The organism is Methylobacterium sp. Gmos1 (genome assembly GCF_053764715.1).
Genome location: NZ_JBSNCC010000002.1, coordinates 498856 through 609210 on the forward strand (window position 1 = coordinate 498856; position 110355 = coordinate 609210).

Genomic DNA, 110355 nt, shown 5'->3' on the forward strand with positions numbered 1-110355 from the left:
ATGATGCGGGAGGAGCTGGAGGGCTGATTCTCCCGACTCAACCTGAGAGTGATCCAGGTTGTGGCCGCGGGGCGCTCCTCCGGTCCATGAGACGACAGAGTGGCGCGCGAGATCTCCAATTCTCGCACGCAGGGCGCCCGGATTTAGCTGACCCGCGTAAGCTTTCGTGGCGTCCGTGCAACATTGCGGCCGAAACCCGGTGACTTGGCCGTCCCGGACGCTGATCCCGGTTGATCGCTGTTAGCGCCTCGCACATGGTGCCTCTGCACCGGGGACAACCCCGGCGCGGCCCGGATGACATCCCCACAGGGGAGCGCCGGGCGCAAGGGGATAAGAGTGGCGTGGTTCGGCTCCCGTAGGATCGTCGAGACACAGTCGTTCACCCCCAGGGTCTCGAAACTTTGGAGGTCTCGATGAAGCTCGTGAAGAGCCTTCTGCTGGGTTCGGCTGCCGGCCTGACCGTCGTTGCGGGAGCGCAGGCTGCCGATCTGCCGATCAAGAAGGCGGCGCCTGTCGAATACGTTCGTGTCTGCTCGGCCTACGGTGCCGGCTTCTTCTTCATTCCCGGTACCGACACCTGCCTGCGCGTCTCCGGCCGCGCCCGCTTCGAAGCCGGCTACTCGCAGGGCTACCAGCGCGGCAACAACAACGGCGATCTGATGGGCTACCGCGGCCTCGGCCGCCTCAACCTCGACGCCCGCACCCAGACCGCCTACGGCACGCTCCGCGCCTTCGTGCGCTTCGAGCTCGCCTCGCGGACCGGCGCCTACCTGAACTCGGGCACGCAGCAGCGCATCGCCAACGCCTTCCCGGCGCTCGGCGTCGACACGTTCGGCCGCGCCCAGCAATACGTGAACGTCGACAAGGCCTTCATCCAGTTCGCCGGCCTCACCGCCGGTCGCGCGGCCTCGTTCTACGACTTCTACGCCCACGACTTCGAGATCATCGGCACCTCGCTGGGCTCGGACGTCTCCTCCACCAACCTGCTCGCCTACACGGCGACCTTCGGTGACGGCTTCTCGGCGACGATCTCGGTCGAAGACCCGATCTTCCGCAAGAACCCGCTGTTCGGCATCGGAAGCCAGGTCGGCGCCACCGCGAGCCAGTTCGCGGTCTTCACCGCCGCGGCCGCCAACCTGAGCCCGGTCGTCGCCACCACCGCCGGCGGCGTTCCGGTCGGCCTGGCGTACTACGACCTGCGCCAGACCTCGCGCATGCCCGACTTCGTCGGCGCGCTGCGCTACGACGCCGCCTGGGGCTCCGCCCAGCTCTCGGCCGCCGTGCACGAGCTGAACGCCCAGAACGCGACGCAGGTCCTGACCTTCGGCGGTGCCACGATCCCGTCCGGCTCGGTCGTGACCCCGCGCGTCCAGACCGAGTACGGCTGGGCCGTTCAGGGTGGTCTGAAGTTCAACCTGCCGTTCATTGCCGCCGGCGACGCCCTGTACCTCCAGGGTTCGTACGGCGAGGGCGCCCAGCTCTACACCGGCTACTCCCAGTACATCGGCACCTACACCGCCAGCGCCGGCAACACCCAGGGTGCGCCGTTCGCGACCTACTTCACCGACGCCGCCGTCAACCCCCTCACGGGCAAGATGGAGCTGTCGACCAGCTGGACGGTCGTCGGGTCGTACCTGCACTACTGGGCGCCCGAGTGGCGGTCGGCGATCATCGGCAGCTACGGCGAGATGTCGTTCGGCAAGACCAGCCGCAACCTGCTCGGCGGCCTGAACTTCAACGGCCTCGGCAACCCGGTCAACAGCCCCGGCAACTTCCTGTTCAGTGCCGCGCTGCGCGACACCAGCCAGATCGTCGCCGGCGCGAGCCTGATCTGGTCGCCGGTGAAGGACCTCGATATCGGCGTCGAGGGTCTCTACAACCGCGTCGACATCAAGAACGGCCGGGTCATCGACCAGAACAAGGCCCCGGGTGGCGTCGCCGCCGGTGTGAACGCCGCCGGCCTGCCGGTGGCCGCCAACGGCGCGATCCTGCCGACCACCAACTACGCGGACACGTTCCAGGTCCGCATGCGCGTCCAGCGCGACTTCTAAGCCTCGGGAACCGGTCCCCTCGGGGACCGTCTCCACCTCTCCCAGGGTCCCGGCTCCGTGCCGGGGCCCTTTTTCGATTCCGCCCCACGCCCTGTCGCGCCTTGCTGATGCCGGAAACCGCCGCCAGGGTGGCGGCTCGCGCGGACCTCGGCCTCCGCGCCGTTCCTATCCGTGACGAGGTCCCGAGTGGCGATGCGTTCGATCGGCTGGCTCGCCGGCCTCCCCCTGCTGGCCGGCGCGTGGGTCGCGGCCACCGCCTTCGCCGAACCGCGACTCGAAGCCGCTCTCGAGGCCCCCGCGGGCGTGGTCGCGTCCGGCACCGGCCGCAACGGCGCCGAGCCCTGGCTGCGGGTCGAGGCGCGGGGCCGCGACCTCGTGGCGAGCGGCGAGGCGCCGATGCAGGCCGCCCTCGACGAAGCTCGTGCCGCCCTGTCCGCCGTTCCGGGCCACCGCCGCCTCCTCGACCGCCTCGGCCTCGTCGCCGAGGTCTCGCCCTTCACCTGGGCGGTCGTCCACCGTACGCCGGACCGCCTCGACCTCATCGGCCACCGCCCGGCGGAGATCGGCCGCGCGGCGCTCGCCGAGACCTTGAGCGCCGGCCTGCCCGCCGGGCTCTCCCTGCGCGACGCCGCGCGGGCCGCCCGCGGCGCGCCCGAGACCTTTCCCGAGGGCGCCCGCTTCCTCCTCGCGCAGGTGCAGCACCTGAAGCCCGGCGCCACCGCGGCGATGCGCGACCGCGTGCTCTCGGTCCACGGCGAGGCGGCGAGCGTCGAGGCCTATGCCGGCCTCAAGGCCGACCTCGCCCGCCCGCCGGCCGGGTTCACCATCGGCGAGGTCGGGGTCGAGCCGGCCCTGGTCTCGCCCTTCACCTGGACGGCGAGCCGCGGTCCCGACGGCATCCGGCTCGACGGCTACACCGTGTCGGAGGCCGACCGCGCGGCGATTCTTGCCGCCGCGCGCCTCCTCGCCGACGGGGCGCCCGTGGCCGACGCGATGCGCACCGCCCGCGGGCTGCCCGCGGGGATCGACGCGCGGGCGCTGATCGACCGCGCCTTCGCGGCCCTGGCGCTGGTGCGGGAGGGCAGCGTCTCCCTCGATGGGGCCGCCCTGTCGATCCGGGGCGCCGCCATCGACGGCCAGGCCGTGCGCGAGGCCGAGGCCCTCGCCGGCTCCCTGCCGGCCGGCGTCTCCCGCGGCACGCTCGCCCTCACGGCGAGCCGGGTCTCGCCCTACCTCGTCACGGTCCGGCGCGGGCCGGACGCCTTCACCCTCACCGGCCACCTGCCCGACGCCGAGGCGCGGGCGGCGATCCGGACGGCCCTGCGCTCCTCCCTCTACGGCGAGCGGATCGTCGACCGCACCCGCCTCGCCGACGGCGCGCCGCCCGGGCTCCTCGACGGCCTGACCGCCGGGATCGGCATCCTCGGCCAGATCGCCGAGGGCGAGGTCACGGTGCGCGACCAGAGCCTGCGCATCGCCGGCGAGGGGCTCTACCCCGAGAGCGCGCGCCGCATCGCCGCGGAGGCCGCCCGGATCGCGCCGCCCGGCTGGCGCATCGATGTCGCGGTCGAGGCCCGCGGCGCCGCCCCGGTCCGGGAGCCTGCCGCCTGCCGCGAGACCTTCGCGGCGCTCGCAGCCGGGCAGACCCTGCGCTTCGATCCCGGCAGCGCCGACCTGAAGGCCGCCTTCTACCCCGTCCTCGACGAGGTCGCGGGCCTCGCCCGCGCCTGCCCGCAGGCCCGGATCGAGGTCGCCGGCCACGACGACCCGCCCGGCACCGCGCCGCCCGCCCCGAAGGAGGCCCCGCCCAAGGCGAGGCCCGCGGCGAAACCCGGCAAGCCGGCGGAGAAGCCCGGGGACAAGGCTCCCGAGACATCCGCGATGCCCGATCCCGGCCTGCCGCAGCGGCGCGCCGCCGCGATCGTCGACTACCTGCTCAAGGCCGGCATCCCGGCCGACCGGATCGCCGCCGCGCCGGCCGAGGCCGCCGCCGACCGCCGGGCGGTCGCCTTCGCCCTGCGCTCGTGAGGCCCGCCGTGCTGATTCTCGCCACCGTCGCCTGGCCCGGCCTCCTCGCCGCGCTCCTGATCGGGGCCGGCACCGGCCGCCTTGCCGGCCTGCCCGCCGGTCGGGGCCCGCGCCTCGCCGCCGGCCTCGTCGTGCTCCTCGCCCTCGCCGCGGGCGCGGCGGCGCTCGCCGGCCTGGCACCTGCGGGGCGGCTCGCGGTACCGGGGCGGGAAGGTTTCTGGCTCGAGACCGCCGCGCTGATGCTGGTGGTCTACCTCGCCGGCTGCATCCTCGGCGCCGCCCTGCCGCGGCGGGCGTGAGGGATCCTCGAAGAAAATCGACGGACCGGTCGCTGACCGGTGCCGGAAGGCATGCCGCTCGGGATCCCTCTCGCGGGCGGGACCGGGCTCGCCCGGGATCGCTGCATGTGCGGCAGAGCGGTGCGGCCCGAGTTCATCGGCTTGGCCGTTCGAAGGACTGCCGAGGACGGGACGTGGGCCGCGACGCCGAGTTCGTGAGCGGACGTTCCGCCTTCGGCTCCGACCAGACACAGCGGTTCGACGTCTGGCGAACTGGGAGCGGACCCGCCCTCACGGCCTCGTCTTGATGCTGTCATGCTGGTGGTTGGCCGCCTCGATCGCTGCGCCGTGATCGAGCGCCCATGTGCAGAGCGCTTCGAACGGCTGACGCAGCGAATGACCCAGCGGGGTGATCGCGTACTCGACGCCGATGGGCGAGGTCGGCAACACCGTCCGGGTCACCAGACCGTTGCGCTCCAGCCGTTTCAGCGCGTCCGCCAGCGCCTTGTGCGTGATGCCGTCGAGCCGCCGCTTGATCGCGTTGAACCGCGACGGCCGCGGGCACAGCACCGTGAGGATCAGGATCGTCCACTTGTCGGCGATCTTGTCCAGCACCGGGCGGACCCGCGCCATGTTGGCGAGCGCGCACTCGGACGCCACGTCGAGGTCGGTATCATCGGCCATATCTAGGCTAACCTAAGTGCGTTCTTGATAGCAGATATATGATCTGTATCTCCTGCGCCATCGCAGATGAAGGGATGCCGCGATGGCTCGCATGGTGGACAAGGTCGCTCTCGTGGTCGGCGGGGCGAAGGGCATCGGCCTCGCGGTCGCCGAACGGCTGGCGATCGAGGGTGCGTCGGTCGTCTTCACCGGGCGGCGTGCCGACGAGGTCGAGGGCGCCGCCGCACGGATCGGACGTGGGGCACGGGGTCTCGTCGCGGACGCGGCCCTGCGGGAGGATCTGCACCGCGTCGTGGCGACGGTGCGGGAGATCCATGGCCGGATCGACGCGCTGGTCCTCAACGCGGGCCTCTCGGAGCCGGCGACCCTGCGCGAGGGGACACCCGAACATTTCGACCGGCACTTCGCCGTCAACGTCCGTGGGGCCGTCTTCGGATTGCAGGCGGCCCTGGGAGCGATGGGGCGGGGCGGGTCCGTCGTGCTGATGGGGTCGATCGCCGACGCCATGGGGGTGACGCCCTACGGCACCTACGCCGCGACGAAGGCGGCGCTTCGGTCCTACGCGCGGACATGGACGGCCGAACTGGCTCCGCAGGGCATCCGCGTGAACGTGGTGGCCCCCGGCCCGACCGATACCGCCATGATGGCGAGCGTGCCGGAGGAGGGGCGGGCCGCGCTGATCGCGCCGATCCCGCTCGGCCGCATGGCGCGTCCCGAGGAGGTGGCGGCAGCCACGCTGTTCCTGCTGAGCGACGAGGCGAGCTTCGTCGCGGGAGCCGAATTGTGCGTCGATGGCGGGATGCGACAAGTCTAGCGTTTCGACAACGGTGTCAGCGTGTCCGCTTCGACCGGCTCGCAACCCCGAAGCGGGCCGCTGCGAAACCGCTCCGCGCCGTCGTCCGGCACCGTCTCGTCACCTGCCTGGAAGCCGGCCATCCGAGCGGCCGCAGGCAGCCCCTCGCATCACCAGGCCGCTCGACCAGGCCGCTCGACCAGGCCGCTTGGGTCCGGGCCGTACCCCTCGCCCACGCCGTGCAGCGATCCCGGGATCGCCGGGAGCGGGGAGCCGGCGCGCTTCGGGCCGGCTCCGGGCGGATCGAGCGGGACGTGATGGTCCCGCCGCCCGCCTTCAGCGGCGCTCGTAGAGCAGCCGCGCCCGGATGGTGCCGTCGATGGAGCGCAGCTCCTCCAGCAGCGCCTCCGGGTCGACGTCGGTCGCGTCGGTCTCGACCACGACGTAACCGACCTCGCCGTCGGTCTGGTAGAACTGCGCCGCGATGTTGATGTGCTTGCGGGCGAAGGTCTCGTTGAGGCGCCCGAGCATGCCCGGCAGGTTGCGCTGCACGTGGATGAAGCGCAGGCCGGTCGGCCGGGCCGGCAGCTGCACCTGCGGGAAGTTCACCGCGCCGACCGTCGAGCCGATGTCGGAATAGTCGACGAGCTTCCTCGCCACCTCGGCGCCGATGCGCTCCTGTGCCTCCTCGGTCGAGCCGCCGACATGCGGGGTGAGGATGACGTTCTCGAGCCCCTGGAGCGGCGAGACGAAGCGCTCGCTGTTCGACTTCGGCTCGACCGGGAAGACGTCGACGGCCGCACCCCGCAGGTGGCCGTCCTTCAGGGCCGAGGCCAGGGCGTCGAGATCGACGACCGTGCCGCGGGAATTGTTGATGAGGTACGAACCCGGCTTCATCGCCCGGATCTCGGCCTCGCCGATCATGTTGTGGGTCGAGGCCGTCTCGGGCACGTGCAGCGAGACCACGTCGCTCTGGGCGAGCAGCGTGTCGAGGCTGTCCACCGGCTCGGTGTTGCCGTGGCGCAGGCGGTCGGTGAGGTCGTGGAAGATCACCCGCATGCCCATCGCCTCGGCGAGGTTCGAGAGCTGCGAGCCGATATTGCCGTAGCCGACGATGCCGAGGGTCTTGCCGCGGACCTCGAACGAGCCGTTCGCCGACTTGTCCCAGCCGCCGACATGGGCCGAGACCGAGCGCGGCACGATGCGGCGCAGCAGCATCACGATCTCGCCGATGACGAGTTCGGCCACCGAGCGGGTGTTGGAGAACGGCGCGTTGAAGACCGGGATGCCGCGCCGGCGCGCCGCGTCGAGGTCGACCTGGTTGGTGCCGACCGAGAAGCAGCCGACGGCCATCAGCCGGTCGGCGGCCTCGAAGGCGGCCTCGTCGAGCTGGGTGCGCGAGCGGATGCCCAGGATGTGCACGCCCTTGAGCGCCTGGTGCAGGTCGGCTGGGTCCAGGGCCTTCGCCAGCCGCGTGACGGTGACGTAGCCGGACGCCTCCAGCAGCGACACCGCGCTGTCGTTGATGCCTTCGAGCAGAAGGATGCGGATCTTGTCCTTGGGCAGTGAGAGCTTGTCGGCCATGGCGGGTCTTCTTGGCAGGTATTTTTGGGAATCGGAGGCCGCGGAGAGGCGCGGAACCGGTTGGCGCGAGCGATAGGAGAGCGGGCGACGCAACGCAACATGGGGTCCGGTTACCTCGGGTCTGCCCAGGCGCAGGGCAGCTTTGCGCCCATCGCGCGGGCAATCGGCCTCCGGGGCAGCCCCGTGCCCGGTTCTCCCCAGTGTGACCCCGTGCCTAGTTCTCCCCGGGGTGACCCCGTGCCCCCTTGCGGCCGCGGGCCGGGGGTGCTCCACCGGCGCCGTCCGCCCCGGCCAGCCAGGAAGAGACCGCCGATGCCCCTCACGCCCCGGATGCGCCGCGCCGCGATCCCGCTCCTCGTCTTCGCCCTCGGCCTCGCGGTGCTCGGCCTCACCGCGAGCCTGATGCTCGGCCGCCCGGCCACCGGCACCAGCGCGGTCGGCGGGCCGTTCACCCTGGTCGACCAGGACGGCCGCACCGTCACCGACCGGACCTTCGCCGGCAAGCCGCACCTGGTGTTCTTCGGCTTCACCCACTGCCCGGACATCTGCCCGACCACCCTGCAGCAGATCTCCGACGTGCTGGCGGCGCTCGGGCCGCAGGGCCGCGACGTGAAGGCGCTGTTCGTCACCGTCGATCCCGAGCGCGACGACCCGAAGGCGCTCAAGGAGTACCTGTCGAGCTTCGATCCCCGCATCGTCGGGCTGACCGGCTCGCCCGAGGCGGTGGCCGCCACCGTGAAGGCCTACCGCGCCTACAGCCGCAAGGTGCCGCTCAAGGACGGCGACTACACGATGGAGCACACGGCGCTCGTCTACATCATGGACGGGCGCGGCAACTTCGTCGGCGCGCTCAACCTGATGCGCCCGGCCAAGGACGCCGCCGCCGAGGTGGCGCGCCAGCTCTGACGATCCCGCCTCTCCGCATCGCCCCGGTGCGGGAGGTGGCGGAGAGCCCATGCTCGGTCTTGTTCCAGCGGTAGGGCGCGAGCAGCCATTCGAGGAGGCCGAGCCAGGCCGCCACGCTGACGAGGCCGTAATAGACCGGCAGCACCAGCACCCAGGGGGCGAGGCGCCACCAGCCCCGCCGCAGGCAGCCGGCGAGCGCCGGCAGCCCCATCGCCCCGAGACCGGCGACGAAGACGGTGGCGCCGGTCGCCGTCACCAGGTTGGCGACGAAGTCCGGACCCGCCGGCAGCGGATCGGCCGCAAGATGCCACACCGCCAGCGCGATCCCGAACGGATAGGCGAGGGCCGAGACGACCGTGCCGGGCACCATGGCGACCGCACAGAGCACGCCGAGGGGGCCGAGGCGCCGGAAGGCCCGGACGGGGTGACGGCTGTGGGTGATCGTGGTCTGGAGAAAGCCTTTCAGCCAGCGGGTGCGCTGGCGCAGCCAGGGCCGGACCGCGGCGGGCGCCTCCTCCAGGGTCGAGAGCGGCAGGTCGCCGACCCGGTAGCCGGCGAGCGACAGGCGCAGGCCGAGATCGGCATCCTCGGTGACGTTCCAGGCGTCCCAGCCGTGCAGTTCGCGCAGCACCCCGGTGCGGAAGTGGGTGGTCGTGCCGCCGAGCGGCACCGGCAGGTGGGCCGAGGCCAGCAGCGGCAGCAGCACGTCGAAGAGCGCCGCGTATTCGAGGGTGAAGCAGCGGGTGAGCCAGGAATCGTCGGTGTTGTCGATCACCAGCCGCCCTTGCAGGCAGGCGAGCCGGTCCGAGCCGGCGCGAAACAGGGCGGCGGCGGCCCTGAGCTGGCCGGGATCCGGCACGTCCTCGGCGTCGTAGACCACCAGGTGCTCGCCGCGGGCGAGCGGCAGGGCGACGTTGAGGGCCCGCGGCTTGGTGCGGGGCAGGCCGGCGGGCGCCGTCACCACCTCGAAGCGGGCCGGCAGCGGCAGGGCGGCGAGCGCCGCCGCGGTGGCGGTGTCGTCGGCCTCGATCACGAACTTGAGGTCGAGCTTCGAGGCCGGGTAGTCGAGCCGGGCGAGCGCGCCGACGAGGCGCGGCACCACCTTCGTCTCGCGGTAGAGCGCGACCAGCACGGTGTAGACCGGCAGTTCCGCATCCGGCAGGGCGGGCAGCTGGGGGAGGGGATCGGGCCGCAGCAGCGGAGCGGCGAGGCGGAAGACGATCACCGCCAGGACCGTGAAATTGAGAAGCGCCAGGGCGGCGAGCTGGAGCCAGGGCGCGGCGTCGAGGAGGAGCACGGCCGCCGCGAGGCCGAGCAGGAGGACGAGGATCTGCCCCGGATGCAAGCCCGGGCGGTAGGCCCAGTCGGGTGCCCGCACCTCCAGCGCCTCGGCGGCCTGGGCCGCGGCGCGGGGGCCGGCGGTCGCCAGCACCGCGGCCGCGAGCGCCGCGGGCGTCGTGAAGATGGCGCCGGGCGGCGCGCCGGCGGCAAGAAGCGCCGCCACCGCCCCGGGCGGCGGAGCGAGGACGACCTCGCCCAGCATTCCCACGGCGGCGCCGAGGCGGATGTCGTCGGGAAACCGCGCCTCGGCGTGCAGGACGAGGCCGGCGCCTCGGAACGGCCGGCCCAGCGCCCGGGCGAGGGCGGAATAGTAATCGGCCTCGCTCATCAGCCCGGCGCGCAGCAGCGCCGCGACCGGCTCCGTGCCCTCCCGGCGCGCGAGGAAGGCGGCCTCGCGCACGAGGCCGAGATCGACGCCCTGGCCGAGCAGGAAGGCGAGCTCGCCGGGCAGGACGACCGCGGCGCCCTGGGGTGACCGGACCTCGACGAACATCTCGGGCCCTCGACGATGCCGGCTCCCCCCGGCGGAGGTTCGTGGTAGGAGAGCCTATGGCTCTCCCCGTCCCCGCGACAGCGTCGCGCCTCTCGTCCCGCGGATTCTTCGCAACCGTGGCGCGGATGCCGCAGCGTCAGATGCGCGGCCTGCTGGCGGCCGTGCTGGCGCTCGCGACACTGCCGGCGGCGGCCGCCGAGCCGGTGACGATCCCGAACTTCTGGAACCCCCGCGCCCGGCTGGAGCGGCCCGAGCCGCCGCAGGCGACCCGGCCGGTGCGCTTCCTCACCGACGACGAGTACCCGCCGCTGCACTTCGCCGGGCCGGACGGCAACCCGACGGGCTTCTCCGTCGAGCTCGCCCGGGCGGCGTGCGAGAAGCTCGGCCTGACCTGCACCGTGCAGGTGCGCCGCTTCGACACCCTGCTCGACGCGCTCCAGGCCAACCAGGGCGACGTGGTGGCCGCCGCCCTCCCGCTCACCCCCGCCTTGCGGGCCAACCACCGGGCGACCCGGCCGTATTTCCGCTGGCCGGGCCGCTTCGCGGTGCGCGGCGACAAGAACCTGCCGGCGCCCGACGCGAAGGTGATCGCCGAGCACCCCACCGGCGTGGTCTCGGGCACGGCGCACGAGGCGTACCTGCGCACCTTCTTCCACGCGACCCCGAAGACCTATCCCGATCTCGGCACCGCCGAGGCCGCCCTGCGCCGCGGCGAGATCGAGTACCTGTTCGGCGACGGGCTCGCCCTGGCCTTGTGGATCGGCGGCACGGAGGCTTCCGGGTGCTGCGCCTTCTCGGGCGGCGATTACCTGGAGAACCGCTACTTCGGCGAGGGCACCGCCTTCGTCACCCGCAAGGAGGACGAGGCCCTGGCCCGCGCCCTCGACGACGCGCTCCAGCGCCTGTGGGACGAGGGGAAGTACGCGGAGCTGTACCTGCGGTTCTTTCCGGTCAGCCCGTTCTGAGCGCAGGCCGTCAGGCCTTCCGTGGCACGAACGGATGCGTGCTCGACAGCCCGCCATCGACCGCGAGCGCCTGGCCGTTGACGTACGAGGCCTCCTCGCTCGCCAGGAACACGGCAGCCGCCGCGATCTCCTCCGGGGCGCCCGCCCGGCGCGCGGGGTTGAGCTGGCCGATGCGGTCGGCCTTGCCCTTCGCGCGGGCCGCGGCGAACAGGCCCGCCGTCATGCCGGTCTCGATCAGGCCCGGGCAGACGGCGTTGATGCGCAGGCCCGATCCCGCGAAGGCGTCGGCGGCGGTCTGGACCAGGCTGATCACCCCGGCCTTGCTCGCGCTGTAGGCCGCGCCGGCGGCGTTCGCCCTGAGACCCGCGACCGAGGCGGTGCAGACGATCGCCCCGCCGCCGTGGCGCAGGATGAGCGGCCCGCCATGCTTGATCGCCAGGAACGCGCCGATCAGGTTGACGCGCAGGACCTCCTCCCAGAGATCCACGCTCTGCTCGGTGAACGGCACGGTGCCGCCGCCGATGCCCGCATTGGCGTGGATCGCGTCGAGCCGGCCGAATTCCCGCTCGGTCGCCGAGAGGAACGCGGTCACGTCGGCCTCGCGCCCGGCATCCGCCGTGAGCGCCAGGGCCCGGCCGCCGTCTGCTGCGATCAGCGCGGCGGTCTCCTCGACGCTCAGCCCGTCGCGGTCGACCACCGCGACGGCGGCGCCCTCGCGGGAGAAGAGCCGGGCCGAGGCGCGGCCGATGCCGCTGCCGGCGCCGGTGACGAGGACGGCCTTGTCGGTGAAGCGTGCCATCGCGTTCTCCTCCTGACGCCCTGATCGTCTCACGCGACCGTGTAGCCGCCGTCGATCACCAGCACCTGGCCGGTGTGGTAGGCCGAGGCCCCGCTCATCAGGTAGACGGCGATGCCGCCAAAATCCTCCGGCCGGCCGAAGCGGCGGGCGGGGATGCGCGGCAGGTTGAGCGTGACGAACTTCTCGTTCGCCATCAGGCCGGCGGTCATGTCGCTCTCGATCCAGCCCGGCAGGATCGCGTTCGCCGTCACGCCGTAGCGGGCGAGCTCCACGGCGAGCGCCCGCACCATCGCGTTGAGCGCCCCCTTGGTGGCACCGTAATGCTCGTTGCGGGCCGCCCCCAGCAGCGAGGCGACGCTGGAAGTGGCCACCAACCGCCCGAAGGCGTCGCCTTGGCCGGCGCGCTCGGCCATGTGCCGGGCCGCGACCTGGAAGCTCGCCACCACCCCGTCGAGGTTGACCGCGAAGGTGCGCCGCCATTCCTCCGGCTCGCGCTCCAGGAACGAGCGCCGCCCGCCGCCGGCGACGCCCGCATTGGCGAACATGCCGTCGACCCGGCCGAAGCGCGCGAGCGTCGCGTCGAAGGCGCGCTGCACGGCCTCCGGGTCGGCGACGTCGCAGGTCTCGGCCGCGACCGGGCTGCCCGTGGCGGCGAGGCGCTCCAGTGCGCGGCGGTTCTTCTCCTCGTCGCGCCCCCAGATCGAGACAGCGCAGCCGGCCCCGGCCAGGGCCTCGGCCATCCCGAGCCCGATGCCGCCATTGCCGCCGGTGACCACCGCCACCCGGCCGGTGAGATCGAACACGCCCGCCGCAGGTCTGTCGGTCATGGGTCCTCCCGTGCACCGGCCTCCCTTGGGATCCACGAACGCGACGGTCGCGGATGGGGCGATGCTCACGCCGACCCTTCCCGAAAGAGGCCGGCGGGGCAAGCCGGCTCGTGCCGCATCGCCCTTGTCCGGTCGCCTGGCCCTCCCTATCATCGCATCGCAAGCGAAGGTGCCAGTCGATGCGATCGACCGTGAAAACGGGCCATACGGCGCTCCTCGACGATGCGCGCAGCGCCGGCCTGCTCGGTGCTCCCACCGAGCAGCTGAGCTTCGAGGCGCCTGCGGCCCTCGTAGAGGCGGCCATGCGCGCGACGGGGGTCTCCTCCGTCCAGGAGCTCGGTCTTGTGGCACTATCGGCTCTGGCATGCCCGGACCCGGTGGCCGATATTCTCAAGCGGCTGCGTGGAAACCTCGGCGAAGACCACTCGCTTGACTTCTGACCTCCGCACGCATCTCCGGCGTCGGAAGCCGGAGAAGCGACGGACTCGGCTTGCTCAGCGTCCTCGCGAGATGCTGGAGTCGATCGCGGATGTCAGTGCCCGTTCGCAGCTGCCTCTCCTCCTTGATACAAACATCTACATCTTGGACGCCAGCGGCAAGCTTCCCGATACGGTCGCTACATTCATCGAACGGTCGCGGCTGTTTCACTGCACGATCTGCCTTTCCGAAATCGCAACCGGGATCGCCAACGCCGCTCCGGCACGCGGCTGGAGCGCTATCCGCGATCATTATGCGGCCGTGTTCGAGGCCATTCCGGCACACCGCCTCCTGGTGCCCGCGGCAGAGGTCTGGATCGATGCCGGCCTCATCGTTGGGACGCTTGCTCGCGTGCAGGATTTCCAACGCGCTCAACTGAAGGAATGCCTGAACGATGCGTTGATCTTCCTGACTGCCGCGCGCGCCGGCATTCCTGTCCTGACCCCAGACCGCGGCGACTACGACCTGATCCAGCAACTTGCGCCGGAAGGTCGGTTCATCTCGTTCGATCTCTGACGGCCTCCTGCCAGCGTGACCATACCGCCCCGGTCACCCCCGACGCTTCGCTCGTGGCACACGCATAGGTCACCCGCACAACCCCGCCTTGCGCTCGGCCTCGCCCAGCCAAATCTTCGACGCCAGCAGGGGACACGCACTCACTTCCGGGATCCGCCGATGCCGCCATTCTCGATCCTCGACCTCGCGCCGATCCCGCAAGGGTCCACGGCGGGCGACGCCTTGCGCAACACACTCGACCTCGCGCAGGCCGCCGACCGCTGGGGCTTCACCCGCTACTGGGTGGCCGAGCACCACAACATGACCGGGATCGCCAGCGCCGCGACCTCGGTGGTGGTGGGCTACATCGCCGGGGGCACGCACCGGATCCGGGTCGGGGCCGGCGGCATCATGCTGCCGAACCACTCGCCGATGGTGATCGCCGAGCAGTTCGGCACGCTCGCCGAGCTCTATCCGGGCCGCATCGATCTCGGCCTCGGCCGCGCGCCCGGCACCGACCAGCGCACGCTTCGGGCCCTACGCCGCGATCCGGCCGCCTCCGACCACTTCCCCCAGGACGTGCTGGAGCTCCAGACCCTGCTCGGGCCGCTCGATGCCGGGCGGGTGATCCAGGCGGTGCCGGGCACGGGCACCAACGTGCCGCTGTGGATCCTCGGCTCGAGCCTGTTCGGGGCGCAGCTCGCGGCGATGCTCGGCCTGCCTTACGCCTTCGCGTCGCATTTCGCGCCCGACGCCCTGATGCAGGCGCTGGAGGTCTACCGCGCGCGCTTCGAGCCCTCGGGCCAATTGGCGAAGCCCCACGCGATGGTCGGCGTCAACGTGATCGCGGCGGAGACCGACGCCGAGGCGCGCCGCCTGTTCACCTCGGCGCAGCAGGCCTTCACCAATATCTTCCGCGGCACACGCGGCCAGCTGCCGCCGCCGATCGACGACATCGAGACCTACTGGTCGGGTCACGAGAAGCTCCAGGCCTCCGGCATGCTGGCCTGCTCGGTGGTCGGTTCGCCCGAGACGGTGCGCAAGGGCTTGGATGCTATCGCGGCCCGCACCGGTGCCGACGAGTTCATGGTCGCCGCCGCGATCTACGACCACCGGGCGCGGCTGCGCTCCTACGAGATCCTGGCCGACATCATGGCCGATCAGCGGTCGGCCGAGGCGCCGGCGCGCGAGCCCGCCCACGCGTGACGTCGTCCGGGCTCCCGGCAGCGATGCCGGGGGTTACGGAATCGGCGCGCGTTGACCCTCGGGAGCGCGGCCCATAGGGTGCCGGGCTCCCGTCCACCCTCAACCGGAAGGCCGCGTCGCGCGCGGCCTCGATGGCCATGTCCGCATTCAGCATCGATCCCGCTCTGGCGGAGGCCGCCGCCTCCGCGTCCGCCTGGCCCTTCGAGGAGGCGCGCAAGCTCGTCGCCCGGCTGGAGCGGACGGGCAAAGGCGAGGTGCTGTTCGAGACCGGCTACGGCCCCTCGGGCCTGCCGCATATCGGCACCTTCGGCGAGGTCGCCCGCACCTCGATGGTGCGACACGCCTTCCGGATGCTGACGAACGATGCCGTGCCGAGCCGCCTCGTCGCGTTCTCGGACGACATGGACGGGTTGCGCAAGGTGCCGGAGAACGTGCCGAACAAGGCGCTGCTCGCCGACAACCTCAACAAGCCGCTGACCGCGGTGCCCGATCCGTTCGGCACCCACGACAGCTTCGGCGCCCATAACAACGCCGAGCTGCGCCGCTTCCTCGACTCGTTCGGCTTCGACTACGAGTTCCTGTCGGCGACCGAGTGCTACCGCTCGGGCCGGTTCGACGCCACGCTGCTGCGGGTGCTGGAGCGCTACGACGCCGTGATGGCGGTGATGCTGCCCTCGCTGCGCGCCGAGCGCTCGGCCTCGTACTCGCCGTTCCTGCCGCTCCACCCGGTCACCGGCCACGTGATGCAGGTGCCGATCGACGAGGTGAAGGTGGCCTCGGGCACCATCGTGTGGCGCGATCCGCAGACGGGCGAATCGTACGAGACCCCGGTCACCGGCGGCCACGCCAAGCTGCAGTGGAAGCCCGACTGGGCGATGCGCTGGGTCGCGCTCGGCGTCGATTACGAGATGGCCGGCAAGGACCTGATCGACTCGGTCAAGCTCTCCGGGCAGATCGCCCGCGCGCTCGGCGCCGAGCCGCCCGAGGGCTTCAACTACGAGCTGTTCCTCGACGAGCGCGGCCAGAAGATCTCGAAGTCGAAGGGCAACGGGCTCACCATCGACGAGTGGCTGGCCTACGGCACGCCCGAGAGCCTGGCCTTGTTCATGTACAACAAGCCGCGCGAGGCCAAGCGCCTGCACTTCGACGTCATCCCGCGCCACGTCGACGACTACCTGTCGTTCCTGGAGAAGTTTCCGGGGCAGGACCCGAAGCTGAAGCTCGGCAACCCGGTCTGGCACCTGCATGCCGGCGAGCCGCCCCTGCCGGAGCGGGTGGGGAACAGCGGGGCGATCCCGTTCGCGATGCTGCTCAACCTCGTGGCGGTGGCCAATACCGAGGACCCGGCGGTGCTGTGGGGCTTCATCCGCCGCTACGCGCCCGAGGCTTCGCCCGAGACGCATCCGCGCCTCGACCGGCTGGTCCACCACGCCGTGCGCTACTTCCGCGATTTCGTGCGGCCGGCCAAGACCTACCGGGCGCCGAGCGAGGAGGAGGCCGCCGCCCTGCGCGACCTCTCGGACACGCTGGCGACGCATACCGGCTCCACCGATCCGGAAGCGTTGCAGGCGGCGGTCTACGAGGTCGGACGGCGCCACTTCCCCGACCTGTCGGGCAAGTCGAAGAGCCCGGACGGCCGGCCGGGCGTGGCGCAGACGTGGTTCACCACGCTCTACGGCATCCTGCTCGGCGAGGCCCGCGGGCCCCGCTTCGGCTCCTTCGTGGCGCTCTACGGCGTCGAGGAGACCCGCGCGCTGATCGCCCGCGCCCTGTCGGGGGCGCTCGCCGAGGAGCACGCCGCGTTCCTCGACAGCCGCAAGGCGCCGGAAGCGGCCTGATTCCATTCGGCCCCCGCCTCGCCGCGGGGGCCGTCCCACATTGTCCCCACCCGTCCACCCGTTTACCTTGGCAGCAGGGAATCAGAGGTGGTATGGAACAGAGCAGGAACAAACGCCCCGGGACCTCGCCATGCGCGCCGTGATGCCGTTGCTGCTCGTTGCCCTCGCGGGACCGTCGCACGCGATCGAGGTGGCGCGCCCGGCCCGTGAGGCGGCGGCGATCGCACGGCTGAGAGGCTGCCTGGCGCGGGAATCCGCCGCGGCGCGGATTCGCCGCGAGACGCCGGAGCATTTCGCCGTGCGGGCGCAGCACATCTGCCTGCAGGCCAAGCGCGACGCCGCGCGGGCGAAGGCGGTGGCCCTGGTCGCCGCCGGCTTCACGGAGGCGCCGGACCTCGTCGGCGCCGTCGAGCAGCTGCTCTCCGACCACGAGCGCGAGACCGCGGAGGCCTATGCCCGCAGCCTCGACCGCCGCCGCGTCGCGGGCACGCCCTGAAGGCCCTCTGCAAGGGGGCCGCACGATCCCGGACTTGATCAACCGGCGCTAACCCTCTAAGCGGGCCGCGCCTTCCGCCCGGCTGCACGTCGTGGGCGGGCTTGCCGCAGGTGATGGATATGGCCAAGGAAAAGTTTTCGCGGACGAAGCCGCACTGCAACATCGGCACCATCGGTCACGTTGACCATGGCAAGACCTCTCTGACCGCGGCGATCACGAAGGTCCTGGCCGAGTCGGGTGGCGCGACGTTCACCGCCTACGACCAGATCGACAAGGCGCCGGAGGAGAAGGCGCGCGGCATCACGATCTCGACGGCGCACGTCGAGTACGAGACCCCGAACCGTCACTACGCGCACGTCGACTGCCCCGGGCACGCCGACTACGTGAAGAACATGATCACGGGCGCCGCGCAGATGGACGGCGCGATCCTGGTCGTGTCGGCGGCTGACGGCCCGATGCCGCAGACCCGCGAGCACATCCTGCTCGCGCGCCAGGTCGGCGTGCCGGCGCTGGTGGTGTTCATGAACAAGGTCGACATGGTCGACGATCCGGAGCTGCTGGAGCTGGTCGAGCTCGAGGTGCGCGAGCTTCTCTCGAAGTACGACTTCCCGGGCGACGACATCCCGATCACCAAGGGCTCGGCTTTGTGCGCGCTCGAGAACCGCGAGCCGAAGATCGGCCACGAGGCGATCCTCGAGCTGATGAAGACGGTGGACGCCTACATCCCGCAGCCGGAGCGTCCGATCGACCTGCCGTTCCTGATGCCGATCGAGGACGTGTTCTCGATCTCGGGCCGCGGCACGGTGGTGACGGGCCGCGTCGAGCGCGGGATCGTGAAGGTCGGCGAGTCGGTGGAGATCGTGGGCATCCGCGCCACGACGACGACGACGGTGACCGGCGTCGAGATGTTCCGCAAGCTGCTGGACCAGGGCCAGGCTGGCGACAACGTCGGCGTTCTTCTGCGCGGCACGAAGCGCGAGGACGTGGAGCGTGGGCAGGTTGTGTGCAAGCCGGGTTCGGTGAAGCCGCACACGAAGTTCAAGGCCGAGGCGTACATCCTGACGAAGGAGGAGGGCGGTCGGCACACGCCGTTCTTCACGAACTACCGTCCGCAGTTCTACTTCCGGACGACGGACGTGACGGGCGTGTGCCAGCTGCCTGAGGGCACCGAGATGGTGATGCCGGGCGACAACGTGACGATGGACGTGACGCTGATCGTTCCGATCGCGATGGAGGAGAAGCTGCGCTTCGCCATCCGCGAGGGCGGCCGCACCGTCGGCGCCGGCGTCGTCGCCTCCATCACCGAGTAAATCGGACGATCGTCGGTCCGGGGCCGGAGACGGCTCCGGACGCATAAGGGGTGGGTGCCGCGCGGCGCCCGCCCCTTATGCATTCTGCAGGTTCCCCTGGGCGTTCTCTCATGGGCTCGCCCCCACTCCCATCCACGCCCTCATCCTGAGGCGCGGGTGAAACGAGCCTCGAAGGAGGCCTCCAGAAGCCTTTGCGAGGCCTGGAGCCCTCCTTCGAGGCACGCTCCGCGTGCACCTCAGGATGAGGTCGCGGGTGGAAGGAGCTTGCCGTGCGCCGGGCGCGGAGGCCTGCCCGCCCTCACGCCGCCCGCACACCCTCCAGGAAGCACCCGACCTCCGCGTCGAGATGGTGCGAATGCCGCGACAGCTCCGAGGCGGCGGCGAGCAGGTGATGCGCCGCATTCCCGGTCTCCTCCGCCGCGCCGGCGACCCCGGCGATATTGTGCGTCACCTCGCCGGCCCCGATCGCCGCCTGCGACACGCTGCGGACGATCTCCTGCGTCGTCGCGTCCTGCTGGCCGACCGCCGCCGCGAGCGCGCCGGCAACGTCGCTGATCTCCTGGATCCGCGCCACGATCCCGCCGATCGCCGACACCGCCTGGCCGGTCGCGGCCTGGATCTCGCCGATCTGGCCCGAGATCTCGCCGGTCGCCCGCGCGGTCTGGCCGGCGAGTTCCTTGACCTCGGCCGCCACCACCGCGAAGCCGCGTCCCGCCGCGCCCGCACGCGCCGCCTCGATGGTGGCGTTGAGCGCCAGCAGGTTGGTCTGGTCGGCGATCGACGAGATCAGGCCGAGCACGTCGCCGATCCTCGCCGCGCCCCGGGTCAGGTTCTGCACCAGCGCCGCGGTCTCGCCGGCTTCCGTGACTGCGGCCCGGGCGAGGCCGGCGGTGCCGGCGACCTGGCGGCCGATCTCCTGCACGCTCGCTCCCATCTCCTCGGCGGCGGCCGCCACCGCGCCGACATTCGCCGCCGCCTCCTCGGCGGCGGCCGCGACCGCGGTCGACTGGCTGGCGGTCTCGGTCGCGGTGGCGGTCATCGCCTGGGCGGTGGCCTGGAGCTCGGCCGCCGCGGAGGTCACCGAGACGACGATGCCGCCGACCACGCCCTCGAACCCGTCGGCCATCTCGCGCATCAGCGCCCGGCGCTGCACCTCGCCGTCGGCCCGCAGCCGCGCCTGTTCGGCCTCGAGCGCGGTGGCCCGGATCATGCTCTCCCGGAACACCTGCACCGCCCGGCCCATCGCGCCGATCTCGTCCCGGCGCTCGGTCGAGGGCACGGCTGCCGCGGTATCGCCCGCGGCGAGGCGGTGCATCGCGGCCGTCATGCGCCCGAGGGGGCGGCTCACCGAGAGAATCAGCATCAGGGCGGCGCCGGCGGCGAGGAGCGCCGCGACGCCGAGGAACAGCACCATCTGCCCTTGCGTGCGCGCATAGGCGGCCTCGGCGGCGCGGCCGCTCTCGGCGGCGGCGGCCTCCGTGCGGTCGACGAGCTTCACCAGCGTGGCGATCACCTCGCGGATCGCATCCGACATGGTGGTGTTGTAGAGTTCGAGCGCCGCCGTCGGGTCGCCTCCCTCGGCGCGCCGCAGGGCGTCGGCCTGGAGATTCAGGTAGGTCTGCCATTGCCGGCCGAAGGCGGCGTAGATGGCCTGCATCTCGGGGGAGGACGGGATCCGGCCGTAGGCCTCGCGCTCCCTGGCCAGCTCCTCGACGCGCTGGCGCATCGACGCCGCCGCGTCCTCCCGCTGCCGGTCGGTGCGGGCCGAGATCAGGCGGCTGCCGTTGACCCGGACCCGCAGCGTCAGGGCCTGGATCCGCCCCAGGGTCTGGGTCGCCGGCAGCACCACGCCGCGCAGCTCCGCCACCGCCTCCTGCTGGATCTGCGCCTGACGGAAGGCCAGACCCGCCAGCCCGGCCATCAGCACGAGCATCACCGAGAAGCAGCCGATCAGCTTAGTGCGGATCGAGAGCCTGTTCAGCATGATGTTACAGCCTTGTATAATCGGAATGAACTAAAATTCTGAAGTGTCCATGGTCGTACAATACTGGTTAAAAAATGCTGCTGTCGTCGCCTGTGGTCCCCGTCGCGGCGTGCCGGACCGATCGCTGCCGGCGTCCTGCGCGCCGGTCGTCCGGGCCGCGCGACATTCCGCTTGCATCGGGGCGGGCGATCCGGCTACAGAGCGGTCGCGCCGCGGCGCTGCAGGAGTGTAGCTCAACTGGTCAGAGCACCGGTCTCCAAAACCGGGGGTTGGGGGTTCGAGTCCCTCCACTCCTGCCAGGGACCGCGAGCCGACCGGAGCCTCCAGCGAAAGCCGGCGGACCTCCGCAACAATCCGTCCGGGCCAGTCGACAAGCGCACGCAACTGCGCTAGACGCTGCGCCCATCCCAGATCGAACAGGCGGCGATGCGGGCCGGGGGTGATCCTTCAGCCTGCCTGCCGCCGTTGGTTTCGAGCGCATCGGTTGTCCGAGCCATGGCATCGAACGAAGCGACGAAGAAGATGGACCTCGGGCGCAACGCCTCCCGCAGCACCCCGCCGACCCGCGGCGGTTCTGCCTCGCCGACGCCGCCCGCGCGCCCGGCGCAGAAGCGCGTCGGCCCGTTCGAGTTCCTGCAGCAGGTGCGCGACGAGGGCCGGAAGGTCACCTGGCCGACCCGCAAGGAGACCCTGGTCACCACCCTGATGGTGTTCGTCATGGTGGTGGTGGCGAGCGTGTTCTTCACCGTCGTCGACCAGGTCCTGCGCTACGCCGTGACGCTGGTGCTGGGCATCGGGGCCTGATCGGGCCGTCAAGACCCGGCAAAGCCGGACCGCAAGACCCCGGCAGGGCCGGCCCGAAAGTCGGGGCCGCCGCCGGACTGGAGTGAACGCCGTGTCGAAGCGCTGGTACATCGTCCACGCCTATTCGAACTTCGAGAACAAGGTCGCGCAGTCGATCAAGGACCAGGCGGCGCAGCGCGGCCTGACGGAGAAGTTCGACGAGGTCATGGTTCCGACCGAGAAGGTCGTGGAGGTGCGCCGCGGCCGCAAGGTCGATGCCGAGCGCAAGTTCTTCCCCGGCTACGTGCTGGTGAAGTGCGACCTCACCGACGAGGTCTACCACCTCATCAAGAACACCCCGAAGGTCACCGGCTTCCTCGGCGCCGACAAGTCGAAACCGGTACCGATTCCGGACGCCGAGGCCGAGCGCATCAAGGGCCAGGTCCAGGAAGGCACCGAGCGCCCGAAGGCCTCGATCGCCTACGAGGTCGGCGAGCAGGTCCGCGTCGCGGACGGCCCCTTCGCCTCGTTCAACGGCGTTGTCGAGGAAGTCGACGAGAGCCGGTCCCGCCTCAAGGTGGCGGTCTCCATCTTCGGCCGGGCGACCCCGGTCGAGCTCGAATACGGTCAGGTCGAGAAGCTCTGATCGTAACCGGCGGATCCTTTTGAGAATGCCATGGGGCGCGGCAGCGCGCCTCGTTCGTCGTTCCCGTAGGACCGCCCCTCACCCGCGGAAGGCCCGCCCGGTACCGCCACCAGGAGCCCGGGCCGCACCGCGACCTGCAACCGCCCTCAGTCGATAGGGCTATTCTGGGAGCAGTCCCATGGCGAAGAAGATCACGGGCTACGTGAAGCTTCAGGTCCCGGCCGGCGCCGCCAATCCGTCGCCGCCGATCGGTCCCGCGCTCGGTCAGCGCGGCCTCAACATCATGGAATTCTGCAAGGCCTTCAACGCGAAGACCTCGCAGATCGAGAAGGGCACCCCGATCCCGGTGATCATCACCGCGTATCAGGACCGCTCCTTCACCTTCGAGATGAAGCAGCCCCCGGTCTCGTTCTTCCTCAAGAAGGCGGCCGGCCTGAAGATCGGCAAGAAGCCGGCCTCCGGCTCGAAGACCCCCGGCAAGGGCGCGCCCGCCGGCAAGATCTCCGAGGCGCAGATCCGCGAGATCGCCGAGAAGAAGATGCCCGACCTGAACTGCGATTCGGTCGATTCCGCCGTTGCCATGATCCGCGGTTCCGCCCGCGCCATGGGCCTCGAGATCACCGCGTAAGGGGAGGGCGACATGGCACAGACAGGCAAGCGCATCCGCTCCGCCCGCGAGGGCATCGAGGCCACCAAGCTCTATCCGCTCGCCGACGCGGTGAAGCTGATCAAGGAGCGGGCCAAGGCCAAGTTCGACGAGACCTTCGAGGTCTCGATGAATCTCGGCGTCGACCCCCGCCACGCCGACCAGATGGTCCGCGGCGTCTGCAACCTGCCGAACGGCTCCGGCCGGACCGTGCGGGTGGCGGTGTTCGCCCGTGGGCCGAAGGCCGACGAGGCCCGGGCCGCCGGCGCCGACATCGTCGGGGCCGAGGACCTGCTCGAGACGATCCAGGGCGGCACGATCGACTTCGATCGCTGCATCGCCACCCCGGACATGATGCCGCTGGTCGGCCGCCTCGGTAAGGTGCTGGGCCCGCGCGGCCTGATGCCGAACCCGAAGGTCGGCACCGTCACCATGGACGTGAAGGGCGCCGTCGCCGGCGCCAAGGGCGGCTCGGTCGAGTTCCGCGTCGAGAAGGCGGGCATCGTCCACGCCGGTATCGGCAAGGTCTCGTTCGACGAGCAGAAGATCGTCGAGAACATCCGCGCCTTCGCGGATGCCGTGGCCAAGGCGAAGCCCGCCGGCGCCAAGGGCACCTACATCCAGCGCATCGCCGTCTCCTCGACGATGGGCCCGGGCGTGAAGGTCGATCCCTCGAGCGTGCTGGTCGCCGCCGGCGCCTGACGCCGACGCGACTGTCGCGATGACGACGTGAAGTGCCCGGTCCGGCAACGGACCGGGCACTTCGCGTTTGGGGGCTCGCGACTCTCGCCTGGGTCAGGTGTCTGACGCTGCGGCATCACGATCTCCGGCGCGGATCCCGCAACGCGGCGAAAACCCGCCGCGGCGGGGCAGCCAACCGGCGACGCTGTGCTACATACGGTGCCATGCGCAGCACCGTCCCGGTCTCCTCCTCGCGACGCATCCTCTGCGTCTTCCCCGCCTACACGCCGTCCTTCGGCACCTTCTCGCACGCCTATCCGCTGATGGGCGGCGTGAAGGCCTTCATGCCGCCGCAGGGGCTCCTGGTGATCGCCGCCTACATGCCGGAGGCATGGGAGGTCCGGTTCATCGACGAGAACATCGCTCGGGCCAGCCCCGAGGATTTCGCCTGGGCCGACGCGGTGTTCGTGTCGGGCATGCACATCCAGGAGGGCCAGATCCACGAGATCGGCCGCCGGGCGCATGCCGCCGGCAAGGTCGCGGTCCTGGGCGGTCCTTCCGTCTCCGGCGCGCCGGAGAAGTACCCGGACTTCGACTACCTCCATATCGGCGAGATCGGCGACGCCACCGACAGGCTGATCCGGCGCCTCGACGAGACCGTGGCGGTGCCGGCCGAGCCGGAGCGCTTCGAGACCGCCGACCGGCTCGCCCTGTCCGACTTTCCGGCTCCGGCCTACGAGCGGGTGCCGCTCAAGCGCTACCTGATCGGCTCGCTGCAATTCTCGTCGGGCTGCCCGTATCGCTGCGAGTTCTGCGACATCCCGCAGCTCTACGGCCGCCAGCCGCGGCTCAAGACCCCCGAGCAGCTCTGCGCCGAGCTCGACGCCATCGTGGCGCAGCCCGCGCACCCGGCGGTGGTGTACTTCGTCGACGACAACTTCATCGGCAACCGCAAGGCGACGCGCGAGATGCTGCCCCACCTGGTGGAGTGGCAGAAGCGGAACAACTACCCCCTCCAGTTCGCCTGCGAGGCGACGCTGAACATGGCCAAGCAGCCCGAGATCCTCGAGCTGATGCGCCAGGCGAACTTCATGACGGTGTTCGTCGGCATCGAGACCCCGGAGGCCGACGCGCTCAAGGGCATCGACAAGACCCACAACGCCGCCGTGCCGATGTACGAGGCGATCGAGACCTTGAACTCCTACGGGCTCGAGGTCACCTCCGGCATCATCCTCGGGCTCGACAGCGACACCGACAAGTCCGAGCAGAACCTGATCGACTTCATCGACCGGTCGGCGATTCCCGTGCTGACCATCAACCTGCTCCAGGCGCTGCCCAAGACCCCGCTCTGGGACCGGCTGGAGCGGGAGGGCCGGCTCGTCCACGATGCCAGCCTCGAATCGAACGTGCTGTTCAAGCGCCCGCACGACGACGTGGTGAAGTCCTGGCGCCGCGCCATCGCCCACGCCTACTCGCCCGAGCAGCTGTTCGAGCGCTTCAAGCGCCAGTGCGACGTCACCTATCCGCACCGGATCACCACCCCGACCTCGGGCAAGCTGACGCTGACCAACCTGCGCCGCGGGCTGATCCTGGGCTTCAACATCGTCACCCGGGTCGGCCTGTTCTCCGACTATCGCAAGCCGTTCTGGCGCGCGGCGGCCTACGCGCTGAAGCGGGGGCAGATCGAGGCGGTGTTCAACATGGGCTTCGTCGCCCATCACCTGATCCGCTTCACCCGCGAGGCCCTGCGCGGCGAGCACAACGCCTCGTTCTACGCCGCGCAGGACAAGGCGAAGGCGGAGGCCGCCGCGAGGGGAGGGGCCCGGCAGGCGGCGTGATCGCGCGGCCCTGACGGGAATTCGGCCCCTGCGACCGAATTTCCCCTCCCCGGGCACTTGGCAGGCCGCTTGCACGCCGCTATAGACCCGGCTCCACGTTTCCGAGATCGAAAGGATTCGGCCACCCGGCCGATCCTGGAGAGAGGTCCCCGGGCGACCGGGCGACCAAAGTGGCCGGAAGGGCTCAGGGGGCAACCCCTCGCGCCCCGTCCGGCCATGTCCTGTCCGAGACTGCAGGCGCCGGCATCCGCCGGCTTAATCCGCAAAGCCTGCACAGACGGGGAAGACCGAGTTTCACCGCCCCCATGGCCTGCCTCAGGCCGGCGGGGCGTCGGTTTGAACCATCTCGCCCGAGGCGAGGGACGTCATCGTCCTTGGCATCGGGGGCAGGGCCGTGAAAGCGTCGTTCAGGACGTCGCGGTCTTTCTCGTGAAGGCCCCGGCTCATCCTGGGCGGCAACTGCAACCGGCGGGGCCCATCCGGGTTCCGCCAACCGGAGAGAGCCAAGGTGGACAGAGCAGCAAAAGCTGATCTCGTCTCGACGCTCAACGGGGTGTTCACCAGCACCTCCGTCGTCGTCGTGGCCCACTACAAGGGCCTCACGGTCGCCGACATGCAGAAGCTGCGCTCGCAGATGAAGCAGGCCGGCGCCACCGTGAAGGTCGCGAAGAACCGCCTCGCCAACATCGCTCTCGAAGGCACGGACGTCGCCTCCATTCAGCCCCTCCTGAAGGGTCCGACCCTGCTCGCCTATTCGAGCGATCCGGTCGCGGCCGCCAAGGTGGCGGTGGACTTCGCCAAGGCCAACGAGAAGCTGGTCATCCTCGGCGGAGCCATGGGGACGACCGCCCTGAACCCGGACGGCGTGAAGGCCCTGGCCTCGCTGCCGTCCCTGGACGAACTGCGCGCCAAGATCGTGGGCCTGGTCCAGGCTCCCGCGACCAAGATCGCCCAGGTCGTCAACGCGCCGGCCGCCAAGCTCGCGCGCGTGTTCGGGGCCTATGCCAAGACCGGCGACGCCCAGACCGACGAAGCGGCCTAACGGGCTGTTCGAGACCAAACCGTTCAAACCGACAACATCAGGAAGTGAAAAATGGCTGATCTTGCCAAGCTCGTCGACGACCTGTCCTCGCTGACCGTTCTCGAGGCCGCCGAGCTCGCGAAGATGCTCGAGGAGAAGTGGGGCGTTTCGGCCGCTGCCGCCGTCGCCGTCGCCGCCGGCCCGGCCGGTGGCGCCGCTGCCCCGGCCGCCGAGGAGCAGACCGAGTTCACCGTTGTCCTGGCCTCGGCCGGCGACAAGAAGATCGAGGTCATCAAGGAGGTCCGCGCGATCACCGGTCTCGGCCTCAAGGAGGCCAAGGACCTGGTCGAGGGCGCTCCGAAGCCGGTCAAGGAGGGCGTGTCCAAGGACGACGCCGCCAAGCTCAAGGCTCAGCTCGAGAAGGCCGGCGCCAAGGTCGAGCTCAAGTAAGTCGATGGCGGGCCGTCCGGCCCGCCACGCGTCCCGGACCGGCCACGGGCCGGTCCGGGGCCACCAGCCCGCGGGCCTCGCGCTCGCGGGCTATGGTCGCTTTAGGCGCACCCCCTCGGGATCCGGGGTACGGATCACCATATAGGTTTTGCAAGGGTTGCGGGCGGCCGGTGCACGGGCGGTCCGCGCGGTTCCAGGCAGGTTTGATGCAGGCTCGATTCGGCCGGCGTCCCACCGGGGCCGTATAAGCGGTGGATGAGGAGCGAGGTCAACCCATGGCCAACACGCTGGTCGGTCGCAAGCGCATTCGCAAGTTCTTCGGCAAGATTCGGGAAGTCGCCGAGATGCCGAACCTCATCGAGGTCCAGAAGGCGTCATACGACCAGTTCCTGATGGTGGACGAGCCCGAGGGCGGGCGCGCCGACGAGGGCCTGCAGTCGGTCTTCAAGTCCGTCTTCCCGATTTCCGACTTCTCCTCGACCGCGCTCCTCGAGTTCGTCAAGTACACGTTCGAGCAGCCGAAATACGATGTCGACGAGTGCCGCCAGCGCGGCATCACCTTCGCGGCCCCGCTCAAGGTCACGCTGCGGCTGATCGTGTTCGATGTCGATCCCGATACCGGCGCCAAGTCGGTCAAGGACATCAAGGAGCAGGACGTCTACATGGGCGACATGCCCCTGATGACGGAGAACGGCACCTTCATCGTCAACGGCACCGAGCGCGTCATCGTCTCGCAGATGCACCGCTCGCCGGGCGTGTTCTTCGACCACGACAAGGGCAAGACCCACTCCTCGGGCAAGCTGCTGTTTGCCGCGCGCATCATCCCGTATCGCGGCTCCTGGCTCGACGTCGAGTTCGACGCCAAGGACATCGTGCACGCGCGCATCGACCGCAAGCGCAAGATCCCCGTCACCTCGCTGCTCTTCGCGCTCGGCCTCGACGGCGAGGAGATCCTGTCGACCTTCTACAACCGCGTCACGTATAGCCGTGACGGGCACGACTGGCGCGTGCCCTACGACGCCGAGCGGCTGAAGGGCTTCAAGGCCTCGACCGACCTGATCGACGCCGATTCGGGCGAGGTGGTGCTCGAGGCCGGCAAGAAGCTGACCGCCCGCGCCGCCCGCCAGATCGCCGAGAAGGGCGTGAAGGCTCTGCGTGCCACCGACGACGACCTGATCGGCCAGTACATCGCCGAGGACATGGTCAACTACAAGACCGGCGAGATCTACGCCGAAGCCGGCGACGAGATCAGCGAGAAGGTGCTCAAGGGCCTCTCCGACGTCGGCATCGAGGAGATCCCGGTCCTCGACATCGACCACGTCAACATCGGTCCCTACATCCGCAACACGCTCGCCGTCGACAAGAACTCGGCCCGCGAGGGCGCGCTGTTCGACATCTACCGGGTGATGCGTCCGGGCGAGCCGCCGACCCTCGACACCGCCGAGGCGATGTTCCACTCGCTGTTCTTCGACGCGGAGCGCTACGACCTCTCGGCCGTCGGCCGGGTGAAGATGAACATGCGCCTCGACCTCGACGCGGCCGACACCGTGCGGACGCTGCGGCGCGAGGACATGCTGGCGGTCGTCAAGGCGCTGGTCGACCTGCGCGACGGCAAGGGCGAGATCGACGACATCGACCACCTCGGCAACCGCCGGGTGCGCTCGGTCGGCGAGCTGATGGAGAACCAGTACCGTCTGGGCCTCCTGCGCATGGAGCGCGCCATCAAGGAGCGGATGTCATCGGTCGACATCGACACCGTGATGCCGCAGGACCTCATCAACGCGAAGCCCGCGGCGGCGGCGGTGCGCGAGTTCTTCGGCTCGTCGCAGCTGTCGCAGTTCATGGACCAGACCAACCCGCTCTCCGAGGTGACGCACAAGCGCCGTCTCTCGGCGCTCGGCCCGGGCGGTCTGACCCGCGAGCGCGCCGGCTTCGAGGTGCGCGACGTGCACCCGACCCATTACGGCCGGATCTGCCCGATCGAGACGCCGGAAGGCCCGAACATCGGCCTCATCAACTCGCTCGCGACCTTCGCGCGCGTCAACAAGTACGGCTTCATCGAGACCCCGTTCCGCCGCGTGCGCGACGGCGTGGTCACCGACGAGGTCGCCTACCTGTCGGCGATGGAGGAGGCGAAGTACCACGTCGCCCAGGCCAACGCGCAGATGGACGAGAACCGCAAGCTCACGGAGGACCTGGTGGTCTGCCGGCGGGCGGGCGAGGTGATCGTCGTCGGCCCCGAGCGGGTCGACCTGATGGACGTGTCGCCGAAGCAGCTCGTGTCGGTCGCCGCGGCGCTGATCCCGTTCCTCGAGAACGACGACGCCAACCGCGCGCTGATGGGCTCGAACATGCAGCGCCAGGCGGTGCCGCTGGTTCGCGCCGACGCGCCCTTCGTCGGCACCGGCATGGAGGCGGTGGTCGCGCGCGATTCGGGTGCCGCCATCGGCGCCCGGCGCGCGGGCATCATCGATCAGGTCGACGCGACCCGCATCGTCATCCGCGCCACCGACGAGGCCGACGCCTCGAAGCCCGGCGTCGACATCTACCGGCTGCAGAAGTTCCAGCGCTCGAACCAGTCGACCTGCATCACCCAGAAGCCGCTCGTGCGCGTCGGCGACGTGGTGAAGAAGGGCGACATCATCGCCGACGGTCCCTCGACCGAGTTCGGCGAGCTGGCGCTCGGCCGCAACGTGCTCGTCGCGTTCATGCCGTGGAACGGCTACAACTTCGAGGACTCGATCCTGCTCTCCGAGCGGATCGTGAAGGATGACGTGTTCACCTCGATTCATATCGAGGAATTCGAGGTGATGGCCCGCGACACCAAGCTGGGTCCGGAGGAGATCACCCGCGACATCCCGAACGTCTCGGAGGAGGCGCTCAAGAACCTCGACGAGGCCGGCATCGTCTATATCGGCGCCGAGGTCCACGCGGGCGACATCCTGGTCGGCAAGATCACCCCGAAGGGCGAGAGCCCGATGACGCCGGAGGAGAAGCTGCTCCGCGCCATCTTCGGCGAGAAGGCCTCGGACGTGCGCGACACCTCGTTGCGGGTGCCGCCGGGCGTCACCGGCACGATCGTCGAGGTCCGGGTGTTCAACCGCCACGGCGTCGACAAGGACGAGCGCGCGCAGGCCATCGAGCGCGAGGAGATCGAGCGCCTCGCCAAGGACCGCGACGACGAGCAGGCGATCCTCGACCGCAACACCTACGCGCGCCTGGGCGACCTTCTGGTCGGCCAGTCGCCGGTCGCCGGCCCGAAGGGCTTCAAGAAGGACACCACGCTGACCCGCGAGCTGCTGGCGGATTATCCCCGCTCGCAGTGGTGGCAGTTCGCGGTCGTCGAAGACCGTCTCATGACCGAGATGGAGGCGATGCAGAAGCAGTACGACGAGTCGAAGAAGCGCCTCGAGCAGCGCTTCCTCGACAAGGTCGAGAAGCTGCAGCGCGGCGACGAGTTGCCCCCGGGCGTCATGAAGATGGTCAAGGTCTTCGTGGCGGTGAAGCGCAAGATCCAGCCCGGCGACAAGATGGCGGGCCGCCACGGCAACAAGGGCGTCGTGTCGCGCATCGTTCCGATCGAGGACATGCCGTTCCTGGAGGACGGTACGCACGCCGACATCGTGCTCAACCCGCTCGGCGTGCCGAGCCGGATGAACGTCGGCCAGATCCTCGAGACGCATCTGGGCTGGGCCGCCGCGGGCCTGGGCCGCCAGGTCTCGCAGGCCGTGGACGCGTACCTGCGCACCCACGACATCGAGCCCCTGCGCGAGCGCATGAAGGCGATCTACAGCGAGACCGAACTGGCCGGCCTGACCGACCAGGATCTCGCCGAGGTCGGCAACAACCTGCGCCGCGGCGTCCCGATGGCCACCCCGGTGTTCAACGGCGCCAAGGAAGCCGACATCGAGACGATGCTGGAGATGGCGGGTCTCGACCGCTCGGGCCAGTCGACGCTCTACGACGGTCGCACCGGCGAGCCCTTCGACCGCAAGGTCACGGTCGGCTACATCTACATGCTGAAGCTGCACCACCTGGTGGACGACAAGATCCACGCGCGCTCGATCGGCCCGTACTCGCTCGTCACCCAGCAGCCGCTGGGCGGCAAGGCGCAGTTCGGCGGCCAGCGCTTCGGCGAGATGGAGGTGTGGGCCCTCGAGGCCTACGGCGCCGCCTACACGCTGCAGGAGATGCTGACGGTGAAGTCCGACGACGTTGCCGGCCGCACCAAGGTCTACGAGGCCATCGTGCGCGGCGACGACACCTTCGAGGCGGGCATCCCGGAGAGCTTCAACGTGCTGGTGAAGGAGATGCGGTCGCTCGGCCTCAACGTCGAGCTCCTGTCCTCCAAGCGTGCCGCCAACGATCAGCTCGAAGCGCCTCCCGAGGCGGCCGAGTAAGCGCGACCCGACCTCATCCTGACGACGGCGGCGGGGCCCTCATCCACGAGGGCCCCGCCGCCGAAACCCGTTTCATCAGACGGCGGCCCCGGCTCGGCCCTTCGCGGCGCCCCGTCAGCCAAGGAGCAGATCATGAACCAAGAGGTCATGAATCTTTTCAACCAGCAGGCTCAGCCTCAGAGCTTCGACCAGATCAAGATCTCGATCTCGTCGCCTGAGAAGATCCTGTCCTGGTCCTACGGCGAGATCAAGAAGCCCGAGACCATCAACTATCGCACGTTCAAGCCCGAGCGTGACGGCCTGTTCTGCGCCCGGATCTTCGGGCCGATCAAGGATTACGAGTGCTTGTGCGGCAAGTACAAGCGCATGAAGTACAAGGGCGTGATCTGCGAGAAGTGCGGCGTCGAGGTGACTCTCGCGCGCGTCCGTCGCGACCGCATGGGTCACATCGAGCTCGCCGCGCCCGTCGCCCACATCTGGTTCCTGAAGTCGCTGCCGAGCCGCATCGGCCTGCTTCTCGACATGGCGCTCAAGGACCTCGAGCGCATCCTGTACTTCGAGTCTTACGTCACCATAGAGCCGGGCCTCACCCCGCTGAAGGAGCGTCAGCTCCTCAGCGAAGAGGAGTACCTGCGCGCGCAGGAGGAGTACGGCGAGGACAGCTTCACCGCCATGATCGGCGCGGAGGCGATCCGGCGCATCCTCCAGGAACTCGACCTCGACAAGATCGCGGCCGACCTGCGCGAGGAGATCGCCACCACCACCTCCGAGCTGAAGCCCAAGAAGCTCCTGAAGCGCCTCAAGATCATCGAGGCGTTCCAGATGTCGGGCAACCGGCCCGAGTGGATGATCCTGACCGTCGTGCCGGTGATCCCGCCGGACCTGCGCCCGCTCGTTCCCCTCGACGGCGGCCGCTTCGCGACCTCGGACCTCAACGACCTCTACCGCCGCGTCATCAACCGCAACAACCGCCTCAAGCGGCTGATCGAGCTGCGCGCGCCGGACATCATCATCCGCAACGAGAAGCGGATGCTGCAGGAGGCGGTCGACGCGCTGTTCGACAACGGCCGGCGCGGCCGCGTCATCACGGGCGCCAACAAGCGCCCGCTGAAGTCGCTCGCCGACATGCTGAAGGGCAAGCAGGGCCGGTTCCGCCAGAACCTGCTCGGCAAGCGCGTCGACTATTCCGGCCGCTCGGTCATCGTCGTCGGCCCGGAGCTGAAGCTGCACCAGTGCGGGCTGCCGAAGAAGATGGCGCTCGAGCTGTTCAAGCCGTTCATCTACGCGCGCCTCGACGCCAAGGGCTTCTCGGCCACGGTGAAGCAGGCCAAGAAGCTCGTCGAGAAGGAGAAGCCGGAGGTCTGGGACATCCTGGACGAGGTGATCCGCGAGCATCCCGTGATGCTGAACCGGGCGCCGACGCTGCACCGGCTCGGCATCCAGGCCTTCGAGCCGAAGCTGATCGAGGGCAAGGCGATCCAGCTGCACCCGCTGGTCTGCGCCGCGTTCAACGCCGACTTCGACGGCGACCAGATGGCCGTGCACGTCCCGCTGTCGCTGGAAGCGCAGCTGGAAGCGCGCGTCCTCATGATGTCGACGAACAACATCCTGCACCCGGCGAACGGCGCGCCGATCATCGTGCCGTCGCAGGACATCGTGCTCGGCCTGTACTACCTGTCGATCGTCGCCGACGGCTCGCCGGGTGAGCACAAGCCGAACGACCCGAAGAACCCGATGCGCGGCGTGTTCGGCGATTTCGGCGAGCTCGAGCACGCGCTCGCGGCCCGCACCGTGACGCTGCACACCAAGATCAAGTGGCGCTGGAAGGGCCTCGACGCCGAGGGCAACGAGGTCACCCGGATCTACGACACCACGCCGGGTCGCGTGATCCTGTCGAGCGTGCTCCCGCGCCACAAGCGCGTCCCCTTCGACGTCGTCAACAAGCTGATGACGAAGAAGGAGATCTCGGCGATGATCGACACCGTCTACCGCCATTGCGGTCAGAAGGAGTCGGTGATCTTCTGCGACCGGATCATGGGTCTCGGCTTCATCCACGCCTTCCGCGCCGGCATCTCGTTCGGCAAGGACGACATGGTGGTGCCGGACAACAAGTGGTCGATCGTCGACGAGACCCGCTCGCTGGTGAAGGACTACGAGCAGCAGTATCAGGACGGCCTGATCACCCAGGGCGAGAAGTACAACAAGGTCGTGGACGCCTGGGCCAAGTGCTCCGACCGTCTCGCCGGCGAGATGATGAACCGCATCTCGTCCGTGCAGAAGGACGAGCACGGCGCCGACAAGCAGGTCAACTCGATCTACATGATGAGCCACTCGGGCGCCCGTGGCTCGCCGGCGCAGATGAAGCAGCTCGCGGCGATGCGCGGTCTGATGGCCAAGCCCTCGGGCGAGATCATCGAGACCCCGATCATCTCGAACTTCAAGGAAGGCCTCGACGTGCTCGAGTACTTCAACTCGACGCACGGCGCCCGCAAGGGCCTCGCCGACACCGCGCTCAAGACCGCGAACTCCGGTTACCTGACCCGCCGCCTCGTCGACGTGGCCCAGGACGCGGTGATCCGCGAGACCGACTGCGGCACCGAGAGCGGCATCCGGATGCGCGCGATCATCGATGCCGGCCAGGTCGTGGCCTCGCTGGCGACCCGCATCCTCGGCCGCGCCACGGCCGAGGACCTGGTCGCCAATGACGGCTCGATCATCGTCGCCAAGGGCGAGACGATCGAGGAGAAGCACCTCGAGCCGATCACCAAGGCCGGCATCCAGGAGGTGAAGATCCGTTCGGTCCTGGTCTGCGCGACCCGGAACGGCGTCTGCGCCACCTGCTACGGGCGCGATCTCGCCCGCGGCACGCCCGTCAACATGGGCGAGGCCGTCGGCGTCATCGCGGCGCAGTCGATCGGCGAGCCGGGCACCCAGCTCACGATGCGCACCTTCCACATCGGCGGTGCGGCGCAGATCGCCGACTCGTCCTTCATCGAGTCGAGCTTCGAGGGCACGGTCAAGATCCGCAACCGCGGTCTCGCCCGCAACTCGGACGGCGACCTCGTCGCCATCGGCCGCAACGTCGCGGTGGTGATCGTCGGGCCGGACGGCACCGAGCGGGCGGTCCACCGCCTGCAATACGGCGCCCGCGTCCGCGTGGACGAGGGCGACGCGATCAAGCGCGGCCAGCGCATCGCCGAGTGGGATCCCTACACCCGGCCGATCCTGACCGAGATCGACGGCATCGTGGCCTACGAGGACCTGATCGACGGCCAGTCGATCACCGAGACGACCGACGAATCGACCGGCATCGCCAAGCGCGTCGTCATCGACTGGCGCGGCTCGGCGCGGACGGCGGACCTGCGGCCGGCGCTCGCGGTCCACGACCAGAACGGCCGGGTGCAGAAGCTGCCGCGCGGCTCGGACGCGCGCTCGCTCCTGCCGGTCGAGGCGATCATCGGCGTCGACCCGGGCACCCGGGTCAAGGCCGGCGACATCCTCGCCCGCGTCTCGACCGACAGCGCCAAGACCCGCGACATCACCGGCGGTCTGCCGCGGGTGGCGGAGCTGTTCGAGGCGCGCCGGCCGAAGGACGCGGCGATCATCGCCGAGAAGTCCGGCACGATCTCGTTCGGGCGCGACTACAAGAACAAGCGCCGCCTGAGCCTGACCCCGCACGACGGCTCCGAGCCGGTGGAGTACCTGATCCCGAAGGGCAAGCACATCCACCTGCAGGACGGCGACGTGGTCGAGCTCGGCGACTTCATCGTCGACGGCAACCCGGCGCCGCACGACATCCTGGCGATCAAGGGCGTGGAGGAGCTCGCCGCCTACCTCGTCAACGAGATCCAGGAGGTCTACCGGCTCCAGGGCGTGTCGATCAACGACAAGCACATCGAGGTCATCGTCCGGCAGATGCTGCAGAAGGTGGAGATCACCGACGGCGGCGACTCCGAGATCCTGACCGGCGACCAGATCGACCGGATGGAGCTGGCCGAGTTCAACGAGAAGCTGCTCGCCGAGGGCAAGAAGCCGATCCAAGGCGTCCCCGTCCTGCTCGGCATCACCAAGGCCTCGCTGCAGACCCGCTCGTTCATCTCGGCGGCCTCGTTCCAGGAGACCACCCGCGTCCTCACCGAGGCGGCGGTCAACGGCAAGGTCGACAACCTCGAGGGCCTGAAGGAGAACGTCATCGTCGGCTCGCTGATCCCGGCGGGCACCGGCGCGATGATCGCCGACATCAAGTCGATCGCGCGCCGCCGCGACGGCCTGATCATGGCCCAGAAGTCGGCCGAGAGCGGCGCGGCGGTCGCCGAGCAGCTCCCCGCCGCCGAGTAGGGCAGGGGCTTGTCAAGCGGGCGCCCGCGTCCGCCGGACCCGACGAAAAAAGGCCGGCGCTCCCTTCCGGGGGCGCCGGCCTTTTCGCGTAAGCAGCCAAGCTTTAAGGGAAAGTTTCCGCTTGACGTCCGGCGGACGAGACCGTAATAGCCCGTCCTACTGAACGGCTGGCCGTAGGCGACAGCTGATCGACGTGCCCTTCGTGCCTCGATCCAAGTCTCCTAAACGCGACCGAACTTCAACCGACTGACACGTGTCAGACCGGCATGATCGCTGGGGCTTTGCCTCCGGTGGTCCTCTGCTCGCATGGCGCGCCAAAGGCTGGTTTCAGCCTGGGGCGCGATTTGCGTTGCGCTTCGTCCTCGAAGCGACGGTCGTTCAGACGAGATATTGGGAAACGACGGTCGCCAGGACGGCGATGCGTTGCGAGAGGAATGGCATGCCGACGATCAACCAGCTGATCGCCAATCCGCGGAAGGCGCAGAAGGCCCGCAACAAGGTGCCGGCTCTCGATGCCTGCCCGCAGAAGCGCGGCGTCTGCACCCGCGTCTACACCACGACCCCGAAGAAGCCGAACTCGGCGCTCCGCAAGGTCGCCAAGGTTCGCCTGACCAACGGCTTCGAGGTCATCGGCTACATCCCGGGCGAGGGCCACAACCTTCAGGAGCACTCCGTGGTGATGATCCGCGGCGGCCGCGTGAAGGATCTTCCGGGCGTGCGCTACCACATCCTGCGCGGCGTGCTCGACACCCAGGGTGTCAAGAACCGCAAGCAGCGTCGCTCGAAGTACGGCGCCAAGCGTCCGAAGTAAGTTCGAGACCCGGAACGGTATCTATCGCCTGTCCCGCAAGGATGTCGCCGGCCCGACGGGCCCCAGGCGGCCTGCGTGGGACACAACAGTTGATTTTTAGAACTTAGACGGAGCGAGCGATGTCCCGCCGCCACAGCGCCGAGAAGCGCGAGATCATCCCCGACGCCAAGTACGGCGACGTCGTCCTCACCAAGTTCATGAACTCGGTGATGTACGAGGGCAAGAAGTCGGTCGCCGAGAACATCGTCTACGGCGCGTTCGACATCATCGAGGCCCGGGCCAAGGCGAACCCGATCGAGGTGTTCCGCGCCGCCCTCGACAACGTCGCCCCGGCGATCGAGGTCCGCTCCCGCCGCGTCGGCGGTGCGACCTACCAGGTCCCGGTCGAGGTCCGCACCGAGCGCCGCCAGGCGCTGGCGATCCGCTGGCTGATCCAGGCCGCCCGCTCGCGCAACGACCGCACCATGGTCGAGCGCCTGTCGGCCGAGCTGCTCGACGCCGCCAACAACCGCGGCAACGCCGTGAAGAAGCGCGAGGACACCCACCGGATGGCCGAGGCCAACCGCGCGTTCTCGCACTACCGCTGGTAAACGCCGCTTCGCCGCCGCCCTCCGGGCGCGGCGGCCCCCATCTTCAGGAGCCCCCCGATGCCCCGCACGCACGCGATCGAGGACTACCGCAACTTCGGCATCATGGCCCACATCGATGCCGGCAAGACCACGACGACCGAGCGGATCCTCTACTACACCGGCAAGTCCCACAAGATCGGCGAGGTCCATGAGGGCGCCGCCACCATGGACTGGATGGAGCAGGAGCAGGAGCGTGGCATCACGATCACCTCGGCTGCGACCACCTGCTTCTGGCGCGACAAGCGCCTGAACATCATCGACACCCCCGGCCACGTCGACTTCACCATCGAGGTGGAGCGCTCGCTCCGCGTGCTCGACGGCGCCGTGTGCGTGCTCGACGGCAACCAGGGCGTCGAGCCGCAGACCGAGACGGTGTGGCGCCAGGCCGACAAGTACGACGTGCCGCGCATCGTGTTCGTCAACAAGATGGACAAGATCGGCGCCGACTTCTTCAAGTGCGTCGCCGACATCATCGATCGCGTGGCCGGCAAGCCGGTCTGCCTGCAGCTGCCGATCGGGGCCGAGAGCTCGTTCAAGGGCGTCATCGACCTCATCAAGATGAAGGCGATCGTGTGGTCGGGTGAGGCGCTCGGCGCCAACTACTCGGAGGAGGAGATCCCGGCCGACCTCGTCGACCAGGCTGCGGAGTACCGCACCAAGCTGGTCGAGGCGTGCGTCGAGATGGACGACGACGCGATGACCGCCTACCTCGACGGCGTCGAGCCGGACGAGGACACCATGCGCAAGCTGGTGCGCACGGCGGTGCAGCGCCGCGCCTTCCACCCGGTGATGTGCGGCTCGGCGTTCAAGAACAAGGGCGTGCAGCCCCTGCTCGACGGCGTCGTCGACTACCTGCCGTCTCCCGCCGACCGCGGCGAGATCAAGGGCATCGACTACAAGACCGAGGAAGAGGTCGTGCGTCGCCCGCTCGACTCCGATCCCTTCTCCATGCTCGCCTTCAAGATCATGGACGATCCCCACGTCGGCACGATCACCTTCTGCCGCGTGTACTCGGGCAAGGTCGATTCGGGCGCGAACGTCATCAACTCGACCCGCGACAAGAAGGAGCGGGTCGGCCGCATGCTCCTGATGCACGCGAACAACCGCGAGGACATCAAGGAGGCGTTCGCCGGTGACATCGTGGCGCTCGCGGGTCTCAAGGACACCCGCACCGGCGACACGCTGTGCGACCCGACGAAGGCCGTGATCCTCGAGAAGATGGAGTTCCCGGAGCCGGTCATCGAGATCGCCGTCGAGCCGAAGTCCAAGGCGGACCAGGAGAAGCTCGGCATCGCGCTCTCGAAGCTCGCCGCCGAGGATCCGTCCTTCCGGGTCTCCACGGACCAGGAGTCGGGCCAGACCATCCTGAAGGGGATGGGCGAGCTCCACCTCGACATCAAGGTCGACATCCTGAAGCGCACCTACAAGGTCGAGGCCAATATCGGCCAGCCGCAGGTGGCGTACCGGGAGAAGCTGACCAAGCGCACCGAGATCGACTACACCCACAAGAAGCAGACCGGTGGTACCGGCCAGTTCGCGCGGGTGAAGTTCGTGGTCGAGCCGAACGAGCCGGGCGCCGGCTACGCCTTCGAGTCGAAGATCGTCGGCGGCTCGGTGCCCAAGGAGTACATCCCGGGCGTCGAGAAGGGCCTCAACAGCGTGCTGACCGCCGGCATCCTGGCGGGCTTCCCGGTGGTCGACATCAAGGTGGAGCTGGTCGACGGCGCTTACCACGAGGTCGACTCCTCGGCGCTGGCCTTCGAGATCGCCTCGCGGGCGGCGCTCCGCGAGGCCCTGCAGAAGGGCGGCTCGGTCCTGCTCGAGCCGGTGATGAAGGTCGAGGTCGTGACCCCGGAGGACTATACCGGTTCGGTCATCGGCGACCTGAACTCCCGGCGCGGCCAGATCCAGGGCCAGGACATGCGCGGCAACGCCAACGTCATCAACGCGATGGTGCCGCTCGCCAACATGTTCGGTTACGTGAACCAGCTGCGCTCCTTCACGCAAGGGCGCGCGAACTTCACGATGCAGTTCGACCACTACGAAGAGGTCCCGCGCGGCGAGGCCGAGAAGGTGGTTGCCAAGTACGCCTAAGGCGAAACTACGCTTGATGAGATGGCCCGTCACCGGGCCGGCTCTCAGCTTCCGGTGCCCGCCACGGCGGGCACCAACTCAAGACTAAACGCACGCATTCGATCGACGGAGTTTTGGCGATGGCCAAGGAAAAGTTTTCGCGGACGAAGCCGCACTGCAACATCGGCACCATCGGTCACGTTGACCATGGCAAGACCTCTCTGACCGCGGCGATCACGAAGGTCCTGGCCGAGTCGGGTGGCGCGACGTTCACCGCCTACGACCAGATCGACAAGGCGCCGGAGGAGAAGGCGCGCGGCATCACGATCTCGACGGCGCACGTCGAGTACGAGACCCCGAACCGTCACTACGCGCACGTCGACTGCCCCGGGCACGCCGACTACGTGAAGAACATGATCACGGGCGCCGCGCAGATGGACGGCGCGATCCTGGTCGTGTCGGCGGCTGACGGCCCGATGCCGCAGACCCGCGAGCACATCCTGCTCGCGCGCCAGGTCGGCGTGCCGGCGCTGGTGGTGTTCATGAACAAGGTCGACATGGTCGACGATCCGGAGCTGCTGGAGCTGGTCGAGCTCGAGGTGCGTGAGCTTCTCTCGAAGTACGACTTCCCGGGCGACGACATCCCGATCACCAAGGGCTCGGCTTTGTGCGCGCTTGAGAACCGCGAGCCGAAGATCGGCCACGAGGCGATCCTCGAGCTGATGAAGACGGTGGACGCCTACATCCCGCAGCCGGAGCGTCCGATCGACCTGCCGTTCCTGATGCCGATCGAGGACGTGTTCTCGATCTCGGGCCGCGGCACGGTGGTGACGGGCCGCGTCGAGCGCGGGATCGTCAAGGTCGGCGAGTCGGTCGAGATCGTGGGCATCCGCGCCACGACGACGACGACGGTGACCGGCGTCGAGATGTTCCGCAAGCTGCTGGACCAGGGCCAGGCGGGCGACAACGTCGGCGTGCTGCTGCGCGGCACGAAGCGCGAGGACGTGGAGCGCGGCCAGGTTGTGTGCAAGCCGGGTTCGGTGAAGCCGCACACGAAGTTCAAGGCCGAGGCGTACATCCTGACGAAGGAGGAGGGCGGTCGCCACACGCCGTTCTTCACGAACTACCGTCCGCAGTTCTACTTCCGGACGACGGACGTGACGGGCGTGTGCCAGCTGCCCGAGGGCACCGAGATGGTGATGCCGGGCGACAACGTGACGATGGACGTGACGCTGATCGTTCCGATCGCGATGGAGGAGAAGCTGCGCTTCGCCATCCGCGAGGGCGGCCGCACCGTCGGCGCCGGCGTCGTCGCCTCCATCACCGAGTAAGCGTCCAGGCGCTTCCACGAGCGGACAGGTGACGGGGCGGGCCTCGTGCCCGCCCCATCCCGTCGCGAGGTAGACATCACATGAACGGCCAGAACATCCGTATTCGCCTGAAGGCGTTCGATCATCGCATCCTGGACTCGTCGACCCGCGAGATCGTCTCGACGGCGAAGCGGACCGGGGCCCAGGTCCGCGGGCCGATCCCGCTGCCGACCCGGATCGAGCGCTTCACTGTCAACCGCTCGCCCCACATCGACAAGAAGTCGCGTGAGCAGTTCGAGATGCGCACTCACAAGCGCGTGCTCGACATCGTCGATCCGACGCCCCAGACCGTGGACGCGCTGATGAAGCTCGACCTCGCCGCCGGCGTCGACGTGGAGATCAAGCTCTAGGCGATCCCGAGGGATCGCTTAGAGCTTCACTAGGCCGCGCGGGGGAGAACCATGCGCTCAGGAGTCATTGCACAGAAGGTCGGCATGACCCGCGTCTTCACGGACGCCGGCGAGCATGTTCCGGTCACGGTGCTCAAGGTCGATCAGTGCCAGGTGGTTGCCCACCGCACGGTCGAGAAGAACGGCTACGTCGCGCTCCAGGTGGGCGTCGGCAAGGCCAAGGTCAAGAACGTCACCAAGGCCCAGCGCGGTCACTTCGCCGTCGCGAAGGTCGAGCCGAAGCGCAAGCTGGCCGAGTTCCGCGTGACCGAGGATGCGATCATCCCGGTCGGCGCCGAGATCACCGCGGACCACTTCCTGGCCGGTCAGTTCGTCGACGTGACGGGCACGACCACCGGTAAGGGCTTCGCCGGCGGCATGAAGCGCTGGAACTTCGGCGGTCTGCGCGCCACCCACGGCGTGTCGATCTCGCACCGTTCGATCGGTTCGACCGGCGGCCGTCAGGACCCGGGCAAGACCTTCAAGAACAAGAAGATGCCGGGCCATCTCGGTGTCGAGCGGGTGACGACCCAGAACCTGCGCGTCGTGCGCACCGATGTCGAGCGCGGCCTGATCCTGGTCGAGGGCTCGGTCCCGGGCGTCGACGGCGGCTGGATCTACGTCCGCGACGCCGTGAAGCGCAAGCTGCCGGCCGACGTGCCGATGCCGGGCAAGTTCCGCGAGCAGTCCGCTGCTGCGTCGGAGACCCCTGCCGAGGCTCAGGTCGAGGCTCCCGCGGCTCCGGCCACCGAGGAGAACGCGTGATGAAGTTCGAGATCACCACGCTCGACGGCGCCGAGGCCGGCTCGGTCGAGCTCGACGAGGCCATCTTCGGCCTCGAGCCCCGCGCCGACCTGCTCCAGCGCTGCGTCCGCTGGCAGCTCGCCAAGCGCCAGGCTGGTACCCACCAGACCAAGCAGCGCGGCGAGATCGCCCGCACGACCAAGAAGCTGTACAAGCAGAAGGGCACCGGTAACGCCCGTCACGGCGCGGCTTCGGCCCCGCAGTTCCGCGGCGGCGCCCGCGCCCACGGCCCGGTCACCCGCTCGCACGCCCACGACCTGCCCAAGAAGGTCCGGGCGCTGGCGCTCCGCCACGCCCTCTCGGCCAAGGTCAAGAGCGCCGAGCTGATCGTCATGGACGACGCCCGCCTCGAGGAGGGCAAGACCAAGGCGCTCAAGGAGCGGTTCGGCAAGCTGTCGCTCTCGAATGCGCTGATCATCGGCGGCGCCGAGCTCGACCAGAACTTCGCCCGTGCGGCCCGCAACCTGCCGCAGATCGACGTCCTGCCGGTGCAGGGCATCAACGTCTACGACATCCTGCGCCGTGAGAAGCTCGTGCTGACCCGCGCCGCCGTCGATGCGCTGGAGGCGCGATTCAAATGAGCGCTGATCCGCGCCACTACGACGTGATCGTCTCCCCGGTCATCACCGAGAAGGCGACGAACCTCTCGGAGCTCAACAAGGTTGTGTTCCGGGTGGCCCCGAAGGCGACGAAGCCGCAGATCAAGGAAGCGGTCGAGAAGCTGTTCGAGGTCAAGGTGAAGAGCGTCAACACGCTCGTCACCAAGGGCAAGGCCAAGATGTTCCGCGGTCAGCGCGGCCAGCGTTCGGACGTGAAGAAGGCGATCGTGACCCTCGAAGAGGGTCAGAGCATCGACGTCACGACCGGGCTCTGAGGGGAACGGCGTAAGGGAACAAGCCAATGGCTTTGAAGACATTCAAGCCGGTCACGCCGAGCCTTCGCCAGCTCGTGATCGTGGACCGTTCGGAGCTCTACAAGGGCAAGCCGGTCAAGTCGCTGACGGTGGGCAAGTCGTCCACCGGCGGCCGCAACAACCTCGGCCGCATCACGGTGCGGTTCCGCGGCGGCGGCCACAAGCGGACGCTGCGCAACGTCGACTTCAAGCGGCGTGAGCACGCCGGCAAGGTCGGCACCGTCGAGCGGATCGAGTACGATCCGAACCGCACGGCGTTCATCGCGCTGGTCAGCTACGAGGGTGGGGCGCAGAGCTACATCCTGGCGCCGCAGCGTGTGAAGGCCGGCGACAAGGTAGTGTCGGGCGAGCAGGTCGACATCAAGCCCGGCAACGCCATGCCGCTCGGCAACATGCCGGTCGGCACGATCGTGCACAACGTCGAGCTGAAGATCGGCAAGGGCGGGGCGATCGCCCGGTCCGCGGGCAACTACGCCCAGATCGTCGGCCGCGACCAGGGCTACGTCACGCTGCGCCTGAACTCGGGCGAGCAGCGCCTGGTGCACGGGCAGTGCTACGCCACGGTGGGCGCGGTCTCGAACCCCGACCACATGAACATCTCGCTCGGCAAGGCGGGCCGCAATCGCTGGCTCGGCAAGCGCCCGCACAACCGCGGCGTCGCCATGAACCCGATCGACCACCCGCACGGCGGCGGCGAGGGTCGCACCTCGGGCGGTCGTCATCCGGTCACGCCGTGGGGTATCCCCACGAAGGGCAAGAAGACCCGCTCGAACAAGCGCACCGACACGTTCATCGTGTCGAGCCGCCACAACCGCAAGAAGTAAGGGCTTCGTCCCATGGCACGTTCAATCTGGAAGGGGCCGTTCATCGACGGCTACCTCCTCAAGAAGGCGGACGCCGCGCGCGGCGCGAGCCGCAACGAGGTGATCAAGATCTGGAGCCGTCGCTCCACGATCCTTCCGCATTTCGTTGGTCTGACCTTCGGGGTCTACAACGGGCAGAAGCACATTCCGGTCTACGTTTCCGAGGAAATGGTCGGGCACAAGTTCGGCGAGTTCTCGCCGACCCGGACCTTCCACGGCCACGCGGCCGACAAGAAGGCGAAGAGGCGCTGATATGGGCAAGGCAGCAGCACCCCGCGCGCTCCCCCAGAACGAGGCGAAGGCCGTCGCGCGCATGCTGCGCGTCAGCCCGCAGAAGCTGAACCTGGTGGCGCAGCTGATCCGCGGCAAGAAGGTCTCGACCGCTCTGGCCGACCTGCAGTTCTCGCGCAAGCGGATCGCGGTCGACGTCAAGAAGTGCCTCGAGAGCGCGATCGCCAACGCCGAGAACAACCACGACCTCGACGTGGACGATCTCGTCGTCAAGGAGGCCTATGTCGGCAAGGCGCTCGTCCTGAAGCGCTTCCACGCCCGCGCCCGCGGCCGTGGCGCCCGCATCCTGAAGCCGTTCGCGAACCTCACCATCGTGGTGCGCGAAGTCCCGGCCGAAGCCGCCTGAGGAGGGATCGATGGGTCAGAAAGTCAATCCGATCGGTCTGCGTCTCGGCATCAACCGGACCTGGGACTCGCGCTGGTACGCCAACAAGGGCGAGTACGCTCGCCTGATGCACGAGGACGTCGCGATCCGCAAAGCGCTGCTCAAGCAGCTCAAGCAGGCCGCGGTCTCCAAGATCGTCATCGAGCGCCCGCACAAGAAGTGCCGCGTCACCATCCACTCGGGTCGCCCGGGCGTGGTGATCGGCAAGAAGGGCGCGGACATCGAGAAGCTGCGCAAGCTGGTCAACTCGATGACCAAGGCCGACGTGACGATCAACATCGTCGAGGTGCGCAAGCCCGAGGTCGACGCCACTCTGGTCGCCGACTCGATCGCCCAGCAGCTCGAGCGTCGCGTCGCCTTCCGTCGCGCCATGAAGCGCGCCGTGCAGTCGGCGATGCGTCTCGGCGCCGAGGGCATCCGCATCAACTGCTCCGGTCGCCTCGGCGGCGCCGAGATCGCCCGGCTCGAGTGGTACCGCGAGGGCCGCGTGCCCCTGCATACCCTGCGCGCCGACGTCGATTACGGCACGGCCACGGCGTTCACCACCTACGGCACCTGCGGCATCAAGGTGTGGGTATTCAAGGGCGAGATCCTTGAGCACGACCCGATGGCCCAGGACAAGCGCGCGCACGAGGAGGGCGGCCGTTCCGGCGGACGTCGCGACCGCGAGCGCGGCGAGCGCGGCGGACGGGACGCGGCCTAAGGGCCGCGCTTCCCCCGCCCTTCAGTTTTGAGAGGCTGCCATGCTGCAACCCAAGAAGACGAAGTTCCGCAAGCAGTTCAAGGGCCGCATCCACGGCTTCGCGAAGGGCGGAACCGACCTGAACTTCGGCTCCTACGGCCTCAAGGCCATGGAGCCGGAGCGGGTCACCGCGCGTCAGATCGAGGCGGCCCGCCGCGCGATCACCCGCGAGATGAAGCGTCAGGGCCGGGTCTGGATCCGGATCTTCCCCGACGTCCCCGTGACCGCGAAGCCGACCGAGGTCCGCATGGGCTCCGGTAAGGGCGCCCCGGAATACTGGGCCGCCCGCGTGCATCCGGGCCGCATCATGTTCGAGATCGACGGCGTGGCCGAGGACATCGCCCGCGAGGCGCTGCGCCTGGGTGCCGCCAAGCTGCCGGTCCGCACGCGCTTCATCCAGCGCATCGCCGACTGAGGAGAATATTCGAGATGAAGTCGAGCCAGAGGCTGTCTGACCTGAGCGCGCTGTCGCCGGATCAGCTCGGCGAAGAGCTCCTGAACCTGAAGAAGGAGCAGTTCAACCTGCGCTTCCAGCGGGCCACGGGTCAGCTCGAGAACGTCGCCCGGGTGCGCGAAGTGCGCCGCGACATCGCCCGCGTCCGTACCCTGCAGCGCCAGAAGACGCTGCAGGCGGCGCAGGGCTAAGGGAGTAACCACCATGCCGAAGCGCGTGCTGCAGGGCGTCGTCGTCAGCGACAAGCAGGACAAGACCGTCGTCGTGAAGGTGGAGCGTCGCTTCACCCACCCGGTGATGAAGAAGACCATCCGCCGGTCTAAGAACTACCACGCCCACGACGAGAACAACGTGGCCAAGGTCGGCCAGACGGTGTTCATCGAGGAGTCGCGGCCCTATTCCAAGCTCAAGACCTGGAAGCTCCTCGAGGGCGAGGCCGTCGCGACCACCGAGGCGTGATCGGGCGCCGCTAGCGGCGCCCCTTCCATCTCTGCCGGACCGGAGCGCCTTTTGGCGTTCCGGCTCCTTGCCAACGAGACCGATCCGTTGTAGACGGCCGGCCTCCACCGAAACATGAAGGGCGTGTGACGCGCTCCTCATCGCGTTCGTTGACCGCGCCAGCGCTCGAAAGCGCTGCTGCGCGGTCTTTTAATGGACGGGGACGCGAGATCCCCATCAGGCTGCCGTCCGCCGGGCAATCGTGCCCGCCGGAGACCTGCCTGAAACAAGGAAAGGGCGTTAGGCCGTGATCCAGATGCAGACGAATCTGGACGTCGCCGACAATTCCGGCGCACGTCGCGTGATGTGCATCAAGGTACTCGGTGGTTCCAAGCGCAAGTATGCCGGCGTCGGCGACATCATCGTGGTGTCGGTGAAGGAGGCGATTCCGCGGGGCCGCGTGAAGAAGGGCGACGTCATGAAGGCGGTCGTCGTGCGTACCGCCAAGGACGTCCGTCGGGCCGACGGTTCGGTGATCCGCTTCGACCGCAACGCGGCCGTGCTGATCAACAACCAGAAGGAGCCGATCGGCACCCGTATCTTCGGGCCCGTGCCGCGCGAGCTGCGCGCGCGCAACCACATGAAGATCATCTCGCTGGCGCCGGAGGTGCTGTAATGGCTGCGAAGGTGAAGAAGGGCGACAAGGTCGTCGTCCTGACCGGCCGCGACAAGGGTCGCACCGGCGAGGTCATCCAGGTGATGCCGAAGGAAGATCGGGCTCTGGTCCGGGGGATCAACCTGGTGAAGCGCCACACGCGCCAGACCCAGACCTCCGAGGGCGGGATCATCTCCAAGGAGGCGGCGATCCACCTGTCGAACCTGGCGGTCGCCGACCCGAAGGACGGCATGCCCACCCGGGTCGGTTTTCGCATTCTGGAAGACGGGCGCAAGGTTCGCTTCGCGAAGCGCTCGGGAGATCTGATCGATGGCTGAGGCGCTGAAGGACGGGTACACCCCGCGGCTCAAGAAGCACTACGAGGAAGTGGTGCGTCCCAAGCTGATCGAGGAGTTCGGCTACACCAACCCGATGCAGGTGCCGGCGATCGAGAAGATCGTCGTCAACATGGGCGTGGGCGAGTCGACCCAGGACTCCAAGAAGGCCACCGTGGCGGCCGAGGATCTCGGCCTGATCGTCGGCCAGAAGCCGGTCATCACCCGGGCCCGCAAGGCGATCGCGACGTTCAAGGTCCGCGAGAACATGCCGATCGGCTGCAAGGTCACCCTGCGCAAGCAGCGGATGTACGAGTTCATGGACCGCCTGATCACCATCGCGCTGCCGCGCGTGCGTGACTTCCGCGGCCTGAACCCGAAGTCGTTCGACGGGCGCGGCAACTACGCTCTCGGGATCAAGGAGCACCTGGTGTTCCCCGAGATCAACTACGACAAGGCCCAGAACACCTGGGGCATGGACATCGTCGTGGCGACCACCGCCAAGACCGATGCCGAGGCCCGGGCGCTCCTGAAGCACTTCAACTTCCCGTTCCGGCAGTGAGGGCCGACGGCCCCCATACGCGGACACCGGAGAGCTAGAACATGGCTAAGACGAGCAAGATCGAGAAGAACAAGCAGCGGCGGGAGCTGGTCAAGCGCTTCGCCCCGAAGCGCGAGGCGCTGCTGGCCACGGCCAACGACGAGTCGCTGTCGATGGAGGAGCGCTTCGAGGCGCGCCTCAAGCTGGCCGAGCTGCCCCGCAACTCCAGCGCGACCCGCATCCGCAACCGCTGCGAGATGACCGGCCGTCCCCGGGCTTACTACCGCAAGCTCGGCATCTCCCGCGTCGCGCTCCGCGACCTGGGATCCCGGGGTCTGATCCCGGGCCTGGTCAAGTCCAGCTGGTAAGGGGAGGGCGCCACAGATGATCAACGATCCCGTGGGCGATATGCTCACCCGCATCCGCAACGGCCAGATGCGCCGGCGCAACGTCGTGCAGACCCCCGGCTCCAAGCTGCGGGCCCGCGTCCTCGACGTGCTCAAGTCCGAGGGCTACATCCGCGACTACGCCACGACCGACTACGGTAACGGGCGCACCGAGTTCGCGATCGAGCTCAAGTACTTCGACGGCCAGCCGGTGATCCGCTCGATCGAGCGCGTCTCCAAGCCGGGCCGGCGGGTCTACTCGTCGGTTGATACCCTTCCGCGCGTCGCCGACGGCCTGGGCATCACCATCGTCTCCACCCCTCAGGGCGTCATGGCCGACCACGAGGCGCGCGAGCGCAACGTCGGCGGCGAGGTGCTCTGCAAGGTCTTCTGACCTTTCAGACCCCGACAGCCGAAAAGGAGAGACGAGCATGTCCCGCGTAGGCAAGAAGCCCGTGACCGTCCCGGCCGGCGTGACCGCCACCGTCGACGGCCAGAACGTGAAGATCAAGGGCCAGAAGGGCGAGCTGCACTTCCGCGTTCCCGACCAGGTGTCGGTGACCCAGGAGAACGGCGCGATCTCGGTCCAGCCCCGGTCGCAGAGCAAGGAGGCCCGCGCGATGTGGGGCCTCTCCCGCGCCCAGGTGTCGAACCTGGTCGAGGGTGTGACCAAGGGCTACGAGAAGAAGCTGGAGATCAACGGCGTCGGTTACCGCGCCGCGGTCGCCGGCAAGGTTCTCAAGCTGTCGCTCGGCTACAGCCACGACGTCGAGTACCCGATCCCGGACGGGATCACGATCGCCACCCCGCGGCCGGTCGAGATCATCGTCACCGGCATCGACAAGCAGCGCGTCGGCCAGGTCGCGGCGGAGATCCGCGATTATCGCGGCCCCGAGCCCTACAAGGGCAAGGGTGTGAAGTACGCCGGCGAGTTCATCTTCCGCAAGGAAGGCAAGAAGAAGTAAGGACGGCCGATGTCTCGCAAAATCGAACTGCTCGATCGGCGCCGCGCGCGCGTCCGGCGGGCGATCCGCAAGGCGGCCAACGGTCGTCCGCGGCTCTCGGTGTTCCGCTCCTCCAAGCAGATCTACGTCCAGGTCATCGACGACGCGACCGGCCGCACGCTCGCCGCCGCATCGAGCCTCGACAAGGACCTGCGTGCCCGCCTCAAGACCGGCGCCGACAAGGCCGCCGCGACCGAGGTCGGCAAGCTGGTGGCGGAGCGCGCCAAGGCGGCCGGCGTGAGCCAGGTCATCTTCGACCGCTCGGGCTACCTGTATCACGGCCGGGTCAAGGCCCTGGCCGACGCGGCCCGCGAGGGCGGCCTGGACTTCTGATCCCGGCAGGGGAGGGCGCCCGCGCGCCCGCCCCGCCCCGGATCGGCACGATGTCCCATGAGGCGAGGGGGCCCTGGTGGCTCCCTCTCTCATTCCGGCGGATAGAACAGCAGCGAGCGGGACCGCCGCCCGCGTCAGTCGATGGACAACACAGATGGCACGTGAGCGTGAGGGTCGTCGCCGCGACGACCGCGAGGAGCGCGACAGCGAGTTCGTGGACAAGCTCGTCCACATCAACCGCGTCGCGAAGGTGGTGAAGGGCGGCCGTCGCTTCGGCTTCGCGGCTCTCGTCGTCGTCGGCGACCAGAAGGGTCGCGTCGGTTTCGGTCACGGCAAGGCCCGTGAGGTTCCCGAGGCCATCCGCAAGGCGACGGAAGCCGCCAAGCGCGGTCTCGTCCGCGTCGCGCTCCGCGAGGGCCGGACGCTCCACCACGACGTCCAGGGCCGTCACGGCGCCGGCAAGGTCATCCTGCGGGCGGCTCCGGCCGGTACCGGCATCATCGCGGGCGGCCCGATGCGCGCCGTCTTCGAGACGCTCGGCATGCAGGACGTGGTGGCGAAGTCGCTCGGCTCGTCGAACCCCTACAACCTCGTGCGCGCCACCTTCGACGCGCTGAAGAACGAGGATTCGCCCCGTTCGGTCGCGGCGCGCCGCGGTCTCAAGGTGTCGGCCCTCCAGGCCCGCCGTCGTGACGCCGACTCGGCCGCCTCGGCCGATTCCGCCGACGCGGCGTAAGGAGGCGCTCCGATGGCTGAGAAGAAGACCGTCCGCGTGCAGCAGATCGGCTCGCCGATCCGCCGCGAGGCCAGCCAGCGTCAGACGCTGATCGGCCTGAAGCTGAACAAGATGCACCGCATCGCCACGCTCGAGGACACCCCGTCTGTCCGCGGCATGATCGCGAAGGTGCATCACCTCGTGCGCGTTCTCGACGACGCGGCGTGAGGAGGGCACGATGAAGCTCAACGAAATCCGTGACAACGAAGGCGCAACCAAGAAGCGGATGCGCGTCGGCCGAGGCATCGGCTCCGGCAAGGGCAAGACCGCCGGCCGCGGCGTGAAGGGCCAGAAGGCGCGCTCCGGCGTCGCCATCAAGGGCTTCGAGGGCGGCCAGATGCCGCTCCACCGTCGCCTGCCCAAGCGCGGGTTCAACAACCCCGGCGCCACCTACCTCAACGAGGTCAATATCGGCCGCATCCAGCAGGCGGTCGATGCCGGCAAGCTCGACGCGTCGGCTCCCGTCACCCTCGAGGCGCTGATCGCCGCCGGCGTGGTCTCCAAGGCCCGCGACGGCGTCAAGATTCTCGGCGTCGGCGAGCTGACCGCCAAGCTCACCTTCCAGGTCTCCCGGGCGTCGAAGTCGGCGGTCGAGGCGATCGAGAAGGCCGGCGGCTCGGTGACCCAGTCGCTCGCGACCGCCGACGAGGCTGTTGCGTCGGCGTAAGGCACACTTTAAGTCACCGATCATCGGCGGCGGCCCGTGCGACCAGCGCGAGGCCGCCGCTCGTGTTTTGGGGGATGCCCGCGCATCCCTGACCGCGGCTCGCCGCGGATCCCGATCCCTGAGGACACGTAACCCATGGCCTCTGCAGCCGAGCAGCTCGCCTCAAACCTCAATTTCGGCGCCATCGCCAAGGCCGAAGAGCTCAAGAAGCGGATCTGGTTCACGCTTGGCGCCCTGATCGTCTACCGGCTTGGGACCTACATCCCGCTGCCCGGCATCGATCCCGACGCTTTGCGCCAGAGCTTCGCGAACGCGCAGGGCGGCGTGCTCGGCCTGTTCAACATGTTCTCCGGCGGTGCCGTCGAGCGCATGGCGATCTTCGCCCTCAACATCATGCCGTACATCTCGGCGTCGATCATCGTGCAGCTGCTCACCTCGGTGGTGCCGTCGCTCGAGGCGCTGAAGAAGGAGGGCGAGTCCGGCCGCAAGGTCCTCAACCAGTACACCCGCTACCTCACGGTGGTGCTGGCGATCTTCCAGGCCTGGGGCATCGCGGTCGGGCTCCAGAGCTCCGGCGGCATCGTGCAGGATCCCGGACCGTTCTTCCTGGTCTCGACCGTCATCACGCTCACCGGCGGCACGCTGTTCCTGATGTGGATCGGCGAGCAGATCACCTCGCGCGGCATCGGCAACGGCTCCTCGCTCATCATCTTCGCGGGCATCGTCGCGCACCTGCCCTCGGCGATCGCCGGCACGCTGGAGCTCGGGCGCCAGGGCGCGCTCTCGACGGTGGTGATCCTCGGCGTGGTGGTGATGGCCGCGGCGGTCGTCTACTTCATCGTGTTCATGGAGCGCGCTCAGCGCCGCCTGCTCATCAACTACCCCAAGCGCCAGGTCGGCAACCGGATGTACGAGGGCCAGACCTCGTTCCTGCCGCTGAAGCTCAACACCTCGGGCGTCATCCCGCCGATCTTCGCCTCCTCGCTGCTGCTGCTGCCGGCCACCGCCGCGAGCTTCCAGACCGATCCGAACGGCACCGGGATCATCGCCACCATGGCGACCTATCTCGGCCACGGGCGGCCGCTCTACATGCTGCTGTATGCCGCCCTGATCATCTTCTTCGCGTTCTTCTACACCGCGGTGGTGTTCAACCCGCAGGAGACGGCGGATAACCTGAAGAAGCATGGCGGCTTCATCCCGGGCATCCGGCCGGGCGAGCGCACCGCCGAGTTCATCGACAAGGTGCTGTCGCGCATCACCGTGATCGGCGCGGCTTACCTGACGGTGATCTGCCTCATCCCGGAGATCCTGGTCTCCTACGCCTCGCTGCCGTTCTACTTCGGCGGCACCTCGCTGCTGATCGTGGTCTCGGTGACCATGGACACGGTGGCGCAGGTCCACGGCCACCTGCTGGCGCACCAGTACGAGGGCCTGGTGAAGAAGGCGAAGCTGCGCGGCGCCCGCCGGCGCTGAGGCGAAGGCCAGCAACGGGTCAGCCGGGCCGGGTGCAACCGGTCCGGCGCCCTTGCGCCGCGGCGGGGCCTTGGCGCATGGTCGGATTTCGGCCGGACAGCGTCCCGGGCTAGAACAAGCAGACAGGCCGCGCCCCGGGAACAAGGATCCCGTGCGGGACGCGGTGGAGGGGAGTGACAGGTTATGCGGATCATTCTGCTCGGCCCGCCCGGCGCCGGGAAAGGCACCCAATCGGCGCGGATCGTCGAGCGGTTCGGAATCCCGCAGCTCTCGACCGGCGACATGCTGCGCGCGGCCGTCGCCGCCGGCAGCCCGGTCGGCCTCAAGGCCAAGGCCCTGATGGAGAGCGGGGCGCTCGTCTCCGACGACATCGTGATCGGCATCGTCGCCGACCGCATCGAGGAGAAGGACGCCCGCGGCGGCTTCATCCTCGACGGCTTCCCGCGTACCGTCGCCCAGGCGGTGGCGCTCGAGACGATGCTGGCCGAGAAGGGCTTGGCGCTCGACGCGGTGGTCGAGTTCAAGGTCGACGAGGAGGCGCTGGTCGGGCGCATCGCCAAGCGCGCCGCCGAGACCGAGGCCCGCGGCGAGCCGGTGCGCAAGGACGACACGCCGGAGGTGTTCAAGACTCGGTTGGAGGCCTACCGCACCCAGACCGCGCCGCTCTCGGCCCACTACGCCGGCACCGGGCTCCTGCGCCAGGTCGACGGCATGGCGCCGATCGACGAGGTGACGAAGCAGCTCGAGGGGCTGCTCGCCCCGTTCCAGGCCGTGTCGGCGTGACGCGGGCGAAGAGTTGACAAGAGATTGCGCCCGCGCTAGTGGGCGCTCCTTCGTTCAGACTCGGACGGCCCGGCGTGCCTCTCTGGAGGCCGCTCCGGGCCGATTTGCCGTCGGGACGACGCGCAGGGGCCGGACTCCACCGGACGCGCGTGACACCAGGATATCGTCCGGGCGCTAGAGCCCCGGACGCGATGGAGAGCAGGAACACCATGGCCCGTATCGCCGGCGTCAACATCCCGACCAACAAGCGCGTCGTCATCGCGCTCCAGTACATCCACGGCATCGGCGCCAAGAAGGCCGAGGAGATCACCGAGAAGGTCGGCATCCCGGCCGAGCGTCGCGTGAACCAGCTCACCGACGCCGAGGTGCTTCAGATCCGCGAGACGATCGACCGCGACTACGTCGTCGAGGGCGACCTGCGCCGCGAAGTCTCGATGAACATCAAGCGCCTGATGGATCTCGGCTGCTACCGTGGCCTGCGTCACCGCCGCAACCTGCCGGTCCGCGGCCAGCGCACCCACACCAACGCCCGCACCCGCAAGGGCAAGGCGAAGCCGATCGCCGGCAAGAAGAAGTAAGCCGCGCGCTTACACGAGATCGGCGGGACAGGTCCTCCAGTCCCGCCCGACACCGGCGGCGCGCCAGCGCCGTCACCGCACACCGTGAGACACGTCCCGAGCGCCTGGCACCACGGGCGCGCCTGAAGGATCGAAAGACAGTATGGCCAAGGAAGCAACCCGCGTCCGTCGTCGCGAACGCAAGAACATCGTGTCGGGCGTTGCCCACGTGAACGCCTCGTTCAACAACACGATGATCACCATCACGGACGCCCAGGGCAACACGATCTCGTGGTCGTCGGCCGGCGCCATGGGCTTCAAGGGCTCCCGCAAGTCGACCCCCTACGCCGCCCAGGTCGCGGCCGAGGATGCCGGCCGCAAGGCCGCCGAGCACGGCATGCGCACCCTCGAGGTCGAGGTCTCGGGCCCCGGCTCGGGCCGCGAGTCGGCCCTGCGCGCGCTCCAGGCGGCGGGCTTCACGGTGACGTCGATCCGCGACGTCACCCCGATCCCGCATAACGGCTGCCGCCCGCGCAAGCGCCGCCGCGTCTGATCGTCCACCGGCCGGGAGGCTTCACCAGAGGTCTCCCGGCCGACGGTCCGCGAAGAGGATTGCGTGTCGAACCCCTCCACCGCCGACATCGTCCGGCCCGGCGTCCTTCCCTGGACGCTGGGCGATCGCGTTGTGGTCGCCCTCAACGACGGCCATCTCGTGGCCTCGCTCGGGCTGGTGCAGGGTATCCCCGCCGACGAGGCCGCCGGCCTCCAGGCGCAGGCTTTTCGCAGCGTCGAGGCGCCGCGGATCTCCGTCAATGCCTTCCTGGTCCTCGGCGGCCCGGCCCCGGTGCTGGTCGATGCCGGGATGGGGGCAGGCGGTCCCGCGAGCCTCGGGCAGTTGCCGAAGGCGCTGGAAGCCTGCGGCGTGGCGCCCGGCGACATCGGCACCGTGCTGGTGACGCATCTGCATTCCGACCATGTTGGCGGGCTGACGGGGCCGGACGGGTCCCCGCTCTACCCGAACGCCGAGGTGGTGATCCCGGAGGAAGAAGCCGCCTACTGGCTCGCCGACGGGGCGGAGGCGCGGGCGCCAGAGGGGGCGAAGGCGGGTTTCCGCCGGGCGCAGGCCCTCGTGGCGACCTACGGCGACCGGATCCGCCGGGCCGGCGAGGGCGAGGTGCTGCCCGGGATCGAAGCGATCCTGGCGCCCGGCCACACGCCGGGCCACACCGCCTACCGGATCCAGTCGGGCGAGAGCTCGCTGCTGATCTGGGGCGACGTCGTGCACCTGCCGGCGATCCAGTTCGTCCGGCCGGAGGCCGGCGTCTCCTTCGACGTGGACGGCGCGATCGCCGCCGCCACGCGCAAGCGCATCCTCGACCAAGCGGCGGCCGACCGCCTCTTGGTCGCCGGGATGCATCTGGAGTTTCCGGCCCTCGGTTCGGTCCGGCGCGACGGCGCCGGCTTCGCCTGGGTCCCGGAGCAGTGGAGCGCGGCGTCCTGACCGCCCCTGCTTCGACCGTGTGAGAGATCAGGACGGCGGTGTCACCCGGGCGCGGGGGAGACCGCGAGGGGAGGGCCCTTCGGGGCTGCCCCGGTGTAAGTTGGCGAGAGGTGCGAACGTGGTCATTCAGAAGAACTGGCAAGAGCTGATCAAGCCGAATAAGCTCGAGGTCACCCCCGGGCACGACCCGAAGCGGATCGCCACCGTGGTGGCCGAGCCGCTGGAGCGCGGCTTCGGCACCACCCTCGGCAACTCGCTGCGCCGTGTGCTCCTCTCCTCGCTCCAGGGCGCGGCCGTCACCTCCGTCCACATCGACGGCGTGCTGCACGAGTTCTCGTCGATCCCGGGCGTGCGCGAGGACGTCACCGACATCGTCCTCAACATCAAGACGATCGCCATCCGCTCGTCGAGCGACACCCCCAAGCGCATGACCCTGCGCAAGACCGGCCCGGGCCTGGTCACGGCGGGCGACATCGCCACCATCGGCGACGTGCAGATCCTCAACCCCGACCTGGTGCTCTGCACCCTGGACGACGGGGCCGAGATCCGCATGGAGTTCACCGTGTCGGCCGGCAAGGGCTACGTCCCGGCCGAGCGCAACCGGCCCGAGGACGCGCCGATCGGCCTGATCCCGGTCGACGCGCTGTTCTCGCCGGTCACCAAGGTGTCCTACCGCATCGAGAACACCCGCGAGGGCCAGGATCTCGACAAGGACAAGCTGACCATGACGGTCGAGACCAACGGCGCGGTCTCGCCCGAGGATGCGCTGGCCTACGCCGCCCGCATCATCCAGGACCAGCTCCAGATCTTCGTGAACTTCGAGGAGCCCCGCAAGGAGGAGGCCGCGCCGCTCGCGCCGCAGCTGCCCTTCAACCCGGCCCTGCTCAAGAAGGTCGACGAGCTCGAGCTGTCGGTCCGCTCGGCCAACTGCCTCAAGAACGACAACATCGTCTACATCGGCGACCTCATCCAGAAGACCGAAGCGGAGATGCTGCGCACCCCGAACTTCGGCCGCAAGTCGCTCAACGAGATCAAGGAAGTGCTGGCCGCGATGGGCCTGCACCTCGGCATGGACGTGCCCGGCTGGCCGCCGGAGAACATCGAGGACCTGGCCAAGCGCTTCGAGGAGCACTACTAGGCCTGTTTCGGCGGCGCGGGGGCAACCCGGCGCCGCCACTCCGGATGCGCCCTCGACCGACGGCGCATCCGGAGTGGCGGGAATCCGCACTCACCACAAAGGACGGCCGACCCGTGGCACGGCGGCCGAGAACCAATAGGAGAGAGCCATGCGTCACGGTTTCCGGGGTCGTCGCTTCAACCGCACCGTCGAGCATCGCAAGGCGATGTTCTCGAACATGTCGGCCGCGCTGATCAAGCACGAGCAGATCATCACCACCCTGCCGAAGGCCAAGGACCTGCGTCCCGTGGTCGAGAAGCTGATCACGCTGGGCAAGCGCGGCGACCTGCACGCCCGCCGCCAGGCGATCGCGGCGCTGCGCGGCGACGAGGTGATGGTCAAGAAGCTGTTCGACGTGCTCGGCCCCCGCTACGAGAGCCGTCCGGGCGGCTATTGCCGCATCATGAAGGCGGGCTTCCGCTACGGCGACAACGCCCCGATGGCGGTGATCGAGTTCGTCGACCGCGACGTCGACGCCCGCGGCAAGGATTCCGGCCCGGTCCAGGTCTCCGACGAGACCCCGGCGGAGTAATCCGCCCCGGTTCGACTGCCCTTGAAGGCGGCCCGTGAGGGCCGCCTTTTTCTTTTTCGTGTGTCCCGGGCGTCTGGACCTCGCCGCGCGGGAGGCGCAAAGGTGGCCGCGCTTTCTTCCAGAGACGTGACAGCCGATCCGACCATGACCGCGATCCCCGCCCTCGCCGACCTCCAGGCCCGCTACGCCGCGCTGCAAGGACGCGGCCTCAAGCTCGACATGACGCGCGGCAAGCCCTCGCCCGAGCAGCTCGACCTGTCGGAGGGGCTGGCGGCCCTGCCGGGCAACCGCGACCACCGCACCGAGGCCGGCGAGGACGCCCGCAACTATGGCGGCGTGCAGGGCCTCGCCGAGGTGCGGGCGCTGTTCGCCCCGGTGCTCGGTGCGGCGCCCGAGCGGATCGTCGTGGGCAACAATTCGAGCCTCGCGCTCATGCACGATTGCATCGTCTACGCGCTGCTCAAGGGCGTGCCGGGCGGGGCGCGGCCGTGGTCGAAGGAGGAGGAGATCCGCTTCCTCTGCCCGGTACCGGGCTACGACCGCCACTTCTCCTTATGCGAGACCTACGGCATCGGCATGGTGCCCGTCCCGATGACGGCCGAGGGGCCGGACATGGACGTGGTCGAGCGCGAGGCCCGCGATCCCCGGGTGAAGGGAATGTGGGCGGTGCCGCAATATTCGAACCCCGGCGGCGAGACCTACTCCGACGCCACGGTCGAGCGGCTCGCCCGGATGGAGACCGGCGCGCCGGACTTCCGGCTGTTCTGGGACAACGCCTACGCGCTCCACCACCTCACCGAGCGCCGGCCGCAGCTGCGCAACATCCTGGAGGCCTGCGCGGAGGCCGGCCATCCGGACCGGGCAATCGTCTTCGCCTCGACCTCGAAGGTGACGCTGGCCGGCGCGGGCCTTGCGATGCTCGCCTCCTCCGAGGCGAACGTCCGCTGGTACCTCGGCAATGCCGGCAAGCGCACCATCGGGCCGGACAAGCTCAACCAGCTGCGCCACATCCGCTTCCTGCGCGACCAGGCCGGGCTCGACGCCCTGATGGACGGCCACCGCCGCCTGCTGGCGCCGAAGTTCCGCGCCGTCACCGAGACGCTGGCCCGCCACCTCGGCGGCACCGGCGTCGCGCGCTGGAGCGAGCCGGAGGGCGGCTACTTTATCCTGCTCGAAGTGCCCGAGGGCTGTGCCACCCGCGTCGTCACGCTCGCCGCCGCCTGCGGCCTCGCGCTGACGCCGGCGGGCGCCACCCACCCCTACGGCCGCGATCCGCAGGACCGGCTGCTGCGCCTCGCCCCGTCCTACCCGAAGCCCGCCGAGGTCGAGGCGGCGGCGGAGGTGGTGGCGACCTGCGTGCTGCTCGCCGCCGCCGAGAGCCGGGAGAATGGCGGGAGCGGGCAGGTGGCAGCCTGAACCGGACCGGGGTGCCGGCGCCAGGCCCGGCACCCTCGATTTACAGCCGTCGACGGATGGTCCCGGGCCCGCGTGGTGAAGCCGTGGGCTTCGCACACCTGAGCGAAGCCGAAATCCGCGTTGCGAACGCGATCCGGCAGGATTGCCTGAAGCAGCCGATCGGGGTTCGCCAGTCGGGTCTCGTATGAGCCGCCGGACCCCCCCCTCACACCGGCGTGACCGCCGCTGCGATCATCTCGTGGATCTCCGGCAGCATCCGCCGTGTGGCCTGGCGGCCGAGCTCGATGCATTCCTCGGCGCGGTGGAACTCGAACAGGCCCATCTGGGCGAGCTTCGGGTTGATCATCACGTCGGGCGGGTCGCCGGCGAGGCGCGAGCGCGAGATCCGGTCCTGCGTGATGTTGAAGGCGTCGACCATCACGCTGGCGATGCCGCTCGGCGCGCCGGCCTCCGGCCGGGGCTTCGGCGCGCGCCGGCCGCCGATCAGCGGCCAGCGCCGCGGCTCGTCCGGCAGAGCCGCGGCCGCGGCGGCGGTCTCCATCACCGCGTCCGCGCCCTCCATCCCCTGCGCCGCGCCGTGCGACTGGATCACCGTGCCGCGCACCCGCATGTCGCCGTTGAGGTTGACGCACAGGACCACGTCGGCGCCGAGCGCGCGCGCCGCCGTGACGGGAACCGGGTTGACCAGCGCCCCGTCCATCAGCCAGCGCCCGGCGATCTTGACCGGATCGAAGATGCCCGGCAGCGCGTAGGACGCCCGCACCGCCTCGACGAGGCCGCCGCGGGTGAGCCAGATCTCGTGGCCGGTGCCGAGTTCGGTCGCCACCGCCGCGAAGGTCAGCGGCAGGTCCTCGATGCGGGAGGCGCCGAGGTCGCGCTCGAGCAGCCGCCGCAGGCGCTCGCCGGCGATCAGCCCCGAGCCGCTGATGTGGAAATCGAGCAGGCCCATCACCCGGCGCTTGGTCAGCGACAGGGCGAAGTCGCGCAGCTCCGAGAGCTTGCCCGCAGCGTGGCAGGCGCCGACGGCCGCCCCGATCGAGCAGCCCGCCACCACGTCGATGGCGATGCCGGCCTCCCGCAGCACCTCGATCGCCCCGATATGCGACCAGCCCCGGGCGGCTCCGCCCCCGAGCGCCAGGCCGACCTTCGCTCGCCGGGGCGGCTTGGAAAGAGGCGGCTTGGACAGGGTATCCTTGGATACGGGATCCTTCGACAGGGGATCGGGAACACCCGCGGCACCCAGCACGCCGTCCGCTGAGCGCCGTACCGGCGCGCCGGAGAAGAGTGCGATGCCGTCCCACATCATAGCGCCTGACCTCTGCCGGGCCTATCCCGGATTCCAGTGTGGCCTGGATCCATCAAGCGTTCGTCAACGGTGAAGGTTTCATCACGGTTAAGGGTGGAGATGGCGTAGGCCGGCCCAGTCCGGCCGTCTTGCGGCGGTGACCGGGCCCGTGCCGCACCGCCGGGAGCGGTGATCTAGACCCACGGCAGCGGCAGGGCCGCCGCCTGCTTCAGCGTGTCGAGCACGACCGAGGAATGGACGTGGGCCACGCTCTCGTGCGGCAGCAGCACGTCGTTGACGAGGCCCGAGAGCGCCTTCAGGTCGGGCACGATGACCTTCAGCAGGTAGTCGCTGTCGCCGGTCATCACGTGGGCCTCCAGCACGCAGTCGAGGCCGCGGACCAGCTCGGCGAAGCGGCGGGCGTTGTCGCGGTTGTGGGTGGCGAGCGCGACCTTGGTGAACACCGTGACGCGCAGGCCCAGCGGTTCCGGCGCCAGTTCCGCCCGGTAGCCCCGCACCACGCCGCGCTCCTCCAGCCGCAGGCGCCGGCGCGAGCACTGGCTCGGCGACAGGTGCACCCGCTCGGCGAGCTCCTGGTTGCCGAGCCGGCCATCCTCCTGCAGGGCCGCGAGGATCTTCAGGTCGAACCCGTCGAGGGTGAGGGGACCGGTCATCAAAGCTCTGTCCGTGCACGATCCGTGCGTGGAGCCCGGGCCGGCGATCGGATTTCGCACGCCCCGCGCGGGCCGTCCACGCCCCGCGCGGGCCGTCCATGCCGTGATGCGGGCCCATGCACGGAGGACGATGCTCCCGCCGCTCCCTCCCCTGACGGCTCTGCGGGTCCCGGCACGTGATGTTTCCGATCCGACGCTGAGACGATTCCTCGTCCATGACTATCGGCAAGTAGAATCCGGCAGCCACCCTCGTCCGGGCGCGGAAAGCTGCCGCTCACTCGATTTAGAGTAATATCAAAGTAGCCCCGGCGACAGCGCCGCCACCTCGCCCGACCCATCCTGTCCTTTCCCCAGTCCGGCCTTTTCCGTCCGCAGCGGCCCTTTGGCACGCGCCACGACCTTGTCGCGCTCGCGCTTTCCCGCGTATCAGGGCTCCGCGCTTACCCCCGCCGCCGGCGAGACCCGTCCCGATCGACATGCTCAAGGCCTTCCTCGCCTATTACCGGCCGTACCGGGCCCTGTTCCTCGTCGATTTCGGCTGTGCCATCCTGTCGGGCCTGCTCGAGCTCGGCTTCCCGATGGCGGTCAAGGCCTTCGTCGACGTGCTGCTGCCGCGCCAGGACTGGAGCCTGATCCTGCTCGCGGCGGTCGGGCTCGCGGCGCTCTACGTCGCCAATGCGGGGCTGATGGTGGTGGTGACCTACTGGGGCCACGTGCTCGGCATCAACATCGAGACCACGATGCGGGCCCGCGCCTTCGACCACCTCCAGACGCTGTCGTTCCGCTTCTTCGACAACCAGAAGACCGGCCACCTCGTCGCCCGCGTCACCAAGGACCTGGAGGAGATCGGCGAGGTCGCCCATCACGGGCCCGAGGACCTGTTCATCGCCGTGATGACGCTCATCGGCGCCTTCGGGCTGATGCTCACCGTCCACCCGCCGCTAGCGCTGATGACCGCCGCGATCCTGCCGGTCATCGCCTTCGTCACCGTGCGCTACGGCGGCCGCATGACGCGGAACTGGCAGGCGCAGTACGGCCGCGTCGGCGCCTTCAACGCCCGCATCGAGGAGAATGTCGGCGGCATCCGGGTGGTGAAGGCCTTCGCCAACGAGGCGCACGAGCGGCGCCTGTTCGCCGCCGACAACGAGCGCTACCGCGCCACCAAGCTCGACGCCTACCGGATCATGGCGGCGAGCCTGTCGCTCAACTATCTCGGCATGCGGCTGGTCCAGATCGTGGTGCTGCTCGGCGGCGCGGCGTTCGTGGTGCGGGGCGATCTCAGCCCGGGCGGCTTCGTCGGCTTCCTGCTCCTCGTCGGGGTGTTCTATCGGCCGCTGGAGAAGATCAGCGCGGTGGTCGAGACGTATCCCAAAGGAATAGCGGGCTTTCGCCGGTACATGGCGCTGCTCGCCACCGCCCCCGACATCGTCGACCGGGCCGGTGCGATCCCCGCGCCCGCGTTCCGGGGCGAGATCCGGTTCGAGGGCGTGCGCTTCGGCTACGGCGATGGCCGTCCGGTGCTCGATCGCGTCGACCTCGCGGTGGGTGCGGGCGAAACGGTCGCCTTCGTCGGGCCGTCGGGAGCCGGCAAGACAACCCTGTGCTCCCTGGTGCCGCGCTTCTACGACGTCGAGGCCGGGCGTATCACCATCGACGGGCACGACATCCGCGACCTGACGCTCGCGTCGCTGCGCGGCCAGATCGGCATCGTGCAGCAGGACGTCTTCCTGTTCGCCGGCACGATCCGCGAGAACATCGCCTATGGCCGGCTTGATGCGAGCGAGGCCGAGATCCGGGAGGCGGCGCACCGGGCGCGCCTCGACGCGCTGATCGCGATGCTGCCCGACGGCCTCGACACGGTGGTGGGCGAGCGCGGCGTCAAGCTCTCCGGCGGGCAGAAGCAGCGCCTGGCGATCGCCCGGGTGTTCCTGAAGAATCCGCCGGTCCTGATCCTCGACGAGGCGACCTCGGCGCTCGACACCGAGACCGAGCGGGAGATCCAGCAGGCGCTTGCCGAGCTGACGGAAGGCCGCACCACCCTCGTCATCGCCCATCGCCTCGCCACCATCCGGCACGCCGACCGCATCGCCGTGGTGTCGAACGGGCGCATCCTGGAGCAGGGCTCGCACGACGCCTTGGTCGCGGCGAACGGCGCCTACCGGCGCCTGCATGCGGCGCAAGCAGGGATCGTCGCGGCGGAGTAGCTCAGTGCGCGGCGGTGTGGAGCGCCCAGACGTCCTCCTCGACGTCGAGCAGCGTCTCGTGCACCTGCCGCGCCAGAGTAAGGGCCGCCTCGTCGCTCGCCGCCGCGCCGCTGAAGCGGGCGATGGTCGCGAGCGACTCGACCGACAGCGCCTGCCGGAAGCGCGCGAAGCCCCCCGGGCATTCCGCCTCGTACGACAGGGCGAGGTCGCGCAGCACGTGCGCGATCAGCTCCGCGGCGCGGGGAGGGGTGGGTGGACGGACCTTGTTGGCCGTCGCCGTCTCGGCTGTCAGGATCATACGCGCACAGGTAGTACTTGATCTAGGTTAGAAACATTCGGACGTACAGCCTAGGCCGTATGGCGTAGCGCGTATCCGCAGAGCTAGAGCACTTCACGATCGCGCTGCAATCGCGAAGCTCTCCAGGTCTTTGATTTTGCCGTATTTTCTGCGACGAACCGGTATCCACTTCGTCGGAAAACGCTCTAGGGCCGACAGGCTCTCGGCCTGCATCCACAATGGTCCCGGCGTAGCGAGGCTCGCACCGTCTCAGTATACTACATCGAGTTTCCGGCGGCATCAAAACGAATGCCGGCGAAGTCGGGGGTCGTTGAGGATTTTTTCCTGGAACGATTCTGCCGCGCCGCCGTGCATGCCGGCGCGCCGAGATGTGGAGGAAGCCGGCGGCACGCTGGATCTTCCCGGATGCACGGAGGTGGTGGGCCCCCGCGGGCTGCGATCGACGCCGCGCGGGGGAGACGAGCGTCAGGGGCTCTGCAGCACCGGGGCGAGGCGGGCCGCCGGGGTGCCGAGCCGGCCCTTGAGCAGGATGCCGCCCGCCGCGACCAGTGCCGGCACCGCGACGATGGCGAAGGTCGCCGGCAGGCCGTAGCCGAGCCCGATCAGCGAGGCGCCGATCATCGAGCCGACCACCGAGCCGACCCGGCCGACCGCGTTGGCCCAGGCGACGCCGGTCGCCCGGTTCGCGGTCGGGTAGGTGCTGGCCGCGAGCGCGTTGATGCCGATCTGCGAGCCGGCGACGCAGAAGCCGGCGCCGAACACCGCCGCCACCATGAGGGCGACCGAGCCGGTCGTGGTGCCGATCAGCGCCACGAAGCCGGCGGCCGCGAGGTAGGACAGGCCGAGCACCACGTGCGGGTTGACCCGGTCCATCAGCGCGCCGAGCACGAGGCCGCCGACGGTGCCGCCGGTGGCGAGCATCACGGTGACGAGGGAGGCTTGCTTGAGCGACAGGCCGGCGCTGCTGATGATGGTGGGAAGCCAGCTCGACAGCAGGTAGAAGATCAGGAGGCTCATGAAGAACGTCACCCACAGGCACAAAGTGCTGGCGACGAGGCCGGGCTGGAAGAGCTGGCCGATCGGCGAGCCTTTCGGCTTGGCGATGCCCGTGAACACCGCACCCGAGAGGTCTTCCGCCGGGGCGATCCGGTTCAGGAGCTTCGCGACCGTCGCCGCCGGGGCCTGCTTGAGCACGAGGAAGCGGGCCGATTCCGGCAGGCCGAGGGCCAGCACCGGCACGAGGGCCAGCGGCAGCACGCCGCCGATCACCAGCACCGAGGCCCAGCCGTGATCGGCGATCAGGTGCGCCGCCGCGAATCCGCCGAGCGCCGAGCCGACGGTGAAGCCGCAGAACATCGCCATGGTGAGGAACGAGCGGCGGTGCTCGGGGCAGTATTCGGAGGTCAGCGTGATGGCGTTCGGCATCGCGCCGCCCAAGCCCAGCCCGGTGACGAAGCGCAGCACCGTCAGCATCTCGATCGAGGTCGACCAGGCCGAGGCGAGGCTCGCGAGCCCGAAGAACGCGGTGGTGGCGACCAGCATCGCCTTGCGGCCGACCCGGTCGGCGAGCGGGCCGAACAGGAACGCGCCGATCATCAGGCCGAACAGCCCGGCGCCGAACAGCGGCGCCAGCTGGGCCTGGGTGACACCCCACTGGGCGCGGAGCGCCGGGGCGATGTAGCCGATCGCCGCGGTGTCGAACCCGTCGATCGCCACGACGAGGAAGCACAGGAGCACGATCCGCACCTGGAATCGCGACACGCCGTGGCGGTTGATGACGTCCTGGACGTCGATGCTGCGAGATAGGGGCATGGGTCAGGTTTCCTCCTTGGGGGATTTGTTTGGGATTTTTCTTGATCTTGCGCCGGGTGGCGTCGAGATCCGTCGGAATGACCGACGGAATTCATGCCCTCCATCGTCATCCCGGGGCCGCGACAGCCGAACCCGGGATCCAAAATCATTGATTGTTCAGGGGAGGCGGAGGGCTCTCCGCCTGATCCGGCATCCTCGGCGGTCATCGATCCCGGGGTTCTCGCCAGGGCTCGCCCCGGGATGACGCGGAGGGCGGGAGCGGCGGGGTGTATTCGATCGCTGCCGCGCTCGACTCACTCGACCGCCGAGGGATGCCGCGCCAGCGGCGTCACCCGCATCGTCATGTACGGGAACAGCGGCAGGCCGGACAGGATGTCGTGCAGTTCGTCGTGGCTCTCGACGTCGAACACGCTGACATTGGCGTAGCGGCCGGCCACCCGCCACAGGTGGCGCCACTTGCCCTGGCGCTGGAGATCCTGGGCGCGCGCCTTCTCGTCGGCCTTCAGCTTCGTGACGTGATCGGGATCGAGGCCGTGCGGGATCGCGACGTCCATCTCGACGCAGTACAGCATGGGATCAGCTCCGGGCGTAGTGGCGCAGCTTGTGGGGATCGAGGGTCACGCCGAGGCCGGGCCCCTCGGGCAGGTGCACGGCGAAGTCGTGGAAGGCCAGCGGCTCGGTGACGAGGTCGCCGGTGAGGATCTGCGGCCCGAAATGCTCGCAGCCCCAGGCGAGATCGCGCAGGCCCGCGAAGGCGTGGAGATGCCCTGCTGCGCCGACCGAGCTCTCGAGCAGGCAGCCGCCGTAGAGCCCGATCCCGGCGGCCTCCGCCACCGCCGCGACCTTGCGCAGGCCCACCAGCCCGCCGTGCTTGACGAGCTTGAGCGAGACCGCGTCCGCCGCGGCGGCCTCGGCCACCGCCAGCATGTCGTGGGAGGTGAACACGCACTCGTCGGCCAGCAGCGGCGGCACGTCGTCCCGGGTCCGCAGCCGGCCCATTCCGGCGATGTTCCAGGCCGGCAGCGGCTGCTCGACCAGCGCGATGCCGAGATCGGCGAGCCGCGGCAGGTAGCGGCGGGCGGTGGCCTCGTCCCAGGCCTGGTTGGCGTCGACGATCAGCGTCGCGCGCTCGGACAGCGCCTTCGACAGGCGGGTCAGCCGCGCGAGGTCGGCCTCGGGGGAGAGCGCGCCGATCTTGATCTTGAAGGTGCGGTGGAGGCGCGCCGCGAGCTTGCCTTCGGCTTCCGCGATCTCCTGGTCGGGATCGCCGGAGGCGAGCGTCCACAGCACCGGGAAGCTCGTGCGCACCGCGCCCCCGAGGAGGGCGGCGACCGGCAGGCCGAGGCTTTGTCCCACCGCGTCGAACAGGGCGGTCTCCAGCGCCGCCTTGGCGGCGTTGTTGCGCTTGGCCGCGGCGTCCAGGCGCTCGCCGGCGGTGACGAAGCGGTCGGCCGGCTGCCCGATCAGGGCCGGGGCGAGATAGGCGTCGATGGTGGCCTTGATGCCCTCGACGCTCTCCTCGCTCCAGCGCGGCCCGCCGAGGGTCGCGGCCTCGCCGATGCCCTCGACGCCGTTGGCGAGGCGAAGCTGGACGATGACGTAGCTCTGCGCGGTGACGGAGGTCTGGGAGAGCTTGTGCTTCCGCACGGTCGGCACGTCGACGATCGTGGTGCGGATGTCCGCCACCGCGAGGTCTCGGTCTGGCGCGTGACGCACGGCGTCGTGGAGCTGGTTCTTGGCGAGCATGGGGTCTCTCGGGGATGCGTCTTGTGGGGCAGTCCAGGGCAGCAAACGAACGTTGATGTCGGATGACCGCGCAGATCATCAGCTCCGGCCCCTTTCCCGGACGACTGCAACGAAGTGGAAGGAGATCCGGGATCCAGCGCAAAAATTCGCGAAGCGTCTGCTTGTCTGCAACGGTGCATCATTTAGAGCCGCTTCGCGGCACTTTCCGTGCTGGATCCCGGATCTCCTTCCGCTGACGCTGCAGTCGTCCGGGAAAGGGGAGCGCGAAATCGGTGTGGTGACCACTCCCCGCCGGTGTAGCGCGCGGGGAGCGATCGAAGCACACAACTCAGGCCGCTTCCGCGTGCGGCCGCACCACCACCGGATCGGGCGCGTGCGCCACCTCCGGGTTGAGCGCGAAGTCGAAGCGGATGGTCGAGAACGGCCCGTCCAAGCCCGCCGCCTTCACCGCCGCCGGGTCGGTGACCCGCACCACCTCGGCGATCAGCCCGTCGCGGGTGGCGAAGGCGAAGTCGTCGTGCAGGTAGGGATCGTCCGAGAGGTTGATCTGCGTCGTCAGCTGCCGGTGGCCGGGGCCGGAGACGAAGAAGTGGATGTGGGCCGGGCGCTGGCCGTGGCGGCCGAGCTGGTCCAGCAGTTTCTGGGTCTGCCCTTCCGGCGGGCAGCCGTAGCCCTTCGGCAGGATGCTGCGGAAGCGGTAGCGGCCTTGCGCATCCGTCTCGATGCGCCGGCGCAGGTTCCAGGTGCTCTGGCTACGATCGAAGACCGAGTAGTTGCCGAGCGTGTTGGCGTGCCAGACGTCGACGATGGCGCCAGCCACCGGCGCACCGTCATGCCCGCTCACCTGCCCCTCGACGATCAGCACCTCGCCGTCCTCCGGGTCGTCGTCGAGGCGGGCCTCGCCCTTCGCCAGTGGCGCGCCGGCGACGTAGAGCGGTCCCTCGATGGTGCGCGGCGTACCGCCCGCGATTCCCGCCGCCCGCTCCTTGGCGTCGATGCACAGGTCGATGAAGTGCTCGATGCCGAGGCCCGGCATCAGGAGGCCGAACTCGTTCTTCTGGCCGGTCTCGGTCAGGTAGCTCATCGCGGTCCAGAACTCGCTCGGCGTCACGTCGAGATCCTCGACGATCCGGCAGGCATCCTCGACGACGCGGCGCACGATCTGCTTGATGCGTGGGTTGCCGGTCTCGGTCGCGAGGCCCGCGACCTTGTCGAACAGTCCTTGAGCCTCGGCGGAATCGGTGATCGGGGAGTGGGTGGTCATCGGCGTTTCCTCTCTTGTGGTTGAGTGAAAAGGTTATCCGAGGTCGCCGCCGGCCACCGGCAGGGTCACTCCGGTGACGTAGGAGGCTTCGTCGGAGGCGAGGAACAGGATCGCGGCGGCCTGTTCGGCGGCGGTGCCGTAGCGGTGCATCAGGCTCGACGCCTTGGTCTGGGCCACCACCTCGGCGATCCAGGCCCGCTCCTCCTCGCTCGGCGGGATCGGGTTGCGCAGCACGCGCCGGGGCGGCGCCTCGGTGCCGCCGGGCGCCACCGCGTTCACCCGGATGCCGTGCTCGGCGTATTCGAAGGCCAGGCACGCGGTGATGGCGTTCACCCCGCCCTTGGCGGCGGCGTAAGGAACCCGGTTGACGCCCCGCGTCGCCACCGACGACACGTTGACGATGCTGCCGCCCCCACCCGCCAGCAGGTGCGGCAGCGCCGCCCGGCAGCACCACAGGGTCGGGAACAGCGAGCGCCGGATCTCGGCCTCGACCTCGTGCGGGGCGTAGTGCGCGAACGGCTTGAACCAGATCGAGCCGCCGACATTGTTGACCAGCACGTCGATCCGGCCGAACCGCGCGACCGCGGCGCCCATCACGCTCTCGCAGCCCTCGAAGCTCTCGACGTCGGCGAGCTGCACCGCCGCCTTCGCGCCGAGGTCGCGGGCCTCGGCGGCCGTCTCCTCGACGATCTCCGAGCGGTCGGTGAGGAGGAGGGCGGCGCCCTCGCGGGCGAGCCGTAGGGAGACCTCGCGGCCGATCCCTTGCGCGGCGCCGGTCACCACCGCGACCTTGCCCGAGAAGCGGTCCGGCGAGACGAAGCCGGCCTTGTCCAAGGCGGTCATGCCCCGGCCCCCGTGCCGCTCGCCGCGAACTTCTCGTAGTGGAAGCTCGCGGGCGTGAGGCCCCGCTCGGCGAAGGTCTTGCGGACCGCGTCGACCATCGCGGGCGGGCCGCACAGGTAGGTGTCGATCGCGCCGCCATGCAGGTGCGCGTCGGCGAGGTGCTCGGTGACGTATCCCCTCTTCGCGTGCCGGCTCTCGGGCGAGGCGACGCAGGTCTCGAAGCTGAAGCCCGGGATCCTGCCCGCGGCCTCGTCGAGGGCGTCGGTCTCGACGAGGTCGGCGTCGTGGGTCACGCCGTAGACGAGGTGGATCGGCTGGTCGGCGCCCGTCGCCGCGATCGTGCCGAGCATCGACAGGAACGGCGCCAGGCCGGTGCCGCCGGCGAGCATCAGCACCGGGCGGCGGATCTCGCGCAGGTAGAAGCTGCCCGACGGCCCCGTGAGGTCGAGGGTGTCGCCCTCCCGCGCGCCCTCCGCGAGGTAGGTGCTCATCAGCCCGCCCGGGATGTTGCGGATCAGGAACTCGGCTTTCGCGCTCCCCGGGACCGAGCTGAACGAGTAGGAGCGCGCGAGGGCGCTGCCCGGCACCGCGATGTTGACGTACTGCCCCGGCAGGAAGCCGACCGGCTCCCCCGTCTCGAGTTCGAGCCCGAAGGTGGTGTCGGAGAGCCGCCGGACCGCCGCGACCCGGCCCTTGAGGGCGGCGGCCCTGGTCTTGCAGACCTCGGACGAGGCGGCGACGGCGAGCACGAGGTCGGTCTTCGGCCGCATCTGGCAGGCGAGGCCGTAGCCTTGCGCCGCCTCCTCGTCGGAGAGCGCGTCCTCGATGTAGCTGCCTGCGTCGAACCGGCCGGATTCGCACCGCACCCGGCAGGTGCCGCAGGCCCCGTCCCGGCAGTCGAGCGGGATGTTGATGCCGAGGCGGTAGGAGGCGTCCGCCACCGTCTCGCCGGGGCGGCAGCCGATGAAGCGGGTGACCCCGTCCTCGAAATTGAGGGCGACGTTGTGCATGGCTGTACTCACGGCGCCCTCCCTAGATGTGATAGACGTCGATGACGTGATGGATGTAGTCGTTCTTGAGGACGACCTTCTTGCTCTTGATCAGCGGGGTTCCGCCGCTGGTGTCGAGGGTGTAGAACGACGTGCCGAAATGGGTGTCGACCGTCTTGTAGCGGTAGTTGAAGGTGAGCCAGTTGAAGCGGAGTTTCAGCGTGGTCTCGTCCTGCTCAAGGATCTCGACGTTCGAGATGTTGTGCGAGGTGCGCGGCTCCGGCAGGCTGGTGGCGCTCGACCGCTCGGTGCGGATGCGGAACACCCGGTCCTCCAGGCCGCTGCGGCTGTCGTAGTAGATCAGCGAGACGTCGGTCTGCGGATTGTCGACGAGCTGATCGTCGTCGTCCCAGGACGGCATCCAGAACTCGACGTCGGGGGCGTAGAGCGCGAGCCACGCGTCGAAGTCGCGGTCGTCGAGGAAGCGGGCCTCGCGGTAGAGGAATTGCTGCACCTGCTCCAGGGTGAGGGGCATCGGGGGCTCCTTGAGGGCGTGCGGGGGCGCTCGGCGCCCCGGAGGGGGCGGCGCCGTCGGTGTTTCGGTTCGGTGGATGAGTCCGGCTCCCGACCCCTCCCCCGCGGAGGGGGAGGGGTCGGAGGGCGGCGCGCCCTACGGCAGGTGCCGCCGCATCGTGTCCATCCAGTAGCGGTGCTGAATCGCGAACAGGCCTTCGTCCTCGGTCTTGGCGCCGCTGAGCAGCGGCTTCAGGCCGATCGCCCGCGCGCCCTCGTCCGCACCCTCGATCCAGTGCTCGGCGCCGCGGCAGAGGTCGTTCCACTGCGCGGCCCGGCCGCGATAGCCGATCTGGCAGGCGCGGAACTCCTCGAGGTCGTCCGGGGTCGCCATGCCGCTGGCGTTGAAGAAGTCCTCGTACTGGCGGATGCGCCGGGTCCGGGCCTCCGGCGCCTCGCCCCGCGGGGCGATGCAGTAGATCGTCACCTCGGTCTTATCGACGGCGATCGGCCGGTAGGTGCGGATCTGCGACGAGAACTGGTCCATCAGGTAGACGTTCGGGTAGAGGCAGAGGTTGCGCGAGCGGCTGATCATCCAGTCCGCCATCGCCTGCCCGTGCTGGTCGGCGAGCTCGCCGCGCCGGTCCCAGTTCGGCCGGTCCTCGGGGTTCGACCAGGTGGTCCAGAGCAAGAGGTGGCCGTGCTCGAACGAGTAGAACCCGCCGCCCTGCTTGGCCCAGCCGCCCGCATCCATGGCGCGGGTCTTGTCGACGACGTGCGATTCCTTGCGCCGGCTGGTGGTGGCGGCGTAGTTCCAGTGCGTCGCGCTGACGTGGTAGCCGTCGGCGCCGTTCTCGGTCTGGAGCTTCCAGTTGCCGTCGTAGACGTAGGTGGAGGAGCCGCGAAGAACCTCGAGCCCGTCCGGCGACTGGTCGACGATCATGTCGATGATGCGCCTGGCTTCGCCGAGATGCTCGGAGAGCGGCTTCACGTCGGGGTTGAGGCTGCCGAACAGGAAGCCGCGGTAGTTCTCGAAGCGTGCCACCTTGGTCAGGTCGTGCGAGCCGTCGCGGTTGAAGCTCTCGGGATAGCCGGCGCCCTCCGGGTCCTTGACCTTCAGGAGCTTGCCGCCGTTGCTGAAGGTCCAGCCGTGGAACGGGCAGGTGAAGGTCGCCTTGTTGCCGCGCTTGTGCCGGCACACCATCGCGCCGCGGTGGCTGCAGGCGTTGACGAAGGCCTGCAACTCGCCCTTGCGGTTGCGGGTGATCACCACCGGCTGGCGGCCCATGAAGGTGGTGAAGTAGTCGTTCGAGTTCGGGATCTGGCTCTCGTGCGCCATGTAGATCCAGTTGCCCTCGAAGATGTGCTGCATCTCCAGCTCGAAGATGTCGGGGTCGGTGAAGATGTCGCGCCGGCAGCGATAGACGCCAGTCTCGGCGTTCTCCTCGACCGCGCCCTCGACCACCTGATGCAGATCTTCCAGCATGACGTTCTCCCTGCCTCACCGGCTGTTCTCAGGACGAGAGGGAGCGTTGCCGGTCCACGCGGTGCGCGGCCGGCTCGGATCTGCCTCTCGTCTTGCACAGGGTGGCAGGGTACTCGCCTGGACTATCCCGTCCCGAGCCCCGCCCGCTCCTGAGCGTTTCCTCTTTCTCCATTTCTAAGGAAGCGGCATAACGAGGTCCAAGACCGATTGGGAACAAAACCATTCCTGACAGGAATGATTGGGCAGGAATGATCGGGGAGGAATGATTGGAGCTGCGCCACCTGCGCTACTTCGTGGCCGTCGCGCGCGAGCAGAGCTTCACCCGCGCCGCCGACCTGATGCACGTCGCCCAGCCGGCGCTGAGCAAGCAGGTGCAGCAATTCGAGGAGGAGTTCGGCCTGGCGCTGATCGAGCGCGGCTCGCGCCCGGTGCGGCTGACCGAGCCGGGCCGGGTGATCTACGAGCAGGCGCTCCAGATCCTGGAGCGGGTCGACGACCTGCGCGAGACCGGCCGGCGCCTGCGGGTCGCCGAGCGCAACAGCTTCCGCATCGGCTTCGTCGCCTCGACCCTCTACGGCCGCCTGCCGGAGATCCTGCGCGGCTACCGGATGAAGCGCCCCGACGTCGACATGACGCTGCTCGAACTGCTCACCCTGGAGCAGATCGCGGCGCTGAAGGAGGGGCGGATCGATGTCGGCTTCGGCCGGGTCGAGATCGAGGATCCGGCGATCACCCGGGTGCTCCTGCGCAACGAGAAGCTGATCGTCGCGGTGCCGATGGCCTGGGACGCCGCGCGCCGGCCGGGCGCCCTGAAGCTGCACGACCTCGCCGACACGGCGCTGATCCTCTATCCGAAGAGCGCGCGGCCCAACAACGCCGACCGCATCCTGGCGCTGTTTCGCGAGCACGGCGTGCGCCCAGCCGTGATCCACGAGGTGCGCGAACTCCAGACCGCGCTCGGATTGGTCGCCGCGGAGGCGGGGGTATGCGTGGTCCCGGCCTCGATCGAGCGCCTGCGCCGCGACGGCGTCGCCTACCGGCCCCTCGACGAGGAGCGGGCGCTGATCCCGGTGATCATGAGCTACCGCAAGAACGATCCCTCGCCGGAGATCGGGCTGATCTTGCAGTGCGTGCGGGAGGATTACGAGCGGGAGGGATTAAGATTTGGGGTGTGAGGATCAGGGGTAATTTTACGACTGTGCGGCTCTCGATTTACAGCCGCAGGTTCCGCGCATTCCCCTCTCCCCGCGGGCGGGGAAGGGAGGAGACCCGCGCCGTATCCGGACTCCGCGGTGCTGGTGCACCCTCCGGCATGGCTCACCCCATCACCAACCCTCCATCGACGTACAACACCTGCCCGGTCACGAACCGGCTGTCCTCGCCGGCGAGGAACAGCACCGGCCCGGCCACGTCCTCCGGCGTCGCGAGGCGGCGCAGCGGCGTCTGGGCGATCAGCGCCTCGCGCACCTCCTCCGGCGTGTCCCGGCTCGCCTCGGTCGGGACGACCAGCCCCGGCGCGACGCAATTGACCCGTACCCCGATCGGACCCAACTCGGCCGCGAGGTTGCGGCTGAAGCCGACGAGCGCCGCCTTGGCGGTGGTGTAGTCGTGGTAGGGGATGCTCGGGCGCGCCACGAGGTCGCTCGCCAGGTTGACGATGGCGCCCCCGCTGCGCCGGGTCATCAGCGGCAGCATGGCTTGAACCACGGTGTAGGCCGCCCGCACCGCCCCGTCGAACTGGCGCTGGTAGGATTCCCACGGCATAGCGCGAAAGCGCACCCGATGGTCGGGGTCGAAGCGGTAGGGCGAAAAGGCGTTGTTGACGACCGCGTCGAGGCGACCGACCTCGTCGGTGATCCGCGCGGCGAGCCCCGCCACCGCAACCGGGTCGGTCACGTCGGCGGCGACTGCGAGCGCCTGCCCGCCGAGCGCCCGGCATCGTTCCGCCACCGCCTCGGCGGCGGCCCCGTTCTCGCGGTAATTGACGATCACGAGGCCGCCCTCGGTGGCGAACGCCGTGGCGATCGCCGCGCCGATGCCGCGGCTCGCGCCGGTGACCAGGATCGCGCGGTCGCGGAACCTCACGGCGTGGCGTCCTTGCCGGGGATCAGGTCGCTCTTCACCACCTGGCCCATGTCGAGGGGGCGGGTGACGAGGCCGAGGCTGCGGAACTGGTCGGCGCCCTGTTGCAGCACCGGGAGGTCGAAATGGCCCAGACCCTCCAGCTCGGTGGTCGGCGACACGCTCGACGCGTTGCGCAGGCGGATCACCTCGCGGTTGATCGCCTCGTCGCGGCCGTTGATCGCCCGGGTGACGGCGAGCCGCGCCGCCTCGTCGGGCTTGGCGATCATCCAGGCGGCGGAATCGCGGTAGGCCGCGAGGAAGCGCTTCAAGAGCGGCTTCTTTGCTTCGTAGTCCTTGCGCGTCACCACGAAGATGTCGCTGGGCAGGTTCAGGTGGTCGCGCACCTCGATCACGTCGACCTCGCCGAGGCCCTTGGCGCGGCCGACGAGGAGCCCCGTATCGGTGGCCGCCGTCGCGTCGACCTGGCCCTGGATCAGGGGGGCGAAGTTGAGGAGGCCGGTGACCTCGACCGTCACGTCGCTCTCCTTCAGCCCGGCCCCGGCGAGGAGCAGCAGCAGGTGCTGGCGCGTGCCGCTCGCCAGGCTGTAGACGCCGACGCGCTTGCCCTTGAGGTCGGCGACCGAGCGGATGCCGCGGGACTTCGGCGCGACGACGTTGAACACGTTCTGCGGGTAGATGTTGTAGATCGCCACCAGGTCCGCCCCCTTGTCGAGAGCGAGGTAGAGCGAGGCCGGGTCGGTGAAGGCGATGTCGGCTTGCCCTGAGAGCAGCGCCTGGATCGCCGAGCCGCCGCCGTTGCCCGGCACGTAGTCGAGTGCGATGCCGCGGGCCTTGAACAGGCCGTGATCGGGCTCGGCGAGCAGGTTGGTGATCTCGCTGATCGGCTGGCTCCAGCCGCCGACGGTGAACTTGTCGAGGGTCTGCGCCAGGGCCGGGGAGCCGAGACAGGCGAGGGCGAGGAGAACGAGGAGGCGGAGTGCGCGCATGGTGGGTCAACCTCTGGCGTAGCGGCGCAGGATCAGGAACTCGAGCCCCCGTGCGGCCTCGTAGACGGCCATCCCGAGGGCGGTGATGACCACGAACAGGGCGACGATCAGGCTCGAATCCATCGTGCTCTGGGCGGCGATGATCGAGGCGCCGAGGCCCTGGCGCCCCCCGACGAACTCGCCCACCACCGCGCCGACGAGCGCGAGCACGATGGCGACGCGAAAGCCCGCCAGGACCACCGGCAGGGCGGTGGGCAGCTTCAGGCGCAGGAGGGTCTGCGCGCGGCCCGCCCCGAGCATCCGAAAGAGTTCGCGCTGGCCGGGCTCGACCTGGGCGAGGCCCGTCAGCGTGTTCTCGAACAGCGGGAAGAAGCAGATGAGCGCCGTGATCACCACGGTCGGCGTCAGGCCGAAGCCGAACCACAGGATCAGCAGCGGGCCGAGCGCCAGCTTCGGCACCAGCTGGCTCGCCAGCACGTAGGGGCGCAGCACCCGGTGCAGCGCCGGCCACTCGCCGAGCAGGATCCCGGCGCCGAGGCCGAGGACCGTGCCGGCGAGGAGGCCGAGCGCCATCTCGGTCACGGTGACGCGCAGGTGCGGCCAGAGCCGGCCCGACGCCACCTCGCCCCACAGCGTCCCGGCGACGGCGGAGGGGGCGGGCAGGACGAGGGGCGAGACGGCGCCGGACCGGCACCACGCCTCCCAGGCGCCGAGCAAGGCGGCGAGCAGCAGGGCGGAGGCGAGCCGGGTCCTCACGCCGCCCGCCCGATCGCCGGGGAGGGGCCGTCCGAGGATCCATCCATGACCGCGCGCAGCGCCCGGCACACCGCCCCGAAGGCGGGCTCGTAGCGGATCCCCGGCGGCCGGGGCCGCGGCAGCGGCACCGCGCCCTCGTGCACGAGGCGCCCGGCCGCCATCACGCCGACCCGGTCGCCGAGATAGGCCGCCTCGGCGATGTCGTGGGTGACGAAGAGCGCCGCGGTGCCGCGCGAGGCGCACAGGCGCAGGAGGTCGTCCTGCAACTCCTCGCGGGTCAGCGCGTCGAGGGCGGCGAAGGGCTCGTCGAGGAGGAGCAGGTCCGGCCCGGTCACCAGCGCCCGGGCCATCGCGACCCGGCTCTGCTGCCCGCCCGACAGGGCGGCGGGGCGACGCTCCGTCAGGTCGCCGAGGCCCATGGCGGCCAGGAGATCGCGGGCGCCCGCCCGGTCGGACGCCCGAGGCCGGCGCTTGAGCGAGACCGGCAGAAGCACGTTGTCGAGGGCCGAGAGCCAGGCGAGGAGTGTCGGGGCCTGGAACACGAAGCCGACGCCGGGGGCCGGGCCGCGCACCGGCTCCCCGCCGATCCGCACCGTGCCGGCATCCGGCGCCAGGAGCCCGGCGGCGAGCTTCAGCAGGGTGGTCTTGCCGCAGCCGCTGCGCCCGAGCAGGCAGTGGATCGCTCCGCGGGGAATCGCCCAGTCGACGCCCGCGACGGTGTCGCCGGGATCGCCGGGGAAGCGGTAGCGCACGCCGTCGAGGGCGAGATGGGCGTCAATCGGCATAGGGCGCGAAGCCTTCCGCCGCGGCCTCGGCGCTCGCCTCGATCTCCGTCATCGTGACGAGGTCGAGCAGGCTGAAGCGGCCGTCATGGTGCCAGCCGGCCTCCGGCGCGGTCATCCGGCCGATCGCGGTGATCCGGGTGACGCCGACCGCCGCCAGATCCTCCGCGAGGGAGAACAGCCGCGCCGGGGCGGCGGCGATGCCGGCGCTCTGGAGGTACGCGCGGTGCGGCGCCACCAGGGCCGCCACGTCCGACAGGGCGTCGACCGCCACCAAAGCCACGCTGCGGTTGAGGCCGGACGGGCTCAAGCTCGCGGGAGCATCGAGCACGACGACGCTCCACGGATCGGAGGGATCGCCGAGCAGCGTCGCGCCCCCGTCGAGGGTCCGCATCTCGTGGGCGCTGCGCCAAGCCGCGATGGCCGAGGATTCGCCCGCGTCGAGCCGCCGGCGCGGGTGGCGGCTCGCGAGCGCCGAGAGCTCGTGGGCGAGGTAGCGGGCGAACTCGTCCGGCGCGACCGGACCGCCGCGCTCGACGAACAGCATCTGCGGCGCGTAGCAGCCCTGCTGCTCGTAGCGCACGACGTCGTGGGCGGCGAGCCGCGCCAGCGGCCCGGCGCGGCGGCTGTCGAGCGCCTCGCGGGCGACCATCGCGAAGCCGATGCGATGGCCGTGCGGCAGGAACCGGGCCGTGACCGGCACCCTGGCGCGCAACGCGGACAGCGTCTCGTTGCCGCCATAGGCCATGACGCAATCGGCCTGACCCAGGAAGGCGGCCTCCGCCCCGCCTTCTCCGCCCTTCCACCAGGTCACCGCCAGGCACTCGCCGAGCTCGGGGTCGGCTTGCGCGATCAGATGCGCGAACCAGCCCACGGTCAGCGGCTCGGCGGAGGCGAGCTTGCCGATGCTGCCGGCCTTGACCAGCAGCCCCGAGACGAGGCTCCACAGCGGCAGGGCCGGGACGTTGCCGGCCCAGACGTGGAGCAGCAGGTCGGGCGCCGTCGCCCGCACGAACCCGCCCTTCACCGCCGGCTGGAAGCCGTCGAGCACGGCGGGATTGGAAAAATCCTCGGCGAGGAAGCGCATGAGCTGCGGCCGCCGGAAGGTCTTCAGGTAGCTCGACAGGCCGAGCCGCACCGTCTCGCGGTCGTAGCCGGTGACGACCGGCAGGAGTGCTTCCGCCTTGCGGCGCAACGGATGGGCGCGGTCGAGCAGGCAGGCGCTCGCCCGGTCGATCGCCGCGACGACCCGGGCGGTCTCCATGCGCTTGAGAGTGTCGCGAGCGCGGGCGCGGATGTGCCCGCACAGGGCCGCCGCCTGGGCCGCGTCGAGGTCCGGCAGCGCCACCGCGACGGTCTCGCCCCAGGCGCGGTGCTCGACGACGCGCCGGCCGATGCTCTCGGCGGGGATCCCCGGCAGGTGGCCGGCCTGCTCCACGATGGTCATCCCTGGGCGGCGGCCAGGAACTCGGCCACCGCCACCGAGCAGCCGCGCGAGGCCGAGCCCTCGACCCGGCCGAGGAGCTTGAAGCCGCCCGGCGCGATCACCCCGGCATCCTCGGTCAGGATCGCCGAGACGGAGTTGAAGTGCGCGAGGTCGTGGTGGACCAGCACGCCGGTCTCGCCTTCGGGCAGGTCCTGGCCGGTGAGCGGATCGACGACGCGGCTGCGGATCCAGTGCGGGCCGGACTTCACCGGCGGGCAGACCGCGTTGCCGTCATCGTAGAACTGGGTGCTCAGCTCGGTCATGCCGTACATGTTGAGGCAGTCGCTGCGCGACACGCCGAAGGCCGCCGAGAGCCCGTCGTAGAACGCGTCCGGCTCGATCTCGCGCGACTGGCCCTTGAAGCCGCCGGTGTCGAACAGGAAGCTTCCCGCCGGCAGGGCGAAGCGGCGGCCCTGCGCGCTCAGCGCGTCCATCACCGGCACGAAGGCGTAGGTCGCGCCGAGCAGCGCGATCGGCTCGCCCGACGCCTCGGCCTGACCGAGCGCCGTCAGCAGCGCGTCGAGGTCGAGCCCGCCGGGGCCGACGAAGACCGCGCTGTCGTCCGTGCCGAAATGCGCCTTTGCCAGCGCCAGGTAATGGGCGAGGGAGGAATTCGGCAGCGCCGCCTCGTCCGGGAACAGGATCCCCATCCGGATCTTCTCCCGCCCCCGCATGATCCGGGCGGCGAAGCCCTTCAGCATCGAGGCGTCGTAGACCTGAAGCGTCGGGTGGTAGCTGCGGCCCCGCCCGCTCCCGGTCGTGCCGCTCGTCATGAACACCCGCTCGGCCTCGTCGGCTAAGCAGCAGCTCAAGGTGAGGTCCTTGAACGCCTTGATCGGTACCGCCGGGACGTCGCGCCAGCGCCGCACGGTGAGCGGCGTGCGCCCGCGCTGTTGCGCGAAGCGGCGATAGGGGGCGTTGTGGGCGAACTGGTAGGCGAAGACCCGCAGGGCCAGCGCCTCGAACTCGGCCTCGGTCGCGCCGGGACGTCCGATGAAATCGAGGAGCGCCCCGACGATCTCCGCTTGCGACATCACGGCCACCTCGCGCCCCTCCCGGGCGACGGGCAGTCCGGCGGAGATCATGCGCGAAAGGACGGCTGGATCGGCCCTTGCGGCCGTGCCGGTCCCGCATCCCTACGCCGGCATGACCCGGATCAGGTTCATAGGGTCACCGCGGCGCCCGGACGGGTCCGGACCGGCGGAATCTCAGCCTCCTCGCGAGGCCCCCCTGGGAGCCGGGGACAGTGCGGGGCGCGGGGGCGGGTGTCAAGTTGGGCTCAAGCCCGCGCCAACCCCTCCGCCAGCCGCCCGAACGCGTCGAGCGCCTTCGCCAGCGTCGCCTCCGGCGCCTCCGACGCCGCGACCCAGAGGGCGGCGTGCAGGGAGGCGCCGTTGAGGAGCCGCGCGGCGGCCTCCGCGTCCACCGGGGGGATCGCCCCGTCGGCGACGAGGGCCCGGATGCGCCGGGTCGTCTCGGCGAGGCAGGCATTCTGGCTCGGCCACAGCGACGGGTCACCCAGCACCGCCGGGCCGTCGAGGAGCAGGATGCGCTGGATCTCCGGCTCCAGCGCCATCTCGATATAGGCCCGGTACTCGTCGAGGAGGCCGCGCCAGGGATCGGAGGCCCGCTCGCCGACGACGCGAAGGCGGGCCGCCATCTCGGCGTCGATCCGCTCGATCACCGCCTGGAGCAGCCCCTTCTTGTCGCCGAAATTGTGATAGAGCGCGCCCCGCGTCAGCCCGGCCGCGGCGGTCAGATCGTCCATCGAGGCGGCCGCGAAGCCCTTCTCGGCGAAGGCCGTTCGGGCGGCCTGGATCAGCTTCTCCCGCGTCTCCTCCATCATCTGCGCGCGTCGCCCGGCCACCCCGCCCCTCCATTCCTCGACATACGTCACGTATGCGAATTGACATACGGCGCGTATCCATGCTCTTTCGCATACGTTCCGTATCTCAATTCGAGGCAGCGATCCATGGCCCAGGTTCACCCGAAGCGCGACGCCGTCTTCCCGCCCGGCCGGCAGGCCCTCTACGACAAGCACCGCTACTCGGCGGCGATCCGCTCCGGCGACCTGCTGTTCGTCTCCGGCCAGGTCGGCAGCCGCGAGGACGGCTCGCCGGAGCCCGATTTCGAGGCGCAGGTCGCGCTCGCCTTCGCGCGGCTCGCGGCTGTGCTCGCGGCGGCGGGCTGCACCTTCGACGACGTCGTCGACGTGACGACCTTCCACACCGACCCGGCGGCGCAGTTCGACGCGGTGATGCGGGTGCGCGACAGCGTGATCGGGGAGGCGCCCTATCCGAACTGGACTGCGGTCGGCGTGACCTGGCTCGCGGGCTTCGACTTCGAGATCAAGGCGATCGCCCGCATCCCCGGCACCGCCTGACCCGGGTTCAGGGTTTCGCCGGCGCCTCGTCGGAGATGCCGACCTTGGCCCAGACGTAGACGGCGAGCAGCGCCACCGGCACGCCGATGAGCGAGGTCAGGACGAAGAACAGGGGAAATCCCGTCCGCTCGACGATGAAGCCGGAGAAGCCGGCGAGCACGCTGCCGGGAAAGGCGCAGAGCGAGGTCAGGAGCCCGAACTGGCTCGCCGCGTGCTCGGTCGAGGCCAGCGTCGACATGTAGGTGATGAGCACCACCGACGCGAAGGCGTAGGCGAAGCCGTCGATGCCGACGGTGACGGCGAAGGTCCAGAAGGCCTGGCCGCCGTCGCCGCCATGCGCCGCCAGGTAGGCGAGGCTCAGATGCGAGGCCGAGGCCGCGACGGTGCCGATGAGGAGGCTCGGCAGCATGCCGATCCGCGGGATCAGCGCGCCGGCGAGGAAGGTGCCGCCGAGGCCGATCCAGAAGCCGAACAGCTTGGTGACGGTGGCGATGTCGGTGTTGGAGAAGCCTTGGTGCTTGAACAGCGGCACCGCCATCGCGGTCGCGACGTAGCCCGGCATGCGAAAGCCCGCGACCAGCAGCAGGATTACCGGCGCCATCGGGCCGAGGCGGGAGAGAAGGTCGCGGATCGGCGCCCAGACCGTGTCGACGAGGCCGGCGCGGGGCGGACGGGGCGCCTTGTCCGAGGGCGGCTCGGGGGCGAACACGGCGGCGACCATGCCGACCAGCATCAGCGCGCCCATGACGAGGTAGGCGCCGCGCCAGCCGATCCGGTCGGCGAGCAGCAGCGCGCCGGCGCCCGCCGCGAGGTTGCCGATGCGCCAGCCGATCTCGGTCCAGGAGGACAGCACCGCCTGCTTCTCGGGCGGCCGCACGCTGGTGATGCGCCAGCCGTCGATGACGAGGTCGAGGGTCGCGCCGGCAAATCCCAGCGCCACCGAGAAGGCGATCGTCCAGGCGAGCCAGTGCGCCGGGTCGCCGAAGGCGATGCCGGCGAGCATCGCCATGACGGCCGCTTGCGCCACCACGATCCAGCCGCGCCGCCGGCCGAGGCGCGCCCCGAGGAGCGGCGGGTCGTAGCGGTCGAGGAACGGCGCCCACAGGAACTTGAACTTGTAGGCCAGCGTCATCTCGCTCAGGAGCCCGATCAGGGCGATCGAGATCCCGGCGTCGGAGAGCCACGCGGCCTGCGTTCCGTAGACGAGCAGGAACGGGATGCCGGAGGTGAAGCCGAGGCCGAGCGCCGGCGCGATCCGCCGGTCGGTGAACAACGCCGACCAGAACGGCTCTCTCTCGGGGGACGTCACGGCCGGCGCGGTCATGCTCGCTCGCGTCTGCTGGCCCCGGTCGGGGCGGAGGTTCCGACAACTTGGCTTTAACCGGCGGGTGGGGCGGCCGTTCCGGCGGAACCCGCGCCGCGTGTCCCGCGATGGTGCCGACGATCGGCCGTCGCCCGGCCGCCTCTGCGGGAATTTCCGACATGACGCAGACATCGACGCCCGTCTGGCTCATCACCGGCTGCTCCACCGGCTTCGGCCGCGAACTCGCCCGGCTCGTCCTCGCCCGCGGCTGGCGCGCGGTTGTGACGGCCCGTGACGCCGCCCGCGTCGCCGACCTCGCCGCCGGGGCGGAGGACCGGACCCTGGCGCTCCCCCTCGACGTGACGAAGTCCGATCAGGTCACCGCGGCGGTGGCGCAGGCGCGCGATCGGTTCGGCCGCATCGACGTCCTCGTCAACAATGCCGGTTACGGCTACCAGGCCCCGGTCGAGGAGGGCGAGGAGGACAAGATCCGCGCCCAGTTCGACGCCAACGTGTTCGGGCTCTTCGCCCTCACCCGCGCGGTGCTGCCGGTGATGCGCGCTCAGAAGAGTGGGCACGTCATCAACATCACCTCGGTCGCCGGGCTGATCGGGTTTCCCGGCTCGGGCTACTACGCGGCGACCAAGCACGCGGTCGAGGGCTGGTCGGACGCGCTGGCGGCGGAAGTCGGGCCCCTGGGAATACGGGTCACCTGCGTCGAGCCGGGGCCGTTCCGCACCGACTGGGCCGGCCGCTCGCTGGTGCAGACCGTGAGCCGCATCGCCGACTACGCCGAGACCGCCGGCGCCCGCATGAAGGCCACCGCGGAGATCAGCGGCACCCAGGCCGGCGACCCGGTCCGCGCCGCCGAGGCGATGATCCGGCTGACCGAGAGTGCGTCGCCGCCGCGCCACCTGGTGCTCGGTGCCTTCGGCTTCAAGGCGGTGACCGAACGGCTGCGGGCGCGGCTGAAGGAGATCGAGGCGTCGGAGGCGGTGAGCCGCGGGGCGGATTACCCGGCGGGGGAGTGATATTGTCTCCGCCTGATCTGCTCCTGCGAAGATAAAGCACGTCTCCCCTCTCCCGAGTGGGAGAGGGGCCGGGGGTGAGGGTGCTACGCTTCAGTATAAAGCTGTGACCGTCGAGCTGCGCAGCTCGACGGTCTGTGACTTACCCTGATCCCGAGCCACCCTCACCCCTACCCCTCTCCCAAACGGGAGAGGGGATCCCGCGTTTTATTTTTATTGGCGGAGATCAAGGAAACGCGGTTCGACTCGTCGACGTTCGTCGTTCAGTCTCTCAACCCCGCACCACCTCCGCCCGCGGCACCCCCGCCCCCGCCCGCACGAACGGGTTGTCCGGCACCCGCGGCGTGAAGCGGAACAGACCGGCGGGCGTCACGCCCTCCAGTTCCCCCGCCGCCAGATCGCGGGCGATCACCACCACGAACGGCGCCGCGCCTTCCTCGGGCCGGCCGAAGGGCCGCGGACGCGAGAACAGCGTGCCGACGCTCTCGACCAGCAAGGGCCGGTCCGCCTCGACGACCCGCACCAGGCCCTTGAGCCGCAGCAGGCGCTCGCCGAGATGGCCGGCGAGGTTGTCGAGCCAGGCCGCGAGATCGTCGTAGGGGAGGGGGGCGACGGGCCGGGCGAGCCAGACCGCGACACGGGGATGGGTGCCGGCGGGCTCGGCCTGGAGAAGGACCGGATCGAGGCCGGCGCCGGGCAGGGGCGCGAAGGCCGCCGCGACTGCGGCAGCGCGGTCGGGACCGGCCACGATCTCGGCGAGCGGGTTCAGGCCCGCGATCTCGGCTCTCGCCTGCGGGAGGCGATCGTGCGGCGCGGCGTCGAGCTTGGTCAGGACGATGCGGTGGGCCGCGGCCCATTGCGCCGCGGCCTCCTCGAACCCTCCGGTCTCGGGCCCGCGCAGCGCGTCGTAGGTGGCCAGCACCGAGACCCGCATCGGGAACCCGGCGAGGCTCGCGAGCTGCCGCAGGACCGGGCCGGGCTTCGACAGGCCGCTCGTCTCCAGCACGATCCGTCTGAGCGGCCCCGACGCCTCCGGCCGCTCGGCGGCGAGCAGCGCCTCGACGGTGCGGGCGAGGTCGCTGGTCATCTGGCAGCAGACGCAGCCATTCGCCAGCATCGTCATCGGCACGTCACCCCCGCTCTCGCGCAGGATCAGCCCGTCGAGGCCGATCTCGCCGGCCTCGTTGACGATGATCGCGGTGTCGGCCGCCTCGGGGAGGCCGAGGTAATCGCGCAAGAGCGTCGTCTTCCCCGAGCCGAGGAAGCCGGTGAGGACGACGAAGTCGAGGACGTCGCTCACGGCGCCGCCTGTTGCGGGGCCGCGTACTTCGCCGGCACCGCCTCGTCCCAGGTCGCCTTGACCAGCGCGCGCACGTCGGCGAGCAGCTCGGCGGTGTCGTAGATCACCCCGTCCTTGATCGTGTATTTCAGGCCCCGGTGCCAGGTGGCGCCGTTCGTCGCCTCGTCGAGGCGCAGCGCGCCGGTGCCGTAGAGCAGCTTGAAGTCGGTGAGCGGGTTGTGGTCGTGGACGAGCAGGTCGGCGCGCTTGCCGACCTCGACCGTGCCGATCTCGTCCTCGAGCCCGCACAGGGCGGCGCCTTGCGAGGTCGCGGCGCGCACCACCTCCAGCGGGTGGAAGCCCGCCTCCTGCAACAGCTCCAGCTCGCGGATGTAGCCGAAGCCGAAGATCTGGTAGATGAACCCCGAATCCGAGCCGGCGCAGACCCGGCCGCCGCGGTTCTTGTACTCGTTGATGAAGGCCATCCAGAGCCGGTAGTTCTCCTTCCACTCGATCTCGTTCTGGGTCGACCAGCGATACCAGTACGAGCCGTGGCCGCCGCGCTGCGGCGTGAAGTAGTCCCACATCGACTTCCAGGTGTACTCCTTGTGCCAGTCGGCCTGGCGCGCCCGCATCAGGTCGCGGTTGGCGTCGTAGATCGTGAAGGTCGGCACGAAGGTGAAGCCGAGCTCCAGGAACCGCTCCAGGGTCTCGTTCCACTTTCTGGAGCCCGGCTCCGCGCCCTGGCGGAACATCTGCCCGGAGACCGAGAAGCGGAAATACTCGTCGTTGTAGTCGTAATCGAGCGGGAAGTTCTGCACCACCCGGTCCTCGAACAGCGCCTCGGGCAGGCCGTAATAGTGCTCGGCGCTGGTCAGGCCCCAGCCGGCGGTGGTGAGCGCGTTCATCCGCGTCACCGCCATCTGGGCGTGGTGGCAGCCGGACCGGAGCCCGAGCTTGCCGCATTCGTCCAGCGCCGCCTCCATGATCGCGGGCGGGGCCCCGAAGAACTTCACCCCGTCGGCGCCGCGCTCCTTGAGCTTTCTGAGCCACGCCCGCCCCTCGTCCGGCGTGTGGATCAGCTTCAGCATGTCGTTGACGGCCGGGAAGTAGCTGTAGGCGAGGAGCCGCGGCGCCGCGATCTCGTTGGCTTCCGCGCGCTTCTTCTGGTCGAGCATCCAGTCGAGGCCGTTGAACGAGCCCATCTCGCGCACGGTCGTCACGCCGTGGGCGAGCCAGAGCTTGTAGACGTACTCGACCGGCGGCACCCAGCCGTTGGCGGCATGATAGGCGACGCCCGCGTGCGCGTGGCAATCGACGAAGCCGGGCGTCACCCATTTCCCCCGGCAATCGATCTCGTGGTCGCCGGGAGCCGGGCGGTTGGCGTTCGTCGCGAGGTTGCCGGTGACCTTCTTCAGCTGCACGATGCGGCCGTTCTCGACCACGATGTCGGTCGGGCCGATCGGCGGCGCGCCGGTGCCGTCGATGACGGTGGCGCCGCGCAGCACCAGGCGCCTGTGCGGCCCGATCCCGCGGTCGCGGGAGGTCGACGGCACCAGGGGCGGCTGGCCGGCCTTGGCCCGCTCGGCGGCGAGCTCGTTGCCGGCGAGGATGGGGGTTTCTGTCATGGTGTCCTCCCGTCTTGTTTTTGGCATTAGCGGGCATAGCGGCGGCCGAGGAGCGCGGTGCCGAGCACCGTCAGCACCAGGGTCGCGGCGAGCAGGATGAAGGCGAGCGCCGCGCCGAACGGCCAGTTCATGCCGCGCGAGAACTGGTCGTAGACGGCCGGCGCCATCATCTTGAACTGCGAGCCGCCGAGCAGCACCGCGGTCGCGTAGGTGTTCATGCACAGGATGAAGACGAGGACGCAGCCCGCCACCGTGCCGGGCAGCGCCAGCGGCCACACCACCCGGCGAAACACCGTGAAGCCGCTGGCGCCGAGATTGGCCGCCGCCTCCTCGACCGCCCGCGGGATGCTCTCGATCACCGAGGACAGGGTCAGGATCATGTAGGGCAGCACCACCGCGACCGTCCCGATCGCCACCGCGCCCGGGGTGTAGATCAGTTGCAGCGGCTGCGAGATCACGCCGAGGCCGCGCAAGCTCGCGTTGATGAGCCCGTCATTGCCGAGCAACCCGAGCCAGCCCGCGGCGCGCACGACATTGCCGACCAGCAGCGGAATCAGGGTGAGGACGGTGACGAGGCTCTTCCAGCGGCTCTCCATCCGGGCGAGCCGGTAGGCCGCCGGGAAGCCGAGCGCCAGGGTCAGCGCCGTGCAGGCGAAGGCCATGAGGAGTGTCGTGCCCATCACGCCGCGATAGTACGGGTCGGAGACGGCGGCGAGGTAGTTCTGCGCCGTGGTCGCCTCGATCATCAGCTGCGTCGCGCTGTACTGGTTGAGCGAGATGCGCGCGAGCAGCACCATCGGGCCGACCAGCAGCGCGGCGACGACGAGAACGGCCGGCAGGATGAGGGCGAACACGGTGGACCTTCGGATTGCGAATTCTTTGATGGCTGGCGAATGGGGTTTGGCCCTCACCTCTCCACCTCACAGGGTCATCCCGGGGCCGCGCGGGCTCGGAATGAGGAAGCCTGTCCGAGGAACTCTCGGACCAGAATCAGGCGCGGGATCCCCTCTCCCACACCTTGCAGCGATACCGGGCAAGCCCGGCATCGCCTGGAGAGGGGAGACCCGCGCCAGACTTGTCTCGGGAATGGTCAGAAAGCCCTGAAGCAGAAGGCCTACCCCTTGAAGTCCTTGTTCCAGAAATCCGTGAACGCCGCCTGCTGCGCCTGCATCGTCGCGTAGTCGAGGGGGCGGAGCTTGGCCTGCTGGGCTTCCGTCAGGCTGATCTGCCTCGCCAGATCGTCGGGCAGCTTGGCGTCCTTGACCGTCGGCACGTAGCCCATCTTCTGGGCGAAGGCGACCTGGGCGCTCGGGTCGAGCATGGCGTTCAGGTACTTGAAGGCGCCGTCCTTGGCGCGCGAGTTCTTCGGCACGCCGGCCTCGAACAGGATCGGCAGCGCGCCCTCCTCGGGGATCGCCATCGCGACCGGGATGCCGGCCTGCTTCCACATGAAGCCGCGGGCGAGCCACATCAGCGAGATCCACACCTCCTCGGACTTGAGCGCCGCGGCCAGCGTCTCGTTCGAGGGATAGACCTTCGGGGAGAGCTTCTTCAGGTCCATCAGCGCCGCCTGGCCCTTGCTGAAGTCCGTCGGCGTGCCGCCGGCGCCGATATTGGCGCCGGCCATGTTGAAGTTCCACAGGATGTCCGAGAAGCCGACCCGGCCCTTGTACTTCGGGTCGAAGATGTCGGCGTAGCGGGTCGGCGGGGTCGTGACCTTGCTCGGGTTGTAGAGCACGACCAGCGCCGAGTAGATGTGCGGGATCGAGTGCGGCTTCCTGAAGACGTCGATCACCTGCGACAGCCGCGGCACCTCGGCGGCCGGCACCGTCTCCAGCACGCCGAGCTGGCTCAGCATGTAGCTGTCGATGTCGTTGATGCAGGCGACGTCCATGCTGGCGCGGCGGCTGGTGCGCTCGGCGATCAGCTTGGTGCGGCGCGGGTCCTGGTTGGCGATGTCCTGCGACACCTCGATGCCCTGCGGCTTCATCAGCGGCACGTCGATGTTCTGCTGGAGCAACGCACCGTAATCGCCGCCCCAGGTGCCGACGACGATCGAGGAGGACTGGGCCCGGGCGGGAAGCGTGCCGGCAAGCCCGAGGGCGGCGGTGCTGGCGATCAGGGAGCGGCGGGTGATCATCGGGCGGGGCTCTCAGGCTACGGGGACGACGCTTGCGGCGTCGGCGCGGGGGATGACGCGGGCGGCGTCGGGGGTCCAGGTGATGCGGACGGGGTCGCCGGCCGCGAGGCCGCGGCGGGGATCGTCGGGCAGCGGCGTCAGGCTCACCGCGACGAGCGCCTCGCCGGCGAGATCGAGGTGGTACTCGGTGCGGGCGCCGAGATAGGTCACGGCCCGCAGGCGGCCGGTGCCGGCGGGATCGGGCACGACCGCGATCCGCTCGGGCCGGATCGCCAGCAGGCCATCCCGGGCGGTCGCGTCGGGCGCGCAGGGCACCGCCGCACCGCTCGCCAGCCGAAACACGTCGGCGCCCTCGCGCGCGCCGTCGAGCAGGTTGCAGCGGCCGACGAAGCCGGCGACGAAGGTGTTGGCCGGGCGCTCGTAGAGGTCTTCGGCGCTGCCGACCTGGAGCACGCGGCCGTGCTCCATCACCACCAGCCGGTCGGCCATGGCCAAGGCCTCGTCCTGGTCGTGGGTGACCATCAGGGTGGTCAGCCCGAGCCGGGTCTGCAACTCGCGGATCTCGAGGCCGACCTCGGAGCGCAGCTTGGCGTCGAGGTTCGACAGGGGCTCGTCGAGGAGGAACACCGCCGGGCTCACGACGAGCGCCCGGGCGAGCGCCACGCGCTGCTGCTGCCCGCCGGAGAGCTGGCGCGGCAGCCGGTCGGCGAGCGCGTCGAGGCGCACCAGCCGCAGGGCCTCGGCGATGCGCCGGTCGCGCTCCGCCCGCCCCACCTTCCGCATCTCCAGCCCGAAGCCGACATTGTCGGCGACGCTCATGTGCGGGAACAGGGCGTAGGACTGGAACACCATGCCGGTGTCGCGGGCATAGGGTGGCAGCCGCGTCACGTCGCGCCCGCCGATGACGACGCGACCGGCGGTGGGCTCGATGAAGCCCGCGACCATCCTGAGCGTCGTGGTCTTGCCGCAGCCGGAGGGGCCCAGCAGCGCCACCAGCTCGCCCTGGCGGATGTCGAGGTCGACGCCGGCGACCGCGGTCGCCTCGCCGTAGCGCTTGGTGACGCCGTCGAGCTGAAGGGTGCCCATCAGACGATCCGCGACAGCTTCACGAACCGGTCGGTGACCAGCATCAGGATCGTCACCATCAGGATCTGCGCGGTCGCGACGGCGGCCAGGGTCGGGTCCATTCGGAATTCCAGGTAGCTCAGCATGGCGACCGGCAGCGTGGTGCGCCCCGGGCCGACGAGGAGGAGGTTGAGTTCGAGGTTCTCGAAGCTCGCCACGAAGGAGAACAGGGCGGCGGCCACGATGCCGGGCCGCAGCATCGGCAGGGTGATGCGGGCAAACACCGTGAAGGGCTTCGCGCCGAGATTGGCCGCCGCCTCCTCCGCCGCGCGGTCGAGCCCGGCGAGGCTCGCGGTGACGAGGCGCACCGTCCAGGGAATCGTGATGAGGACGTTGGCGGCCACGAGCCCGCCCAGCGTCGCCTTGATGTCGGTGTCGAGCCAGTCCTCGGCCCTGAGATAGAACATGTAGAGGGCCGACCCCGCGACGATCGCCGGCACCGCGAGCGGGGCGAGCAGGAAGGTGCTGATAAGCCCGCGGCCCGGGATGCGTCCCCGCACCAGCGCCAGCGCCGCGGCGGTGCCGAGCGGCACGCCGATCGCCGTGGCCATGAGGGCGATCTGGAGCGAGGTGAGGAAGCCGCGGGCGAAGTCGCGCTGCGCCCAGGCGTTGAGGTACCAGCGCCAGGTGAGCCCGTCGGGCGGGAAGGTGACGATCTCCTGGTCGAAGAACGAGGTGACGACCACCATGACGATCGGCGCGAACACGACCGCGTAGGCCAGCACGACCGCCGCCAGGACGGCGAGGCGGCCGAGCCGGGCCGGAAGGCCGGGCCCGGCGGGGGAGAGGGTGGCGGCGCGCATGCGGCTCACGGCTTCGAGGTGACGACAGCTGATCTATTTGTAGGACAGGTTTCCACCCCTTTGGCAAGGCGGGTCCCGGCCCGGGCGGCGCGGGGATGTTGGCAAGAGGGGTGCCAAGGCGCTCGGGTCGTCACGCCACGGCCTCGCGGAAGCGCGGGCCGGCGAAGGCGGCGTCGCCCGCCTGGCCGGCGATGAGCTGCGGCAGCACCGCCTTCCAGGCCTCTATCAGATCGCGAAAATACTCGGGATCGGGCCGCAGCACCGTCTGCACGCCCATGCCGCGCATCAGGTTGACGGTCAGGTTGAGAATGATCCGGGCCTCCCGAGGCGGCCGGGATTCGGCGTCGCAGAACTCGACCCAGATCGCGTCGAGGGCGGCGTGGAAGCGCTGCACCACCGGGATCAGGCTGTCGCGCAAGGCCGCGTCGGTGCGGGATTCGCTGATGAGCTCCAGCGAGACCAGGAAGAACCGGCCGGAGAAGAGCGGCCACAGGAACTCGACGAAGTCGGCGAGCGGAAGCGCCCCCGAGCGCACGTCCTGCGACACCGACCGGATCGCCGCGGTGCCGTCGTCGAGCAGGGTCTCGAGCGCCGCCTGCACCAGGTCGGCCCGGGCGGGGAAGTGGTGCAGTAGCGCCCCGCGGGAGACCTGCGCCCGCTCGGCGATCCGGTGCGTCGTCGCGGCGTGGTAGCCGACCGCGTGGATCTCGTCGATCGTCGCGCGCACCAGCCGCTCGCGGGTCGCGAGGCTGCGCGCCTGGGGCTGCCGTCCGGCCTGCGTCACCGATCCTCCGGGGGCTGTCCGCCTGATAAAAAAACAAGCTTGCCTGTTTTTTTATCGCTGTCCAGTGTGCGGTCGCCTCCTCACGCGCCCATCCCCAGGGCCGCGCCGCACGAAGAAGGGACCGCCCGCATGAGCGCCGACCTCGTCCTGTTCCGCAACGCTAGGGTCCTCGACGGCCGCCACGACACCGCGCTCGACGGAACCGACGTGCTGGTCGAGGGCGGCACCATCCGGGAGGTCTCGGACCGGCCGCTGACCGCCTCATCGGCGCGGGTGATCGATCTCAAGGGCCGCACGCTGATGCCGGGCCTGATCGACTGCCACGTCCACGTCATCGCGACGATCCCCGATCTCGGCGCCAATGCCGAGCTGCCGGATTCGCTGGTGGCACTCCGCACCGCGAAGATCATGCGCGGGATGCTGATGCGCGGCTTCACCACTGTGCGCGACCTCGGCGGCGCCGATCACGGGCTGGTCATGGCGGTGCGTGAAGGCCTGATCGACGGCCCGCGCCTCGTCATTTGCGGCAAGGCGCTGTCGCAGACCGGCGGCCACACCGATTATCGCGGCCGCTACCACGCCCGCGACGTGAGCCATTACGGGACCAAGCTCGGCGCCATGGGCCGGGTCTGCGACGGGGTCGACGCGGTGCGCCGGGTGGCACGGGAGGAGATCAAGGCCGGGGCCGACTTCATCAAGATCATGGCCAATGGCGGCGTGTCCTCGCCGACCGACCCGATCGCCTTCCTCGGCTACTCGGTCGAGGAGCTCAGGGCGATCGTCGAGGAGGCGAACAACGCCCAGACCTATGTCGCCGCCCACCTCTACACCGACGCGGCGATCCGCCGGGCGGTGGAAAACGGGGTGATCTCGGTCGAGCACGGCAACCTGGTGAGCCCCGAGACCGCGCGGCTGATCCGCGAGAAGGGTGCCTACGTGGTGCCGACCAACGTCACCTTCGACGCGCTCGCGAAGGAGGGCGCGAGCTTGGGCCTGCCGCCGGCCTCGGTCGCCAAGATCGAGGACGTGCGCGAGGCGGGGCTGTCCGCCCTCGAGACCCTGCGCGATGCCGGCGTGATGATGGCCTACGGCACCGATCTCCTCGGCGAGATGCACCGGCACCAGTCGGAGGAATTCGTGATCCGCGGCCGCTGCCTGCCGGCGATCGAGGTGATCCGCTCGGCCACGGTCAATGCCGCCAAGGTCGTGCGTCAGGAGGGCAAGGTCGGCGTGGTGGCGCCGGGCGCCTTCGCCGACCTCATCGTGGTCGACGGCGATCCGCTCGCCGACCTCTCGCTCCTCACCGGCCAGGGCCGGCACCTGCGGGCAATCATGATCGACGGACGCTTCGTGAAGGACGAACTCGCGGCGTAGAAGTCCCGGCCCGCAGGCTTGGCCGGCATCGGAGAACAGCGTCGGCGGCTCCCGGCACGAGGGCCGGCGGGCGCCGCGCCTACCGCCAGCCAGGGCCCCGCCCGGGTGGGTTGTGCCGGGACGAACCCGCGATCCCGGTATCCTGCGCGGGAGCGGGGATTTCTCCTCTTGGAGCGATGCCGGGCGAGGCCGGCCCGGCATCGTGGATCGCGCGGTGCGCATCTTGCTGCGGCCCCGCGGTCCGGCGGGGTCGGTAGACCCGCGGCGTCCTCAGCAGACGCGCGACTTGCCTCAGCAGACGCGCGACTTGGCGCTGCAGCAGGTCGAGGCCGGCGGCGGGCAGGCCGGGGCCGGCGGGGGGCAGGGCGGCGGGCAGGCAGGCAGGCAGCAGCCACCCGCGACGGAGCCGAGGGCCTTGACGTCGAGCTTCTTCATGATGCCGTTCTCTGTCTGTCGCGGGTCTGGTCGCGCCCGCAGTTTCAGACTGTGCGATGGGTCGAAGGCTGTCTATCGCCGCTTTTTTACTGTTACAATTAGAAAAATTTGGAAACATGAGATTGTTTGATTATGCAATGACTTGATGCATTAGGCCTGACGCTGCGTAGGTATTTTTTGTCCGGGTAAAGGCGGGGACTGGATAAGGAATGCCGCCGGACGGGCGAGCAGGGCAGCGGCCCTGCGTCTCCGCACCGGCGCCGCGGGCGCCGGCTTCGTCCGGGCGGCGCTCAGAACGCCAGCTTCATCCCCCCGACGACGCTCCGCGGCGCGCCGGCGAAGATCGAGCCGGTAGTGGTGGCGAGCACGCCGGCCCCGTTCTGCAACCCGGTCACCGCGCTGATCGAGTTCGCCAGCGGCTGGGCCGAGGCGATGTAGGTCGTGTTCAGCAGGTTGCGCACCTCGACGTAGAGGCTGAGGCGCTTGGCGTAGGCTCCGACGAGGTCGGTGTCGTAGTGGACGTTGGCGTTGAGGATCGCGTAGCCCGGCGCCCGCAGCAGGTTGGCGTTGTCGAGGAAGAAGCCGTCCTGGTAGACCGCCTCGACGAAGGCGCCGAGACCCTTCAGCGGTCCTGTCGGCTGGTCATAGCCGATGCGGGCGAGGAGCTGGTGGGCCGGCACGCCCGGGATCAGGCGGCCCGCCCGGTCGAACCGCGCGGTCAGGGATCCGGCGCTCAGCTGCTCGACGTAGCGGGTGTAGAACTGGTCGTTGAGGCCGTAGGCCGCGAAGGCGCGCCAGCCCGGCGAGAACGCCCACTCGGCCCCCGCCTCGATGCCGCGATGCTCCGAGGCCGGGGCGTTGAAGGTGTAGCTCAGGAGACCCGCCCCCGGCGACTGGGTGACGAACTCGTTGCGGAAGAACTCGTAGAAGCCGGTCAGGCTCAGGCGCAGGTCGGGCAGGGGCGACCAGTCGGCCCCGAGGTCGAAGCCGAGATTGGTCTGGGTGCGCAGGTCTGTGTTGTTGCCGGGCACGCCGGCCGGGGTCACGAACAGCAGGCTCGCCGCGGGGGTGGCGTAGCCGGTGGCGACGCGGCCGCGGAACGCCCATGCCGCGTCGGGCCGGTAGACCAGCGCCAGCTCCGGCGCGACGTTGAGGAAGCTGCGATCGATGTCGGCCAGGGCCTGCGTCGTGCCGCTCGCCGAGTAGCCGTAGGTGAGGGTCCGGCCCTTGAGCCAGGTATTCTCGGCCGAGACGCCGACGACCCCGGTCCATTGCTCGGAGAGCGCGACCTCGGCCCGGGCCCGGCCGCCGAGGTTCGACTGCACAGCCTCCTGGTTGCTGGTGAGCGCCCCGAGCCGGGGCCCGCCATAGGGTGCGCGGTTGTAGAGCGCGATGTGGTTGTCGATGGCGCTGTAGGACAAAGCCGCGTAGCCGACGACCGGCAGGCCGAAGGCTTGCGTGCGGTGCGTGATGTCCGACAGGACGGTGTAGGACGGATAGCTGCCGCGCGAGGACGAGGTGTAGAACGGCTGGTCGAAGTTGCGCTCGTCGAAGCCGACCTGGGTGCGCCAGGTGGTGTCGGCGTCGATGTCGTGCTCCCAGCGCGCGGCGATCAGCGTGCGGCGGTCGTTGCGGCCGAAGGCGCCCTCGTCCGCCGTCACCGGCACGATGGCGCCGAAGGCGCCGTTGCGGAACAGGTTGAAGGTGGTGCAGCCCGCCGCCGCCGTGGCGGCGCTGGCGCAGCCGCGCTGGTAGGGGTTGATCCGGTACTGCGCCAGCGACGAGCGGGCGGGCAGGTCGACGTCGACGAGGTTGTTGACGACCTTCAGGGTGAAGCGGTTGTCCGGTGTCGGGGTGTAGCTCGCCAGCAGGTTGACGGTCTGGGTGTTGGCGCTGGCGTGGTCCTGGAAGCCGTTCAGGCGGAAATCGCTGGCGAACAGGCTGACCTCGTAGGGACCGCTCACTCCCCCGACGGTGAAGTAGTGGTTGAGGTAGCCGAAGCTGCCGGCATCGACGCCGATCTCGTAGCCGTCGATCTCGCGCCCGGTGCGCGTGCGGAAGGCGAGCGCGCCGCCGGTGGCGTAGTTGCCGAACAGCGGGGATTGCGGCCCGCGGAAGACGTCGATGCGCGAATAGGCCCGCGGATCGGCGAGGTCGAAGCGCGAGGCGCCGTCGGCCTGGGTGACGACGAAGCCGTCCTCCAGCACCACCATGTTCTTGATGACGCCGGTCGAGCGGGCGTTGTTGCCGCGGATCGACACCACCACGTCGCGCGGGCCGTTGCCCTGACGCACGCTGACGCCGGGGCTGTTGACCAGGACCTGGCCGACGCTGGTCGCCGGGCGGTCGGCGATCACGTCCTGCCGGCCGATCGCCGTCACGATCTCGCCGACCGGGCGCTCGATCACGCTCGGGGCCGAGCCCGGCGGGGCGGCGACGCCGAAGGCGGGACCGGGCGGGCCGGCGCCGGCGACCGAGATCTCGTCGAGGGCGATGGTCTCCTGCGCCAGGGCGGCGCCGGGGATCAGGGTGAGGAGGAGGGCGAGCGCGCGCGGGCGCAGGCCGGAACCGGGGAGGGGCGGCATCGGACGTCTCGTCGGAAAGCGGGGCGGCGCGTGGGCGCCGGCAAGGGTTCGCGTCAGGCGGCCGCCGGCCGCCGGAGGCTCCGCCGCAGGCCGAGCCCGGCGGCGTCGAGGGCGATCATCGCCAGGATCGCGAGCCCGGTGAGCGGGAACAGGATCCCCATCGCGGCGACGAGGCCGGTGACGGCGCCGACCGCCCGGCGGTCGTCGGGCCAGGCCGGCACGCCGAGGCGGCCCGCGGGGCGGCGCTTCCACCACATCACTGCGGCGGTGACGGCGAGCAGGATCGTGGCGAGGCAGAAGGCCAGCATCAGGAACTGGTTGAGCCGCCCGGCGACCTCGCCCTTGTGCAGCCCGATCCCGTACTGGATCCCGCGCCCGACGATCCCGATGTCGGCAAACCGGACGTTCACCAGCGGCCGGCCGCTATACTGGTCGAGGGAGATCATCCGCTGGCGGGTGACGTCGCGCGGATAGGCGGCAGCGGCGTAGACGCCGGTCGGCCCCTCCGGCAGCGCCAGCTCGTAGCCCGCCGGCATGCCGAGATCGGTCAGGATCTCGGCCGCCCGGTCGATGCCGATCGGCACGCCGTCGCGGATGTCCGAGCGCGGCAGCGGCGCGGCCTCGAGCGCCCAGCCGGTCTGGTCGAGCACCGCGCCCACCGGCACCGTCGAGACCGGCACCCCGGCCCAGAGCGCGTTCGGCTGGCCGAGCCCGGCCCGGTTCGACACCGCCCGGATCTGGTCGCCCCACAGGATCGACCACGGCAGGCCGGTGGCGGCGAGGAAGAACAGGCCGGCCCCGGCGACGAAACCGGTGACGGCGTGCAGGTCGCGCCACCACACCCGCCGCGCCGGCGTGCCCCGCACCGAGACCACTCCGCCGCCTTGTCCGCCCTTTCGGCCGCGCGGCCACCACAGGTAGATCCCGCTCAGGACCAGGATCAGCGTGAAGCCGGCCACGACCTCGATCAGGCCGTTCGCCACCGGTCCGAAATACGCCAGGCTGTGCAGCCGGCGCACCACCATCATCGCCTCCTCGCTGCGTCCGACCCGGTCGAGGACGGCGCCGTCATAGGGGTCGAGGTAGACGAGGGTTTTGCCCGTCGGGCCCGCCATCGTGACCACCGCCGCGCGGTCGGGCGCCTCCGGGCTGGCATAGGTCGTGGGCTGGGCGTCCGGCACCGCGTCGGCGGCGATGAAGACCAGCCGCTCGGGCGAGAGCGGCGCCGTCGCGCGCACCGGCACGACGGTGCGGTGGGCAAACAGCTTGCGGTTGATCTCGTCCTTGAACAGGTAGACCGACCCGGTCACCGACAGGAGGACCAGGAACGGCAGGCAGAGGAGGCCGGCATAGAAGTGCCAGCGCCACACCGCGCGATGCAGGGCATCGCGCAAGGGAGCGCGCCCCGGGGCGGGGGCGGAGGAGACGGGCATGGGGCGAGAATCCGCGGAAGGCTGACTGATCGAGGCGGGCGTAAGCGGTCGATCAGGCCTGCGGCGGTCCTCGTGGGCTGGCGCTCGCGGCGGGCGGCGCGCGGGCCGGGCGCTCGTCGGCGGCGGGAGGTATGCGCTCGGCGACGCCCGGGCGGTCCCAGGCGAGGTGGAAGGCGAGGAGGAGCGGGCCTGCGAGCGCGACGGGATGGGCCGCGACGCAGCAGGCGAGGGCGCAGTGGGTGCCGCCCTGCGGGACGCCGTCCGCCCCCTCGTAATGGCAGATCACCGCGCCCGGGGCAGCTTGCGCCGGCACGGGGGCAAGGGCGCCGAGCAGGACCTGCAGGCACAGCGCGTAGAGCGCGACCACCGCGATGGTCGCGCGACCGATCGACCGTGCCGGTGGGTTCACGCGCATGACACGAGGGCGTAGGCCGGCGCACCGGACAGCGTCAATGTCGAAGGATGGCAAGCGGACCGATTCCCGGCCGGTGGTGCCGCTGGAGCACGCGCGCCGCCGCGTGCAGTCGAATGATGGTCCGGTCCAGTATCCACGCAGCGCGATGCCCGGATTCCGGACGTGATACCGCCGTGACGCCCCAGTCTCTGGGTCGAAGTCTGCCCCAGGGTCACAGTTCCGGACCGCGGTTTCGCGCGCCCCGCTTAAGCGCGAATTAACCGTAATGAGCGATTGTCGGCCTTGATACTCATCCATGGCCCGACCAGGCCGACGGGACACACGCCATGGGGCTCGACGTCTTCCAGAGCATTCGCGCGACGCAGCCGGGCACCGAGTGCGACCGATTTGAGCGGAGCTTCGTCGCGAATCTCGGCGGTGTGCTCCAGTCGATCGGTGCGGGCAAGGGCCCGACGCCGGCCAACGCCGCCGCCCGGCCGCGGGACTGGGACGCGCTGATCGCGCATGTCCGCAAGGCCGCGTCCGGCCCCGGCGAGGCCGAGACGGAGCTTCGGCAGCGCGAGCGGCGGGCCCAGATCCTGCTGCGCAGCGCCCACAAGCGCCTCGACGAGGCCGCCGCGCGGGAGAATCAGGTCGAGTCGCGGGTGCGCGCGGCGGAAGCGAGAACCCACGCGGCGGAGGCGAGGGCGCTCGCGGCGGAGGACGCCGCCCGCGCCGCCGAGGCGCGGGCCGTCGTGATGCTCGAGGCGGCGGACGCCCGCGCGCGCCGCGCCGAGGAGGCCGCCCGCAGCGCCCTCGACTGGCTCCAGCGCGTGCAGCGGGCGGAACCCGGCGGCGCACCGGCCCTGGCGCCGTCCCACGCCCACCGGCTCCGGCGCGTCGCCTGAGCGGACGCTTGGACACGCGGCGTCTCTGCGGATCCCGGATCTACCCCGGCGTCGTCTCGGCCGTCAGGAATGTGGTGTCGCGTTGCGGCGGAGTTTGCCCTGGTTCTTCGATTTCTCCGTGTTTCGCGCGACGACCGGGCCTTCGCGATGCCGAACCTGACCCAGGCTCGAATGGCTGACGACGCGGCGAGGCGACAGGATCACGTCTCGACCAGCCCCGTCGTGCTGCCCGAGGCCTCCGAATCCGGCCGGCCGTGCGGCAGGGCGAGATATTCCTCCGATCGCATCTCGATCAGGCGCGAGACCGTGCGCTCGAACTCGAACGCCTCGCGGCCGGAATCGGCGAGGTAGAGCCCGGTCGGCTCGGCCGCCGCCGAGGCCAGAAGCTTGGTGCGGGTGTCGTAGAGCGCGTCGACCAGGATGATGAAGCGCTTGGCCTCGTTCCTCTGGGGCATGTCCATCACCGGGATGTTCTCGACGATCACGGTGTGGAAGCGCTCAGCCAGCGCCAGGTAGTCGGCGGCGCCGAGCGGCCGGGCGCAGAGATCCGCGAAGGTGAAGCGGGCGACGCCGCCGGCGGCCTCGGGGATCGCCACGTCGTGGCCCTTGACCTGGATCGTCGTCGGCCGGCCCTGCGGCTCGCCCGACAGCGCCCGGAAGGCGCCGGTGAGCGCGGCCTGCGCCGCCTCGTCCGCCGGCACGTGGTAGACCGGGCTGCCGCCGAGTTTCTCGAGGCGGAAATCGGTGCGCGAGTCGAGCCGCACCACCGCGACACGCTCCTTCAGCTGCTCGATGAAGGGCAGGAACAGGGCGCGGTTCAACCCGCCCTCGTAGAGCCGGTCGGGCTCGACGTTCGAGGTCGCCACCATCACGACGCCGCGGGAAAACAGCGCGGTGAACAGCCGCCCGAGGATCATCGCGTCGGCGATGTCGGTGACGGTGAACTCGTCGAAGCAGAGGAGCCGCGCCTCCGCCGCCAGCGCCTCGGCCACCGGCGCGATCGGGTCGTCGCCCCGCGCCGTGCCCTGCTTCACCGCCTGGCGGTGGCGGTGGATGCGCTCGTGCACGTCGCCCATGAAGGCGTGGAAGTGCACCCGGCGCTTCGAACCCGGCGCCGCCTCGTGGAAGAGGTCCATCAGCATGGTCTTGCCGCGGCCGACGAGACCCCAGACGTAGAGGCCGCGCGGGCCGGCGACCGGCTCCGGCTGGCGTCCGAACAGCCGGCCGAAGAGTCCGGGACCCGCCGGCGGCGGCACCTCGGCGAGGTCGCGGATCACCCCGTCGAGGCGGGCGACGAGGCCGGTCTGGGCGGGATCGCGCTCGATCGCCCCCGACTCGACCAGGGCGTCGTAGCGGGCGGCGACCGGGCCGCGGGCGGGGGAAGCGGGGCTTTGGGTCACCGGCGGGGCTTATCGCGCGGGCGCGGCCCGTGCAATGCGCGCAGGTCCCGGCAATGCGGTCGGATCATGGCGGACGCATGCGCCGGCGGCACGGCCGCCGTGACGTGCCGAAGCGGAACGGCACGCCTATCTGCTGCATTGCACAATCCCGGTCGCCGACCGGGACGGGGAAACGCTCGAGACCGTTCCGCACCTGTCCGGAGCACACCTCGAGAATGCAAGATCGCCTCCAGCCTACCCGACATCCTGCCGGCGCCCTGGTGCGGCGCCTGTGGTCGAGCGACCGCGACGCGGTCGTGTCGCTGTTCCAGAGCCTCGACCCGGAATCCCGCTTCGACCGCTTCATGGGCGCGGTGAGCGAGGCCCGGGCGGCGTCCTACGCCGCGCATGCGGTCGCCGCCGAGGGCCAGATCTTCGGCGCCTTCATGGACGGAGCCCTGCGGGGCGTCGGCGAATTGCGACCCGCGGGCGCCAAGGGCGAGGCCGAGATCGCCTTCACGGTGGCGCCCGGCCATCGCGGCCGCGGTCTCGGCGCCGCCCTCGGCGCGCGCCTCGCCGAGGCCGCCCGCAACGGCGGCACGCGCCGGCTGCACCTGCGCTGCCTGCCCGGCAACCGGCGGATGCGGGCGCTCGCCCGGCGCCTCGGCGCCGAACTCCCCCTCGGCGGCCGGGAGGTCCACGCCGTCCTGGCGCTGAGCCCGCCGACGATGTTCTCGCTCTGGCGCGAGGGGGTCGACGGGTTGTTCGACGTCGCGGCGGCCTCCGTCGCCTGCGTGGCCGCCTGGCCGGGCCTGCCGGGGATCTGACGCCGTTTGGCTGGCGCGGCTAAGCAGATTTCGCCGAAGTGGTTGCCGGTTCGGCGCCAAAAATCTGCGGTAAAACAAGAACCTAGGCGGACGAAGCGTTGGTCTGCCAACGCAAGTCTGCTTAGCCCGCGACCTGTGGAGGGATGAAGAAAGTCTTGACCGGGACCCGGGCTTGCCACGATCCGGCCCCGGCCGCGCCGGATTGTCGGGCTCAAACGGAGACTTGAGATCCGAGGAGGGGACGTCCCGATGCAGCCCGTCCGTACCCTACGCGGCGACGAGAACGCCGCGCAGAGCCAATCGACCGTTGGCCAGTCGAACCTGAGTCAGTCGAACCTGGAGCGCTCCGTCGCGGCGGCGCTCCGCACCATCGCGGCGGTCCAGGCGGAGCGCAACGCTCCCCCGGTCCGCTCCGCCCGCCTGCGGCTCGCGACGGTCTACGGCGTCACCCGCCTCCAGAAGCGGCGGGAGCGCGAGGCGGGTTAGGGCATCGTCCGACGAAGCGGATACCGGTTCGTCGAAGGTATGCGGCAAAACAAGAGCTTGGGGAGCTTCACGATCGCAGCGCGATCGTGAAGCGCTCTAGCCGCGCGCCAGCTCCCAGCCCCGCTCGGCGAGCGCGATGCCGAGCGCGCCCTTCTGGCTCGCCTCGTCGCTCGACGCGTTGCCGGCCTGCGCGCGGGCGAGCACGCCCTCGAGGATCACCGCCAGGCGAAACAGCGCGAAGGCGACGTGGAACGGCGTGATGCCGTCGCTGCGCCCGGTGCGCTCGCAGTAGCGGCGCACGTACTCGTCCTGGGTGGGGATGCCGAGTGCGGGCAGGTCGCGCCCGAGCATGCCGCGATAGGCCGACGGGTCGGTGTTGTAGGCGATGCAGTTGTAGCCGAGATCGGCGAGCGGGTGGCCGAGGGTGGCAAGCTCCCAGTCGATGATGCCGATCACCCGCGGCTCGGTCTTGTGGAAGATCATATTGTCGAGGCGGAAGTCGCCGTGGACGATCCGGGTCTCGTCGCTGTCGGCCGGGATGTGGGCCGGCAGCCACTCCGCCAGCCGGTCGATCGCGGCGTTCTCGCGGGTCTTCGAGGCGACCCACTGCTTCGACCAGCGCTCGATCTGGCGCTGGAAGTAGTTGCCGGCGCGACCGAAATCGGCGAGCCCGATCGCCGAAGGCTCGACGAGGTGGAGGCGGGCGAGCGCCTCGTTCATCCCGTAATAGATCCCCGCCCGCTCCTCGCGCGGCAGTTCCGGCAGCAGCGGGTCCCAGAACACCCGGCCGTGCAGGCGCTCCATCAGGTAGAACGGGGTGCCGATGACGTCCGCATCGGCGCAGTAGGCCACCGCCTGCGGCACCGGCACGTCGGTGCGCGAGAGCGCCTGCAGCACCCGGAACTCCCGATCGACGGCGTGGGCCGACGGCAGGAGCTTGCCCGGCGGCTGCTTCCTCAGCACGTACTCGCCGGCCTCGGCCATCACCAGGAAGGTCGGGTTCGACTGCCCGCCGCGCATCTGGCGCAGCTCGCGCAGGCGACCCAGCCCCTGCCCGGCGAGGAACGCTTCCAGCGCCTCGGTCGGGAAGCGGTGCGCCTCGCGCACCGGGATGGTCTCGGGCAGGTCCGACGGGGATGGGGCGTTCATGCGACCTTCGCGGCCTCTCAAGCGGGCGTTTCCTGCCCGGACCATGCCCCAGCCGTCGCCCCGGGTCATTCATGCACCGCAGCAATTCGCCGGGACCCGTCGATAGCCCACTGATTTCGCCGCATTTTCCGGCAATCGGATGGGCGAGCGCGCGCCCCGCGCGCCCTGGAGCAGCGGCCGATCGACCGCTGCTCTAGGTCATTGATTCTGCCGCATTTTCTGAGATCGACCGGTATCCACTTCGTCGGAAAATGCTCTAGAGTGCCCGCATGATTCGCGCATCCGTCCTCGCCGCCCTCGGCCTGTCCCTCCTCGTCCTGCCCGCCGAAGCCCGGCAAAAGCCGAAGGCGGAGGCAGCGCCCCCGAGCCTCCAGGCGAGCCCCATCGGCACCTTCGGCGACTGGAACGTCTTCGCCGCCGGCGAGGGCAAGTCGCGCATCTGCTACGCCATCAGCCAGCCGCAGGTGCGGCTGCCGAAGAGCCTCAAGCGCGATCCGGCCTACCTCTTCGTCACCGTGCGCAAGGGCGAGAAGGTCAACAACGAGGTCGCGGTGATGCTGGGCTTCGCCCCGAAGCCCGGCAGCGGCCAGGCGACCACGACCGCCGCGGCGAACGGCGCGGTGCCGGCCCCGGCCTCCTCGGCCTCCGACCCGAGCCTCGCGATCGGCGCGGCCCGCTACGCGCTGGTGGTGAAGGGCGCCAACGCCTGGGTGCAGAACCCGGCCGACGAGAGCAAGGTCGTCGCTGAGATGAGCCGCGGCAAGAAGGTGATCGTCAAGGCCGTCTCGCAGCGCGGCAACGCCTCGACCGACGAGTACGCCCTCGACGGCTTCGGCGAGGCGATGAAGCGCACGCGGGACGAGTGCAAGTAGTGAAAAAATCACGTGAAGGATAGGGCGCGAGATCCCCTCTCCCGAGTCGGAGAGGGGTAGGGGTGAGGGTGGCTTGGGTTCAGAATGAAGCTCCAACCGTTGAGCTGCGCAGCTCGACAGTTCGAGCTTTATCCGTAAGCCGAGCCACCCTCACCCCCGGCCCCTCACCCACACGGGAGAGGGGAGGCCTCCGCCAATTTCTGCCAACGTATTTGCCCGCGGCGCTGGGTAGATTCGGCCCCCGCCCATCGCGTTTCGGCCCGAATACCCCTATATGCCGCGGTAATCCGCTTCCTTCGAAGGTCTGCAATATCATGGCGACGGCGTCGTTCGACACCGCCCGGCGCGGGACTGGCGCCGTTTCCGAGCAACCCCCGGCGATCGAGAAGACGCCCGAGGTCCGTCCCGAGGCGCTGGAGACCACCGGCCCGACCTCGCTGGTCGGCCTCACCCGCGAGGCGCTCAAAGGGCGGCTCGCCGCCATCGGCGTGCCCGAGCGCGAGCAGCGCATGCGCGCCGGCCAGCTCTGGCACTGGATCAACGTGCGGGGGGCCGCGTCCTTCGACGAGATGACCAATGTCAGCAAGGTGCTGAAAGGCCAGCTCGCCGGCATCCACACCCTCGACCGGCCCGAGGTGGTGAACGAGCAGGTGTCGCGCGACGGCACCCGCAAGTGGCTGATCCGCATGCCGCCGACCGGCCGGCACGACCACAATCGCGGCGCCGAGATCGAGTGCGTCTACATCCCGGCCAACGACCGCGGCACGCTCTGCGTCTCGTCGCAGGTCGGCTGCACGCTCACCTGCTCGTTCTGCCACACCGGCACGCAGCGCCTGGTGCGCAACCTCTCAGCCCAAGAAATCGTCTCGCAGCTGGTGGTGGCCCGCGACCGCCTCGGCGACTGGCCCGGCAAGACCCCGCCGAAGGGCGCCTTCGTGCCGGTCGACGGCTCGCGCTTCGTCTCGAACATCGTGTTCATGGGCATGGGCGAGCCGCTCTACAACGTCGACAACGTCATCGACGCGGTCGGGGTGATGAGCGACCACGAGGGCTTGGGCCTGTCGCGCCGGCGCATCACCGTCTCGACCTCCGGCGTGGTGCCGCAATTCGAGCGCCTCGGCCTCGAGGCCAACGCCATGCTGGCGATCTCGCTCCACGCCGTGCGCGACGACCTGCGCAACGAGCTGGTGCCGCTCAACCGCAAGTACCCGATCCGCGACCTGCTCCAGGCCTGCCGCGACTATCCGGGCGTGTCGAACGCGCGCCGCATCACCTTCGAGTACGTGATGCTGAAGGGCGTCAACGACTCCGACGCCGAGGCGCGGGAGCTGGTGCGCCTGCTCAAGGGCATCCCGGCCAAGATCAACCTGATCCCGTTCAACCCCTGGCCCGGCTCGAAATACGAGTGCTCGGACTGGGAGCGGATCGAGCGCTTCTCCGAGATCGTGTTCAATGCCGGCTACGCCTCGCCGGTGCGCACGCCCCGGGGCCGCGACATCCTGGCGGCCTGCGGCCAGCTCAAGAGCGAGACCGAGAAGCTGCGGGCGCGCGCCCGGCTGATGCTGGAAGAGGGCATCGGCGCCGAGGGCGTCTACGCCGCCGCGCACGACGACGACTGACCGGCCATGTCCCTCGGCCGCCTCCTCGCCGTCGCGACCGCGCTCCTGATGGCGGTCGCCTGCGGCGCCCTCGCCCTCGGGGTCGGCGTCGCCATGGACCCGGCCCTGCGCGACCTGCTGGGCGCCCTCGGCCTGTCGGGCCTCGAGGCCGTGCTGTCGGACCTCGCCGAGGGCTACGCGCCGGATCCCGGGATGATCGAGGGGGGGTTAAGCCTCGGGCGCGCCGTCCTGCTCCTCGTCGCGGTGCCGCCGGCCCTCAACGCGGTCGTCGGCGAGGTGCTGGGCTGGCGGTCCCTCGCCTGGTACGGCGGCGCTACCGGCCTCCTCACCGCGCTGCTGCCCTGGCTGATGCGCGGCGGCGCCGGACCGGCAGGGGTTGGGGAGGGGCGGGTGACGGCGATCCTGTTCTGCGCCGGCGGCATCGCCGGCCTGGTCTACTGGCTCGGTGCCGGGCGCTTCGCCGGCTGCGGGCCGGCGACGATGTGGGCGGCGCCGCGGCGATGAGCCGGCGCCCGCCCCGTCGGCGGGCTTTGCGTCAGTTATCTTACGCATCGCGGCAGTCATCAGCCCGTCGCGGCGGCGGAAGACCGGGGTGCCGAGCCGCTCCGTGAAAATCTTGTTCAGACTTGCGGGGCTAAGGTCGCGGTCTCTCCGGCGCCTTACCCAGAGACCGTCCCCGATGCCGCCGCCGCGCCGCCTCCTCGCCGTCATCGGGACAGTCCGGGCCTGGATCGCGCTCGGCGTGCTGGCTCCCCTCGGGATGCTGCTGGTCTCCGGCTTCATGCTCCACGAGATGCGGCAGGAGATGTGGTCCCGGCAGGAGGAGACGTCGCGCAACCTGCTTCAGGTCATCAAGGGCGACATCGTCCGCAACGTCGAGATCATGGACCTCGCCTTGCGGGGCATGATCGCCAAGATCGAGAACCCCCTCGTCGCCGCGGCGCCCGAAAGCCTGCGCCAGCTCTTGCTGTTCGACCGGGTCGTGACCGCCGACGGCCTGGGGATCCTGGTCCTGTTCGACGAGAACGGCTACGGCCTCCTCAACTCGCGCTACCCGACGGGCGCGGGCGGGAGCTTCGCCGACCGCGACTACTTCCAGGTCCATCGCCGGGACCCCGATGTCGGGCTCTACATCAGCAAGCCGTACCAGTCGCGGATGTCGGGCGCCTACACGGTCGCCTTCAGCCGGCGCGTCAACAAGCCGGACGGCTCGTTCGGCGGCGTCGCGGTCGGCACGCTGAAGCTGTCGCACTTCGCCGAGATGCTGGCCCGAATCGGCCTCGGGCCGAACGGCAGCATCAACCTGGTCCGGCGGGACGGCATCCGGCTCGTGCGCTTCCCCTACGACGTGCGCGACGTCGGCGCCGACGTCTCCGGCGTGCCGAACTTCCAGCGCATCGTCCACGAGCGCGACGGCAGCTTCGCCGCGCGGGCCGTCCGCGACGGCGTGCACCGGCTCTTCACCTTCACGCAGGTCGGCGACCTGCCGCTCGTCCTGTCGATCGGCCTGAGCACGGACGAGATCGAGGCCGGGTGGCGCGCCAAGGCGCTGATGATCGGCTCGAGCCTGCTGGCCCTGTTTTGCCTCGCGGTGCTGCTCGCGCTGCTGTGCGGGCGGGAATTGCGGCGGCGCGAGACGGTCGAGGCCGAGCTCGCCCGCCTGTCGATGACCGACGGGCTGACCGGGCTGCCGAACCGTCGCCGCTTCGACGAGGCCTTGGCGGTGGCCCTGGCGGCCTCCGCCCGCAGCGGCCAGGCCACCGCCCTGCTGATCGTCGACGCCGACCATTTCAAGTGCTTCAACGACCGCTACGGTCACGCGGTCGGCGACGAGATCCTGTGCGGGCTGGCGCGCTGCCTGTCGGACCGCACCCACCGCCCGCTCGACCTCGTCAGCCGGATCGGCGGCGAGGAATTCGGCGTGGTCCTGCCGGGCACCGACGCGGAGGGGGCGGCGCGGGTCGCCGAGCGCCTGCACGCGGCAGTGGCGACGCTCGCGGTGACCTCCGCCGCCCTCGGCCCCGGCGCCGTGACGGTGAGCATCGGCCTCGCGGAGGCCGTCGGCGGCACCCCGGCCGAGCTCTACCGGGCAGCCGACGCCGCGCTCTACGCAGCAAAGAGCGCGGGCCGCAACCGCACCTGCCGGGCCGAGGCACGGCCGGCCGCCGCCCATCTGCGCCTGGTCGCGGGGGCGGACGTCGCGGCGTCCTGACGGGTCAGCGGACGGTCAGCAGGATGCGGGCCGCGAAGGTGCCGAACAGCCCGGCGAACAGCCAGTCGATCCCCCGCATCAGCCGCGGCCGGGCCTGGAGCGCGCCGGTGACCCGGGCGGCGCCGAGCACCATCAGGATCCCGAGCGGCAGCGACAGGCCGACGAAGGCGAGGCCCAGGAAGGCGAGCTGGCCGGTCGGGTCGGGAGCGTCGGCGCGCACGAATTGCGGCAGGAAGGTGAGGAAGAACAGCACCACCTTGGGGTTGGTGAGGTTGACGCCGAGCCCGAGCCAGAAGGTGCGCCACAGCCCGCCCCGCACCGCCTCGGCCCGGACGTTGAGGGACGAGCCGCGGCGCAGCGCGTCGACCGCGAGCCAGGCGAGGTAGAGCGCGCCCACCACCTTCAGCACCGTGAAGGCGGTGGCCGAGGCGGCGATCAGGGCCGAGATGCCGAGCACGGCGGCGAGGGTGTGGATCAGGGTGCCGAGGCTCGTGCCCAGCACCGTCACGATCCCGGCCCGCCGCCCCGACCCGATGGTGCGAGCGAGCGTCAGGCTCATGTCGGGCCCGGGCGTGACGAACAGCACCAGGCAGGCGGCGAGGTAGGCGAGCAGCGTCGGGATGTCGGGCAGGAAGCTCATCGGGCGGGTTCCGCGGGGGCTCGATCCGGTCTGTACCCGCTCGTGGGAGCGGTGCAAGTCGGGAGTGCCGAGGGCCGCTCCTCCGGCGGCCCTCGCAAGCCACTCCCCTTTCCCGGACGACTGGAGCGTCAGCGGAAGGAGATCCGGGATCCAGGAGAGACGTGCCGCGAAGCGGCTCTGAATGTTGCGCCGTTGCAGGCACAAGGACGCTTCGCGACTTTTCACGCTGGATCCCGGATCTCCTTTCACTTCGTTCCAGTCGTCCGGGAAAGGGCGGGGGGCTCATGAGAACGGTCGATCAGTTCGGCGCCAAGTCTCGCGGGACCCCGAAACGCGAAGCGCCCGCCCGGGGGTGCCGGGCGGGCGCGAGCGGGGACGCCGGGTGATCGGGCGTCGTCGTCAGAAGGTGATGCCGCCCTCGATCATGTAGCGGTCCTGAGACGTGCGGTTGCCGGTGCGGCCGAAGCCGGTGCCGAGCGTGCCGAAGGCGAGGTCGCCGCGGGTGATGTCGTAGAGCTGGACCCGCGAGTACTCGCCGCGGACGAAGAAGCGGTCGAAGGTGAAGGTCGGGGTGACGGTGAAGGACAGGGCCGAGCTGCCCGCGCCGTAGAGCAGGCTGGTGCCGCCCGAGAACCGGTCGCCGGTCTGGGTGATGTACTCGACGCGGCCGGCCAGGGCGAAGTTGTCGGTGAAGGAGTAGGCCGCCAGGACCGCGCCGCCATAGGTCGAGGCGCCCTCGACGATGCCGATCCGGTTGTCGCGCGCGACGTTCGTGTACTGGAAGTAGGGCGTGATCGTCCACGGCCCGTTCGAGTAGGTGTAGTTGACCGACAGGATGCCGCTGTTCTGCTGGAACAGCGGGGTCGCGTAGGAGTAGCGCAGGCTGCGCGACAGCACGTCGGTGCGGTCGAGGTTGACGCCGCCGTTGATGCCGAAGGTGTTGTTGTCGTCGAGCTTGTAGGTGACGGCGCCGGTCAGCCAGCTGATGTTGCCGGAGAAGAACCCGTCGGTGCCCGCCACCGAGGCCGACCACGGGCCGTCGCTGTAGTTCACCTGCACGCCGTGGTTGATGATGTTCTCCTGGTTGAACAGGAGGCCGCGCGAGATGTTCAGGTTCTGGAAGGTGAACGGCGCCTCGGTGCCGATCAGGGTCGGCATCCGGCCGCCCTGGATCGACCACTGGTCGTTGAACACGTACTTGCCGAAGGCGACCGGCAGGGGCGTGAACAGCAGGTCGGTCTGGTCGAGGGCGCTGTAGTTGAGGAAGCCGAGGGCCGGGATCGCGTAGGCGCCGGCCTGGACGTAGAACTGGAACGGGCCGTCGGCCTTCTGGATCCAGCCCTGGATGTTGGTGAAGTCGACCCGGGCCGCCCGGTCGCTCGGCAGCGGCGCGGCCGAGAACGGGAACGGATTGGTCTGGGTGTAGGCGTAGCCGGTGAGCGCGCCGCCGACATAGATGTCGCCGAAGCCGCCGAGGGTGAAGCAGGACGGGTTCGGGTTCGGCTTGATCACGCCGCCATAGGCCGGCAGCGACAGGGTCGCCTTGCAGTGCTCGACTACGACCGCCGGCGCCGGGGCCGGGACTGCCAGGTCGGCGGCCAGGGCGGACCCGGTCGACAGCAGGGCGACGGTCAGGCTGCTGAGGGTGAAGCGCATTGCCACGGTCGATAAGTCCATCTGGGGCCAGGGCTGGCCGGGTCCAACTGCGGCCAAGCTGGCAGTGTGGCGGCACGGTGGCAAAACCTTTTGTTGGGCGTTTGCTCAAAAAATGGGCAATCTAGGCTCTGTTGCGCAGGTGTATCCGCTGCCGTGTCTTTCGCGCAACGCGGGTGGATAGGGAGCGGATACTTGGACGCCGTACGAATGACGCTGCCGCGGGGCGCCTCTCCGCTGGGGCACCTGCGTACAGGCCGTGCCCGGTGCATGATTCGGCGGCCCCCGTCGCGCCCCGCGGAAGGGATAGGGCTGTCTCGCATCACGCCGCGACCGGTCGAAGAACCGCGCGGCGGGAGCGGGAGACCTCACGCCTCCTCGGCCAGCATCCGCCGCAGCCAGTCGATGAAGGCGGCGGCCGCCGGCGAGAGCGGCCGGTCCGCCGCCGGCACGGCCGCGAAGCCGCCGGCGAAGCGGTGCAGGCCGCACGGCGCGACGAGGCGCCCCGCCGCGAGTTCGTCGCGCACCAGCATCTGCTCCACCAGGGCGATCCCGAGCCCCGACAGGGCGGCCTCGATGCACAGGCCGTTATGCGGGAAGGCGCTGTCGCGCTCCGCCGTGATCCGCATGCCCGTCGCCGCCTCCCAGGCCGGCCAGGAATGCGGGGTGTATTCGTGCACGATCCGGGTTTCGGCGGCGAGCCGCCCGTCCTCGCGCCGGATCGGGTAGCCGGGCGCGCAGACCACCCCGAAGGCGACGTCCCCGAGGCGGATCGCCCGCGCCTCGTCGCGGAGCGGGCGGGCGAGCCGGTCCCAGCTCAGCACCAGGTCGGCGCCGTCGTCGCGGACCTCCCGGGCCGAGGTCATCGAGAGGCGCACCTGCACCGTCGGCCGCTCGCGGTAGAAGCCCGACAGGCGCGGCACCAGCCAGCGCATCGCGAAGGTCGCCCCGCAAGCGAGGTGGACGTTGGCGCCGCGCCCGGCATCGCGCAGCCGCGCGAATCCCCGCTCGAGGTCGTCGAGCACCCCCGCCACCACGCCCCGGAACACCTCGCCGGCGGGGGTGAGCCGCAGGCCCGTGCCGGCCTTCTCGAACAGGGCGGTGCCGGCCTGCTCCTGCAACGCCCGCACCTGGCGCGACACCGCGCCGTGGGTGCGCCCGAGCTCGCCCGCCGCCTTCGTCACCGAGCCGAGGCGCGCCGCGGCCTCGAAGGCGCGCAGCGAGGAGAGCGGCGGCAGCTGGCGCATGGCGGAGCCTTGTGAGTTTCGCTCACGGAGCGGATGGAAGAACTCAATATACGGGAGCGCCCGTCCCGGGTAGCTCTGCGGTGCCAGAGCGAGAAGGAGACCTGCCGTGGCCGCCACCGTCATCCCGTTCCCGATGCACCGCGTCGTCGGCGCCCCGCGGAGCCTGATCGTGAGCCGCGCGCACGAACCGCAGATGTCCGGCGTGGCGATCCTGCGAGGCTGGTTCCGGCGCTGGAGCGCCCGCCGCAGCCTCGCCCGCGGCCTGCCGTTCATGACCGACGAGACCCTGGCCGATGTCGGCCTCACCCGGGCGGAGGCGCACGCCGAGGCGCAACGCCCGTTCTGGCGGGCCGGCCTGCACGATGTCGCCTGATCGACGCGATGTCGCCCGAGCACGGCGCGGCCCGATGCCTTGCGCCCGCCGCCGGTTGACCGGTCGCGGGGCCGCTGCCAGCCTGCTCCCCGCCGGGGCCGCGAAGATGCCCCGCCGGGAGGATACCTCGTGACCCACCGCGTCCGCGCCGCCATCCTGCACCACGCCCCCGTCGGGCGGCCCTACGCCGAGAGCCGGCCGCTGCGCATCGAGACGATCGATCTCGATCCGCCGGGGCCGGACGAGGTGCTGGTGAAGATCGCCGGCGCCGGCCTGTGCCACTCCGACCTCTCGGTCATCAACGGCGACCGGGTCCGCCCAGTGCCGGTGGCGCTCGGGCACGAGGCCTCGGGGGTCGTCGAGGAACTGGGACCCGGCGTCACCGACCTGAAGCGCGGCGACCACGTGGTGATGTCGTTCGTGCCGACCTGCGGCGGCTGCGCGCCCTGCCGCGAGGGGCGCGGCGCCCTGTGCGAGCCCGGCAACGCCGCGAATGCCCGCGGCACGCTGCTGTCGGGAGAGAAGCGCATCCGCTGCGACGGGGTCGAGGTGAGCCATCACAGCGGCGTCTCGGCCTTCGGCGAGTACGCGGTGATCTCGCGCCGCTCGATCGTGAAGATCGATCCCGAGGTGCCGCTCGTCGAGGCGGCTTTGTTCGGCTGCGCGGTGATGACCGGCGTCGGCGCGGTGGTGAACACCTGTCAGGTGCGGATGGGCCAGAGCGTCGCGGTGGTGGGACTGGGCGGCGTCGGCCTCTCGGCGCTGATCGGCGCGGTGGCCGCCGGCGCCGGCCGGATCGTCGCGGTCGACCTGTCCGAGGACAAGCTCCGGGTCGCCCGTGAGCTCGGCGCCACCGACGCGTTCCTCGCCTCCGATCCGGACGCGGTCGCGGCGATCCGCGACGCCACCGACGGCGGCGTCGACTACGCCCTGGAGATGGCCGGCTCGGTCAAGGCCTTCGACACCGCCTACCGGATCACCCGCCGCGGCGGCACCACGGCGACCGCCGGCCTCGCCAACCCGAACGACAGCTTCACCCTGCCGCCGGTCGGCCTCGTCGGCGAGGAGCGGGTGGTGCGTGGCAGCTACATGGGCTCCTGCGTCCCGGCCCGGGACATCCCGCGCTACATCGCGATGTACCGCCAGGGCCGCCTGCCGGTGAACAAGCTGATGACCGGCACGCTCACCCTCGACCAGATCAACGAGGGCTTCGACCGGCTCGACCGCGGCGAGGCGATTCGGCAAGTGATCGCTATGTAGGGGATCGCGATATAGGGGAGCGATAAGAGCCCGGCAGGCTCCGGCCGTCGAGCGTCAGTCGTGCGGTGATCCGGTTGCCCGGGCTTCGCGACGTCATGGTCGATCCGGGCGTGTCGGATGGAGCACGCCCCCGGTCTTTCTTGCGCGGATCTCCCCCCTCGACCACCTGGGC

Annotated in this window: 110 protein-coding genes, 1 tRNA gene and 1 riboswitch (1 of these 112 only partly in view); of the genes, 70 read left to right on the plus strand and 41 right to left on the minus strand. The window is 70.0% G+C overall.

Features of this window, described 5'->3' with window-relative positions:
- The 4 genes from ACS5PV_RS05465 to ACS5PV_RS05480 form a co-directional block, all read left to right on the plus strand.
- On the plus strand, positions 1 to 27 hold the 3' portion of the coding sequence (locus ACS5PV_RS05465) for an ABC-F family ATP-binding cassette domain-containing protein (protein ID WP_455394346.1). 1797 nt of this gene lie to the left of the window's left edge; only the last 27 of its 1824 coding nucleotides appear in the window; the start codon falls outside the window, past its left edge; it ends in the stop codon at positions 25 to 27.
- 386 nt (positions 28 to 413) lie between these two features.
- Complete coding sequence (locus tag ACS5PV_RS05470) at positions 414 to 2051, plus strand: porin (RefSeq protein WP_455394347.1); 1638 nt, start codon at positions 414 to 416, stop codon at positions 2049 to 2051.
- Positions 2052 to 2243: 192 nt separating this feature from the next.
- Positions 2244 to 4079 carry an OmpA family protein gene (locus ACS5PV_RS05475; protein WP_455394461.1) on the plus strand — a complete coding sequence of 612 codons (1836 nt, stop codon included), beginning with the start codon at positions 2244 to 2246 and terminating at the stop codon, positions 4077 to 4079.
- An 8-nt stretch (positions 4080 to 4087) separates the two neighbouring features.
- A complete protein-coding gene (locus ACS5PV_RS05480; RefSeq protein WP_455394348.1) occupies positions 4088 to 4378 on the plus strand; it encodes a hypothetical protein in 291 nt (96 codons plus the stop codon).
- A 270-nt stretch (positions 4379 to 4648) separates the two neighbouring features.
- On the opposite strand, the gene ACS5PV_RS05485 is transcribed toward ACS5PV_RS05480, so the two are convergent.
- On the minus strand, positions 4649 to 5041 hold the full coding sequence (locus ACS5PV_RS05485; protein ID WP_455394349.1) for a winged helix-turn-helix transcriptional regulator: 393 nt from the start codon (positions 5039 to 5041) through the stop codon (positions 4649 to 4651).
- Positions 5042 to 5123: 82 nt separating this feature from the next.
- Between ACS5PV_RS05485 and ACS5PV_RS05490 the strand changes: the two genes are divergently transcribed.
- Complete coding sequence (locus ACS5PV_RS05490; protein ID WP_455394350.1) at positions 5124 to 5855, plus strand: SDR family NAD(P)-dependent oxidoreductase; 732 nt, start codon at positions 5124 to 5126, stop codon at positions 5853 to 5855.
- Positions 5856 to 6170: 315 nt separating this feature from the next.
- Here ACS5PV_RS05490 and serA read toward each other — a convergent pair whose 3' ends face one another.
- A complete protein-coding gene (gene serA / locus ACS5PV_RS05495; protein WP_455394351.1) occupies positions 6171 to 7418 on the minus strand; it encodes a phosphoglycerate dehydrogenase in 1248 nt (415 codons plus the stop codon).
- 312 nt (positions 7419 to 7730) lie between these two features.
- On the opposite strand from serA, the gene ACS5PV_RS05500 reads away from it, so the two are divergent.
- Positions 7731 to 8324, plus strand: coding sequence for an SCO family protein (locus ACS5PV_RS05500; RefSeq protein WP_455394352.1), 594 nt, complete (start codon positions 7731 to 7733; stop codon positions 8322 to 8324).
- Here ACS5PV_RS05500 and ACS5PV_RS05505 read toward each other — a convergent pair.
- Positions 8269 to 10158 (minus strand): glycosyltransferase family 2 protein, encoded by a 1890-nt coding sequence (locus ACS5PV_RS05505; protein WP_455394353.1) that lies wholly within the window; start codon positions 10156 to 10158, stop codon positions 8269 to 8271. The two genes, ACS5PV_RS05500 and ACS5PV_RS05505, sit on opposite strands and share 56 nt — an antisense overlap.
- Positions 10159 to 10298: 140 nt before the next feature.
- On the opposite strand from ACS5PV_RS05505, the gene ACS5PV_RS05510 reads away from it, so the two are divergent.
- Positions 10299 to 11123, plus strand: a complete 825-nt coding sequence (locus ACS5PV_RS05510) for a transporter substrate-binding domain-containing protein (RefSeq protein ID WP_455394462.1) — start codon at positions 10299 to 10301, stop codon at positions 11121 to 11123.
- Positions 11124 to 11133: 10 nt separating this feature from the next.
- Here the strand turns inward: ACS5PV_RS05510 and ACS5PV_RS05515 are convergent, their stop codons facing one another.
- Positions 11134 to 11922 carry an SDR family NAD(P)-dependent oxidoreductase gene (locus tag ACS5PV_RS05515; protein WP_455394354.1) on the minus strand — a complete coding sequence of 263 codons (789 nt, stop codon included), beginning with the start codon at positions 11920 to 11922 and terminating at the stop codon, positions 11134 to 11136.
- Positions 11923 to 11951: 29 nt separating this feature from the next.
- Positions 11952 to 12749: an SDR family NAD(P)-dependent oxidoreductase gene (locus ACS5PV_RS05520; RefSeq protein WP_455394355.1), complete on the minus strand. Its 798-nt coding sequence runs from the start codon at positions 12747 to 12749 to the stop codon at positions 11952 to 11954.
- Between the two features lie 179 nt (positions 12750 to 12928).
- Here ACS5PV_RS05520 and ACS5PV_RS05525 point away from each other — a divergent pair, with 179 nt between their 5' ends.
- From ACS5PV_RS05525 to tuf (ACS5PV_RS05550), 6 genes are all read left to right on the plus strand, one after another.
- The gene (locus ACS5PV_RS05525) at positions 12929 to 13189 is read left to right on the plus strand and encodes a hypothetical protein (protein ID WP_455394356.1); all 261 of its coding nucleotides are present in this window, start codon (positions 12929 to 12931) and stop codon (positions 13187 to 13189) included.
- Between the two features lie 70 nt (positions 13190 to 13259).
- Positions 13260 to 13742 (plus strand): type II toxin-antitoxin system VapC family toxin, encoded by a 483-nt coding sequence (locus ACS5PV_RS05530; protein WP_455394357.1) that lies wholly within the window; start codon positions 13260 to 13262, stop codon positions 13740 to 13742.
- Positions 13743 to 13901: 159 nt separating this feature from the next.
- Positions 13902 to 14927, plus strand: a complete 1026-nt coding sequence (locus ACS5PV_RS05535) for an LLM class flavin-dependent oxidoreductase (protein ID WP_455394358.1) — start codon at positions 13902 to 13904, stop codon at positions 14925 to 14927.
- A gap of 131 nt (positions 14928 to 15058) precedes the next feature.
- Positions 15059 to 16765: a lysine--tRNA ligase gene (locus tag ACS5PV_RS05540; RefSeq protein WP_455394359.1), complete on the plus strand. Its 1707-nt coding sequence runs from the start codon at positions 15059 to 15061 to the stop codon at positions 16763 to 16765.
- Between the two features lie 130 nt (positions 16766 to 16895).
- Positions 16896 to 17261: a hypothetical protein gene (locus ACS5PV_RS05545; protein ID WP_455394360.1), complete on the plus strand. Its 366-nt coding sequence runs from the start codon at positions 16896 to 16898 to the stop codon at positions 17259 to 17261.
- A 119-nt stretch (positions 17262 to 17380) separates the two neighbouring features.
- Positions 17381 to 18571 (plus strand): elongation factor Tu, encoded by a 1191-nt coding sequence (gene tuf / locus ACS5PV_RS05550; protein ID WP_109973750.1) that lies wholly within the window; start codon positions 17381 to 17383, stop codon positions 18569 to 18571.
- A gap of 298 nt (positions 18572 to 18869) precedes the next feature.
- On the opposite strand, the gene ACS5PV_RS05555 is transcribed toward tuf (ACS5PV_RS05550), so the two are convergent.
- Positions 18870 to 20555 carry a methyl-accepting chemotaxis protein gene (locus tag ACS5PV_RS05555; protein ID WP_455394361.1) on the minus strand — a complete coding sequence of 562 codons (1686 nt, stop codon included), beginning with the start codon at positions 20553 to 20555 and terminating at the stop codon, positions 18870 to 18872.
- Between the two features lie 222 nt (positions 20556 to 20777).
- Between ACS5PV_RS05555 and ACS5PV_RS05560 the strand changes: the two genes are divergently transcribed.
- The 43 genes from ACS5PV_RS05560 to ACS5PV_RS05770 all read left to right on the plus strand — a co-directional run bounded on the left by ACS5PV_RS05560 (position 20778) and on the right by ACS5PV_RS05770 (position 57655).
- Positions 20778 to 20854: transfer RNA gene (locus ACS5PV_RS05560), tRNA-Trp, on the plus strand.
- A gap of 196 nt (positions 20855 to 21050) precedes the next feature.
- A complete protein-coding gene (gene secE / locus ACS5PV_RS05565; protein ID WP_455394362.1) occupies positions 21051 to 21359 on the plus strand; it encodes a preprotein translocase subunit SecE in 309 nt (102 codons plus the stop codon).
- Positions 21360 to 21450: 91 nt separating this feature from the next.
- Positions 21451 to 21984, plus strand: coding sequence for a transcription termination/antitermination protein NusG (gene nusG, locus ACS5PV_RS05570; RefSeq protein WP_109975431.1), 534 nt, complete (start codon positions 21451 to 21453; stop codon positions 21982 to 21984).
- Positions 21985 to 22162: 178 nt separating this feature from the next.
- A complete protein-coding gene (gene rplK, locus ACS5PV_RS05575; protein WP_109973752.1) occupies positions 22163 to 22612 on the plus strand; it encodes a 50S ribosomal protein L11 in 450 nt (149 codons plus the stop codon).
- 12 nt (positions 22613 to 22624) lie between these two features.
- Positions 22625 to 23332: a 50S ribosomal protein L1 gene (gene rplA / locus ACS5PV_RS05580; protein ID WP_455394363.1), complete on the plus strand. Its 708-nt coding sequence runs from the start codon at positions 22625 to 22627 to the stop codon at positions 23330 to 23332.
- 203 nt (positions 23333 to 23535) lie between these two features.
- On the plus strand, positions 23536 to 25149 hold the full coding sequence (locus ACS5PV_RS05585; protein WP_455394364.1) for a B12-binding domain-containing radical SAM protein: 1614 nt from the start codon (positions 23536 to 23538) through the stop codon (positions 25147 to 25149).
- A 508-nt stretch (positions 25150 to 25657) separates the two neighbouring features.
- A complete protein-coding gene (rplJ, locus tag ACS5PV_RS05590) occupies positions 25658 to 26191 on the plus strand; it encodes a 50S ribosomal protein L10 (protein ID WP_203157569.1) in 534 nt (177 codons plus the stop codon).
- Between the two features lie 51 nt (positions 26192 to 26242).
- Positions 26243 to 26620, plus strand: coding sequence for a 50S ribosomal protein L7/L12 (gene rplL, locus ACS5PV_RS05595; protein WP_048435095.1), 378 nt, complete (start codon positions 26243 to 26245; stop codon positions 26618 to 26620).
- Positions 26621 to 26895: 275 nt separating this feature from the next.
- Entirely contained in the window at positions 26896 to 31020 is a 4125-nt protein-coding gene (gene rpoB / locus ACS5PV_RS05600; protein ID WP_455394365.1) for a DNA-directed RNA polymerase subunit beta, read from the plus strand.
- A 132-nt stretch (positions 31021 to 31152) separates the two neighbouring features.
- Positions 31153 to 35358, plus strand: a complete 4206-nt coding sequence (gene rpoC / locus ACS5PV_RS05605) for a DNA-directed RNA polymerase subunit beta' (RefSeq protein ID WP_455394366.1) — start codon at positions 31153 to 31155, stop codon at positions 35356 to 35358.
- A gap of 439 nt (positions 35359 to 35797) precedes the next feature.
- Entirely contained in the window at positions 35798 to 36169 is a 372-nt protein-coding gene (gene rpsL / locus ACS5PV_RS05610) for a 30S ribosomal protein S12 (RefSeq protein WP_048429408.1), read from the plus strand.
- 119 nt (positions 36170 to 36288) lie between these two features.
- Complete coding sequence (gene rpsG / locus ACS5PV_RS05615) at positions 36289 to 36759, plus strand: 30S ribosomal protein S7 (RefSeq protein WP_099906230.1); 471 nt, start codon at positions 36289 to 36291, stop codon at positions 36757 to 36759.
- Positions 36760 to 36816: 57 nt separating this feature from the next.
- Positions 36817 to 38892 carry an elongation factor G gene (fusA, locus tag ACS5PV_RS05620; RefSeq protein WP_455394367.1) on the plus strand — a complete coding sequence of 692 codons (2076 nt, stop codon included), beginning with the start codon at positions 36817 to 36819 and terminating at the stop codon, positions 38890 to 38892.
- A gap of 119 nt (positions 38893 to 39011) precedes the next feature.
- The gene (gene tuf, locus ACS5PV_RS05625) at positions 39012 to 40202 is read left to right on the plus strand and encodes an elongation factor Tu (RefSeq protein ID WP_109973750.1); all 1191 of its coding nucleotides are present in this window, start codon (positions 39012 to 39014) and stop codon (positions 40200 to 40202) included.
- A gap of 80 nt (positions 40203 to 40282) precedes the next feature.
- A complete protein-coding gene (rpsJ, locus tag ACS5PV_RS05630; RefSeq protein WP_012330343.1) occupies positions 40283 to 40591 on the plus strand; it encodes a 30S ribosomal protein S10 in 309 nt (102 codons plus the stop codon).
- 51 nt (positions 40592 to 40642) lie between these two features.
- Positions 40643 to 41395: a 50S ribosomal protein L3 gene (rplC, locus tag ACS5PV_RS05635; RefSeq protein ID WP_455394368.1), complete on the plus strand. Its 753-nt coding sequence runs from the start codon at positions 40643 to 40645 to the stop codon at positions 41393 to 41395.
- Positions 41395 to 42015 (plus strand): 50S ribosomal protein L4, encoded by a 621-nt coding sequence (gene rplD, locus ACS5PV_RS05640; RefSeq protein ID WP_048465593.1) that lies wholly within the window; start codon positions 41395 to 41397, stop codon positions 42013 to 42015. Before rplC ends, rplD begins: the two co-directional genes overlap by 1 nt.
- The gene (locus tag ACS5PV_RS05645; protein ID WP_236989401.1) at positions 42012 to 42308 is read left to right on the plus strand and encodes a 50S ribosomal protein L23; all 297 of its coding nucleotides are present in this window, start codon (positions 42012 to 42014) and stop codon (positions 42306 to 42308) included. The genes rplD and ACS5PV_RS05645 overlap by 4 nt, the downstream gene beginning before the upstream one ends.
- Positions 42309 to 42334: 26 nt before the next feature.
- A complete protein-coding gene (gene rplB, locus ACS5PV_RS05650) occupies positions 42335 to 43171 on the plus strand; it encodes a 50S ribosomal protein L2 (RefSeq protein WP_455394369.1) in 837 nt (278 codons plus the stop codon).
- 12 nt (positions 43172 to 43183) lie between these two features.
- A complete protein-coding gene (gene rpsS, locus ACS5PV_RS05655) occupies positions 43184 to 43462 on the plus strand; it encodes a 30S ribosomal protein S19 (protein ID WP_048425817.1) in 279 nt (92 codons plus the stop codon).
- 1 nt (position 43463) lies between these two features.
- Positions 43464 to 43847: a 50S ribosomal protein L22 gene (gene rplV, locus ACS5PV_RS05660; protein WP_048444830.1), complete on the plus strand. Its 384-nt coding sequence runs from the start codon at positions 43464 to 43466 to the stop codon at positions 43845 to 43847.
- A 10-nt stretch (positions 43848 to 43857) separates the two neighbouring features.
- Positions 43858 to 44589: a 30S ribosomal protein S3 gene (gene rpsC, locus ACS5PV_RS05665; RefSeq protein ID WP_093569150.1), complete on the plus strand. Its 732-nt coding sequence runs from the start codon at positions 43858 to 43860 to the stop codon at positions 44587 to 44589.
- A 40-nt stretch (positions 44590 to 44629) separates the two neighbouring features.
- Positions 44630 to 45043, plus strand: a complete 414-nt coding sequence (gene rplP, locus ACS5PV_RS05670; protein WP_093569149.1) for a 50S ribosomal protein L16 — start codon at positions 44630 to 44632, stop codon at positions 45041 to 45043.
- A gap of 14 nt (positions 45044 to 45057) precedes the next feature.
- The gene (rpmC, locus tag ACS5PV_RS05675) at positions 45058 to 45273 is read left to right on the plus strand and encodes a 50S ribosomal protein L29 (RefSeq protein WP_048425821.1); all 216 of its coding nucleotides are present in this window, start codon (positions 45058 to 45060) and stop codon (positions 45271 to 45273) included.
- Between the two features lie 13 nt (positions 45274 to 45286).
- Entirely contained in the window at positions 45287 to 45541 is a 255-nt protein-coding gene (gene rpsQ / locus ACS5PV_RS05680; protein ID WP_455394370.1) for a 30S ribosomal protein S17, read from the plus strand.
- Between the two features lie 286 nt (positions 45542 to 45827).
- Positions 45828 to 46196, plus strand: a complete 369-nt coding sequence (gene rplN, locus ACS5PV_RS05685) for a 50S ribosomal protein L14 (protein WP_048425823.1) — start codon at positions 45828 to 45830, stop codon at positions 46194 to 46196.
- Entirely contained in the window at positions 46196 to 46513 is a 318-nt protein-coding gene (gene rplX, locus ACS5PV_RS05690; protein ID WP_455394371.1) for a 50S ribosomal protein L24, read from the plus strand. The genes rplN and rplX overlap by 1 nt, the downstream gene beginning before the upstream one ends.
- The gene (gene rplE, locus ACS5PV_RS05695) at positions 46506 to 47072 is read left to right on the plus strand and encodes a 50S ribosomal protein L5 (RefSeq protein ID WP_109960470.1); all 567 of its coding nucleotides are present in this window, start codon (positions 46506 to 46508) and stop codon (positions 47070 to 47072) included. The genes rplX and rplE overlap by 8 nt, the downstream gene beginning before the upstream one ends.
- Before the next feature lie 41 nt (positions 47073 to 47113).
- Positions 47114 to 47419 (plus strand): 30S ribosomal protein S14, encoded by a 306-nt coding sequence (rpsN, locus tag ACS5PV_RS05700; RefSeq protein ID WP_048431920.1) that lies wholly within the window; start codon positions 47114 to 47116, stop codon positions 47417 to 47419.
- A 16-nt stretch (positions 47420 to 47435) separates the two neighbouring features.
- On the plus strand, positions 47436 to 47831 hold the full coding sequence (rpsH, locus tag ACS5PV_RS05705; RefSeq protein WP_048425827.1) for a 30S ribosomal protein S8: 396 nt from the start codon (positions 47436 to 47438) through the stop codon (positions 47829 to 47831).
- Positions 47832 to 47868: 37 nt separating this feature from the next.
- Positions 47869 to 48402, plus strand: a complete 534-nt coding sequence (gene rplF, locus ACS5PV_RS05710; RefSeq protein WP_455394372.1) for a 50S ribosomal protein L6 — start codon at positions 47869 to 47871, stop codon at positions 48400 to 48402.
- Between the two features lie 9 nt (positions 48403 to 48411).
- Complete coding sequence (gene rplR / locus ACS5PV_RS05715) at positions 48412 to 48774, plus strand: 50S ribosomal protein L18 (RefSeq protein ID WP_048431923.1); 363 nt, start codon at positions 48412 to 48414, stop codon at positions 48772 to 48774.
- Positions 48775 to 48928: 154 nt separating this feature from the next.
- Positions 48929 to 49510 (plus strand): 30S ribosomal protein S5, encoded by a 582-nt coding sequence (rpsE, locus tag ACS5PV_RS05720; protein ID WP_048425830.1) that lies wholly within the window; start codon positions 48929 to 48931, stop codon positions 49508 to 49510.
- A gap of 12 nt (positions 49511 to 49522) precedes the next feature.
- Positions 49523 to 49717, plus strand: a complete 195-nt coding sequence (gene rpmD, locus ACS5PV_RS05725) for a 50S ribosomal protein L30 (protein ID WP_109960468.1) — start codon at positions 49523 to 49525, stop codon at positions 49715 to 49717.
- Positions 49718 to 49727: 10 nt separating this feature from the next.
- Positions 49728 to 50216 carry a 50S ribosomal protein L15 gene (gene rplO, locus ACS5PV_RS05730; protein ID WP_455394373.1) on the plus strand — a complete coding sequence of 163 codons (489 nt, stop codon included), beginning with the start codon at positions 49728 to 49730 and terminating at the stop codon, positions 50214 to 50216.
- 135 nt (positions 50217 to 50351) lie between these two features.
- Positions 50352 to 51689: a preprotein translocase subunit SecY gene (gene secY, locus ACS5PV_RS05735; RefSeq protein WP_455394374.1), complete on the plus strand. Its 1338-nt coding sequence runs from the start codon at positions 50352 to 50354 to the stop codon at positions 51687 to 51689.
- A gap of 183 nt (positions 51690 to 51872) precedes the next feature.
- On the plus strand, positions 51873 to 52472 hold the full coding sequence (locus tag ACS5PV_RS05740; RefSeq protein WP_455394375.1) for an adenylate kinase: 600 nt from the start codon (positions 51873 to 51875) through the stop codon (positions 52470 to 52472).
- Between the two features lie 209 nt (positions 52473 to 52681).
- Entirely contained in the window at positions 52682 to 53050 is a 369-nt protein-coding gene (gene rpsM / locus ACS5PV_RS05745) for a 30S ribosomal protein S13 (RefSeq protein WP_048425835.1), read from the plus strand.
- A gap of 142 nt (positions 53051 to 53192) precedes the next feature.
- Positions 53193 to 53582: a 30S ribosomal protein S11 gene (gene rpsK / locus ACS5PV_RS05750; RefSeq protein ID WP_015928609.1), complete on the plus strand. Its 390-nt coding sequence runs from the start codon at positions 53193 to 53195 to the stop codon at positions 53580 to 53582.
- A 63-nt stretch (positions 53583 to 53645) separates the two neighbouring features.
- Positions 53646 to 54530: an MBL fold metallo-hydrolase gene (locus ACS5PV_RS05755; protein ID WP_455394376.1), complete on the plus strand. Its 885-nt coding sequence runs from the start codon at positions 53646 to 53648 to the stop codon at positions 54528 to 54530.
- 100 nt (positions 54531 to 54630) lie between these two features.
- Complete coding sequence (locus ACS5PV_RS05760; protein WP_425463303.1) at positions 54631 to 55668, plus strand: DNA-directed RNA polymerase subunit alpha; 1038 nt, start codon at positions 54631 to 54633, stop codon at positions 55666 to 55668.
- 148 nt (positions 55669 to 55816) lie between these two features.
- The gene (rplQ, locus tag ACS5PV_RS05765) at positions 55817 to 56239 is read left to right on the plus strand and encodes a 50S ribosomal protein L17 (RefSeq protein ID WP_093569140.1); all 423 of its coding nucleotides are present in this window, start codon (positions 55817 to 55819) and stop codon (positions 56237 to 56239) included.
- A 144-nt stretch (positions 56240 to 56383) separates the two neighbouring features.
- Complete coding sequence (locus ACS5PV_RS05770) at positions 56384 to 57655, plus strand: aminotransferase class I/II-fold pyridoxal phosphate-dependent enzyme (RefSeq protein WP_455394377.1); 1272 nt, start codon at positions 56384 to 56386, stop codon at positions 57653 to 57655.
- Positions 57656 to 57860: 205 nt separating this feature from the next.
- On the opposite strand, the gene ACS5PV_RS05775 is transcribed toward ACS5PV_RS05770, so the two are convergent.
- On the minus strand, positions 57861 to 58961 hold the full coding sequence (locus ACS5PV_RS05775; RefSeq protein WP_455394378.1) for a patatin-like phospholipase family protein: 1101 nt from the start codon (positions 58959 to 58961) through the stop codon (positions 57861 to 57863).
- A 173-nt stretch (positions 58962 to 59134) separates the two neighbouring features.
- Positions 59135 to 59614, minus strand: coding sequence for an Lrp/AsnC family transcriptional regulator (locus ACS5PV_RS05780; RefSeq protein WP_455394379.1), 480 nt, complete (start codon positions 59612 to 59614; stop codon positions 59135 to 59137).
- A 476-nt stretch (positions 59615 to 60090) separates the two neighbouring features.
- Here ACS5PV_RS05780 and ACS5PV_RS05785 point away from each other — a divergent pair, with 476 nt between their 5' ends.
- A complete protein-coding gene (locus ACS5PV_RS05785) occupies positions 60091 to 61818 on the plus strand; it encodes an ABC transporter ATP-binding protein (RefSeq protein ID WP_455394380.1) in 1728 nt (575 codons plus the stop codon).
- 1 nt (position 61819) lies between these two features.
- Here the strand turns inward: ACS5PV_RS05785 and ACS5PV_RS05790 are convergent, their stop codons facing one another.
- The 9 genes from ACS5PV_RS05790 to benA form a co-directional block, all read right to left on the minus strand.
- Complete coding sequence (locus tag ACS5PV_RS05790) at positions 61820 to 62116, minus strand: hypothetical protein (RefSeq protein WP_455394381.1); 297 nt, start codon at positions 62114 to 62116, stop codon at positions 61820 to 61822.
- A gap of 465 nt (positions 62117 to 62581) precedes the next feature.
- Positions 62582 to 63928, minus strand: coding sequence for an MFS transporter (locus ACS5PV_RS05795; protein WP_455394382.1), 1347 nt, complete (start codon positions 63926 to 63928; stop codon positions 62582 to 62584).
- Between the two features lie 293 nt (positions 63929 to 64221).
- Positions 64222 to 64500, minus strand: a complete 279-nt coding sequence (gene catC / locus ACS5PV_RS05800; RefSeq protein ID WP_455394383.1) for a muconolactone Delta-isomerase — start codon at positions 64498 to 64500, stop codon at positions 64222 to 64224.
- A gap of 4 nt (positions 64501 to 64504) precedes the next feature.
- The gene (locus ACS5PV_RS05805) at positions 64505 to 65674 is read right to left on the minus strand and encodes a muconate/chloromuconate family cycloisomerase (protein ID WP_455394384.1); all 1170 of its coding nucleotides are present in this window, start codon (positions 65672 to 65674) and stop codon (positions 64505 to 64507) included.
- 328 nt (positions 65675 to 66002) lie between these two features.
- Entirely contained in the window at positions 66003 to 66938 is a 936-nt protein-coding gene (catA, locus tag ACS5PV_RS05810) for a catechol 1,2-dioxygenase (RefSeq protein ID WP_455394385.1), read from the minus strand.
- Positions 66939 to 66971: 33 nt separating this feature from the next.
- The gene (locus ACS5PV_RS05815) at positions 66972 to 67781 is read right to left on the minus strand and encodes a 1,6-dihydroxycyclohexa-2,4-diene-1-carboxylate dehydrogenase (RefSeq protein ID WP_455394386.1); all 810 of its coding nucleotides are present in this window, start codon (positions 67779 to 67781) and stop codon (positions 66972 to 66974) included.
- A complete protein-coding gene (gene benC, locus ACS5PV_RS05820) occupies positions 67778 to 68791 on the minus strand; it encodes a benzoate 1,2-dioxygenase electron transfer component BenC (RefSeq protein ID WP_455394463.1) in 1014 nt (337 codons plus the stop codon). Before benC ends, ACS5PV_RS05815 begins: the two co-directional genes overlap by 4 nt.
- A gap of 22 nt (positions 68792 to 68813) precedes the next feature.
- Entirely contained in the window at positions 68814 to 69305 is a 492-nt protein-coding gene (gene benB / locus ACS5PV_RS05825; protein WP_455394387.1) for a benzoate 1,2-dioxygenase small subunit, read from the minus strand.
- A 135-nt stretch (positions 69306 to 69440) separates the two neighbouring features.
- Positions 69441 to 70769: a benzoate 1,2-dioxygenase large subunit gene (gene benA, locus ACS5PV_RS05830; protein WP_455394388.1), complete on the minus strand. Its 1329-nt coding sequence runs from the start codon at positions 70767 to 70769 to the stop codon at positions 69441 to 69443.
- A gap of 266 nt (positions 70770 to 71035) precedes the next feature.
- On the opposite strand from benA, the gene ACS5PV_RS05835 reads away from it, so the two are divergent.
- A complete protein-coding gene (locus ACS5PV_RS05835) occupies positions 71036 to 71944 on the plus strand; it encodes a LysR family transcriptional regulator (RefSeq protein ID WP_455394389.1) in 909 nt (302 codons plus the stop codon).
- Positions 71945 to 72086: 142 nt separating this feature from the next.
- Here ACS5PV_RS05835 and ACS5PV_RS05840 read toward each other — a convergent pair whose 3' ends face one another.
- The 7 genes from ACS5PV_RS05840 to ACS5PV_RS05870 form a co-directional block, all read right to left on the minus strand.
- Positions 72087 to 72854: an SDR family oxidoreductase gene (locus tag ACS5PV_RS05840; protein WP_455394390.1), complete on the minus strand. Its 768-nt coding sequence runs from the start codon at positions 72852 to 72854 to the stop codon at positions 72087 to 72089.
- Positions 72851 to 73840 carry an ABC transporter substrate-binding protein gene (locus ACS5PV_RS05845; RefSeq protein ID WP_455394391.1) on the minus strand — a complete coding sequence of 330 codons (990 nt, stop codon included), beginning with the start codon at positions 73838 to 73840 and terminating at the stop codon, positions 72851 to 72853. Before ACS5PV_RS05845 ends, ACS5PV_RS05840 begins: the two co-directional genes overlap by 4 nt.
- Before the next feature lie 6 nt (positions 73841 to 73846).
- Positions 73847 to 74596: an ABC transporter permease gene (locus tag ACS5PV_RS05850; RefSeq protein WP_455394392.1), complete on the minus strand. Its 750-nt coding sequence runs from the start codon at positions 74594 to 74596 to the stop codon at positions 73847 to 73849.
- Complete coding sequence (locus ACS5PV_RS05855; RefSeq protein WP_455394393.1) at positions 74593 to 75381, minus strand: ABC transporter ATP-binding protein; 789 nt, start codon at positions 75379 to 75381, stop codon at positions 74593 to 74595. Before ACS5PV_RS05855 ends, ACS5PV_RS05850 begins: the two co-directional genes overlap by 4 nt.
- Positions 75371 to 76825: an acyl-CoA reductase gene (locus ACS5PV_RS05860; RefSeq protein ID WP_455394394.1), complete on the minus strand. Its 1455-nt coding sequence runs from the start codon at positions 76823 to 76825 to the stop codon at positions 75371 to 75373. Before ACS5PV_RS05860 ends, ACS5PV_RS05855 begins: the two co-directional genes overlap by 11 nt.
- Entirely contained in the window at positions 76822 to 77949 is a 1128-nt protein-coding gene (locus tag ACS5PV_RS05865) for a LuxE/PaaK family acyltransferase (RefSeq protein WP_455394395.1), read from the minus strand. The genes ACS5PV_RS05860 and ACS5PV_RS05865 overlap by 4 nt, the downstream gene beginning before the upstream one ends.
- Before the next feature lie 48 nt (positions 77950 to 77997).
- Positions 77998 to 78096: riboswitch (TPP riboswitch) on the minus strand.
- A gap of 47 nt (positions 78097 to 78143) precedes the next feature.
- The gene (locus ACS5PV_RS05870) at positions 78144 to 78710 is read right to left on the minus strand and encodes a TetR/AcrR family transcriptional regulator (RefSeq protein WP_455394464.1); all 567 of its coding nucleotides are present in this window, start codon (positions 78708 to 78710) and stop codon (positions 78144 to 78146) included.
- Between the two features lie 126 nt (positions 78711 to 78836).
- On the opposite strand from ACS5PV_RS05870, the gene ACS5PV_RS05875 reads away from it, so the two are divergent.
- Complete coding sequence (locus tag ACS5PV_RS05875; RefSeq protein ID WP_455394396.1) at positions 78837 to 79247, plus strand: RidA family protein; 411 nt, start codon at positions 78837 to 78839, stop codon at positions 79245 to 79247.
- Positions 79248 to 79254: 7 nt separating this feature from the next.
- On the opposite strand, the gene ACS5PV_RS05880 is transcribed toward ACS5PV_RS05875, so the two are convergent.
- Complete coding sequence (locus ACS5PV_RS05880) at positions 79255 to 80571, minus strand: AmpG family muropeptide MFS transporter (RefSeq protein ID WP_455394397.1); 1317 nt, start codon at positions 80569 to 80571, stop codon at positions 79255 to 79257.
- Positions 80572 to 80729: 158 nt separating this feature from the next.
- Here ACS5PV_RS05880 and ACS5PV_RS05885 point away from each other — a divergent pair, with 158 nt between their 5' ends.
- Positions 80730 to 81581 (plus strand): oxidoreductase, encoded by an 852-nt coding sequence (locus ACS5PV_RS05885; protein ID WP_455394398.1) that lies wholly within the window; start codon positions 80730 to 80732, stop codon positions 81579 to 81581.
- 268 nt (positions 81582 to 81849) lie between these two features.
- Here ACS5PV_RS05885 and ACS5PV_RS05890 read toward each other — a convergent pair whose 3' ends face one another.
- The 7 genes from ACS5PV_RS05890 to ACS5PV_RS05920 form a co-directional block, all read right to left on the minus strand.
- Positions 81850 to 82878 (minus strand): CobW family GTP-binding protein, encoded by a 1029-nt coding sequence (locus tag ACS5PV_RS05890; RefSeq protein WP_455394399.1) that lies wholly within the window; start codon positions 82876 to 82878, stop codon positions 81850 to 81852.
- Positions 82875 to 84485 (minus strand): amidohydrolase family protein, encoded by a 1611-nt coding sequence (locus ACS5PV_RS05895; protein WP_455394400.1) that lies wholly within the window; start codon positions 84483 to 84485, stop codon positions 82875 to 82877. Before ACS5PV_RS05895 ends, ACS5PV_RS05890 begins: the two co-directional genes overlap by 4 nt.
- 26 nt (positions 84486 to 84511) lie before the next feature.
- The gene (locus ACS5PV_RS05900) at positions 84512 to 85339 is read right to left on the minus strand and encodes an ABC transporter permease (RefSeq protein ID WP_455394401.1); all 828 of its coding nucleotides are present in this window, start codon (positions 85337 to 85339) and stop codon (positions 84512 to 84514) included.
- Positions 85340 to 85599: 260 nt separating this feature from the next.
- The gene (locus ACS5PV_RS05905; protein ID WP_455394402.1) at positions 85600 to 86625 is read right to left on the minus strand and encodes an extracellular solute-binding protein; all 1026 of its coding nucleotides are present in this window, start codon (positions 86623 to 86625) and stop codon (positions 85600 to 85602) included.
- A 12-nt stretch (positions 86626 to 86637) separates the two neighbouring features.
- Positions 86638 to 87711 carry an ABC transporter ATP-binding protein gene (locus ACS5PV_RS05910; RefSeq protein WP_455394403.1) on the minus strand — a complete coding sequence of 358 codons (1074 nt, stop codon included), beginning with the start codon at positions 87709 to 87711 and terminating at the stop codon, positions 86638 to 86640.
- Entirely contained in the window at positions 87711 to 88553 is an 843-nt protein-coding gene (locus ACS5PV_RS05915) for an ABC transporter permease (protein ID WP_455394404.1), read from the minus strand. Before ACS5PV_RS05915 ends, ACS5PV_RS05910 begins: the two co-directional genes overlap by 1 nt.
- Before the next feature lie 130 nt (positions 88554 to 88683).
- Positions 88684 to 89337 carry a TetR/AcrR family transcriptional regulator gene (locus ACS5PV_RS05920; protein WP_455394405.1) on the minus strand — a complete coding sequence of 218 codons (654 nt, stop codon included), beginning with the start codon at positions 89335 to 89337 and terminating at the stop codon, positions 88684 to 88686.
- 129 nt (positions 89338 to 89466) lie between these two features.
- Between ACS5PV_RS05920 and ACS5PV_RS05925 the strand changes: the two genes are divergently transcribed.
- Positions 89467 to 90711: an amidohydrolase family protein gene (locus ACS5PV_RS05925; protein WP_455394406.1), complete on the plus strand. Its 1245-nt coding sequence runs from the start codon at positions 89467 to 89469 to the stop codon at positions 90709 to 90711.
- A gap of 291 nt (positions 90712 to 91002) precedes the next feature.
- On the opposite strand, the gene ACS5PV_RS05930 is transcribed toward ACS5PV_RS05925, so the two are convergent.
- The 4 genes from ACS5PV_RS05930 to ACS5PV_RS05945 all read right to left on the minus strand — a co-directional run bounded on the left by ACS5PV_RS05930 (position 91003) and on the right by ACS5PV_RS05945 (position 95573).
- Positions 91003 to 91146: a hypothetical protein gene (locus tag ACS5PV_RS05930; RefSeq protein ID WP_455394407.1), complete on the minus strand. Its 144-nt coding sequence runs from the start codon at positions 91144 to 91146 to the stop codon at positions 91003 to 91005.
- Positions 91147 to 91436: 290 nt separating this feature from the next.
- Positions 91437 to 93731, minus strand: coding sequence for a TonB-dependent receptor family protein (locus tag ACS5PV_RS05935; protein WP_455394408.1), 2295 nt, complete (start codon positions 93729 to 93731; stop codon positions 91437 to 91439).
- A gap of 53 nt (positions 93732 to 93784) precedes the next feature.
- Positions 93785 to 95164 (minus strand): PepSY-associated TM helix domain-containing protein, encoded by a 1380-nt coding sequence (locus ACS5PV_RS05940; protein ID WP_455394409.1) that lies wholly within the window; start codon positions 95162 to 95164, stop codon positions 93785 to 93787.
- 52 nt (positions 95165 to 95216) lie between these two features.
- Complete coding sequence (locus ACS5PV_RS05945) at positions 95217 to 95573, minus strand: hypothetical protein (RefSeq protein WP_455394410.1); 357 nt, start codon at positions 95571 to 95573, stop codon at positions 95217 to 95219.
- 332 nt (positions 95574 to 95905) lie between these two features.
- On the opposite strand from ACS5PV_RS05945, the gene ACS5PV_RS05950 reads away from it, so the two are divergent.
- Positions 95906 to 96466: a hypothetical protein gene (locus ACS5PV_RS05950; RefSeq protein WP_455394411.1), complete on the plus strand. Its 561-nt coding sequence runs from the start codon at positions 95906 to 95908 to the stop codon at positions 96464 to 96466.
- A gap of 200 nt (positions 96467 to 96666) precedes the next feature.
- Here ACS5PV_RS05950 and zapE read toward each other — a convergent pair whose 3' ends face one another.
- The gene (gene zapE, locus ACS5PV_RS05955; RefSeq protein ID WP_455394412.1) at positions 96667 to 97866 is read right to left on the minus strand and encodes a cell division protein ZapE; all 1200 of its coding nucleotides are present in this window, start codon (positions 97864 to 97866) and stop codon (positions 96667 to 96669) included.
- Positions 97867 to 98081: 215 nt separating this feature from the next.
- On the opposite strand from zapE, the gene ACS5PV_RS05960 reads away from it, so the two are divergent.
- Complete coding sequence (locus tag ACS5PV_RS05960; RefSeq protein ID WP_455394413.1) at positions 98082 to 98672, plus strand: N-acetyltransferase family protein; 591 nt, start codon at positions 98082 to 98084, stop codon at positions 98670 to 98672.
- Between the two features lie 249 nt (positions 98673 to 98921).
- Positions 98922 to 99158: a hypothetical protein gene (locus tag ACS5PV_RS05965; RefSeq protein ID WP_455394414.1), complete on the plus strand. Its 237-nt coding sequence runs from the start codon at positions 98922 to 98924 to the stop codon at positions 99156 to 99158.
- Positions 99159 to 99254: 96 nt separating this feature from the next.
- Here the strand turns inward: ACS5PV_RS05965 and ACS5PV_RS05970 are convergent, their stop codons facing one another.
- Positions 99255 to 100307, minus strand: coding sequence for a phosphotransferase (locus ACS5PV_RS05970; protein WP_455394415.1), 1053 nt, complete (start codon positions 100305 to 100307; stop codon positions 99255 to 99257).
- Between the two features lie 269 nt (positions 100308 to 100576).
- Between ACS5PV_RS05970 and ACS5PV_RS05975 the strand changes: the two genes are divergently transcribed.
- From ACS5PV_RS05975 to ACS5PV_RS05990, 4 genes are all read left to right on the plus strand, one after another.
- Complete coding sequence (locus ACS5PV_RS05975) at positions 100577 to 101179, plus strand: hypothetical protein (RefSeq protein ID WP_455394416.1); 603 nt, start codon at positions 100577 to 100579, stop codon at positions 101177 to 101179.
- A 314-nt stretch (positions 101180 to 101493) separates the two neighbouring features.
- Entirely contained in the window at positions 101494 to 102798 is a 1305-nt protein-coding gene (gene rlmN / locus ACS5PV_RS05980) for a 23S rRNA (adenine(2503)-C(2))-methyltransferase RlmN (RefSeq protein ID WP_455394417.1), read from the plus strand.
- Between the two features lie 6 nt (positions 102799 to 102804).
- A complete protein-coding gene (locus ACS5PV_RS05985; RefSeq protein WP_455394418.1) occupies positions 102805 to 103302 on the plus strand; it encodes a hypothetical protein in 498 nt (165 codons plus the stop codon).
- A 175-nt stretch (positions 103303 to 103477) separates the two neighbouring features.
- Positions 103478 to 105010: a sensor domain-containing diguanylate cyclase gene (locus ACS5PV_RS05990; RefSeq protein WP_455394419.1), complete on the plus strand. Its 1533-nt coding sequence runs from the start codon at positions 103478 to 103480 to the stop codon at positions 105008 to 105010.
- Between the two features lie 4 nt (positions 105011 to 105014).
- Here ACS5PV_RS05990 and ACS5PV_RS05995 read toward each other — a convergent pair whose 3' ends face one another.
- From ACS5PV_RS05995 to ACS5PV_RS06005, 3 genes are all read right to left on the minus strand, one after another.
- Positions 105015 to 105650: a LysE family translocator gene (locus tag ACS5PV_RS05995; protein WP_455394420.1), complete on the minus strand. Its 636-nt coding sequence runs from the start codon at positions 105648 to 105650 to the stop codon at positions 105015 to 105017.
- Positions 105651 to 106049: 399 nt separating this feature from the next.
- The gene (locus ACS5PV_RS06000; protein WP_455394421.1) at positions 106050 to 107306 is read right to left on the minus strand and encodes a porin; all 1257 of its coding nucleotides are present in this window, start codon (positions 107304 to 107306) and stop codon (positions 106050 to 106052) included.
- A 365-nt stretch (positions 107307 to 107671) separates the two neighbouring features.
- Positions 107672 to 108550: a LysR substrate-binding domain-containing protein gene (locus tag ACS5PV_RS06005; RefSeq protein ID WP_455394422.1), complete on the minus strand. Its 879-nt coding sequence runs from the start codon at positions 108548 to 108550 to the stop codon at positions 107672 to 107674.
- Between the two features lie 106 nt (positions 108551 to 108656).
- Between ACS5PV_RS06005 and ACS5PV_RS06010 the strand changes: the two genes are divergently transcribed.
- Both ACS5PV_RS06010 and ACS5PV_RS06015 read left to right on the plus strand, forming a co-directional pair.
- Positions 108657 to 108923, plus strand: a complete 267-nt coding sequence (locus ACS5PV_RS06010; protein WP_455394423.1) for a DUF1127 domain-containing protein — start codon at positions 108657 to 108659, stop codon at positions 108921 to 108923.
- Between the two features lie 129 nt (positions 108924 to 109052).
- Entirely contained in the window at positions 109053 to 110183 is a 1131-nt protein-coding gene (locus tag ACS5PV_RS06015; RefSeq protein ID WP_455394424.1) for a zinc-dependent alcohol dehydrogenase family protein, read from the plus strand.
- Positions 110184 to 110355: the final 172 nt, after the last annotated feature.

Bases quoted from the DNA above. Each gene is read 5' to 3' on its own strand.
- rplK (WP_109973752.1), top strand. From the start codon at position 22,163: ATGGCGAAGAAGATCACGGGCTACGTGAAGCTTCAGGTCCCGGCCGGC.
- ACS5PV_RS05885 (WP_455394398.1), top strand. From the start codon at position 80,730: ATGACGCAGACATCGACGCCCGTCTGGCTCATCACCGGCTGCTCCACC.
- rplF (WP_455394372.1), top strand. From the start codon at position 47,869: ATGTCCCGCGTAGGCAAGAAGCCCGTGACCGTCCCGGCCGGCGTGACC.
- ACS5PV_RS05780 (WP_455394379.1), bottom strand. From the start codon at position 59,614: ATGACCGGTCCCCTCACCCTCGACGGGTTCGACCTGAAGATCCTCGCG.
- ACS5PV_RS05845 (WP_455394391.1), bottom strand. From the start codon at position 73,840: ATGCGCGCACTCCGCCTCCTCGTTCTCCTCGCCCTCGCCTGTCTCGGC.
- ACS5PV_RS05530 (WP_455394357.1), top strand. From the start codon at position 13,260: ATGCTGGAGTCGATCGCGGATGTCAGTGCCCGTTCGCAGCTGCCTCTC.
- ACS5PV_RS05555 (WP_455394361.1), bottom strand. From the start codon at position 20,555: ATGCTGAACAGGCTCTCGATCCGCACTAAGCTGATCGGCTGCTTCTCG.
- ACS5PV_RS05535 (WP_455394358.1), top strand. From the start codon at position 13,902: ATGCCGCCATTCTCGATCCTCGACCTCGCGCCGATCCCGCAAGGGTCC.
- rpmD (WP_109960468.1), top strand. From the start codon at position 49,523: ATGGCTGAGAAGAAGACCGTCCGCGTGCAGCAGATCGGCTCGCCGATC.
- rpsL (WP_048429408.1), top strand. From the start codon at position 35,798: ATGCCGACGATCAACCAGCTGATCGCCAATCCGCGGAAGGCGCAGAAG.
- rpoB (WP_455394365.1), top strand. From the start codon at position 26,896: ATGGCCAACACGCTGGTCGGTCGCAAGCGCATTCGCAAGTTCTTCGGC.
- ACS5PV_RS06000 (WP_455394421.1), bottom strand. From the start codon at position 107,306: ATGCGCTTCACCCTCAGCAGCCTGACCGTCGCCCTGCTGTCGACCGGG.
- rplO (WP_455394373.1), top strand. From the start codon at position 49,728: ATGAAGCTCAACGAAATCCGTGACAACGAAGGCGCAACCAAGAAGCGG.
- rpsH (WP_048425827.1), top strand. From the start codon at position 47,436: ATGATCAACGATCCCGTGGGCGATATGCTCACCCGCATCCGCAACGGC.
- secY (WP_455394374.1), top strand. From the start codon at position 50,352: ATGGCCTCTGCAGCCGAGCAGCTCGCCTCAAACCTCAATTTCGGCGCC.
- ACS5PV_RS05510 (WP_455394462.1), top strand. From the start codon at position 10,299: ATGCGCGGCCTGCTGGCGGCCGTGCTGGCGCTCGCGACACTGCCGGCG.
- catC (WP_455394383.1), bottom strand. From the start codon at position 64,500: ATGCTGTACTGCGTCGAGATGGACGTCGCGATCCCGCACGGCCTCGAT.
- ACS5PV_RS05905 (WP_455394402.1), bottom strand. From the start codon at position 86,625: ATGATCACCCGCCGCTCCCTGATCGCCAGCACCGCCGCCCTCGGGCTT.
- ACS5PV_RS05860 (WP_455394394.1), bottom strand. From the start codon at position 76,825: ATGACCATCGTGGAGCAGGCCGGCCACCTGCCGGGGATCCCCGCCGAG.
- ACS5PV_RS05545 (WP_455394360.1), top strand. From the start codon at position 16,896: ATGCGCGCCGTGATGCCGTTGCTGCTCGTTGCCCTCGCGGGACCGTCG.
- rpoC (WP_455394366.1), top strand. From the start codon at position 31,153: ATGAACCAAGAGGTCATGAATCTTTTCAACCAGCAGGCTCAGCCTCAG.
- ACS5PV_RS05910 (WP_455394403.1), bottom strand. From the start codon at position 87,711: ATGGGCACCCTTCAGCTCGACGGCGTCACCAAGCGCTACGGCGAGGCG.
- ACS5PV_RS05485 (WP_455394349.1), bottom strand. From the start codon at position 5,041: ATGGCCGATGATACCGACCTCGACGTGGCGTCCGAGTGCGCGCTCGCC.
- ACS5PV_RS05875 (WP_455394396.1), top strand. From the start codon at position 78,837: ATGGCCCAGGTTCACCCGAAGCGCGACGCCGTCTTCCCGCCCGGCCGG.
- rplV (WP_048444830.1), top strand. From the start codon at position 43,464: ATGGGCAAGGCAGCAGCACCCCGCGCGCTCCCCCAGAACGAGGCGAAG.
- ACS5PV_RS05645 (WP_236989401.1), top strand. From the start codon at position 42,012: ATGAGCGCTGATCCGCGCCACTACGACGTGATCGTCTCCCCGGTCATC.
- rplB (WP_455394369.1), top strand. From the start codon at position 42,335: ATGGCTTTGAAGACATTCAAGCCGGTCACGCCGAGCCTTCGCCAGCTC.
- ACS5PV_RS05740 (WP_455394375.1), top strand. From the start codon at position 51,873: ATGCGGATCATTCTGCTCGGCCCGCCCGGCGCCGGGAAAGGCACCCAA.
- ACS5PV_RS05475 (WP_455394461.1), top strand. From the start codon at position 2,244: ATGCGTTCGATCGGCTGGCTCGCCGGCCTCCCCCTGCTGGCCGGCGCG.
- ACS5PV_RS05775 (WP_455394378.1), bottom strand. From the start codon at position 58,961: ATGATGTGGGACGGCATCGCACTCTTCTCCGGCGCGCCGGTACGGCGC.
- benA (WP_455394388.1), bottom strand. From the start codon at position 70,769: ATGCTGGAAGATCTGCATCAGGTGGTCGAGGGCGCGGTCGAGGAGAAC.
- tuf (WP_109973750.1), top strand. From the start codon at position 17,381: ATGGCCAAGGAAAAGTTTTCGCGGACGAAGCCGCACTGCAACATCGGC.
- rplL (WP_048435095.1), top strand. From the start codon at position 26,243: ATGGCTGATCTTGCCAAGCTCGTCGACGACCTGTCCTCGCTGACCGTT.
- ACS5PV_RS05790 (WP_455394381.1), bottom strand. From the start codon at position 62,116: ATGATCCTGACAGCCGAGACGGCGACGGCCAACAAGGTCCGTCCACCC.
- ACS5PV_RS05785 (WP_455394380.1), top strand. From the start codon at position 60,091: ATGCTCAAGGCCTTCCTCGCCTATTACCGGCCGTACCGGGCCCTGTTC.
- rplC (WP_455394368.1), top strand. From the start codon at position 40,643: ATGCGCTCAGGAGTCATTGCACAGAAGGTCGGCATGACCCGCGTCTTC.
- catA (WP_455394385.1), bottom strand. From the start codon at position 66,938: ATGACCACCCACTCCCCGATCACCGATTCCGCCGAGGCTCAAGGACTG.
- ACS5PV_RS05505 (WP_455394353.1), bottom strand. From the start codon at position 10,158: ATGTTCGTCGAGGTCCGGTCACCCCAGGGCGCCGCGGTCGTCCTGCCC.
- ACS5PV_RS05930 (WP_455394407.1), bottom strand. From the start codon at position 91,146: ATGAAGAAGCTCGACGTCAAGGCCCTCGGCTCCGTCGCGGGTGGCTGC.
- ACS5PV_RS05500 (WP_455394352.1), top strand. From the start codon at position 7,731: ATGCCCCTCACGCCCCGGATGCGCCGCGCCGCGATCCCGCTCCTCGTC.
- secE (WP_455394362.1), top strand. From the start codon at position 21,051: ATGGCATCGAACGAAGCGACGAAGAAGATGGACCTCGGGCGCAACGCC.
- ACS5PV_RS05515 (WP_455394354.1), bottom strand. From the start codon at position 11,922: ATGGCACGCTTCACCGACAAGGCCGTCCTCGTCACCGGCGCCGGCAGC.
- ACS5PV_RS05880 (WP_455394397.1), bottom strand. From the start codon at position 80,571: ATGACCGCGCCGGCCGTGACGTCCCCCGAGAGAGAGCCGTTCTGGTCG.
- ACS5PV_RS05995 (WP_455394420.1), bottom strand. From the start codon at position 105,650: ATGAGCTTCCTGCCCGACATCCCGACGCTGCTCGCCTACCTCGCCGCC.
- benC (WP_455394463.1), bottom strand. From the start codon at position 68,791: ATGCACAACGTCGCCCTCAATTTCGAGGACGGGGTCACCCGCTTCATC.
- tuf (WP_109973750.1), top strand. From the start codon at position 39,012: ATGGCCAAGGAAAAGTTTTCGCGGACGAAGCCGCACTGCAACATCGGC.
- ACS5PV_RS05540 (WP_455394359.1), top strand. From the start codon at position 15,059: ATGGCCATGTCCGCATTCAGCATCGATCCCGCTCTGGCGGAGGCCGCC.
- ACS5PV_RS05925 (WP_455394406.1), top strand. From the start codon at position 89,467: ATGAGCGCCGACCTCGTCCTGTTCCGCAACGCTAGGGTCCTCGACGGC.
- benB (WP_455394387.1), bottom strand. From the start codon at position 69,305: ATGCCCCTCACCCTGGAGCAGGTGCAGCAATTCCTCTACCGCGAGGCC.
- ACS5PV_RS05940 (WP_455394409.1), bottom strand. From the start codon at position 95,164: ATGCCCGTCTCCTCCGCCCCCGCCCCGGGGCGCGCTCCCTTGCGCGAT.
- ACS5PV_RS05915 (WP_455394404.1), bottom strand. From the start codon at position 88,553: ATGCGCGCCGCCACCCTCTCCCCCGCCGGGCCCGGCCTTCCGGCCCGG.
- ACS5PV_RS05985 (WP_455394418.1), top strand. From the start codon at position 102,805: ATGTCCCTCGGCCGCCTCCTCGCCGTCGCGACCGCGCTCCTGATGGCG.
- rpsK (WP_015928609.1), top strand. From the start codon at position 53,193: ATGGCCAAGGAAGCAACCCGCGTCCGTCGTCGCGAACGCAAGAACATC.
- serA (WP_455394351.1), bottom strand. From the start codon at position 7,418: ATGGCCGACAAGCTCTCACTGCCCAAGGACAAGATCCGCATCCTTCTG.
- ACS5PV_RS05865 (WP_455394395.1), bottom strand. From the start codon at position 77,949: ATGATCTCCGCCGGACTGCCCGTCGCCCGGGAGGGGCGCGAGGTGGCC.
- rplX (WP_455394371.1), top strand. From the start codon at position 46,196: ATGGCTGCGAAGGTGAAGAAGGGCGACAAGGTCGTCGTCCTGACCGGC.
- rpsG (WP_099906230.1), top strand. From the start codon at position 36,289: ATGTCCCGCCGCCACAGCGCCGAGAAGCGCGAGATCATCCCCGACGCC.
- rplA (WP_455394363.1), top strand. From the start codon at position 22,625: ATGGCACAGACAGGCAAGCGCATCCGCTCCGCCCGCGAGGGCATCGAG.
- rplD (WP_048465593.1), top strand. From the start codon at position 41,395: ATGAAGTTCGAGATCACCACGCTCGACGGCGCCGAGGCCGGCTCGGTC.
- ACS5PV_RS05805 (WP_455394384.1), bottom strand. From the start codon at position 65,674: ATGCTCGCCAAGAACCAGCTCCACGACGCCGTGCGTCACGCGCCAGAC.
- ACS5PV_RS05525 (WP_455394356.1), top strand. From the start codon at position 12,929: ATGCGATCGACCGTGAAAACGGGCCATACGGCGCTCCTCGACGATGCG.
- ACS5PV_RS05470 (WP_455394347.1), top strand. From the start codon at position 414: ATGAAGCTCGTGAAGAGCCTTCTGCTGGGTTCGGCTGCCGGCCTGACC.
- rpsS (WP_048425817.1), top strand. From the start codon at position 43,184: ATGGCACGTTCAATCTGGAAGGGGCCGTTCATCGACGGCTACCTCCTC.
- ACS5PV_RS05895 (WP_455394400.1), bottom strand. From the start codon at position 84,485: ATGACAGAAACCCCCATCCTCGCCGGCAACGAGCTCGCCGCCGAGCGG.
- rpsJ (WP_012330343.1), top strand. From the start codon at position 40,283: ATGAACGGCCAGAACATCCGTATTCGCCTGAAGGCGTTCGATCATCGC.
- rplP (WP_093569149.1), top strand. From the start codon at position 44,630: ATGCTGCAACCCAAGAAGACGAAGTTCCGCAAGCAGTTCAAGGGCCGC.
- ACS5PV_RS06005 (WP_455394422.1), bottom strand. From the start codon at position 108,550: ATGCGCCAGCTGCCGCCGCTCTCCTCGCTGCGCGCCTTCGAGGCCGCG.
- rpsN (WP_048431920.1), top strand. From the start codon at position 47,114: ATGGCTAAGACGAGCAAGATCGAGAAGAACAAGCAGCGGCGGGAGCTG.
- rplE (WP_109960470.1), top strand. From the start codon at position 46,506: ATGGCTGAGGCGCTGAAGGACGGGTACACCCCGCGGCTCAAGAAGCAC.
- ACS5PV_RS05935 (WP_455394408.1), bottom strand. From the start codon at position 93,731: ATGCCGCCCCTCCCCGGTTCCGGCCTGCGCCCGCGCGCGCTCGCCCTC.
- rpsM (WP_048425835.1), top strand. From the start codon at position 52,682: ATGGCCCGTATCGCCGGCGTCAACATCCCGACCAACAAGCGCGTCGTC.
- rpmC (WP_048425821.1), top strand. From the start codon at position 45,058: ATGAAGTCGAGCCAGAGGCTGTCTGACCTGAGCGCGCTGTCGCCGGAT.
- ACS5PV_RS05870 (WP_455394464.1), bottom strand. From the start codon at position 78,710: ATGATGGAGGAGACGCGGGAGAAGCTGATCCAGGCCGCCCGAACGGCC.
- ACS5PV_RS05965 (WP_455394414.1), top strand. From the start codon at position 98,922: ATGCAGCCCGTCCGTACCCTACGCGGCGACGAGAACGCCGCGCAGAGC.
- ACS5PV_RS05490 (WP_455394350.1), top strand. From the start codon at position 5,124: ATGGCTCGCATGGTGGACAAGGTCGCTCTCGTGGTCGGCGGGGCGAAG.
- ACS5PV_RS05795 (WP_455394382.1), bottom strand. From the start codon at position 63,928: ATGCCCCTATCTCGCAGCATCGACGTCCAGGACGTCATCAACCGCCAC.
- rpsQ (WP_455394370.1), top strand. From the start codon at position 45,287: ATGCCGAAGCGCGTGCTGCAGGGCGTCGTCGTCAGCGACAAGCAGGAC.
- ACS5PV_RS05990 (WP_455394419.1), top strand. From the start codon at position 103,478: ATGCCGCCGCCGCGCCGCCTCCTCGCCGTCATCGGGACAGTCCGGGCC.
- ACS5PV_RS05975 (WP_455394416.1), top strand. From the start codon at position 100,577: ATGATTCGCGCATCCGTCCTCGCCGCCCTCGGCCTGTCCCTCCTCGTC.
- ACS5PV_RS05815 (WP_455394386.1), bottom strand. From the start codon at position 67,781: ATGACCGCCTTGGACAAGGCCGGCTTCGTCTCGCCGGACCGCTTCTCG.
- rpsC (WP_093569150.1), top strand. From the start codon at position 43,858: ATGGGTCAGAAAGTCAATCCGATCGGTCTGCGTCTCGGCATCAACCGG.
- rlmN (WP_455394417.1), top strand. From the start codon at position 101,494: ATGGCGACGGCGTCGTTCGACACCGCCCGGCGCGGGACTGGCGCCGTT.
- fusA (WP_455394367.1), top strand. From the start codon at position 36,817: ATGCCCCGCACGCACGCGATCGAGGACTACCGCAACTTCGGCATCATG.
- ACS5PV_RS05855 (WP_455394393.1), bottom strand. From the start codon at position 75,381: ATGCCGATTGACGCCCATCTCGCCCTCGACGGCGTGCGCTACCGCTTC.
- ACS5PV_RS05970 (WP_455394415.1), bottom strand. From the start codon at position 100,307: ATGAACGCCCCATCCCCGTCGGACCTGCCCGAGACCATCCCGGTGCGC.
- ACS5PV_RS05960 (WP_455394413.1), top strand. From the start codon at position 98,082: ATGCAAGATCGCCTCCAGCCTACCCGACATCCTGCCGGCGCCCTGGTG.
- ACS5PV_RS05520 (WP_455394355.1), bottom strand. From the start codon at position 12,749: ATGACCGACAGACCTGCGGCGGGCGTGTTCGATCTCACCGGCCGGGTG.
- rplQ (WP_093569140.1), top strand. From the start codon at position 55,817: ATGCGTCACGGTTTCCGGGGTCGTCGCTTCAACCGCACCGTCGAGCAT.
- rplR (WP_048431923.1), top strand. From the start codon at position 48,412: ATGTCTCGCAAAATCGAACTGCTCGATCGGCGCCGCGCGCGCGTCCGG.
- ACS5PV_RS05585 (WP_455394364.1), top strand. From the start codon at position 23,536: ATGCGCAGCACCGTCCCGGTCTCCTCCTCGCGACGCATCCTCTGCGTC.
- ACS5PV_RS05950 (WP_455394411.1), top strand. From the start codon at position 95,906: ATGGGGCTCGACGTCTTCCAGAGCATTCGCGCGACGCAGCCGGGCACC.
- rpsE (WP_048425830.1), top strand. From the start codon at position 48,929: ATGGCACGTGAGCGTGAGGGTCGTCGCCGCGACGACCGCGAGGAGCGC.
- ACS5PV_RS05770 (WP_455394377.1), top strand. From the start codon at position 56,384: ATGACCGCGATCCCCGCCCTCGCCGACCTCCAGGCCCGCTACGCCGCG.